Here is a 107,079-nt window from a genome sequence, read left to right as displayed (position 1 = left end):
TAGCGATATTGTGCCTGCCGGTCATGGCGAAGCAGGAAGCGCACCCAGCCGGAACAGAAGATGCATTCGCCGTCGAAGACGATTACCGGCTTGTCGTCGGCAAAGGCGGGCACGGAAGCATCGTTGCGATAGCTGTAGGCCTCGCGCCGCATGATCAGCCGGCTCCGCCGGGCGCCAGCCGATAGGCGCCGAGAAGCGAGGGCGGGCCATCGGTCTCGATCCGTCCCTGCTCGATCAGGTCTTCGAGATGGGCGAGCACCGACAGTGCAGCCGCCCCATGCAGCCGCACGTCGGTGGAGGCATAGATGACCTTGACCATGTCGGGGATATGGCTGTCACCGGCGCGGATGCGTTCGAGCACGGCGCGCTCGCGCATCTTGCGATGGGCGCGCAGGCCTCGCAGGAAAGAGGCAGGCTCGCTTACCGGCCCGCCGTGGCCGGGCAGGTAGAGACGTTCGTCGCGGGAAAGCAGCTTTTCGAGCGAGGCCATGTAATCCGCCATGGCCCCATCCGGCGGCGCGACGATCGTCGTCGCCCAGGCCATGACATGGTCGGCGGAAAAGAGAATACCGGTGCCATCGAGCGCGAAGGCCATGTGGTTAGCCGTATGGCCGGGCGTGGCAAGCCCTGTCAGGCTCCAGCCGTCACCCTCGATACGCCCGCCGTCGGCAAGCACGAGATCGGGGACGAATTCCATGTCCGAACTCTCGGCGAAGGGATTGCTCTCGCCCGCATGCAAGGGACGGGCGGAGCGGTGTGGGCCTTCGCCGACGATCACCGCACCTGTGGCAGCCTTCAGCCGACGCGCCAGCGGCGAGTGGTCGCGATGCGTGTGGCTGACGGCGATATGGGTGACCTCGCGGCCGGCGAGCGCCGTCATCAGCGCCTGGAAATGTGCCTCGTCATCGGGACCGGGATCGATGACGGCAACGGAGCGCTTGCCGACGATGTAGCTGTTGGTTCCGTGAAAAGTGAAAGGGCCGGGATTGTTGACGGTGATGCGCTGCACGTCGTCGGCGACCGTCACGGCCTCGCCATGGGCCGGCTTGAAATCGAGATCGAAATCCGGGCCCTGCATGCGTCTCTTCCTGGATTTCACTTGTATTCGATCTCGATGAACGACATCGGCTCGGCTCCGGCATTGACGACATTGTGCGCCACGCCCGCCTCACGGCGGTAGGCGGCCCCTTTGGCGATGTCGACCCGGCGGCTGCCGGCCTCTTCCTCGAGCAGGAACTGGCAGTCGGTCATCGGCACCACCACATAGCCGAGCCCATGCACATGGTGACCGGTGTCGGCCCCAGGCTCGAAATCCCAACGGGTGACCCTGACGACCGCGTCGTCGACGAGAACGGTTGGAACGGCAGGGGGGCGGGCGCGAAACTGGCTCATGAAACTCTCCATCTGCCGGGACAATAGGAGGTGCGGCCAGCGAAGGGAAGGGTACATCCGGTACCCGCCGTGAGTACCATTCTGCGTCGTCGCCAACAAATCCGCCGAAAATTCAACTTAGTGCCAACTTAGTGATTGTGACGGGCGGCGAGCTTTGATAATCAGGCGCTCGATTTGGCGGACGTATCGTCCTGCCAATCCGTTGGGGCGTCGCCAAGCGGTAAGGCACCGGTTTTTGGTACCGGCATTCCCAGGTTCGAATCCTGGCGCCCCAGCCACATTTCTCCAGGCAGCTGATCCATTGGGCGAGCGCGCGCGCCGGATATGCATGCACTCTTGTCAAGTCACCCTGCAACTGACACGCTAGTTTCGTTGATTCCAACATGTGTGAGGGAGAAGATGGCTCACAAATTCGAAATCTACAAAGACAAGGCTGGCGAGTTCCGCGTTCGCTTCAAGTACAACAGCGAAATCATGTTCTCGACCGAGGGCTACAAGACCAAGGCCAGCGCGCAGAACGCCATCGACTCGATCAAGAAGAACGGTCCCGACGCACCCGTCGAGGACAACAGCAACGGCTGAGTTCGACGCAATCCCCTAGAAAAAACCCGCCGATTTTCACCGGCGGGTTTTTTGTTTGTTGCCTTAGCCTGCTGTTGCCGCCGGCTTGGTCTGGGCCGGTGCGCCGAGGAACTCTTCGCACCAGCTCGGGCCCTCCGCGCGCTTGCGGTCGCCGGCAATATGGATCGAGCGGATGACGTAGTCGGACGAGACGGTCAGCTGCACGGCGCAGCTGAGATATTCGGTGCGCGCCGAGGAAATGCGCTTGCCGCGCTTGCCGTCCTTGGTGGTTTCGTACTGCGCCGGGATCTTGCGGGTCTTGTAGCCGCCCTTCCAGCTATAGACCGTGGAGCTGCCGCTTTCGACGTCGGAGATCGGCGGACCGTATTGCGCGAAGAAGCCGCCGGCCGGCTGGCCGAGCCAACGGGCTTCGACCGCGTTCCTGGAAATCCCCGTTCCGGTCGTCGTGCAGCCGGCGAGCACGAGCGCGAGGCCCGCCACCGTCATCATGCGGAAGTTCATGTTTCTGCCCCTTTGGCTCTCGTTCTGAAATAGGCATGGCGCGCAAACCCGTGTCCCCTGGTTTTCCGCGCTTTCCGTTGAGCCTCTAGCGCCAAAAGAGACGAAAGGAAATGCGCGCAACGGCTCCTGTTCCAGGAAATTATGAAGCGTTGCAGAAAGTCCCTATCGCGCGGTCTGTCGGGCGCTGTCGGCGCAGACAAGGGCCATTCTCCGCCTCCGTTTTCCACCGTCACAAATTTTTTGAGAAAGGCGCAATGTTTTTCGAGATAGGCGCTTGTGAAATCAAAATGCCTGTTCTATAGAGGCGCCGCTGGTCACGGAGTGTAGCGCAGTCTGGTAGCGCACCACGTTCGGGACGTGGGGGTCGCAAGTTCGAATCTTGCCACTCCGACCAGCCAAATCAATTGCTTAGTCGATCTTTCCCGAAATATGCGCCAGTGCGCGGATCGACTGCAGGCCGCTTCAATCATCACCGTTGGAACGTATTCGCCGCTTGTGCCGCGTGTTTCTGTGGTTTCGGACGCAAGGGCAGATTGCGTCTTTTTTTGATCGGCAAGCGCCGGCTGGCCAACCAAAACGGCCTTGCACAGTTTGCGTCAGTCAGTTGAAAAGGCTTGAAACGCTTTGCTCGCGGGCGGTGCGGGCGAGGGCCTCGCCCAGCAGCGGCGCAACGGTGATCCGGCGGATATTGGCGGTCTGGCGCTGCGCATCGGTGTCCTGAATGGAATCAGTCAGCACCAGTTCCTTGAGGTTGCTGGCACCAATGCGCTCGCAGGCGCCCGTGGAGAGTACGCCATGGGTGATATATGCCGAGACCGCTCGTGCACCCGCCTCCAGCAATGCGTCAGCCGCATTGATCAAGGTCCCGCCGCTATCGATGATGTCGTCGATCAAAAGGCAGGTCTTCCCGGAGACGTCACCAATGATGTTCATGACCTCCGAAACGCCGGCGCGGGGGCGCCTCTTGTCGACGATCGCAAGATCGGTGCCAATGCGCTTGGCGATGCCGCGCGCCCGTGCCACGCCGCCCACATCTGGCGAAACGACCATGAGATTTCCGACGTCGTAGCGCTCCTTGATATCGCGCGTCATCACCGGCGCCGAATAAAGGTTGTCGGTCGGTATATCGAAAAAGCCCTGAATCTGATCCGTGTGCAGATCCAGCGTCATAACCCGGTTGACACCCGCACCGGCGATCATGTTGGCGACCAGCTTGGCTGAAATCGGCGTGCGGCCAGTGGCCCGGCGGTCCTGGCGGGCATAGCCGAAATAGGGGATGACGGCGGTGATCCGGCGCGCAGACGAACGGCGCAGCGTATCCGTCAGGATCAGGAGCTCCATGAGGTTGGCGTCGGCGGGCGTGCTCGTCGACTGGAGGATATAGACGTCCTCGCCGCGCACGTTCTCGTGGAGCTGAACGTTGACTTCCTGGTCGGCGAAGCGCTCGACCGTACAGTCCGTGAGGAGAAGATTGAGGTATCTGGTGATGGCTTCGGCAAGGGCGCGGTTGGAGTTACCGGTCACCAGCTTCATGAGCGCAATCCTGTTTCAGGGAGCCTTCGAGGCAGCTTTAGTGCCTCACTGACGGATTCACAACCAGCGCGGCACATTTTTGTGACGCACCCGGTTTGGGTTGACGGTAATGGCTATTCCCGTTGCTGCAGTCCGGTGCCGTTCGTCGCCCCTTCCAAGCCGTTGGTCGAATAGAGGTGTATTTGCAGGCGGGTCGCTCTGTTGGTCCAGCGGCGAAGTCTCTAGCGTTCCGCCATTAGATGCTGACGACGAGGAACGGACATGTCGATCAAACACCTATCCATTGCGGCGGTTCTGCTGGTGGCCGGCCATTCGGTGGCGGCGGCGCAGAGCTGCGAAAAGAATTTCAAGGCAAACGGCGTGCCGCTGGTGACGCCGGTCTTCTACAAGACCTGGCAGGAGTTCCCGAAGCTGAAGCCCGAGACCGCCCTTCAGCGCATGGCGCGTGGCGTCGCGGCGGAAGGCTTTTCCGGGATCGAGATCAACAAGGCACTCGGAACCATCGAGGCCTATCAGGATACCGCCGGTTCCGGACGCCTGCAGACATTGCGGGTCGTCGCCCGCAAACGCGGTTCAGGCACGCGGGTTGATGCGATGTTTGATATTCAGGTGGGACAGGTGGCCACCAAGCAGGTGGTGCAGGAAGGGCTCTGCAACATCATTCGGTCCGCAACCGAATAGGGACACCCTGCGCACGCCTCTTGGCGTGCGCAGATAAATGAGTTTGAGTGCCGTCAATCGGCCCTGGAGCGCTCGGTAGGCTGGTCAGCCCTGCTTTTCGAGCGCCTTCAGCGCAGTTTGGGCAACGGCCTGCGCCTGCAGCATCGAGGTGAAATTGCCCTGTGCGGGGTAGGTGACGCCGCGATGCTTGATGACGAAGCACCATTTGCCGTTCTGGCGCTTTTCCACCGTCACGCTCGTTTCCGGCTGGTTCGTCATCGTCGTCTCCCTCAAGATCCCGTGCTTTCGCTGTCTTGATCTGCCTGATATCCCCGGGACGTGGTCGCTGTCCATATGCGTCGCGTTTATGTCGGGTTCTGCGGTTTCATTGACACAAAGTTGCGGCAGGTGGCGTTTTTTGTTCGAAGCGTGTTGAAGCCGCCCGCGGGCGGACCTAGACAGCGGCCATCACGTAAGGAGTAAGATTTTGAAGGCCGTTGCATCGTTTTCCCAGTTTGTCGGACGCACATTCGCGCTCTGGGTCATTGTTTTCGCCATTCTCGGGTTCGTCTTCCCGGATATTTTCAAGCAGATCACGCCCTATATCGTCACCCTGCTCGGCATCATCATGTTCGGCATGGGCCTGACCATTTCGCTCGACGACTTCAAGGAAGTCGCCAAGCGTCCGTTTGAGGTCGGTATCGGCGTGGTCTCCCAGTTCCTCATCATGCCGTTGCTCGCGGTTCTGCTGACGGCCGTCATCCCGATGTCGCCGGAGGTGGCTGCCGGCGTGATCCTCGTCGGTTGCTGCCCGGGCGGCACCTCGAGCAATGTCATGACCTATCTCTCCAAGGGCGATGTCGCACTGTCGGTCGCCTGCACCAGCGTCACCACCCTGCTTGCGCCGATCGTCACGCCGTTCCTCGTCTGGACATTTGCGAGCCAGTATCTGCCTGTCGATGCGACTGCGATGTTCATGAGCATCGTCAAGGTGGTGCTGCTGCCGCTGGCGCTGGGCTTCTTCCTGCAGAAGCTGTTGCCGGGTCTGGTCAAGGCGGCGGTGCCTGCGCTGCCGCTCGTCAGCGTCGCCGGCATCGTCTTGATCGTTGCGGCCGTCGTCGGCGCCAGCAAGGGCGCGATCGCCAGCTCCGGGCTGCTGATCTTCGCCGTTGTCGTCCTGCACAATGGCCTCGGCTATCTCCTGGGCTTCTTCGCCGCCAAGGCGGCCGGGCTGTCACTTGCAAAACGCAAGGCGATCGCCATTGAGGTTGGCATGCAGAACAGTGGCCTCGGCGCGGCCCTCGCCAATACCTATTTTTCGCCGGTGGCAGCGGTACCGAGCGCGATCTTCAGCGTATGGCACAACATTTCCGGTGCGCTCCTTGCCAATTATTTCGCAAGCCGCACGGAAGACGAAACGACCGAGCCGGTGGTCAGCACTCGCTGACCGGGCGTTGGAGACGTGAAGCAGGAGAGGGCCCGCAGCGGCCCTTTTTTGTTTGGCCTACCGCACCTGACGGTCAGGCGGACTGTCCCACGACGTTCGAAAACCGTGAAACAGCCCTGTCGATCCTCATGATCGATGCGCCAAATTACGAATGCGAAACCGGATTGGAAGGCTCGGTTGTGGCGACCTCGTGCCAAGGTGAAGCATTCGTCAGTCCTGTCCCGGAATGGGGCAGTCTCGTGCCTGCGGACAAGGCTCGAAGATGGCGGCCGAGTGCTTGGGCCCGACAGTGTAACGTCATCGGTGACAGCGTTATCGTTCACATGGAAACACGGCGTTCATCAAACGGCGTCTTATCAGTGTGAACAATCAGGGCGATATTTCCATCAACACTTGTTTTTGCCCGAGAGGCCCGGATGTTGAAGGAACCGATTTTCACCTTTCGCGAGATCGCCATCTGGTCCGCCATTCTTGGCAGCGTCGTCGGCTACCAGCTCTGGCAGCATGCCGATCCTGCGCCGCTGACGATCACTCTGCCCGCGATCGAGCAGCAGCTTTGAGACGATGGCGCCGGTAGGTGCTACGCCGCCGCCACTTCATAGAAAGACGCGCCGGTAGTGATCGCCGACGGATCTCAAGCGCCCAAGTAAACAAAAAAGGGGGTCGTTCTGGCCCCCTTTTTGCTGTGTGTGATGTCGCTCAACCGTCGATGTCGTCGATGATCTCGACGGCGCGGCCGGCGCTCACGCGTCGGACTTCGGCTTCCTCGCGGCGGCCGGCGAAGAGTTCGGTCGCCATCAGCTGGTCGGCGAGGTCGGCCGGCAGCGAGAGGATGACGCGGGCATCTTCCGTGTGGATGCCGCCGAGCGCCGAGCGCTTGGCGGTGATCATGCCGCCGGCCAACGTGTTGTTGGTGTCCGGATCGATCAGGATGAAGGCGCCGGTGGTTCGGTTCTGCTCATAGCTGTCGAAGATCGCCTGCTCGTCGAAGGCGAGGTGCACCTTGCCGATGGCGTTCATCGGCAGCTGGTCGGCCTGGTTCCACTTGCCGGTCTGCAGATCGAGCTGGCTTGCTGGCTGCACCTGGACGCGCTGGCGGCGGCTGCCGCTCTTCAACCAGTAGCGCTTGCCGGGCTGGATGCCCTCGGCCTGCAGCGCGACCAGCTGGGCGTCGAAGGAAAGGCCCGTCAGCGGCTGGCTGTCGATCGCCACGATCATGTCGCCGCGCGAGACGTCCACCTGGCGGTCGAGCACGAGCGTGATCGCGTCGCCGGCGACCGCCGCGTTGCGCACGAGATCGAAGGTGACGATCTTGGTGACATTCGCGACCATGCCGGAGGGCAGGATCACGACGCTGTCGCCGGGCTTGACCGAGCCGCCGGCAACCGTGCCCTGATAGCCGCGGAAGCTTTCGCCCGGACGCGAGACGCGCTGCACCGGCAGGCGGAAACCGACCGTCTGGGCCGAACGGGTCGTTGCCAGTTCCAGCACTTCGATCAGCGTCGGGCCGTCATACCAGGGCATGGAGGCGCGGCCGTCATAGACAACGTTCTCGCCCTTCAGGGCCGAGACCGGAATGGCGGTGACCTGGCGTACGCCGAGCGACAGCGCCAACTCGCGGAACTCGTTGCTGATCTCTTCGAAACGGGCGCGGTCGTAGTCGGTCAGGTCGATCTTGTTGACCGCCAGCACGAACTGCTTGATGCCCATCAGCGTCGCGATCGTCGCATGCCGGCGGGTCTGTTCAAGCAGGCCGACGCGAGCATCGACGAGCAGCACGGCGAGATCGGCGGTCGAGGCGCCGGTTGCCATGTTGCGGGTGTATTGCTCGTGGCCGGGCGTGTCGGCGACGATGAAGGAGCGCTTATCGGTCGAGAAATAGCGATAGGCGACATCAATCGTGATGCCCTGTTCGCGCTCGGCCTGGAGCCCGTCGAGAAGCAGCGCGAAGTCGGGCAGGCCGAGATCGTTCTGCTTGCCTTTGGAATCGCGCTGCAGCGTCGCCGCCTGGTCTTCCTTGACCGCCTTGGTGTCCCAGAGCAGGCGGCCGATCAGCGTCGACTTGCCGTCGTCGACCGAGCCGCAGGTGATGAGCCGAAGCGGACGGCTGTCACGGGTGGCGCGCGCCGGCTCCTGCGCCGGAAAGGCCAGAACCTCGCCGGCTTGAGCGTGCTCAACGGCATTCGCGGTTGCGGTTGCGGTCATCAGAAATATCCTTCGCGCTTCTTCTTTTCCATCGAGCCGGACTGGTCACGGTCGATGGCGCGGCCCTGGCGTTCGGAAACGGTCGCGGTTTCGAGTTCGGAGATGATGTCGTCGAGCGTCGTCGCGTTCGAGCGGATGGCGCCGGTCAGCGGGAAGCAGCCGAGCGTGCGGAAGCGGATCACTTCCTCGCGCTTGGTCTCGCCCGGCAGAAGTTCGAGGCGCGGATCTTCGGCGAGGATCATCATGCCGTCGCGTTCGACGACCGGGCGCTTTTCAGCAAAGTAAAGCGGAACGATCGGAATGTCCTCGGCCTGGATGTAGCGCCAGATATCGACTTCGGTCCAGTTGGACAGCGGGAAGGCGCGCACGCTCTCACCCTTGCGGATCATGCCGTTGTAGACGTTCCACAGTTCCGGGCGCTGGTTGCGCGGATCCCAGCGATGGTCCGGCGTGCGGAAGGAGTAGATGCGCTCCTTGGCGCGGCTTGCCTCTTCGTCGCGACGCGCGCCGCCGAAGGCTGCGTCGAACTGGCCGGCGTCGAGCGCCTGGCGCAGCGCCTCGGTCTTCATGATGTCGGTATAGAGCGCCGAGCCGTGGGTGAAGGGCGTGACGTTCTCGGCGGCACCGCGCGGATTGACGTGCTCGATCAGGTCGAGGTCGTAGCGCTCGACGATCTCGTTGCGGAACGCGATCATCTCGGCGAACTTCCAGCCGGTGTTGACGTGCAGCAGCGGGAAGGGCACGCGGCCGGGATAAAAGGCCTTGCGTGCGAGATGCAGCAGCACGGAAGAATCCTTGCCGATCGAATAGAGCATGACCGGGCGTTCGAACTCGGCGGCCACTTCGCGGAAGATGTGGATCGCTTCGTTTTCCAGTGCCTTCAGATGCGGATCGAGCGGCGGCTTGGCGCTCTGCGGGTTATGCAGTTCCGTTTCCGGATGGATATGGGGCATTTCAGTCTCCGGGAGGATTTGTCTTGGGATGAGCGCGCCAGCTTCAGGCGGCGCTGCTCGAATTGGGGATGATGGAGCTTGCGGCGGCTTCCGGAACGTGCAGACCACATTCGCGCTTCTCGTCGTTCTCCCACCACCAACGGCCGGCGCGCTCGGGCTCGCCGGGCTTGATGGCGCGGGTGCAGGGCTCACAGCCGATCGACGGATAGCCGCGGGCGTGCAGCGGGTTGACCGGAACAGCATGGGTGGCGACGTAGCTATTGATGGTCTCGATGTCCCAGTCGGCCAGCGGATTGATCTTGATCAGGCCGCGTTCGGCATCTGCCTCGGCAAAGGGCGTGGAGGCGCGGTTGCCCGACTGGCCGCGACGCAGGCCGGTGATCCAGAAGCTTGCCCCTTCGAGTGCGCGCGCAAGCGGCTTCAGCTTGCGCACGTCGCAACAGGCATGTCGTGCTTCGACGCTTTCGTAGAAGCCGTTGAGGCCGTAACGCGCTGCGTAAGCGTCGATGTCGGCCTTTTCCGGATGGTAGCGCTTGATCAGGATGTCGAAGGCTTCTTCCGTCTTGTCGATCAGCGCTGCGGTCTCATTGAAGAGGCGGCCGGTCTGAAGCGTAACGACATCGACGGCGAGCTTGTTCTTGCCGATCGCGGCGGTAATCACCTGGTCCTCGATGCCGAGCGAGGTCGTAAAGACCGCCCGCCCTTCAAGGCTTGCGACGAGCGCCAGCCGCCCGGCGAGATCAAGGCCTTCGAGCCTTTCGTTCAGTGCCTTGGCGGTGGTTTCGAGGGATGACGTGGTCATGGCTGCGTCCTGTTCCAACTTGGGCGGAATATCGCAGCCGAACAGGTCAATGGACAGAAATAGCGGTTTCTAATGCTGTTTGTTTGGAGCAAATCTGCCTCTCAGATCGAAAAGCAGCGAAAAACCGAATATAGACTAGTAATTTACTAGATTTAATACTGTACCGCTTGCGGCTGGTGGGTCGTAAAAAAAGCAAAAGGCGCGAACCCTGCTGTCCGCGCCTCCCTGGTTGGCAATCGACCGGATCGTCAGAACTCTGCCCAGCCGTCCTCCTGTGGCCGCGCGCTGCCGCGATAGGCGCTTGCGAGCTTGCGGGTCAGGGCCCGTGCGGGCGAAGGGGCTACACTTTCCGTGACGGCACTTGCCACGCGGCGCGGCGCGGCCGAAGCGCCGTTGCCGGTCCTGAAGCGCATCAGGAGGTCGTTGAGCGCGCCGGCCTCGCGGGCAAGACTGTGGCTGGCGGCGGTCGATTGCTCCACCATGGCCGCGTTCTGCTGCGTTCCCTGGTCGATGGCGTTCACCGCCGTGTTGATCTGCTGGATGCCGGCTGCCTGTTCGCGAGCGCTTTCGACGATCGCCGTCACGTGGCTGCTGATCTCCTTGACCTCGACGATGATGCTTTCGAGCGCCGCACCGGTCTCGCGCACCAGGGTGACGCCGGATTTGACCTGCTGGCCGGATGTGGCGATCAGCACCTTGATCTCCTTGGCGGCCTGGGCCGAGCGCTGAGCGAGTTCACGCACCTCCTGGGCGACGACGGCAAAGCCCTTGCCGGCCTCACCGGCGCGGGCCGCCTCAACGCCGGCATTGAGCGCGAGCAGGTTTGTCTGGAAGGCGATATCGTCGATGACGCCGATGATGCTGGATATTTCCCGCGACGAGGCCTCGATGCCGCTCATGGCCGTGACGGCATTGCCGACGATTTCGCCCGATTTCTCCGCAGCACCGCGGGTGCGGGTCACCAGCGTGCCCGCCTCTTCTGCGCGCCGGCTGGCATCGGCGACGGTGGTGGCGATCTGGTCGAGAGCGGCTGCGGTTTCCTCGACCGAGGCAGCCTGCTGTTCCGTGCGCTTGGAGAGGTCGCCCGCCGCCGAACGGATTTCGCTGGCGCCGGCATTGATGCTGCGGGCGTTCTCGCCGACCGAGCGCAGAGCGTCCTCAAGGTTGGTCACGGAACTGTTGAAATTGGTGCGCAGCGCGTCGAGCCGTTCGGCAAGCGGCGTTTCGATCCGGAAGGTGAGGTCACCTTCGGCAAGGCGATCGAGGCCAAAGCCAAGCGCACTGACCGCCGTCTGAACCTCCGCGGCCTCTTTCGCCTTCTGCGCTTCGCGCTGTTCGCGCTCGCGTTCCGACAGCGAACGGCCGGCCTCCGCCTCCTGCTCCAGCCGCTGGCGTTCCAACGCATTGTCGCGGAAGACGGCGACCGCGCCGGCCATCTGGCCGATCTCGTCGCGGCGCCCTTCGCCGAAGATCAGCGTCTTGAGATTGCCGGCGGCCAGCTGGCGCATGGCTTCGCGCAGCTTGGTCAGTGGGCGTAGAAGGCCGGCAATGACGAACCAGACGGTCGCGCCGAGCATGAGCAGGGCGAAACCGGCAATCACGCCTTGCCAGAGTGTGAGGTTGTTCTTCTCGGCCTTCGCCGCTTCGAGCTCGGCGTTGGCCTCCGAAAGCTGCAGCTTGATCAGGTCGCTGATCGGCGCAGCGAGGGGATCGACGGAGGAGTAGAGTTTGGTATCGACGAAGCGTTCGAGTTCGGCCTTGTCCTGACGCTGCATGATCTGAACAAGATCGCGGATCGACGCATCGCTTGCGATGCGCGCCTTGTCGAAAATCTCGGTCAGCTTCTTCTCCTCGGGCGTCAGCCGCGTGGCCTCATAGGTGCGCCAGCGCGTGTCGATGGTTAAGAGCGCCAGGTCGATCGCCTTTGCTCCGGCCGCCCAGTCCAGGGCGCCGCTGCGAACCTTGTGGGTGGTGTCGACGATTTCGACCGCATACATGTCGGACACCGTTTTCAGATGATCGACCGGCAGCAACCGGTCGGCGACAATCGACTCGGTGCGTTTGGAGATGGAAGTCATCGCACTGAAGGCCGTGACGATCATGACCAGCATGGCGACGGCGAGCAGGGACAGACACACGAGCAGGCGTGCTTTGATTGTCATGAATAACGCTCCGCGGTTGCCCGCAAGGCAAATCATCCTCGGCCGATGCCGCGGGGATGGCCGCAAAGGCATCGGTAAGCGAGCTCGCCTTGGCAGGGGAGTGATGTCGATGATGGGATGGAGCACGCGATATTGCGCGGCGAAACTGCCGTCATGGCACGTTCGCCCAGCGTTCACTCCGTCTCATATAGACATAACAACCGGAGATTAAGAATGGCTAAATTTTAAGCTGTTCATGAGTTCGACATGCAACTTTCGGTCACGGCGTTTGTCGCCGCGCCAGACAAGGTCGGCGCCCTTCTCTTCAAGAAGTGTTGAACGCTCAGCGCTTCCGTCAACGGCTATTCAGGTCCAAGCTTGGGGCTCCCGAGACAAACGAAGGAGCAGGTCGATGCTGGATGCCATTTCACGCAGAGGTTTAGCTGGCGTTGTGATCGCCGCCGTGCTGGCCACCGGCGCTTATGCCCATCACGGCTGGTCCTGGGCCGAGGCCGACCAGATCGAGCTCAAGGGCACGATCCGCGAAATCTCCATGGCGCCGCCGCATCCGACGCTTCAGGTCGAATCGACCACGGACGGGACGTGGCACGTCGAACTCGGCAATCCCCGCCAGACGGAACGTTCGGGCTTTATCGAGGGGTCGGCCAAAACTGGCGACGAGGTCGTTGTTCTCGGCAATCGCTCGCTCGACCCGAACGAAAAGCGCATGAAGGCCGTACGGATCACGGTCGCGGGCAAGACCTATGACATCTATCCGGAACGCATCCGGGCTGGGGGATGAGTCCGGCCGAGCTTGCCGAATGGGTCTCCGGCTGGCCGGTTGGGGCAGCACTCAGGCGCTCGGCGCTGCTCTATCTCGTGGTCAACGCGGCCCACATCCTGGCGATCGGGCTCTTGATCGGCGCGATCGTGCCGCTCGACCTGCGGCTGCTCGGGCTCGTCGGACATGCGCCGGTCGACGTGCTCGGCCCGTTCCTTACGCGGGCCGCCGCCATCGGCCTCCTGCTGGCTATCGCCACGGGGGTCTGCCTCTTCAGCGTCAGGCCCGCGGCCTATCTCGCCAATCCGGCATTTCTGGCGAAGCTCGCATTGCTGGCGCTTGGCGTCCTCAATGCGCTGTCGCTGCGCCTGGGTACGGCCTGGCGGACCGCCTTGGCGGGCGGCATGATAGCCCCCCGTCTGCGGCTGCAGGCGCTCGTTTCGCTGGCCCTGTGGCTCGCCGCAGTGCTCGCCGGCCGCTGGATCGGCTTCATCGGATAGCCGTTTACCGGTCGCTGACCTGCCAGCGCGGGTTGATCCAGGGCTCCTGGTTGGAGCGGGCGAGCGGCTGCTTGCCAAGAATATGGTCGGCCGCCTTCTCCCCGGTCATGATCGAGGGGCTGTTCAAGTTGCCGTAGGTCACGTGCGGGAAGATCGAGCTGTCGGCAACACGCAAGCCATCGACGCCGATGACGCGGGTCTCGGGATCGACGACCGCCATCGGATCGTCCTTGGCGCCCATCCGGCAGGTGCCGCAGGGGTGGTAGGCGCTTTCCAGATGCTCGCGCAGGAACGCGTCAATCTGTTCGTCCGACTGGACGTTCTCGCCCGGCTGGATCTCCGGACCACGGTAGTGGTCGAAGGCCTTCTGGCCAAAAATCTCGCGGGTGAGGCGCACGCAGTGGCGGAACTTCTCCCAGTCTTCCGGGTGGCTCATATAGTTGAAGCGGATGACCGGGTCCGCCATCGGATCGGAGGAACGCAGCGTGACGTTGCCGCGTGACTTCGACAGGTTGTAGCCGACATGCACCTGAAAACCGTGCGTGTTGGCGGCAGCCTTGCCGTCATAGCTGATTGCCACCGGCAGGAAGTGGTACTGGATATCCGGCTGCTTGACGCCGGGGGCCGAGCGCAGGAAGGCGCAGGCCTCGAACTGGTTGGAGATACCGAGGCCCTTCTTGAAGAACAGCCACTGCGCACCGGCAACGCCCTGCCAGAACCAGGGCAGCCAGGAATAGAGCGACACCGGCTTGGTCGAGACCTGCTGGAAATAGAACTCCATATGGTCCTGCAGGTTTGCGCCCACACCCGGCCGGTCGACCTTCACCTCGATGCCCATGTCCTTCAGGTGCTGGGCCGGGCCGATGCCCGAAAGCATCAACAGTTTCGGCGAATTGAACGAGGAGGCCGAGACGACCACTTCGCGGTTCGCCTTGACGATCTCGATCTTGCCGGCGCGCTCGATCTCGACACCGGTCGCCCGGCCGTTCTCGATGACGATGCGGCGGGCGAAGCAGCGCACCAGAGAGACGTTCCGCCGTTTCATCGCCGGTTTCAGATAGGCGTTTGCCGCCGACCAGCGCCGGCCCTGCCAGACGGTCTGTTCCATCAGCCCGAAGCCTTCCTGCTTCGAGCCGTTGTAATCGTCGGTCACTTCAAAACCGGCCTGCTGGCCCGCCTCGATGAAGGCATGGAACAGCGGGTTGTGCACCGGCCCGCGCTTGACGTGCAGCGGTCCGTCGGTACCACGCCAGCCGGCTTCGCCGCCGTCTGAGTTTTCCATGCGCTTGAAGTATGGCAGCACGTCCGCATAGGCCCAGCCGCGCGCGCCAAGCTCTTCCCAGCGGTTAAAGTCCTCGGCATGCCCGCGCACATAGACGAGACCGTTGATCGAGGAGGAGCCGCCGATCACCTTGCCGCGGGGTGCCGTGATGCGCCGGTTGTTGAGGTTCGGCTCGGGCTCGGAGAGGTAGCCCCAGTTGTAGCGCTTCATGCTCATCGGCCAGGCAAGCGCTGCCGGCATCTGGATGAAGGGGCCCGCATCCGTGCCGCCATATTCCAGCACCAAAACGGTATTCTTGCCGTCTTCCGAGAGACGATAGGCGAGCGCCGAACCGGCGGAGCCGGAGCCGATGATGATGTAATCTGCGTTCTGCATTTAGACGAGCCTCGTGACGAGGGTTTCCCAATCGCGCGCATCGACCGTCGAAGGCTGGAAGGCAAAGTTCCCCTGCACGGTCAGATAATTTGAGTAGTTCGTGATTTGTTTTGCCGCTGCGCCGGGGAGTGAGAGGACGTCACTTCCCAGAAATTTTTTCCGGGGATTTCCCAAGGCGCGAAACTTGAATGGAAGCATCCAATTTTCTGCCCAGATCTCGCCCTCAGTTCGATTTTGGTCTGGAGTGGAGCAGGTAACGAATGGAACAGTAAATGCCTTCCAAGGCTCACAATAAAGAATACCGAATGAGCCGACCGGCATCTTTTGGGATTTGGTGATTTTGCCCTTGTTTGTTGCTTCCGAACCCAAGGCCACAGCCCATGTCGAAGCGCCATATCCGGCCCAAATATTGGTGATCGACTTAGACGAAAACACATAGACATTGATTGAGTTGCTCATTTGGGTTCGCCTGCTCAATAGGGTGACTGCACCGGCCCCATGCCGACATAGACGGTCTTCAACTCGCTGTAGTGGTTGAGTGCCGCGACCGAATTTTCGCGACCGAAGCCTGACTGTTTCGAGCCGCCGAACGGGATCTCCACCGGGCAGAGATTGTAGGTGTTGATCCAGAGCGTCCCGGCTTCGAGCTGGTCGACGACGCGGTGCGCGCGGGTGATATCGGCGGTGAAGACGCCGGCCGAAAGGCCGAACTCGGTCGCATTGGCGCGCTTGATCACCTCGGCCTCGTCGTCGAAGTCGAGCACGCACATGACAGGCCCGAAGATCTCCTCGCGGGCGATCGTCATGTCGTCGGTGACGTCGGCAAAGACGGTCGGCTGGATATAGGTGCCCTCGGCGTTGACGGCGTTCGGGATGCCGCCGCCGGTCACCAGCCGCGCGCCCTCGGCCTTGCCCTTCTCGATGTAGGAGAAGACCTTGTCGCGCTGCGGCGCCGAGACCATCGGCCCGAGCTGCGTCGCGTCGTCCATGGGGTCGCCGATGACGATCGCCTCCGTACGGGCCTTCAGCCGCGTCAGGAACCGTTCCTTGATGCCCTTCTGGACGAAGACGCGGGTGCCGTTCGAGCAGACCTGGCCGGTCGAGTAGAAATTGCCGAGCATGGCGCCGCCGATGGCGCTTTCGAGATCGGCATCGTCGAAGACGATCAGCGGCGACTTGCCGCCGAGTTCCATGGTGACGTGCTTGAGTTCGGCCGCAGCCGCACCGGCCACCTTCTTGCCTGTTGGCACCGAGCCGGTCAGCGACACCTTGGCGACGTCAGGATGGTTGACGAGCAGCGGGCCGGTTGTGCGGTCGCCCTGGATGACATTGTAGAGACCCTTCGGCAGGCCGGCTTCGACGAGAATCTCGGCGATCTTCAGCGCGCCGAGCGGCGTGTTTTCCGAGGGCTTGAAGACCATGGCGTTGCCGGCGGCAAGCGCCGGGGCGCCCTTCCAGCAGGCGATCTGCTGCGGATAGTTCCAGGCGCCGATGCCGACGCAGACGCCGAGCGGCACGCGCTTGGTATAGGCGAAGTCGCCGCCGAGCGGGATGTAGTCGCCGTTGAGTGCCGTGGCGATGACGCCGCCGAAGAATTCGAAACTGTCGGCGCCTGAGGTCGGGTCGGCGACGATCGTCTCCTGGATCGGCTTGCCGGTGTCGAGCGTTTCGAGTTCGGAGAGCTCGCGGTTGCGCTCGCGCATGATCTCGGCGGCGCGCTTGAGGATACGGCCGCGGGCGGTCGGGCTCATCGCTGCCCATTCCGGCTGGGCGCGCTTGGCCGCCGCAATCGCTTTTTCGACGATCGCGGGTGTTGCCGCGTGTAGTCGTGCGATGACTTCGCCGGTTGCCGGGTAGATGCTCTCGATGACGGTGCCTTCGATGTCCTCGACATATTCGCCGTCGATGAAGTGCGAGGCTTGCGGTTGGGCTTTCATCTTATTCTCCTCGCGGATAGCGTTTGGATTCCTCGAGATTGTCGAGGTTCATGTGGTTGCGCATGTAGCGCTCGGATGCCTTTTGCAGCGGCTGGTGATCCCATGGATAGTAGGCGCCGTTTCGAAGCGCCTCATAAACCACCCAGCGCCGGGCCTGGCTTTCGCGCACGGCGGCGTCGAAGGCCTCCATGTCCCAGTGAGCGGCGCACATGTCGCGGAACGCCTGCAGGGTCGCGGCCTGTACCGGCGTTTCGGGATTGGCCGCCAGATTGCTCAGCTCCAGCGGGTCGGCGTCGAGGTCGTAGAGCTGGTCCGGGTCGAGCGCGCAGTGGATGTACTTCCACTTGCCTTCGCGGATGGCGACGAGTGGTGCGTAGGAGGCCTCTGCCGCATATTCCATCAGCACCGGCTCTGAGCGCTCCTCGCCGTTGATCATGGGCACGAGGCTGATGCCGTCGGTCCAGGGCTTGACCTCGTCCATGGAAATGCCGGCCAGATCGGCAAGCGTCGGCGTCACGTCGAGGTTGGAGGTCGGCGCCAGATGCAGACCGGGCGTCACGCCGGGGCCGGCGACCATCAGCGGCACGCGGGCCGAGCCCTCGAAGAAGTTCATCTTGAACCAGAGGCCACGCTCGCCGAGCATGTCGCCGTGATCCGAGCAGAAGAGGATCAATGTGTCGTCGAGCATGCGGGTGCGGGTCAGCGTGTCCATCAGCTCGCCGACCTTCTCGTCGAGGTAGGAGATGTTGGCGAAATAGGCCCGGCGCGAGCGGCGGACATTGTCTTCCGTCAGGTCGAAATTGCCGTAGTCGCAGGAATGCATGATGCGCTTCGAATGCGGATCCTGCTCATCCTCCGGCAGCATGCCGATCTTGGGCAGGAGGTGCGCGCAGTTCTCGTAGAGATCCCAGAATTTCTTGCGCGCCACGTAAGGGTCGTGGGGATGGGTGAACGAAACCGTCAGGCACCAGGGGCGGCGTTCCGCATCGTCGTTGTCGCGCGAGAGCTGGTAGAGCTTCTGGTTGGCGAGGAAGGCGACCTCGTCGTCATACTCCATCTGGTTGGTGATCTCGGCGACGCCGGCGCCGGTGACGGAGCCGAGATTGTGGTACCACCAGTCGATGCGCTCGCCGGGTTTGCGATAATCCGGGGTCCAGCCGAAATCGGCCGGGTAGATGTCGGTCGTCAGCCGCTCCTCGAAGCCGTGCAGCTGATCCGGCCCGACGAAGTGCATCTTGCCCGACAGTGCCGTGTAGTATCCGGCACGGCGCAGGTGGTGTGCATAGGTCGGGATCGAGGACTGGTACTCGGCGGCGTTGTCGTAGACGCGGGTGCGGCTCGGCAATTGGCCTGCCATGAACGAGGCGCGGGCAGGGGCGCAGAGCGGCGACGAGGTGTAATTGTTGCGGAAGCGGGCCGAACGGGCGGCGAGCGCTTTCAGGTGCGGCGCATGCAGGAACGCGGCCGGTCCGTCCGGAAAGAACGTTCCATTCAGCTGGTCGACCATGATGATCAGGATGTTCGGTCTTGCGGTCATGCGGCCGTTCCCCGGTATGTGAGCCGATCGATGTGCGAGGTGACGTAGTCTTCGGTGAGCGCGATCGAGGCTTCGATGCTGATCGGCGCGGAGCGCAGACTCTGGCGGATATAGAGCCCGTCGATCATCGCAGCTGCGCCTTCGGCGATGCGTTCCGCGTCATCATCGGCACAAAGCGTCTTGAGGCTCGCCAGCAGATTGGAGCGCAGCCGCCGGGCATAGACCACGAGCAGCCGCCGCACCTCTTCCGAGCGCTGCGCTTCCGAGTAAAAGGCAAGCCATGCGGCGATCGTATCAGGGGCGAACTGGCTTGCCTGGAAGGAGACGCGGATGAGTGCGCTCAGCCTTTCGCGCGGGCTCACGACTGCGCGGAGCGCCGTCACCGTGTCGTCGCGCAATTGCCGTAGAAGGCTGCGGATGGTCTCGATCAGCAATTGTTCCTTGCTGCCGAAATAGTGGTGGGCAAGGGCAGGGGAAACGCCGGCCTGGCGGGCGATTTCGGACATGGTGACGGCAAGCGTGCCCTGGTCGCCGATCACGCGAAGTGCAGCGTCCACCAGCGCCTTGCGGCGCACCGGTTCCATCCCGACCTTCGGCATCCGTCTCTCCCTTGACAATGATCAGTCTATTTTTGATTGACTCATCAATCAATAAAAATCGGCAGTGTTTTCGCTTTCCTTTTGTGCAGAAATCCGGCTCAATCCCCGCGTTAGCGATCTCGCGTTGCAAAGGACTGGAGGTTGAGATGACCCACGCATTCGATCGAGCCGACAAGTCAGCGGTTGCCGGTAAATGGGGGTGGTTCGTCGCCCTCGGCGTGCTGTTGATCATGTGCGGCGGCCTCGCCTTCGGCAATCTGCTGATGGCGACGGTCGCGTCCGTCTATTATGTCGGGATCATCATGCTGGTCGGCGGGCTGTTCAACCTCGCCCATGCCTTCCAGGTGAAGGGCTGGGACAGCGTGCTCTACTGGGGCCTGAGCGGCGCCTGCTACACGATCGCCGGCCTCTTTGCCTTCATCAACCCTGTGCTCGCCTCGTCCTTCCTCACCTTCATCATGGCGATCGCCTTGATCGTGGCGGGATGCTTTCGCATCTGGGTCGGGCTGAAGCTGAGGCCCCTGCAGGGCTGGGGATGGGTGGCGCTTGGCGGCCTAGTCACGCTTGTGGCCGGCCTGATCATCGCCGCCGGCTGGCCGGTCAACAGCCTCTGGATCCTCGGCCTGTTCCTCGCCGTCGACCTCGTCATGCAGGGATTGTCGCTGATCGCCTTCGGCGTTCTGGCCAAGAGCTGAGTTTAGCAGGAGACTCTGCTGCCAAGCAGCGCCTCGAGCAGCCGGAGCAGGTCGCCGCGAAGATCGGCAAGGCCGCTCGCGGCGAGTGCCTCAAGTCCGATCAGCGCGCCATAGAGCGCGCTGGCGCCGCTGCGGCTCTCATCTGACGAAAATCCGCAATCACCGAGTAGGTCGTCAATGTAGCCGAGGCGGCTTTCGTCGACGGACTTAAGGGTCGTCGCGGCCATGGCGTCGAAGCGCGCCCATTCGCGGACCGCGCCGTCCGTCAGCAAGCCGCCATAGGGAAGGCTGCGTTCGTCGGTCGCGGCATGCACCAGCAACCGCAGTCGCTCTCGCGCCGGTACTTCCAAGGCTTCGATTTCCGCGATGATCGCGTCTGTCGCTTCGCGCGCCCAGTGGGCAAGCATCTTTGCCTTCAGGTCGGGCACATCCTTGAAATGCCAATAGAAGGAACCCTTGCTGACCTTCAGGTCGCGGGCAATCGCCTCGGCGCGGATCGCCTGCACGCCGCCCGTCGTCAGTGCGCGGAAGGCAGCCTTGATCCAATCATCGCTCGTCAAAGTGTTTTTTGTTGCCATGAGCTTCCATACGTCACCGTATTGACGGATGCAACCAGGTGGCGTACATACGCTACCGTATGGCGACAATTGGAGGCGAACGCATGAGCAAATGGCTTCTGGCAGCGGGCACCCTGTCCCTGGCGACAACGGGCATTCATCTCTTTGCCGGCGGGCCGGAGGTGCATGTGCCCTTGCTTGCAAGCAGCCCGTCGGCGCTGCTTAAGACCTATGTCTCGCTTCTCTGGCACGCGACGAGCGCCATCCTCCTGATCAACAGTCTCGCCCTGCTGCTTGCCGCCGTGAACGGACGTTACCGTGTGCCGCTCGCCGCTGCGGTGATCGTGCAATATCTCGCCTATGCGGTGCTCTTCATCGGTTACGGCCTTGCCTATCTCGGTTCTCTCTCGACCACGCCGCAATGGGCAGCCTTTCTCCTCATGGCCGCGCTCGCGGCGATTGGCGTGCGCTCGGGCAAAGGGTCTCCGTCAACCATGGCCGCTTGAGGCGGTTCGCCGACAGGCAAGCAAGGAACCATCATGTCGACGGCAATCGCGATCCTGCTTTTCCTCGTCCTTTCCGGTATCGCCGGGCTGCATGCCTACTGGGCTTTCGGCGGACTTTGGCCCTGTGACGACGAGGAAACGCTGGTCCGAACGGTGGTCGGCACGAAGCACCGGTCGGTGATGCCGCCGGCCTGGCTAACGCTGGTCGTCGCCGCACTGCTCTTTGCGGCAGCGATCCTGCCCTTGTCCGTGACGCCCGTCTTTGCCGGCATGTTGCCACCGGTCCTCGCCTATGGCGGCCTTGCGGGGCTTGCCGCCGTCTTCGTCGCCCGTGGTCTCCTGGCCTTCACCACCGCCTTTCACCACCGCCACGGCACGGAGCCCTTCGTGACGCTCGACCGTCGCATCTACGGTCCGCTCTGCCTTGTTATCGGTGCCGGATACCTGGCATTGCTCGTTCTCGGCTGATGCCATCCTGGCTCGACGGCCGGCATTGCGCAGACGCCGACCGATCACAGGACTTGCTCATGAAACTACTGATTTCATTAGAGTGTTTGCATCTGATTGGCGCAGTTGCCGCTGTCATATAGCTTTCATCAAAGCTTCATAATGGGGAAAGACTTCGTTGACGCTTGCTGGCCATGCTGCCGGCGTTCGACCGTCCGTCCCATATTTCTGGAGCCCGGCATGTCCGCCGCCCCCGCCGAAATTCTCTCGTTGCGCCGGTTCGGCGACGACCAGATCGTAACGCTCGCCAAGCTGGTGATCGAAACCGCCTTCCAGCCGATCGCAGAAGCGGCGACCGGCACCGTCTTCGGCTACGAATCCCTGATGCGCGGCTTCCAGAAACTCGGCTTTGCCTCGCCGCTGGAGCTGCTCGACAAGGCGGAGGAAGAGGGGCAGCTGCTGGCGCTCGAGCATATGATCAACAGTCGCGCCGTCGCCGGCTTTGCGACGCTGCCCGATCATTCTGCCCGCACGCTCTTTCTCAACTTCGACTCGCGCCTTGTCGGCGGCGAAGGCGACATTGTCGAACGCCTCGTCAACCACCTGAAGCGTGCCAACATCGCCCCGTCGGCACTCTGTTTCGAGCTTTCCGAGCGCTTCGACGGCGGCAAGATGCCGGATTTCTCGGCCCTCGTGCGCGATCTCCGCCTTGCCGGCTTCAAGCTGGCGATTGACGATTTCGGCGCCGGCTTCAACGGGCTGAAGCTGCTCTGCGACCAGCCGGTCGATTATGTGAAGATCGACAGGCATTTCATCTCCGGCATCGAGGCCGATGCTCGCAAGCGCCACCTGGTCCGCCACACGGTCAACACCGCCCATGTGCTTGGCACGCGGGTGATTGCCGAAGGCGTCGAGACCGAGGCGGAATTCCTCACCTGCCGCGACCTCGGCTGCGATCTCGTCCAGGGCTATTACGTCGCCCGGCCGACGACGCATCTGAGCGAGCTTCTGCCCACCTATCCGCATCTCGATCAGAGTGTCGTCAGCCGGCGGTCCTCGTCTTCGCTCGACGGCATCCTGATCCGCAAGCAGATCGAGCAACTGCCGACCGTTCGCGAGAGTGACGAGCTCGATTCCGTCTTCGATCTCTTCCGGCGCAATCCGCGCCAGGGCTTCTTCCCAGTCCTGAATGCCAATGGCGAGCCGCGCGGCATCCTGCACGAATATCACGTCAAGGAGCTGATCTATCACCCCTTCGGTCGTGATCTCCTGAAGAACCGGATCTACCAGCGGCGGATCTCGCATTTCGCAAGCCCGGCGCCGATCGCCGACCTCGACACGCCGGCGGATGAGATGCTGAAGATCTTCGCCGGCATGGATGGCAGCGACTGCCTGATCCTGACGGAGAACATGCGCTACGCCGGCACGCTCTCGGCCTCGTCGCTTCTGAAGATCATCAACGAAAAGCAATTGAAGATGGCACAGGAGCAGAACCCGCTGACGGGTCTGCCCGGCAACCGCGCCATCCGCGACTATGTCCAGGACGCGATCCTCGACGGCGATCATGCCCGCTATTTCTGCTATTGCGACTTCGACGACTTCAAGCCCTTCAACGATACCTACGGCTTCCAGAAGGGCGATCTCGCCATCACGCTCTTTGCCGCCCTTCTCAGGCGCCATTTCATCGGTGAGGAAAAATTCCTCGGCCATGTCGGCGGCGACGACTTTTTCGTCGGCGTCAGCGGCTGTTCGGTGGAGGACCTGGAGGCGGTGCTGAACCGCCTGCTCGACGATTTCCGCTCCGATGTGTGCCAGCTTTATTCGCCCGAGCATCAGGCGGAGGGCCGCATCAGCGGCCACGGCCGCGATGGCGCGCCGAAGGAATTTCCGCTGATGCGCTGCTCGATCGCCGTCCTCGGGCTGCCGGAGGGCTTCGTTTTCTCCGACGCCCAGGCCGTCAGCGCCCGCATCGCCGAAATCAAGTCGCGTGCCAAGGCGAGCGAGACCGGTCTGGTGATGGACGCGCTCGGCGGCTGAGTAGCGCCCTCGACGACCGGCCGCGCGACAAATCAGCCTTTTCGCCTCGCTTTTCCGGCGCTACCTATGCGCCTTGAGAATTCGCGAGGTCATGCCATGTCTCTTCCATCGGAAATGCAATTCGTCGACCTTCCGGCCCCGGGCGGGCCGGAAAACATGATCCTGAAGAAAGGACCGTTGCCGGAGGTCAAGCCGGGCGAGATCCTCGTTCGGGTGGAGGCGGCGGGCATCAATCGTCCGGACGTTCTGCAGCGCAAGGGTGACTACCCGCCGCCGCCCGGCGCAAGCCCGATCCTCGGCCTGGAAGTGGCAGGCGAAGTCGTGGCGATCGGCGAGGGGGCTCAAGGCTTCCGCATCGGCGACAAGGTCTGCGCGCTCGCCAATGGCGGCGGCTACGCGGAATATACGGCAGTGCCCGCGACCCAGGCGCTCGCCTGGCCCAGGGGTTATGATGCCGTGAAGGCGGCCGCCCTGCCGGAAACCTTCTTCACCGTCTGGGCCAATGTCTTCGACATGGCCGGCCTCAAGGCGGGTGAGACGATCCTCATCCATGGCGGTTCCAGCGGCATCGGCACGACGGCGATCCAGCTTGCCAAGGCCTTCGGCGCCGAGGTCTTCGTGACGGCCGGGAGTGCCGAGAAATGTCGGGCCTGCGAAGCGCTCGGCGCCAAGCGCGCGATCAACTATCGCGACGAGGACTTCAAATCGGTCTTACTCGAGGAGACCGGTGGTCGCGGCGTCGACGTCATTCTCGACATGGTCGGGGGCCGCTATTTCGACCGCAACATCGGCTCGCTCGCCAAGGATGGCCGCCTCTCGATCATCGCCTTCCTCGGCGGCGCCAAGGTCGAGGGCGCAAACATCGCGCCGATCCTGACCAAACGGCTGCATGTCATGGGTTCGGCCCTGCGCCCGCGCACGGCTGCGGAAAAGCAGGCGATCCGCGACGGCTTGGTGGAAAAGGTTTGGCCATTGCTGGAAACGGGCAAGGTCGCGCCGGTCATCCATTCCGTTCTGCCCTTCAGCGCGGTTGCCGACGGCCATCGCCAGATGGAGGAGGGCGACCATATCGGCAAGATCATCATGTCCCTGTGATCCTTCGGATCATCAGCCCGCAATTCGCGGGGTGACGAGAAAACGATCTTCGACCATCGTCGCCCTTGTAATCGCTGACGGATCGCTTACCTTCAAATCATCAGCAACGAACAGAAAGGAAGGTGGTCCAATGTCTAATGAGATTTCGGTCTTGGTGAAGGGCATGGAAGAGGTGAAGATGTCGAGGCAGCCCTCGGCGTAATCCCCGCCTTCCTTCGGGTTTAACAGCCCGGGCCAGTCATACGGCCAAAACTCATGGAAGGGTCGCCTCGCGCGGCCCTTTTCCATTTTCGGGACTTGCACAGGACCAAGCCTCGCCCAACCGGTCGACCCGGCCGGCACTGTGTCTTGGATCAGCAGCCAAGGGTTCGGTTCGTTGTCGATGAACTCGTCCCGGACATGCTTCAGCACTTTCCTCTGCCCGGCAAAGGGCACCATTTTGAGCGCCTCATCTAAGCTCACCCAGCGAAAGTCGCTGTGTTCGGCATTGATGCGGACCGTGGCGCCCTCAGCCGCAAAGCCGACGAAGACGGGCAGCAGGCTGATGGCGTTGCGGTCGGCCTCGTAAAATTGCTCGCAGATGTCGGCGGAATAGAAACGGTCGGGCCGCAGTCCCGTTTCCTCCTCGACTTCGCGCAGGCCCGCCTGCCAGGCCGTCTCATCCGCTTCGATCGCGCCGGCGACCTGGCACCAGGTTCCCGCGAGTGTTCCGGTGCGCTTGAGAAGGAGTACCTCGAAGGTGCTCCCGGCCGGGCGGAGAATGACCACCGAAACGGCAAAGCTCCTGATCGGTATTTCATGCATCGGACGCGTCCTTCTTATTCGACCGGCGGACCATGCAACGCAAACCGCCAGCGTTCAACTTAAGCGATCGCCCGTCGAACCAGCACCATCATATGCCGATGCGCCCGATCGCCGGGACCTTGATGCCGGGATTGGCGAAGTCGAAGCCCGCGACCAGGCCGAAGAAATGCAGTTCGAGGCCGCTGCGAACGCCTGCCGAGATGCCGGCCAGGCCATAGAGTGTGGCGTGCAGGTCGCGCCCATCGGCATCGATCTGGAACAGCTTGCCCTCCGGCAGATAGTCGCGGCCGACGGCATCCGGCGGCAGAACGGCGCCGAGTTCCGGCACGGTGCGCAGCACGTGGGCGACGAAGGTGTTGGAGTTCGGGCCGGGCCAGATCCGGTAGCCGCCGGGCGAAGCATAGGGATAGCTGGCGATTGCCGCCTCGATCTTCGGGATCAGCCGCGTGGCGTCGGCGCCGGTCACCGAGACGACCAGCCGCGGCTCATTCGAGTACCAGCGTGCATCCGCCGGATAGCCGTTCTTGCGGATCGGTTTGCCCCAGCCGACCTTGTCGTAGCGATCATAGGCGGTGGCACCCTGATCCTTGGTCACGATCCAGGCGTGGCTCGCGACAGCGCCCTTCATGCCGCCCGTGGTTGCCGAGAACACGTAGATTGCCGCGTCCGTGCTTTCTGCCGCTTTCGGCAGGATGCCGGCCGAGGACCAATCGGCGTCGCGCCAGCTTTGCGGCCGGTCCTGCATGTACCACCAGCCGGCCGAGGCCAGCGCCGGCAGCAGGTAGATAACGAGAAAGGCGGCGGCCAGCCTACGGGCGAATTTCATGAAAACTCCGTTTCTTGCCGGTAAAATCCTGCTAAATGCACGGAGCAATTTCGGATATTTGAGGGCAAGGCATGTCAAATCCCGTTCTCGTCGAAGTTACCCGCGGAAACCTCGTCGAAAGCCGCCACCGCGGCGTGGTCATTGCCGTCGATGGCGACGGCCGGACCGTCTTCTCGCTGGGCGAAACCGACAGCGCCGTCTTCCCGCGTTCGGCCTGCAAGGCGATGCAGGCGCTGCCGTTGATGGAAAGCGGCGCGGCCGACGCCTACGGCTTCGGCAACCGGGAACTGGCGCTTGCCTGTTCCTCCCATTCCGGCGAGCCGGAACATGTGGAGCTGGCCGCCAAGATGCTGGCCGCCGCCGGCCGCGATGTCTCGGCGCTCGAATGCGGCGCCCATTGGTCGTCCGACCAGAAAACCCTGATCGGCCAGGCCCGCAGCCTGGAAGCGCCGACCGCGCTGCACAACAATTGCTCCGGCAAACATTCCGGCTTCATCTGCGCCTGCTGCCATTCGGGCACGGAGGTAAAGGGGTATGTCGGGTACGACCATCCGCTGCAACGCGAAATCCGCGGCGCAATGGAAAGCCTGACGGGCGCGATCCTCGCCAAGGACAATTGCGGCGTCGACGGCTGCTCGATCCCGACTTATGCGGTGCCGCTGAAGGGGCTCGCACACGGTTTCGCGAAGATGGCGACCGGTGTCGGCCTCGAAACCGAACGTGCCCGCGCGTCGAAGCGGCTGATCGAGGCCTGCATGGCTGAGCCCTTCTATGTTGCCGGCACCAAGCGCGCCTGCACACGGCTGATGAAGACGGCGCCTGGCCGCATCTTCGCCAAGACCGGTGCGGAAGGCGTGTTCTGCGCCGCCATTCCGGAAAAAGGCATCGCGATCGCGCTGAAGTGCGATGATGGTACGACCCGGGCTGCCGAAGCCATGGTCGCGGCAACGCTTGCCCGCTTCTTCCGGGACGAGCCCGAGCTGCACGCGGCGCTGATGGGGCAGGCCAACCACTCCATGCACAATTGGAACGGCATCCATGTCGGCGACGTCAGGGTGACGGACGCTTTCGCCGCATGAGCCGCTGCGGGGCGGGCCGTGTCGGCCCGCTCAATTTTCCGACGGTCCGCCCGTTGGCGCAGCGCGCCATCAAGTCCCGATAATCGCAATGTCCGTGCCGTCGTAAGGGGCGAGCATGTCGTCGCTAATCTCGTTCGGAACGATGAAGCCCGAGAGTTCAGGGATCGCGGCCACGTGGTGCGGCGAGACCGCATCGAATTTTTCCGTCGTTGCGAGCACGTAAGTTTCTGCGGCCTGGCCGAGGATCGCCCGCTTGACGGCCGCCTCCTCGAAGTCGCCGGTTGAGACACCGTGGGCCGGATGAATGGCGGTGACGCCGAGGAAGAACAGGTCGACGCGGATGCCGGCAATCGCTGCAACCGTTGCGGCTCCTGTCGCAACCATCGAATGCTTGTAGAGCCGGCCGCCGATCAGGATTACCTCCGCCTCGTGGCGCTCGAGTTCGGCGGCGATCGTCGGGCTGTGGGTGACGACGGTCAGCCGTATGTCGCGCGGCAGCGCCCGGGCAACCTCTGCATTGCTCGTGCCGCCATCGAGAAAGATCGTCTGACCGGCCTCGATCATCGCAGCCGCCTTTTGTCCGAGCCGGCGCTTGACGTCGCCGGCAATCTCCTGACGCGCCGCAAAGTTGGGCAGCGGCGGCACCAGGGGCAGCGCGCCGCCATGCACGCGCTTCAGCAATCCCTCCGCCGCCATTTCGCGCAGATCGCGCCGGATCGTGTCCTCGGACAGGTTCAACTCGTCCGCCATGCGCTTTGCGACGACCTCGCCGTCTCGCGCCAGCCGCGCCGAAATCAAAGCCCGCCTCTGTATCGTCAGCATGAAATGTCTCCTTGACTCTTCACGATATTGCACGAAATATCATGAATATTCCAGAATAATCTGGATCGTTCATAGCATCTCGGGAGAGAAAAATGCTGATCTTGATCGCAGGCCCCTATCGTTCGGGAACCGGGGACGACCCGGCCAAAATGGCCGCCAACCTGCGGCGGCTGGAAGAGCCGTCCTATGCGCTGTTCAAGGCAGGCCATGTGCCTGTCATCGGCGAGTGGGTGGCGCTGCCGGTCTGGCATGCGGCCGGCGGCGCGCGGATCGGCGACGACCTCTATGAGGAGATTTTTCATCCGGTGGCGGGCCGATTGCTGGCGCTTTGCGATGCGGTTCTGCGCCTGCCGGGCGACAGCAAGGGGGCGGACAACGATGTTCGCATCGCCCGTGAGCGCGGAATTCCCGTCTACTATCGCCTGGAGGACGTGCCCGGCTGCAGCGAGCCGCTGGTCGCGTGAGCGTGCAAGTCCCGGCAGTTGTAACCTGCCGGGCACCCCTAACGACGGGCAGCGATCCTTCGCCGCCCTGCCACTTCTGCTTGTCAATCGAGGTGACTTCCTTTCTTCTGCGGCCGGTCTTTGCTTTGGAGCGACACGGCAGGAAGCGTACGGTTCTCCGTTCGCATGCCGCTTCGACCCACCGCAATTGGCAGAGCCGGATCGGTTGATCGACATCACGTAAACCGATCCGCATGATCGCAGAGGAGAGCTTAAAGTGTTGAAACTGTTCTACGCCCCCGCAACCTGTTCATTGGCCTCGCATATCGCGCTGGAAGAAGCGGGCGCCGAGTATGAGGCGCGCCGTGTCGATTTTTCGACAGCCGAGCAGACCAAGCCCGACTATCTCGCGGTGAACCCGAAGGCGCGGGTCCCCGCACTCCTGACCGACCGGGGCGTCATCACCGAAACGCCGGCGATTCTGACCTATATCGCGCAGGCCTTTCCGGCCGCGAAACTCGCGCCGGCGAACGACGCCTTTGCCTTCGCGCAACTGCAGTCGTTTCTGAATTACCTCTGCTCGACGGTGCATATCGCCCATGCCCATGGTCGCCGCGGTGCACGTTGGGCCGACGATCCGGCCGCGCATGAGGCGATGAAGGCCAAGGTCGCCTCCAACATGACCGCCTGCTACGAACTGATCGAAAGCAAGATGTTCGAAGGGCCGTTCGTTTTTGGCGACAGCTATTCGATCGCCGATCCCTATCTTTTCACCGTCGCCGGCTGGATCGAGCCGGACGGTGTGGATCCCGCGCGCTTCCCCAAAATCGTCGATCATCGCAACCGCATGACCGCACGCCCGGCCGTCGCCCGAGTGCTGGCAGCGCTGAAGGCCTGAACCATCGAGCCTGCGGCTACATCAGGATGTAGTTCTTCGGCTGCGGTAAAGGCGGAAGGTTGGTTTCGCCGAGCGCCTCGCGCAGATTGATTTCGATGGTCTCGGCAAGAGCGACGATCGGCAGGTCGTTCGGCAATACGCCGAACGGCTCCTCCAGCTCGTCGCCGAGCGCGTCGAGGCCGAAGAAGGTGTAGGCGACGAGCGCGGTCACGAACGGCGTCGCCCAGCCGAGCGCATCGGCAAAGCCGAAAGGCAGGAGGAAGCAGAAGAGATAGGCCGTGCGGTGCAGGAGCAGCGTATAGCCGAACGGCACGGGTGTGTTGCGGATCCGCTCGCAGGCCGCGAGCATGGCCGACATCCTGCCGAGCGTGCCATCCAGCTGTGCCCACTGAAAGTCGCTGATCGTTCCGGTTCCCCGTAGGCCGGCGAGAATGCGGCCCATTTCGCGCAGCAGAAAATCCGGTCCGTTGCGGCTGGCCTTGTAGCCGGCAGCAAGATCCGCCGGCAACCGCGCCAGCGGCTTGCCGACATCGCTTCCAGGCCGCAAATGGCAGACCAGTGCGTGGCCAAAGGCGATCGTGATGTCGAGCAGCCGCTGCCGCTCGGCCTCGGCAAGGATCAGCGTCTGGCGGGCGAGGTCGCGCGCGGTAAAGATCAACTGTCCCCAGTCCTTCCGCGCCTCCCACCAGCGGTCGTAGCAGGCATTGTTACGGAAGCCGAGAAACACGGAGAGTGCGATGCCGAGCAGCGCAAAAGGCCCGCTGTTGACGCTCGGCACCAGACCTGGATCGACGCGGTGCGCCCAGACGACGAGGGCAGAGAGGGCAAAGACGAACAGCACTTGTGGAAAGATCCGCTGGATGACCGACCCTCGCAGGATGAAGAAGAGTTTCAAAAGGGTAGGGCGGTTGCGAACGATCATGGGAATACCTGTCCGGCTGTTCGCTTAACCGGTATAGGCGCCGGCTTCGAAATGGAAGGGCCGTCCGTTCGGTGACGTGTCCCCTATGGTGAGGATTATTTTGCCGGTGATGTCGGGCGTTCTCTCTGCCGCGCGTCCTTGGCGCGTAACGCCAACAGGGAGACGATGACGATGCGCAAGGTGGTTGCAGGCATGCAGATGTCCATCGACGGTCTGATCGATGGGCCGGATGGCTATACGGATTGGGTCGAGTCCTGGTCGGATACGTTCGACCTCCTGCCCGAGATCGACGCCTGCGTCCTCGGGAACGGCATGTATTCGGGCTACGAGCAGTATTGGAGCGCGATCAAGCGCGACCCGCATGCGCCACTGGAGTTCACCGGCCAGCTGCCGACGTCCGAAGAAATCGAATATGCGGACTTCGCACTTGGCACGCCGCATTACGTCCTCTCGAAAAACCGCTCCGACGTCGAGTGGGAAAACGCCAGGATCGTGCGCGACGCCTCCGAGATCGAGGCGCTCAAGCGGGCGCCGGGCCGCACCATCTATGTCATCGGCGGCGCGCGCACGGTGTCGAGCCTGATGGATCACGGCCTGATCGACGAGCTGCGGCTCACCATCCACCCGCTCGTGGTCGGCAAGGGGAAAGCGCTGTTCGACACCGTGGCTGCGCGTCATCACGTGCAGCTCGATGACGTGAAGCGGCTGGATGGCGGCAGGGTCTGCCTGGTCTACAGGGTCGGCGGGGGAGCCTGAGCGGGGTCGAGGAAGCTCGCGGCGAGCCGCTTCGGCGCCTTTTCGCGCCAGGCGGCAACCAGTCGCCCGGTGAGGCTTTGGTCGTCGATCTCCGCGAGTCGCACCAGCATGGCGGGCCAGCCCTTGTAGTGATCCGTTTGAAAGTAGAGCCTTGGGTCGAGCTCCAGCAGCATTTCCTTTTCTTCGAGCGCGCACATGACGACCAGCGTCTCGCCATCCTTCATGCGCACGAAACTCTTGTCCTTCACCAGCAGCGCCGGCGTGCCGTAGGACGTACCGATCGTCACCTCGGGCAGGCCGGCGGCCTCCGCCAGCCTGACGACACGGATGAAGTTGCGCTCGAGATCGTCGCTCATCCGGCCAGCATATCACATCGCGGCTGCAAAGCCGCGGGCCCTAGAGGCGGCCACCGGTGCACTCCGCCGCGCGAGGCCACGGCCAGCCCGGGAAGGGCAGGTCGCCGAGTTCGCGCTCATCCATCCGCTCGAGATCCGGATGCTGCAGCGGATCGCGCGCCCAGGCGAGCGGCGCATCGTCCCTTCGGTTGTCGGATGTCTTGAGCGGCGTCAGTTTCGAGAGAAGCCTAAACATGGCGGACCATCCTTTCGATGCTTGGATGATCCGCCTGTCTTGTCATCTTTTCAATTGAGAATGGCAGAGATCGTGTTTAGAAAAACTATATGAGAGATCTGAATTCTGTGCATTTGAACGGGCTGCGCGCCGTCGAGGCTGCCGGCAGGCTGGGCTCGCTGGCTGCCGCAGCCGAGGAATTGGGCGTGACCCCGGGCGCCGTCAGCCAGCAGATCGCCAAGGCGGAGGCCCAGCTTGGCCGCGTGCTGTTCGAGCGCACGCCGCGCGGCCTCGTGCCGACGGATTTCGGCCAGCGCTTCCTCGCGCGCATCGGCAACGCCTTTCACGAACTGGCGGAGGCCGTGGCTTCGGCGCGTCGCCGCGACGAGTCGGTGCTGACGATCTCGGTCGCGCCGGTCTTTGCCGCCCGCTGGCTGGTCTATCGGCTGAACCGTTTTGCCGAGCGCCATCCCGACATTCGCCTGCGCATCGACGCGACGACCAAGCTCGTCAATCTCGACACGTCGGACGTGGATGTCGGCATCCGCGTCGGTACGGGGGAATGGCCGGGGGTGAAATCCGAGCCTCTTCTGCAGCAGGAGGTTTTTCCGGTCTGTTCGCCGGCGATGGCCGAAGGGCTTCGGAAGCCTGCAGATATTCTAAAACTGCCGGCCGTTATCGACGGCCATTCGATGTTCAGCTGGGAGGTGTGGCTCCGCGAAGTCGGGCTCTCGGGCGCGGAAATGAACGTGCGCCACACCTTCAACGAGGCGTCGCTGGTGCTCGATGCGGCGATCTCGGGGCAGGGGGTAATGCTCGCCTGGCAGACGCTCGCCGGTTTCGCGATCGCGCAGGGCAGCCTTGTGGTGCCGTTCGGCATCCGGGTGCCGACGGGCTTTGGCCACTACTTCGTCAGCGCGCCGTCACGGCGCGAGAGCAAGGCCGCCAAGGCGTTCAAGCGCTGGGTCCGCGACGAGGTGGAGGAGGGCATGCGCCTGCTCGACATCAAGGCGCCGCGTGTTGGCTTTAACGCGGCGACCATGGGCTGATCGCGGGAAGGCCCCCTATTGACCGCTCCTCAGTCCGCCAGCTCTTTCAGCCGTTCTTCCATCATCGCCTTGAAGGCTGGGCGGGCATGGCAGCGGGCAAGCCAGGCCGAAACCCGCGGATGCTTTTCGAACAGCTGCGTCTGGCTCATGGCGTAGCGGAAGACCTCCGCGAGATTGAGGTCGGCGACGGTGAAGCGATCGCCGACCAGATAGTCGCGTCCGTCGAGGTGGCTTTCCATGCGGGCAAAGACTTTGTTGAGCGACGTCACGCATCTGGCGATCGTCGCCTTGCCTTCGTCGGTGTTCTCGGTCCCGTAGTCGTAGGTCAGGATGATCTCCACGGCGTGCGGCTCGACCTCGGTCGCCCCCCACATCGTCCAGTTGCCGACCAGGCCTTCCTCGGCGATATCGGCAGGCGCCAGTGGCCCGCCGTGTTTGCGCGCGAGATAGAGATTGTTGGCAAGCGATTCCGTCAGCACCACGCCGTCATCCTCGATCGCGGGGATCAGCCCCATCGGGTTGACGGCGAGGAAAGCGGGCGACTTGGTGTTGATCGGCGCATCGGCAGCCAGAGGATCGGCGACACGACGCGCCTGGATGACCGGCACCGATTGGAAAGGGATGCCGAGCTCCCGCGCCATCCAGTAGTTGCGCGATGCGCGCGAGCGATAGACCCCATAGATCGTCAGCATGTCGATTTCCTCCCGTCCTGCGTTGTCGTCTGTCTTAGGCAAGCGCCGGGGGCGACGGAAGCGGGCGGCGCTGATAGCACACATGAAATCTTTTGATGCGCCGTGCGGCGCTTTGCCGGCTTGCCTTTGCGGCCGCGGATCTTTAGCTGTCGCTGGTCGGTTTGGGGATAGATTTGGCAGGGATTTTGGGGGATCGGTTGACGAACTTGGCGGCGCGCATGCTTTGCGCGCTGGTTCTCGTCGTTTCGGCCTTGATCCAGCAGCCGGCCGCCGCCATGCCGCGGTCGCCGGATGCGACCGCCTACGTGCTCCCCGATGGCAGCCTTGCCGATCTTTGCCTCTCTGGCCACGACGATCCCGATGGAAAAGGTGGCGCGAAGGGGCATGGATGCCAGTCCTGCTGCCTGGTTGCGCCCGCCGACCTGCCGGCGCCTTACCCGGTCGCCTTGCCGTCACAAGCCCGGACGGCTCCACTTTCCGCTCCGGCCGGCGATTTCGGCTTCGTTCGCTCGGTGCTCTTGACCGGAGCGGGGCCAAGGGCGCCACCAACGGTTTTCTCCGCCTGATACGCGCTTGAACGACAGCTGATCGGCCCATGGGCGTCACTCTTCGACGCGCGTTGCCGCGATCGGCAGTCGTCCCGATCACCAAGAGGCGAAGCCGTGCAAACGGTCCTTCCCGGAGAAAACCATGACAACCGCATCCTTCACCAGCGCCGTGGAAAGCCCCGCGGCCACTGAGCGCGGCATCTCGCTCTACCGCGCCATCTGGCGCTGGCACTTCTTTGCCGGCCTGCTCGTCATCCCCTTCATGATCAGCCTCGCGCTGACCGGTGGGCTTTATCTCTTCAACGACGAGATTGACGATACCGTCTTTGCCTACCGCAACGTCGTGCCCACGGGCACCGAGCGGATGTCACCCTCCGCAATCGTCGCCACCGCCGTCGAGTCCGTGCCCGGCAGCGCGCCCGTCTCCTACCGCACACCGGCGGGTGCGGATCGTTCCGCACGGGTCACGGTCGGCATGGGCAAGGCCCGCATGCTGGTTTTCGTCGATCCCTATACCGGCGCCATTCTCGACCGGGTCGCGCCATCGGAGGAATTCAACCAGGTGGTCGAGGACCTGCACAGCCTCGACTATTTCGGCAAGTCGGTCGAAACGATCATCGAGATCGTCGCGGGCTTTGCCATCCTGTTGGTCTTCACCGGCATCTATCTCTGGTGGCCGCGCCAGCAGACCGGCGGTGTTCTGACCGTGCGCGGCACACCCGCGCGCCGCGTCTTCTGGCGCGATCTCCATGCCGTGACCGGTATCGGGGCCGGCCTGCTGATCGTCTTTCTCGCCTTTTCGGGGCTTTTGTGGTCGGGCTATTGGGGTGCGACGGTCAACGGCAAGCTGACGGCGATGGGGCTCGGTTATCCGGCAGCGCTTTGGGATGAGGTTCCGACCTCCAGCAAGGTGTCGACCGACGTGCTGCCCAAGGCCAATTGGCTGATGGAGAACGCGCCGGTTCCGGCCTCGAGCGGCGGTACGGGTGAGCCGGTCGGGATCGATCGCGCCGTCGCCATCGCGGATGCTGCCGGCATGCTGCCCGGCTACGAACTGGCGATCCCGCTCGACGAGACCGGCGTCTATACGGCCGCCATCTTTCCCGCCGACCTTGCCCGGGAGCGCACGATCCATATCGATCAATATTCCGGCAAGCCGCTCGTCGACATCTCCTTTGGCCATTACCCGGCGCTCGGCAAGGCAATCGAGTGGAGCATCAACGTGCACAAGGGGCAGGAGTGGGGACGTTTCAACCAGCTGCTGATGCTGGCCGCCTGCATTTCCATCGTGCTGGTTTCCCTTTCCGCCGTCGTCATGTGGTGGAAACGCCGCCCGGCGGGACGCATCGGCGTGCCCCCGATGCCGCCGCAGCGCAGCGTCTATGTGGGGCTGTGGCTCATGGCGATTGCCTTCGGGTTGGCGTTTCCGTTGACCGGCATTGCGATCGTCGTCATGGTGATTGCCGATCAATTGCTGATGCGCGTTGCGACGGTGCGCCGGCGGTTGTCCTGAACAAACAAGAAGGGGTGGCGTCGTCCGCCCCTTCTATCGCCCGCTGCAACTTGGTCGTTGCAACCTCTACACGATTTTTCTACAGTTATTTAGGAAGGGCTAACTCTTGCTCGTCTAACGTGAAGTGGGGAAAGATCGACCAACGACGCGACGAAGAGCGTCGGGAGGCCTTGCTTGGCGAAGAACACGTCCCGCAATCCGCGATATGCCGCTCTCAATGCTGGCGGCAACGAGGAAACGCGCCGCCTGATCGATGCCAGCAATCGGCTGGCCGAGGAGGTCGCGCGCATCTTTCCGAGTGAACCCGACATCGCCGACCGCCACTACTGGTTGGAGACGATGATCAACCATGTGCCCGACTACATCTACGCCAAGGATGTCGAGGGGCGGTTCCTGATCGCCAATCAGGTGACGGTTGCCGACAACGGGCTCGAAGCCTTGAAGGATATCGTCGGCAAGACCGATTTCGATCTCCATCCGCCGCAGATGGCCAAGGCGATCGCCGACATCGAGCGTCGCGTCATCGAAACCGGCGAGCCGATCTTCGGCATCGAGGAACGGGCCATCGTCAGCAAGGGCCGTGATCGCTGGCTGATGACCTCCAAGGTGCCGCTGCGCAACAAGAGCGGCAAGATCGTCGGCATCGTCGGCGTCTCGCGTGACATCTCCGACCGCAAGGCGGCCGAGCGGCTGCTCGAAGGGCAGGCGCGCCTGCTGGAAATGATCGCCAATGGCCGGCCGCTCGACGCCTTCTTCCGCGATATGATCCTGTTGATCGAAGCCTTGATGCCGGGCATCAAAGGCTCGGTGCTGCTGCTGTCGGCCGATGGCCGCTATCTCTTCCACGGTGCAGCGCCAAGCCTCGACGAGGCCTATTGCGCGACCATCCACGGCGTCGAGATCGGTCCGCGCATGGGCTCCTGCGGCACGGCCGCTTGGCGCGGCGAGCAGGTGATTGTCTCGGACATTATGATCGATCCGCTCTGGGACGATTATCGCGAACTGGTGGTTCCCTACGGTTTCCGTGCCTGCTGGTCGACCCCGATCCATTCGCGCGAACGCAAGGTGCTCGGCACTTTTGCGCTGTACTCCGAATCGGTCGGCGTGCCCGACGACGGACAGAAGGAACTGATCGCAATGGCGGCGCATCTCGCCGGCATCGCGATCGAACGCAAGCAGGCGGAAGATCGCATCAGCTTCATGGCGCACCACGACGCGCTGACCGGTCTGCCGAACCGTGCGCTGTTCGAGGAACAGGTCGCCGAGGCGCTGGAAGCCCTGCGCGGCAGTGGCCAGTGGGCCGTGCTCGCCTTCCTCGATCTCGACAATTTCAAGCTGGTCAACGACACGCTCGGCCATGCCGCCGGCGACGAACTCCTGAAGGTCACGGCCTCGCGCATGCGCGCTTCGGTGCGCAAGTCCGACATGGTCGTGCGGGTCGGCGGCGACGAATTCATCCTGCTTTTGAACGGACTTCCCTGCGAACGCGACATCGTGCTGGCTCGGCTCGAGGATATCCGGCGGGCGATTGCAGCGCCGATGCAGATCGAGGGCCGCAGCCTGCAGGTCACCTGCAGCATGGGGGTCGCCTGTTTTCCCAATCAGGGCAAGACGGTCGGCGAACTGCTCGCCAATGCCGATATGGCGATGTACCGGGCCAAAGAGCTCGGCCGCAACAACCTGCAGGTCTTCACCGAAGAGATGGCCGCCAAGGCCCATGAGAAGCTCAAGCAGCAGGAAGAACTGCGCAAGGCGCTCGCGCGCGACGAGTTCTTCCTGCAGTTCCAGCCGCAGATGAATCTGGCGAATGGCCGCGTGTTCGCCGCCGAAGCCTTACTGCGCTGGCGTCACCCCGAACGCGGCACGGTCTCGCCGGCGGCCTTCATTCCACTCGCCGAGGAAACCGGGCTGATCGTGCCGATCGGTGACTGGGTGCTGCGCGCCGCCTGTCGTCAGGCCAGGGCCTGGCAGGATGCCGGCCTGCCGCCGCTGATCATCAGCGTCAACGTTTCGGCGCGCCAGTTCCGCGAGCGCAACTGGGCCGCCCACGTTGCGGCAATTCTCGCAGAAACCGGGCTTGACCCGTTCTGCCTCGAACTGGAACTGACCGAGAGCCTGATCATGCAGGACGTCCCGGGCGCGATCGCCACCATGCACGAGCTGCAGGCGATCGGAGTGCATCTGGCGATCGATGATTTCGGCACCGGCTATTCGAGCCTCAGCGCGCTGAAGCGCTTTCCGGTGCGCCGCCTGAAGATCGACCGGTCCTTCGTCGCCGACATCCCGACGGATCTCGACGACAACGCCATCACCGCCGCGATCATTTCGCTCGCCCGGAACCTCGGCCTGCGTGTCATCGCAGAGGGTGTGGAAAACCAGGCCCAGGTCGAATTTCTCCGCCAGAGCGGTTGCGACGAGATCCAGGGCTACTTCTTCAGCCGGCCGCTCTCGGCTCCGGATTTCGAGGCGCTCATGCTTCAGCCCCGGTTCAGTATCCACAGCGTTTGAGCCCTGCCGCCCGCGACGCAAGCCTCGTTCCAGCCGTAAATGCAAGCATCGCCCCAATCCGTGGGGGCTGTGCGTAGCATTTCGTTAAGCAAATTCATGCAGCACTCCTCATGCCGCACTCAAGCCCCCAGAGTTCGATGTCCTCTTCAGTCCTTTTCTCCCGTCGCCAGTTTCTTCGCACGTCCGGTGTGGCACTCGCCTCCGCCGGTCTTGCAAGCTGCACTTCGTCGATGAACACGGATGTCTTTCGCTATGAGACGGCGCCGGTGTTCCGCAATCCAGCGGTCGAGGGACGTTTTACCGATCCGCGCGCCGAAGGCATCTATGAGAGGCAGGATGGCCCAGGGCCGGTTCCGACCGGTCTGCCGCCGCAGGGCCTCTATGTCTCGGACATCTATGCCTCTGTGAGCGACAGCGGCTACCAGGTGCCGGAAATTCCTTATCGCCAGATCGACGCGCGCTTCTACCGCCAGGAGGTCAGCGACCCCTTCGGCGAACGACCGGGAACGATCGTCGTCGATACCGGCGACCGTTACCTTTACCTGATCCAGCCGGGTGGCCGGGCGCTGCGTTACGGCGTCGGCCTCGGTCGCGAGGGTTTCGCCTGGTCCGGCCGCGGCGTCATCCAGTGGAAACAGAAGTGGCCGCGCTGGACCCCGCCCGACAGCATGGTCGCGCGTCAGCCGCAGCTAAAACCCTATTCGGCCAAGAACGGCGGTATGGCCCCGGGCCTCAACAACCCGCTCGGTTCGCGGGCGCTCTACATCTTCCAGAACGGCCAGGACACGCTCTACCGCGTCCACGGCACGCCCGAATGGAAGTCGATCGGCAAGGCGGTCTCGTCCGGCTGCGTGCGCATGCTCAACCAGGATGTGATGGATCTCTACGATCGCGTTCGCGGCAAGGCGCCGATCCTCGTCATCTGATGACGGGCAGGGGCGGATATCCGCCCCTTGACTTTTCTGGACAGAAACCGCCGCGTCGAGCGGAAGGCAATCCGGTCACTCTTCGCCCGGGCCGGCGTTGAGCTGTCGCGTCAGCTGATGCAGCGTTTCGCGAATGTCTTCCGCTTGCTTCAGGCTGCATCCCGAAGCCTTGCTGATGCCCGCCAGGATGCCGAAGGCCTCGTTCTTCAGGTCCTGTCCCTTGTCCGTCAGCCGCACGATCACCTGTCGTTCGTCGCTCGGATCGCGCTGGCGGCCGACGTATCCGGCTGCTTCCAGGCGTTTGAGAAGCGGCGACAACGTTCCCGAATCCAGCCCGATCTCCTCGCCGATCCGCTTGACGGTCATCTCGTCCTGTTGCCAGAGCGCCAGGAGCACGAGATATTGGGGATAGGTGAGGCCGAAACGATCGAGCAGCGGCTTGTAGGCGCGGTTGAATGCGTGCGCCGCAGAATAGACCGCAAAACACAGCTGCTTGCCGAGCGCGAGTGCTTCCTCGGGAATGGTGTCGCTATGTGCCGCTTTGTTCGCCATGCGCCATTGTCGCAAAAAGACACTCGAAATGCAATTTGCAAAATTAATTTGCGTACAATTGAATTTTGCGCTATCTAAATCGCGTTCACTCAGGAAACGCAAAGGAGACCCCGCCAATGCCCATTCTTTACCGCACCACAGCATCTGCAACCGGTGGCCGCGCCGGCCAGGCCAAGAGCGCCGACGGCGTGCTCGACGTCACGCTCACCGTTCCGAAGGAACTCGGCGGCGACGGCGCCCGCGGCACCAATCCCGAGCAGCTCTTTGCTGCCGGCTACTCGGCCTGCTTCCTCGGCGCGCTGAAATTCGTGGCCGGCAAGGAGAAGGTAAAACTTCCGGAAGACACCACGGTGACGGGAACCGTCGGCATCGGTCCGCGCGAAGATGGCACCGGCTTCGGCATTGACGCCGCACTCGAAATCTCTTCGCCGGGCGTCGACAAGGCCGTGCTCGAAGATCTCGTCCAGAAGGCGCATATCGTTTGCCCCTACAGCCATGCGACCAAGGGCAACATCGACGTGAAGCTCACCGTCGCCTGAGTTTCCTCAGGTACCCTATTGAAAGAAGCCCGGCGGTCTCCGCTGGGCTTCTTCTATTTCCGACATGCTTCGTGCCGGTCTACTGTAGAACCTCGATGACCCGCCTGCTTTGCGGGTCGACCAGCACCCTTTGCTGGTTGACGACGACATAGCCGTAGGTTGGCTGCTGCGGGATCGGGTAGACCTCGACCGTGTCGGGCAGGGGCTCGCCCACCACGACGGTGCCGTCATAGGTTACCGATGGGCTGGTTTGCTGAAGGACGTAGGTTTTGACCTCGCCGGGAACGACGACCGTCGTGGTCTGAGCCAGAGCGACGCCGGAAAAGGCAAGGCTCGCTACAAAACTGGCTAGGATGATTTTCTTCATGACAGTACCTCCTGTCCCTAGCCAACGGCCCGGCGACCGATTGGTTCCCCTTGGAGGCGTTGTGCGGTGCTCGAACCGAGGCTCCGGCTGGGCCTTGCTGGAACCTATGGTCCCGCTGGGCGTTGATGAGCAGGAGGTAAAATAGGATGATCGCCAGGCCGAAAACCAGAACCTGCACACTCGCCCAGCGCGAGCTCGAATGCGCAACCGCGTTGCGCGAGGAGTTCGAACTGCTGACGGATCTCGCCGAGCGGGCAGGGTGGCATTGGGACGAGATCGCTCTGGCTCTGCTGGAGCTGACGGACGAATACGCCGCCACCCAGCGCGCCGCCGTCGCGGTGAGCGGGCGTCGCCTGAGCGCAGTCACCGTTCCCAAGACGCGGCATTGATGGCGGCACGGCAGGCCGTCGGGCAATTTCGCCGTACCGTTCAAACACTCCGCGTTGGACTTAAGCTTTCTTCAGAAATTCGGTGCAAGGACGCGCCCTGATGGGGGCAGGGCGCGTGGGAATGCATGGGCCGCGTCGGCCGGCCGTGGTTAGCGCCGGCTGAGGCTGCCGAGGATGCCGCGCACCAGGGCGCGGCCGACCTGGGTCGCGACCGTGCGCGCGACCGATTTCATTGCCGCTTCGACGACCGTCTCGCGCTGGTAGCCGGAACTGCGCGGACGCGCCTGCTTGCCGGCCGGTGCCGCCTGATCGTCGTCGCCAAAGCCCGGCAGCGTCCAGCGGCTGCCGCCGGTGCTCGCCTCGCTCGTCTGCTGACCGGCCTGAGCCTGGGCTTCAGCCTGCGCGTCGGACGCCTTCTTGGCGCGTGCTGCCAGGATCTCGTAGGCCGATTCACGGTCGAAATCCTCGTCGTAAAGACCGCGGACCGGGCTGACCTCCATGACCTTCTTTCGCTCGGCCTCGGTCATCGGGCCGACGCGCGACTGCGGCGGGCGCACCAGCGTGCGCTCGACCATCGAGGGTGCGCCCTTGCCTTCGAGCGTGGAGACGAGAGCCTCACCGGTGCCGAGATTGGTGATCACGGTGGCGCAGTCGAAATCCGGGTTCGGGCGGAAGGTGTCGGCGGCGGTCTTCACCGCCTTCTGGTCGCGCGGCGTGTAGGCGCGCAACGCATGCTGGACACGGTTGCCGAGCTGGCCGAGAACCGTGTCCGGCACGTCGAGCGGGTTCTGGGTGACGAAATAGACACCGACGCCCTTGGAGCGGATCAGGCGCACGACCTGTTCCACGCGCTCGATCAGTGCCTTCGGCGCGTCGTTGAAGAGCAGGTGCGCCTCGTCGAAGAAGAAGACGAGCTTCGGCTTGTCCGGGTCGCCCACTTCCGGCAGTTCCTCGAACAGTTCCGACAGCAGCCAGAGCAGGAAGGTGGCGTAGAGCCGCGGGTTCATCATCAGCTTGTCGGCGGCAAGCACCGAGATCGCGCCGCGACCGTCATTGGTGGTGCGCATGATGTCGGAGATCTTCAGTGCCGGCTCGCCGAAGAAATGTTCGGCACCCTGCTGTTCGAGGATCAGCAACTCGCGCTGGATCGAGCCGACCGAGGACTTGGAAATGAAACCGAACTGGTTGGAGAGCGCGCTGGCGTTGTCGCCCATGTAGTTGAGCAGCGCCTGCAGATCCTTGAGGTCGAGCAACGGCAGTCCGCCCTCGTCGGCAATCTTGAAGGCGATGTTGAGCACGCCTTCTTGCGCGTCGGTCGCATTCATCAGCCGCGACAGCAGCAGCGGGCCCATCTCCGACATGGTGGTGCGGACGCGATGGCCCTTTTCACCGTAGAGATCCCAGAAGATGACCGGGAATTCCTGAAACTCGTACGGGTTCGTCGGCAGGCCGATCTGTTCGGCACGCTTCAAGATGAAATCCTTGGCCTCGCCGATCGCGCCGATGCCGGAGAGGTCGCCCTTGACGTCGGCGCAGAAGACCGGGACGCCCGCGTTGGAAAAGCCTTCGGCGAGCACCTGCAGGGTGATCGTCTTGCCGGTGCCGGTGGCGCCGGTGACCAGACCGTGGCGGTTGCCAAACTTGAGCTCCAGATACTCGCCCTTGTTGATCGAATCATCAGGCTTGCGGCTGGTGCCGATAAAGAGCTTGCCTTCTTCCAACATGTGGGCTTCATCTCCGTTTCATCAATGAAAGCGGGCGGTTCGCAGTGTCGCGGTGTCGCGCCGTCATCGAAATGTGCCTGGATTTCTGTTATAGGTGGTGCGGTTGCGCCCGGCAACAAGGCTGTGCCCATCCGCGACCGGAAAGCGGCGATATAGACGGGTCGATAGTCACGGCTCACGGCTTGTTATTTGGTGAGTGATCATTTACCTTGACGTCAACGTCAAAAATCCAAAATGAGGGAGTTTCTCCATGAATGAACTGGTCACGCGCGTTGCTGAAAATGTCGGCATCGAGCCGGCAACGGCCGAAAAGGCTGTCGGCATGATCCTCGGCTTCTTGCAGCGCGAAGCCGCCGACGGTCCGGTTGCCCAGATGATCGAAGCGATCCCGGGCGCGTCCGAGCTGATCGCGCAGTACAACGGCGAAGGCACCGGCGGCGGCGGCCTGCTCGGCGGTCTGATGTCGGCGATCGGTGGCGGCGGCGTCATGGCGCTTGGCCAGCAGCTGATGAGCCAGGGCCTCGGCATGGGTGAAATCACCGGGCTTGCCAAGGAAACCATCGCATTCGCCAAGGAGAAGGCTGGCGCCGACGTGGTCGACGAAGTCGTCGCTTCGGTTCCGGGCCTCAGCCAGTTCGTCTGATACGGGTTCGTCTGATACGGGTTCGCCTGATACGGTCGTCTCGACTGCAAAAACGAAACCCACCGGCATCTGCCGGTGGGTTTTTTGTTGGCTGCGGCTGGTCTCAGCGTTCGGGTCTGCTTTCCCGTAGCGTCCGTTCGAGTGTGGGCGCCAGCGCGATGCAAAGAACGGCGCCGGCGCCGATGAAGACCGCCCCTGAAGCCCATCCGTAGTGTTCGATTGCGGTTCCGACCGCAACAGGGCCGACGAGCTGCCCGAAGTTGCTGCCCTGCATCAGCAGGCCCATCGTCATTGGCGCAAGCACCGGACGCGGCGACAGGAGTGGCACAGAAGAGATCAGCGTCGCTGGGATGAGCCCGCCGATCGCGGAAAACAGGATGCAGAGCGCCAGGATCAGATGTCCGCCTGACGGGCTCAGGAAAATCCAAAGGCCGGCCAGGCCGGTCAGCAATGCGGCACTCGCGACCAGCCTGCCGCGGGCAAAGCCGCGGGACAGCAGATGGCCGGCCGCCAGATTGCCGAAGACGTTCACCAGGGTGATGACGGCGCTCAAGAGGCCAACGGTCCCAAGTGAGACCTGCAGCCGCTCGATCAGCAGGATCGGGAGAAAGCTGGAAAGCGTGAAGCTCATCAGGCTGTAGAGCGAGAACAGCACGAAGAGCAGCACGGGGCCGCGGCTCGTCAGCGTTTCCGCGGCACCGTCCCTGAAGCGCGTGGTGACACGCGATGCTTGCCGGGACGGCGAAACGGCGAGGAAGATGGAGACGAGGCTCGCAAGCGTGAGCAAGCCGTTGCTCCACCAGATCGCCTGCCAGTCGGCAAAGGCAGGCCCCGTCAGCATGGCGATCGCCATGCCCGCGGGCATGAAACAGCTCCAGAGCGCAAAGACGACATCGCGGCGCTCCTGCGTCACCAGCCGCATGAGGATGGCGGGGCCGGCGACGACGACCAGTAGAAAGCCGAAGCCTTCAACGATGCGCGACACCAGAAGCAGCGTGAATATCGGGCTCGCGGCGCCGGCAAAGGAACCGAGCGCCAGCAGCGCCATGCCGATGCCAAGCAGACGACGGTCGCCCGCCGCCGTGACGAATGCGCCGGCGGCCATGCCCCCGACGACGCCGACGATGGCGAAGACGGAGGTGATCCAGCCGAGGGCGGAGAGGTTAAGCCCTAGATCGGACTGCAGCAGCGGCCCGGCAATCAAGCCCTTACCCACCTGCATGGCGGCGACCACACCGGCCGCAACCACGGTTGTCACGCCGGTCCAATCGGTTCTGTCCCGGATAAGGATTGCCGTGGCGGTCATCACGCGGGCTCCGGCACGCGCGCACGGCCGGCGACGAGGGCGGCCGTGAGCTGCGCGATGTGGCGACCCTGAAAGCGCGCGCCGTTCAGTTCGTTGGCGCTCGGTTGGCGATCGCCGCCACGGCCGTTGTCGGCCAGCGTGGTGGCGCCATAGGGAGAGCCGCCGGTGATTTCGTCCATGCGCATCTGGTCCTTGAACGTATAGGGCAGGCCGACGATCACCATGCCCAGATGCAAGAGAACCGTATGGGTGGCAAGGATCGTCGCTTCCTGGCCGCCATGCTGGCTGCCGCTCGAGGTGAAGACCCCGCCGACGCGCCCCACCAGCGCGTCCTGCGCCCAGATGCCGCCCGCCTGGTCGAGAAAATTCTTCATCTGCGCCGCCATGCTGCCGAATCGGGTCGGCGTGCCGATGATGATCGCATCGTAGTCGGGAAGTTCCGCGACCGTGGCGACAGGCGCCTCCTGGTCGCGCTTGTAGCCTGCCTTGATCGCGACCGCCTCGGGCACGATCTCCGGCACACGCTTCAACGCGACGTCGGCGCCGGCGGCGCGGGCGCCCTCGGCCACCGCCTTCGCCATGGTTTCGATATGGCCGTAGGAGGAATAGTAAAGTACGAGCACCTTGGTCATTCCGCTGTCCTTTCTGGAGAACATCTCTGTTCAAGCAAAAGATGGGTGCTTTTCTTGATCTCTTGGAGTGATATAATTTTCATCAAGATGATCTATGGAATCGATCATGCTGGATGCGCTCACTCTCGATCAGATGCGGACCTTCGTGACCGTCGCCGAAAGCGGAAGCTTCCGCGCCGGCGCCGCCAGGCTCTTACGAGTGCAATCGGCCATCAGCCACGCCATCGCCAACATGGAGGCCGAACTCGGTGTCGCCCTGTTCGACCGTTCCGGCCATCGGCCGGTCCTGACGGCGGAAGGGCAGGCGCTGCTCGCCAACGCCCGCGACATCCTGCTCAGGGTGGACGCGATGCGCGCCCGGGCACGCGGGCTCGGCGAAGGCATCGAGCTTGAGGTTTCCCTGGCCGTCGACACGCTGTTTCCGATCGAGACCGTCGGCCTGGCGCTGAAGGAGATGCGGGACGCCTATCCGGATGTGTCCATCCGGCTTGCGGTCCTGCCGCTCGGCGGGCCGCTCGATGGCCTGGTCGATCGCCGCTTCACGCTCGGCATCACTGTCGGCGAGGATTTCCGCGATCCGGCGATCGCCCGCCGGGCGCTTGCGACGGTCGAACTCGTCGCGGTCGTCGCTGCAAATCATCCCTTGGGCCTGCGCGCAGGGGGAGATGTGCTCGATACTGCCGAGCTTGCGGACCATCTGCAGATCGTCCTCTCGGATCCGTCGCAGCGTACGGTCGGGCGCGACTTCGGCGTGCTCTCGCCGCAAACCTGCCGCGTCAGCAGCCAGGACACGAAACATGCGATGATCCGTTCGGGCCTAGGCTGGGGTCGGCTGCCGTTCTGGCAGGTGGAGCGCGACCTTGCCGAAGGCCGGCTCGTGCGCATGCCGACGGCCGCTCTCGGCCGCAACAGTCAGGTGGGGGCCGAGGCCTATCTCATTCACCGGATCGACGAGCCGCTCGGACCCGCCGCCCGCGTTTTCAGCGAGGCTCTCGCCCGGATCTGCGCCGAGGGCTAGCGTCGGCCGTTGAGCGCGAAAGCAAACGTGAAGACTACGAGCACGAGGCCCACGCCGAGCGGGCCGGCGACCGGATTGATGAAGTTCATCAGCGCGCCGGTCGCGCCAGAGCCAGCGGCACTGCCGGCGGCATAGGCGAGCGAAAAGGCAGCGCTGCCGGCAACCAGCATGCTGCCGCGATACTCTTCCCCGAGCATGGTGAGTGCTGCCGTATAGAGCGCGAAGCTCGCTGCGCCGATGAAGGCGAACGTCAGAAGCAGCGCCACGTCGGACGAGAGGAACGGCACGAGAAGATAGCCGGTGGCAGCGACCGCGGCAGCCGAGATCGCCACCCGGCGGCGCGGCAGCCGGTCGAGAAGCACACCGATGAACGGCTGCGCGAGTGCCGTCGGTATCGCCAGGGCCGTGACGCTGAGCGCGGCAAAGGCCTGGCTGTGGCCCGTCTTGACGAAATAGACAGGCATGGCCGAGATCGCCGCGATATCGGCAAAACCGAACATCAGCACCATGAGGATCAGGATTGGCGCCTTCTTGAAAAAGGCGAAGAGGTCACGCGTCGAGGTGGGCTCTGGCCGGGTGCGGGCGCCCATGGTCAGAAGCCCGGTGAGGAACGCGACCAGCGCGATGTAGATCGCCAGGAGGGCAAAGCCGAGGCCGCCGCTGGTGCCAAGCAGAGGGATCGCCAGCGGACCCGCGGCAAAGCCGCCGCACATGCCGGCACCATAGAGGCCGGAGACGCGGCCGCGCAGCCGGTCCGGGCAGGCAGTGTTCAGCCACGCTTCACCGAGCATGAAGACCATACTGACGAAAAAGCCGAGCGCAAAGCGGGCGACAAACCAGATGACGAGTTCAGACGTCGAGGCCAGCGTCGCGAGACAGATGGAGCAGCCGATGAGGCTGGCGATGATCAGCTTGTCGGCGGAGGCGAGCCGGGTCAGCCGGCCGAGAATAAGGGTCGCAACGCCGAGACCGGCGGCAAAGCCCATGGCGTTAAGACCGATCATGCCGGCCGAGACGCCGCGGCTCTCAAGCGAAAGCGAGATCAGCGGATAGGTGAGCCCCTGCGCCACCGAGAAAGCGGTGACACCGAGAACGACGGCGATGATCGCCGGCCAGTCGGGAGCAAAATCGCTCGCCTGCGCCTCATGCAACGACATCGCCCCCTCCCTCTGATCGGTGTCTTCAAGGCGATGTCCATATCGTATCCGCCGCCGGCAGGGAATTGGCCGGCGGCGAAATGACTGAGCGGGATGAGGAAAAGTGTGCGCGGTTTTCCGCTCGCATCCCGCTCCAATCCAAGAGGCGGGATGAGGAAAAGTGTGCGCGGTTCTCCGCCCGCATCCCGCCCAACCTAAGATCAGGCGGCCTTGTCCCAGACCGGCGCGAGGCCTTCCGGATTGACGATGCGGCCGTCTGCACGCGCAAGCGCGTGGATCTCGGCCATTTCGCCGTCGCCGAGCGCGAAGTCGAAGATCGCGAAGTTTTCCTTCAGCCGATCGATCGTCGCGGTCTTCGAAAGCGTGATCACGTCCTTCTGCTGCACCAGCCACCGCAGCGCGACTTGTGCTGCCGTCTTGCCGTGGCGGGCGCCGATCTCCTTCAGGAGCGGATCGTTCGGCACCTTGCCGTTCGCCATCGCGTAGTATGCGGTGATCGACATGCCGTGCTTGCGGGCGGTCTGAAGCACTTTGGTCTGGTCGAGATAGGGGTGGTACTCGACCTGGTTGGTGGCGATCGGCGCGTCGCTGAGGCTCACGGCCTCTTCCATCTGCGCCGTGTTGAAGTTGCTCACGCCGATGTGGCGGACCTTGCCGGCCTTGTGCACTTCGTTGAGGGCGCCAATGCGCTCGGCCATCGGCACGTCGCTGCCGCCCGGCCAGTGCAGGAGCAACAGATCGACATGGTCGGTCCGCAGCTTCTTCAGGCTTTCGTCGACCGAAGCGAGGAAGTCGCGGTGGGCATACTTGTCGACCCAGACCTTGGTGGTGAGGAAGATATCGGCACGGGAGACACCGGAATTCTGGATCGCTTCACCGACTTCGGCCTCGTTGCCGTAGATCTGTGCGGTGTCCACGTGGTGGAAGCCGAGCTTCAAGGCTTCCGGCAGAACGCGCAGCACATCGGCGCCGGGCATGCGGAAAGTGCCGAAGCCGAGCGCCGGGATGTTGGCGCCGTTGGAATTGACGGAATGCATGGTGGGTAACTCCTTGTACTTGGCATGTTATGCTTGATGCGCGCCCGGCCGCTTGGCCGGGCGAAAAAGGAATGAGGCTATAGGTGGTCCTCGGCAACGGCGGTTCAAGCCGTTTGGTAGGCCGCCCCGGTGCGACGATCAAGGGCGCCGCTGAGCAGCGTCAACAGCAGGGCTGCGGCGACGAGCAGGGCACCGATGACGGGCGTCATGCCGAGGCCGAGCGGCGAGGCGACGATCACGCCACCGAGCCAGGCACCGACGGCGATGCCGAGGTTGAAGGCCGCGATGTTGAGCGCCGAGGCGACATCGACGGCGCCGGGACGGTGCTGCTTGGCAAGCTGCACCACATAGAGCTGCAGGCCCGGCACATTGGCGAAGGACAGGAAGCCGAGTGCGGCAAGGGTGACCAGCGTCAGCACCGGCGAAGGCGCCGTGAAGGTGAAGAGCACGAGCACGGCCGCCTGCGCAAGGAACAGGCCGATCAGCGCCTTGACCGGGTCGCGGTTGGCGATCTTGCCGCCGGCAATGTTGCCGATGGCGATCGCGATCCCGTAGAGCACCAGGATCAGGCTGACGGCGCTTTCCGAAAAGCCGGTGATGTCCTGCAGGATCGGCGCGAGGAACGTGAAGGCGACGAACGTTCCACCGTAACCAAGCGCGGTCATGGCAAAGACGATCAGCAGGCGGCCGGAGCCGAGCACGCGAACCTGGTCGATGAGCTTGGCCGGCGGGGCCTTGGAGAGCGTGTTCGGCAACAGGGCGGCGATCGCGACAAGGGCGACGACGCCGAGACCGGTCACGGCCCAGAAGGTGGCGCGCCAGCCGAAGGTCTGGCCGATCCAGGTGCCGAGCGGCACGCCGGTGACGATCGCGACGGTGAGGCCCATGAACATCATGGCAATGGCCGAAGCGCGGCGGTCTTCCGGTACGAGGTCGGCGGCAATGGTCGAACCGACCGAGAAGAACACGCCATGGGCAAAGGCGGAAATGACTCGGGCGACGAGCAGCGGTTCATAGCTCGGCGACAATGCTGCGGCGGCGTTGCCGACGATGAACAGCGCCATCAGGCCGATCAGCAGCGGCTTGCGCTCGATCCGGCCGGTGAGGGCGGTCAGCACCGGCGCGCCGAAGGTGACGCCGAGCGCATAGACGCTGACGATCAGGCCGGCGAGCGGCAGGGTGACATTGAGGTCGGTGGCGACCGTCGGCAGGAGGCCGACGATCACGAATTCCGTGGTTCCGATCGCATAGGCCGCGATCGTCAGCGCAAGTATGGCAATAGGCACGACGAGACCTTTCCCACCCGGCTGGGAGTACCGGGCGTGTGGCTGTTGTTGAAGTCGGGCGGAATATGAGCCTTTGCACTCCTTGCGATAATACGCATAATCAGACAAACGTTTGTGAATTCAGTTCAAAGGACGAGCATGGACAACCGGGCGGGTGAGATGGAGGTTTTTGTCGCCGTGTCGGAGACCCGCAGCTTCTCTGCTGCAGCGCGGCGTCTGAAACTGTCGCCGTCGGCGGTCAGCAAGCTGGTGACCCGCATCGAGGATCGGCTCGGCACGCGCCTTCTCGTGCGCTCGACCCGCACCTTGCAACTCACACCGGAGGGCGAAGTCTATTTCCAGCGGGCGCAACGGATCCTCGGAGATATTGCCGAGACCGAGCACGTGGTTGCCGCCGGCGGACGCATGGCGCCGCGCGGGCTCTTGCGGGTGAACGCCGCCGTCGGTTTCGGCGAGCGCTACATCATGCCGCTCGCGCCGGAGTTCCTGGCGCGATACCCGGAAGTCCAGCTCGACCTGACGCTGACCGACAGCATGATCGATGTGGTCGGCGAACGCACGGACGTGGCGATCCGCACCGGACCGCTGCGCGACTCATCCCTGAAGGCGCGCAAGCTGATGGAAACACGGCCGGTGGTGATCGCTTCGCCCGCCTACCTGGAAAAGCACGGGATCCCGAAAAGCCCTGACGATCTCGACGGCCACAATTGCATTCGTTTCAATTTCCGCCGCAGCGTCGACGAATGGGCGTTTCGCATGCCTGGCCAGTCTCAGATCGAGCACCGAACGGTCTCTGGCAACATGCAGGTTTCGAGCGGCTCGATCGTCCGCCAGCTCTGCCTTGCCGGGGTCGGCATCGGCCGGATCGGCCGGTTTCATGTCGAGCCGGATTTCGAGGCGGCAACGCTGGTGCCGCTGCTCGAGGACTATCAGTCGGGTGATATCGAGACGGTCTATGCCGTCTATGCCGGCCATGAGCATCTCGCGGCCCGCATCCGCGCCTTCATCGATTTTCTCGCCGAGCGCATGTAAGCGCCCGGCGGGCAGACGAAGTCAGGCCGCCTTCACCGCCAGGATGAAGAACCGCGGAAAACGCAGGAGCACCTTGCCGTCGCTCGTCGCCGGATAGGCTGCGCGTATCCCGTCGGTGTAGTCGGCGAGAAAGCCGCTCCGCCGGCCCTCGGGCAGGGCGTCGAGATAGGGTCTAAGGCCGGTCCCTTTCACCCATTCGACGATCGCCTCCGCATTGGCGAGGCGATGATAGTAGATCGTGTGCCAGACCTCGATACGCGCTGCCCATGGCGCCAGGCATTCGACATAGGTTGCCGGCGGCGGCATCGGGTTGCGGCGGATGGTCTTGCCGGCAAAGGCCTCAGCGAAAGCCGGGCTGCGCGCGGTCTCTTCCATCAGCACGTGGGTCGGCTCTGCGAGATTGTCCGGCATCTGCACCGCGAGTGTGCCGCAGGGCGCGAGCGCCTTCATCAGCCTTTCGAAGATCGTGAGATGGTTCGGAAGCCATTGGAAGACGGCGTTGCCGTAAAACAGCGAGGCGCCGGCGGGAGGAACCCAGCTCGCAAGATCCGCCTTTTCGAAGGATACTCCGGGCAACCGCTTGGCGGCGGCAACGAGCATGTTCTCGTCGCTGTCGAGGCCGGAAAGTGTGCTCCAGGGAAACCGGTCGCGGATGAGTTCGGTGGAGTTTCCCGGGCCGCAGCCGAGATCGAAGGCGAGGCCTTCCGGCAGGTCGGGCACTTGGGCGAGAAGGTCTCTGGCTGGTCGAGTACGTTCATCTTCGAACTTCAGATACTGCGCGGGCGACCAGGCCATCGGGAACTCCTTCAGATACCGAATTGCAGACTTTCGAGAGAGGGCAGGATCAAGGCAGGCCCGTGATCGCGATATTCGTCCGGCATGTCCGCCCTATTGATCCATACGGTGCGGAAGCCGAACTTCGTTGCCCCGGCAATGTCCCAACGGTTAGACGACTGGAACGACACGGCGTGCGGGTAGAGCCTGTAGCTGGTGGTGACGAGATCGTAGACGGCAGGCGCCGTCTTGAACGCCTTGACCGCATCGACCGAAAAGACGTCGTCGATGACGATATCGAGTGCGGCGTTGCGCACGGCTGACGCGAGCATGGCCGGCGAGCCGTTGGAGAGGATGGCGATCCGCGCCCCGCGCTCCTTGAGGCCCTTCAGGACTGCCGGCACTTCCGGATAGCAGTCGAGCGTCCAGTAGGCGTCGAGCAACCGCTTGCGCAGCTTCGGGTCGGCGGAGGGAAAGCGCGCGAAGGCAAAGTCGAGCGCCTGTTCGGTCAGCTTCCAGAAATCCTGGTAGCTGCCCATCAGCGAGCGCACCCAGGAATATTCGAGCTGCTTGGCGCGCCAGAGTTCGGAAAAAGCCTGCCCGTCCGGACCGATCTCCTCAGCGTGGCGCCTGACGGCCGCATGCACGTCGAAGAGCGTGCCATAGGCGTCAAACACATAGGCCGCGTGGGACATCGTTTCCTCCCGTCTGCTGTCTTCGGCGCTGGCCGACAGGGCACACATGCCACGTCAAAGCCCATCCGAAAACAAAGGCTTACAGCATCATGCCCGATCGGGCAGCACGCTGTCACCGTTCTTTACGCGGATCATGTCAAATATTTGTGCATCGCACAACGGTCGGCCGCTCGAAGGCACGTTTCCTGCCTCAGGCTTTGGCCGGTTTCCAGACTTTCGCCGGGAAGCGTAGCGCCTGCTTGGCGAGCTTGCCCTTGAGCCCGAGCGCCGTATCGCAAAGGTTGACCACATGCCGGTTCGGCTTGGCCTCCGGCCGCAACGCATGCAGGGCTGCAGCAGCGTCTTCCGGCGGCATGTAGCGCGCCAGAATTCCGAGCGTCAGCGCCGTCGCGCGGCCAATGCCCCGCAGGCAATGGACGAGCAGATGCGCGTCCTCGGGCAAACGGTCGACGAAAGCGAAGGCGGCCTCGACCGCCTGCGGGAGTGCCGCATCCGGCTCGTCCGGATCGGTGGTGTCGCCGAAAAACAGTTCCAGGTGATTTTCCGGCAGCAACTCGATCATCGACAGAAGCCGGCTGCCGGGCGCGCGGATGGAGATCAGGTGCGTCGGCGCCCAGAGCGCGCGATTGTGCCGCGCCTCGGTCTGCGAACTGACGATCGCACGGATCGGCCAGCCGGACGGATGCGCCGGATTGGCCTTGAGGATGGGATGGTAAAGTTCATCCGCAGTAACGGCTGCCGCAAGCGCCATGGCAGGACCTCGCTCGTGATTCTTCAGCGCGGATTTTGCCCTGAAACCCGTCCGGGCTTAAGGGCAAAAACTTGGCGAGAGGCGAAAAGCTGTGGCCGGAGCAGGATCAGCCAAGATGGGTGTAGCGCTTCGACCAGCGCGACGGCACGAGAATGGTGGCCAGCGTGAGCCCGGTGCTGAGCGCGAAGGAGGCCCAGAGCGAGGCCGGGCCGAAGTGCCGCTGCAGCACGGCGCCCGCGACGGCGCCTGAGAACATGCCGAGCCAGGGCACGATCTGCATGAGCCATTGGCGGTTGGTGTTGCCGAGCAGCCAGCGTCCGAGGCCGCGCCCGAAACGGGAAAGGGCGCCGGTCACGTAGGTAAGCCCGATCGGCAGACCCTCGATGTGTTCGACGGCGGCGTTGACCAGGCCCATGGCAAGCACGATGCCGTAGAAATAGAAGGGTCGGGGCATCGAGATCCCGAAGCCGGCGCAGAGCATCAGCACCAGACTGACCATCGAGAGGACGCCGACGACGCCGAGCCGTGCGGCTACGATCACGCCGAGCGCGTTGCCGAGGATGAACGCCCCGAGCGCGCCGACCAGCAGCAGGGCGCCGATGAAATCGCCGTCGCCGAGTGCGATCGCCGCCCGGGTCGTGTTGCCGCTCATGAACGAAACGAAGTCGCCGATGCTCAAGAGCCCGATCGCGTCGGTCATGCCGGCGAGAAACGAGATCGTCGCGGCGACGGCCAGCGCCGTGCCGGTGCGCTGCCGCTTGATCAGTCTTCGCCGTCTCGCAATGGTCATCTGCCTTGCCCCCGCTTGCGGACAAGGCTAGCGCATGCGGACGGTGAGTCGGAATGGGCGCGTATCATATTGCCTGCCGACGTTTCCAGCCTGCTATCAGAAACCCGTGATGACGCTGATGCCGAGATCGGTGGCGCGGTCCATGGCGACGAGGGCGGGGATCGCCTCCTCGAGAGAGATTTCCCGGCCGATCAGTTGCTGCGGCTTCAACCTGCCATCGGCGATCATCGCCAGCATGGAGTCGTAGCGCCAGGCCTGCATGCCGTGGCTACCGTAGATTTCGAGCTCGTGGCCGATCACCTGCGCCATCGGGATCTGCGGCGTCGCCTGGTCCCCGAGCATCAGCCCGACCTGGACGTGGCGGCCGCGCCGGCGCAAGTTCTTGATCGAGTTGAAGCAGGTCACGGGATTGCCGAGCGCGTCGATCGAGACATGGGCGCCGCCGCCGGTGATGTCTTTCACTGCCGCTGCCACGTCCCCAACCTCGCGACCATTGATGACCGCGACCGCGCCGAGTTTCCTGGCGAAGGCGAGCTTGTCCTCGGCAATGTCGATCGCGATCGGCTGGGCGCCGAGGGCGGCCGCGATCATGATCGCCGAGAGGCCGACGCCGCCGCAGCCATGCACCGCCACCCACTCGCCGCCCTTGACCTTGGCCTGATCGGCGACGGCGCGGAAGGAGGTGGCGAAGCGGCAGCCGAGGCTCGCCGCCGTGGCGAAATCCATGCTTTCAGGCAGGTGCACGAGGTTCTGGTCGGCAAAGTCGAGCGCCACATATTCGGCAAACGAGCCCCAATGGGTAAAGCCCGGCTGGAACTGCGCCTCGCAGACCTGCTGGTTGCCGGAACGGCATTCGCCGCAGCGGCCGCAGCCGGAAACGAAGGGCACGGTGACGCGGTCGCCGACCTTGTAGCGCATGACGCCGCGGCCGGCGGCAGTCACCACGCCCGCCAGTTCGTGGCCGGGCACATGCGGCAGGCGGATATCGGCATCATGGCCCATCCAACCGTGCCAGTCGGACCGGCAAAGCCCCGTTGCCTCGACCTTGATGACGACACCGTTCTCCGTCGGTGTCGGATCCGGAAGGGTGCGGATTTCCGGCATCTTCTCGAAGGCGTCGTAATACATGGCTTTCATCGGGGCGCTCCTTTTAATGGCTGAATGGGTGGGGCGCGACCGTCGATGTGGCGCGCCATCAGAAATTCGTCGACCTCCCGGTCGCCGTCGCGCATGCCGCCGGGAACGTGCCCGATCTTGTAGAAACCCGCGCGTTCATAAAAGCGGATCGCCGCCGGATTGTCGGCACGCACCACGAGCTCGAGCAGCCGGATACCGGCCGAGCGCGCGTGGTCGGTCAATTGCTGGAGAAGCTGCTGCGCCACGCCGGACCCGCGTGCAGCGTTGCAGACATAGACCATGATGATTGTGCCGCGGTGCGCCAGCCGGCTCGCGCGCTCGCGCATCAGCCCCATGATGCCGACCGGTTCATCGCCGTCGAAGGCCACGAATACGGCGTTGGCGGTCAGCCGCGCCCGCCATTCCTCCGTTGAAAGCCGCTCCCAGTCGGCCGCCGTCGAGGCGAAGGCATCGGGGTCGCGGTTGAGCGCTTCCAGCCTGATGCGGCGGAAGATGTCCACGTCGTCTGCGTCGAGATGCTTGATGCGCACGGCTTTCCCTTTCTTTGCCGAGGAGACTAAGCGAGAGGCCGTCGCGGTACCAGAACGGTCGCCATGACATTTTTTGATAGACCCATTCACCCCGATGCTGTTTTTTCGGGGTATGCGGAAAGACTAGAATAAAAACCTCAAGGAGACGCAGATGGCCGTCGATACATCCCCCCGCTCAGTGACCTGGACCTATGTCGATGGTGAATGGCTCTCGGGCAATCCGCCTCTGATCGGCCCGACCTCGCACGCGATGTGGCTGGGCTCGACGGTATTCGACGGCGCCCGCGTCTTCGACGGTGTCGCCCCCGACCTCGACCTGCATTGCCAGCGCGTCAACCGTTCGGCGACCGCACTTGGCCTGAAGCCTACCATGGCGGCGGAAGAGATCGAGGCGCTGACCTGGGAAGGCGCCAAGAAGTTCGACGGCAAGACAGCACTTTACGTGAAGCCGATGTATTGGGCCGAGCACGGTGCGGCCGGCGTCGTCGCCATCGATCCGGAATCGACCCGTTTTGCGCTTTGCCTGTTCGAGGCGCCGATGGGCAACGGCCATGGCGGCTCGTCGCTGACGCTGTCGCCCTTCCGTCGGCCGACGCTGGAATCGATGCCGACCGACGCCAAGGCAGGTTGCCTCTATCCGAACAACGCGCGCATCCTGACCGAGGCCCGCTCGCGCGGCTTCGACAATGCGCTGGTGCGCGATATGCTCGGCAACATAGCCGAGACCGGCTCTTCCAACGTCTTCCTGGTCAAGGACGGCGTCGTCTTTACGCCGGCTGCCAACCGCACCTTCCTTGCCGGCATCACCCGCTTCCGTGTGATGACGCTGCTGCGCGAAGCCGGTTTCGAAGTGGTCGAGGCAACGCTGACGATGGCCGACTTCGAAGCCGCCGACGAGATCTTCACGTCCGGCAACTACTCCAAAGTGCTGCCGGTCACGCGTCTTGAAAGCCGCGACCTGCAGGCCGGCCCGGTCGCCGCCAAGGCGCGCGATCTCTACATGGACTGGGCGCACGCGGCCCGCGATATCTGACGTAGCCGGGGCCTTCATCAGCGTGTGGCCCCGGCCGCACGCTGATGAAGGCGGCCAACCGTCCTTATCGGACATCAATGCGTGCGCGGAGGGCGCGCCGTGGCTGCGGCGCGCCTGTGGATCAGGTAGGCCTGCACGGTAAGGCCGGACAGGAAAATCACCAGCCAGACAAGCAGTGTTGTTTGCACGATCGGCGATTCCGGCCCGCTGGCAAGGGGTTGCGAGGCGGGCAGGCGTTTCAGCGTTTCGGCGATCGCCGGCACGATCAGCAGGAAGTAGCTGAACGAGAGACCCAGCGTCGTCAGGTACGGCTTCAGGCGTCCGACGAAGGCGAGCCTGTCGACCGCCAGGCTTCCGGCGACCACCGCCAGCGTGACGAGGCCCAGCGCATGCCCCGCGTTGAACCCCCCGGTGCTTGAAAGCCCGGCAGAGGTCAGAACCGCGAGAATGAGCGTGGCGAGGTAGATCTTGCCGGAGCGGGTGGAAGGGGCAATCGCGCCGTAGCGTCCAAAGCCGTAGAGGCCTGCGGCGACAGGGGCGAGACTGATTGCGGTATGGATGATGCCGAGCGTGGAAAGTGGATTTGCCATGAACTTGCTCCTTCAAGTCTCGACCGACTAGTTGGTCGGCGCGGTTGTCAAAAGAAAACGCAATGGTCCCTTTGCCATCGCGTCCGTTACGTCAATTTCTAGCGCCGGCGGCTCGAACCTGCCGTTCCCACGGGAACACCGTGCTGCAAATGTCCATTTTGTCGCCACGGCTTTTGATCCCCCGTCACGGTCCGACCACCAGCCGGTCCAGTGCCGGTCGGGCGATTGCGGAAAACACCGCCGGATCGGAGCCAGCAACGCGTGCGGCGAGCATCGCGCCGTGAACGGTGGCCATGAGGGTCTCGGCCTCAGCCTTCGGTCCATGCGCAGCCTTCAGGTGGCCGCTGGTCACTCCGTCTTCGATCGCCGCACCGAGCCATCCGGAAAGATCGGCAAAATGGCCGCGGACCTGCCCGACGACACTATCGGGCAAGGCGGGGATCTCCGAGGCGAGAAGGGCGCCGATGCAGAAGGGCGCATGCTGCTTCGCGATACAGTCTTCCCAGTAGCCGACATAGGCTTCGAGCCGGGCGACCGGATCGCTGACGGCGGCAAACAGTCCCTCGACGCTGCGGCGATTGTTGTTGCGGTAGCGGGCAAGCACGGCGGTTGCGAGGTCGGCCTTGGTCGGGAAGTGATGATGGATGGTCGCCTTGCCGACGGCCAGTTCGGCGGAGATGTCGGCATAGCTGAACGCATTGTAGCCTCTCGACACCATGAGGCGCTCGGCTGCGTCCAGGATTCTCTCGTGGGTATCGCTTACCATGACCAAGATCTATCAACGGCGCTGTTGAAGCTCAAGCGACATGCCATGTCCGTAACGCGGCTGTGTCGCAGTCGTCGAAGCAGGCAGCCACATCCAGCCGGTCTGCTTGACCGGCTGGGCGTCGATGGTTGCCGATGCGGCCGCTGGCCTATCGGCCCTGCAGGATCTTGATGAGGTTCACCGTTGGCCCTTGGTTGCTCGTGAGCTGTCGGACGTCGGCATATTTGAGCCGGCCGGACGCCAAGGCGTTAACGATGCGCTTGCACACGACAGCCTGAACCTTGCCCGGTGGAACGCTGATCAGCAAGGCGCCGTAGTCGCGGTCGGCTTTCGACCACTTCTTGCTGACGCAATCCTTGTGCAGCGCCTTTTGCATGGCCGGGCTGCCCTGGACCGCGGTCTGCAGGCGGGCATATTCGTCCTGTGATGGTGCGCAGGCGGCAAGGGTCGTGAGGGCAACAACAAGTGAGGCGATGTGTAGGGACTTCATGACAATCTCCGGTTGGTATCGTCCCGGTAATTGCATGTGTATCGATTCGCAACTCGTTGTGGCCGACGGTGGCAGGTTGTGACGGGCTGGAGATCGCACCACGGACCGTCGCCACCGCGACCGGGTTAAAACGTCGAGTGCCCGCGCCTCGTGGCTCAGTCAGGCATAACCGGCCGGGCCGCGATAGCTGTCGCCCGCGACCCTCCGCTCATTGATCTACTGTGCCTTCGTCGGAACGGCGATGTTGACCGTATCGGGTGTCAGTTCGCCGCCGAGCTCCACCGTCTTCTTCTGCTTGTCGAAGACGCAGATCTGGGTCACGGCGGTGTCGGATCCCTTGGGCGTGCCGATCACCAGCGCCAGGCCGAAGCTTTCCGAGCCGAAGGGGTCGACGACCGCGCTTGCCTTTTCCAGTGACGCGGCGGCCGCCAGGCACTTTTCCGAGACCTCTGCCCGGAAACTTTCCCATGCATCGCCGGAGGAGGCGGCAGCCGTGGACGCAATGAACGTTGTGGCGGCGGCGAGGGCGAAGGCGGGGATGAGACGCTGCGGCATGGATTGTCCTTTATGCATGGTTGCAACGGTCGCGAAGCTGCACGCGAACCGTGGCATGAATGTGCTCGAAAGTGTCATGCTTTCAAAATGATGTTGAAAGTATATTCCGTGGGTTGAGGAAAAATTGGCATTGCATCGGTTGCCTCCATGGGGGTCGGTGCCTATGTTCCCGCTCACGGATTTCCCGACGAAATTCCATGCCAAGAGGAGATGCCCACATGGCTTTCGAATTGCCGAACCTTCCCTATGACTACGATGCGCTGGCGCCCTACATGTCGCGCGAGACGCTTGAGTACCACCACGACAAGCATCACCTCGCTTACGTGACCAACGGCAACAAGCTTGCCGAAGAGGCCGGCCTCGCCGACCTGTCGCTCGAGGAGATCGTCAAGAAGTCCTACGGCACCAACCAGCCGCTGTTCAACAATGCCGGCCAGCACTACAACCACGTCCACTTCTGGAAGTGGATGAAGAAGGGCGGCGGCGGCACCAGCCTGCCGGCCAAGCTCGAAGCGGCCATCAAGTCCGACCTCGGCGGCTACGACAAGTTCCGCGCCGATTTCATCGCCGCCGGCACCGGCCAGTTCGGCTCGGGCTGGGCCTGGCTTTCGGTCAAGAACGGCAAGCTTGAAATCTCCAAGACCCCGAACGGCGAAAACCCGCTCGTTCACGGCGCCTCGCCGATCCTCGGCGTCGATGTCTGGGAGCACTCCTACTACATCGACTACCGCAATGCCCGTCCGAAGTACCTCGAAGCCTTCGTCGACAGCCTGATCAACTGGGACTACGTGCTCGAAATGTACGAAGCGGCTTCCAAGTAAGCTGCCCGTCTTCGATGCATGACCTTTGGACCCGGCGCTTGCGCCGGGTCTTTTCGTTTGTGCCGGATGCGGGTGAGGCCAGGCTCAGGCAGCCGCGGGCGGTGTCTTCCAGCCACTGACCCAGAGGTCCCTGAGACGGTCTCCTTCGCCCGGAAAATAGGCGTTCGCCGTCTGGCAATGCTCGACGCGGTCGGCGCGAAAGTTGCGGATCGCCTGGCGCAATTCGCACCAGCCGACGATGTTGGCGGTTTCCGAATAGTAGATCAGCGCGACCGGCCGGATCGTGCGTTCCGTGGCGCGGCCCATTTCGTCGCGATAGTCGAGCTCGAGCTTCTGCTCGTCGCGGATCGCCCGACGCACTAGGGCGAGATCGATGCCGGCGGGCGAGGGGGCGATCGTTCCCCAGGCATGCAGCGCCTGCGAGCGGAACGCCAATCTGAGCGGTTCGGGCACGGCGGCGGTGATCTTCTGGTTGACGCGGCCGGCGGCCGCCTTCAGCTCCTCGTCGCCGGTTCGCGCCAGCAGCGCCAGCGCCAGGGCGATCGCTTCCGTTTCCTCGATCGAAAACATCAGCGGCGGCAGGTCGAAGCCGGGCCGAAGGATGTAGCCGATGCCGCGGCCGCCCTCGATCGGCACGCGCATCGCCTGGAGTGCGGCGATATCGCGGTAGATCGAGCGGACCGTCACCTCCAGCGTCTCGGCCATTTGCGCGCCCGTAACGGGCTTTCGCGCAAGCCGGAGGATCTGGATGATCTCGAAAAGCCGTGCCGCCTTGCGCATCGAAAACCGCTCCCGTCGTCAACGCTCCTGACACTACCTTGTCAGTTGCCCGGATTTATACCATCAGCCAACGAATTGAAAAAACAGCAATTCGTCTTGAGAAATGAAAACCCGGACGACGGACAACTGACATGACCTACACGGAAAATCTCTGGCTCTTCTTCACCCTTCTGTTCGGCATCATCATCGTGCCGGGCATGGACATGGTCTTCGTCCTGGCCAACTCGCTGACGGGTGGGCGGGCCTCCGGCCTGTCTGCAACCGCCGGCATCATGGCGGGCGGCGTGCTGCATACGCTTTATGCAGCACTCGGCGTCAGCGTCATCCTGCATCTGGTGCCCGGCCTCTTCAACGTGCTACTCGTCGCCGGTGCCGCCTACATCGCCTGGATCGGTTTTTCCCTGATCAAAAGCTCGATTACCATCGGTGGTATCGAAGGCTCAGGCAAGCTCTCGCGCTGGGCGAGCTTCCGCCAGGGCGCGCTGACGAGCCTGATGAACCCCAAGGCCTATCTCTTCATGCTGGCGGTCTATCCGCAGTTCCTCAAGCCGCAGTTCGGGCCGATCTGGTCGCAGGCCCTGGTCATGGCGGCGATGATCGCTGCGACGCAGCTCGCCGTCTATGGCGGTCTTGCCCTTGCTGCAGGCCGCGGCCGGGACTTTCTGGTCGGCAGCCCCGAGACGACCGTGTGGATCGGCCGGGCCGCCGGGGCCGTGCTCGTTCTGGTCGCCGCCTTCACCGTGTGGCAGGGTTGGTCGGCGCGGTGATGCCGCCCCGGTTTCTGCAAGTATAAACATGAATATTAAAGTCATGTTATTGACGGGTTCGTGGAGATCCCGGAATTGCGCCGATCGGCGGAAATTCCCTTGTCCTAACAAGAGCATCAAATAAATGTTACTTCCGTCGAATACTCAAAATGACATCATGCCGGCGCATTGGGCATGAAGGCCAGGCAGGCAGATTCGCCGAATAGATTTCATTGACCGGGAGATCCTGATGAAAATACGCGCACTCATGTTGGCTGCCGCTCTCGCGGGCCTGGGTGTTACTGCCGTGACCGCAGCTGACGAGCCGCAGGTGGTTCGCCAGCAGGCGATGAAGAAGGTGGGTGCCGCGACCGGCGCGCTTGCCGGCATCGCCAAGGGCGAAAAGCCCTATGACGCCGAGGTGGTCAAAGCGTCGCTGACGACGATCAGCGAAACGATGAAGACCTTCCCGGACCATTTCCCGGCCGGCTCGGAAACGGGCCATGAGACTGAGGCAAGCCCGAAGATCTGGGAAAACATGGACGACTTCAAGGCCAAGGCCGCCAAGCTCGGGACGGATGCCGGAGCGGTGCTGGCACAGCTCCCGGCCGACCAGGCAGCCGTTGGCGCGGCCCTCGGCGGCATCGGCAAGGACTGCGGCAGCTGTCATGAGAGCTACCGCCTGAAGAAGAATTGATAGGCGGCAACGTCCTATCCGGCTGAATGAGGAGGCACGCGACGTCCCGCCGCGTGCCTCCATTCGTATTGAGCACGCTGTTTTCGGCAGGGTATGAGGGGAGACTATGGGTCGTCGGGCGAGAAAGCTGGTTTCGGGTCTTGTTGTGCTGGGCGTCGTCGGCGGTGCCGCCTTCTGGTGGCTGACGAAGCCGGCACCCTGGAGCGCCTCCCATTGGGAGGGGCTGGGCGAGCCGGATCTTGCCAATGGCGAACAGGTCTTCTGGGCCGGCGGCTGCGTCAGCTGTCATGCCGGCAAGGGTGCGGAAGGCGACGCGCGTCTGGTGCTTTCCGGTGGCGCACCTCTGAAGAGCCCGTTCGGCACCTTCCACGCGCCGAACATCTCGTCGGACGAAACCGCCGGCATCGGCGCCTGGACGCTCGCGGAGTTTGGCAACGCGATGACCCGTGGGGTGGGGCGCAATGGCGAGCATCTCTATCCGTCGTTTCCCTATGGCTCCTATGCGCGCATGACGGCCAAGGACGTCAACGACCTCTGGGGCTTCATGAAGACGCTGCCGAAGAGCGCGGAGGTGGCGCCGCCGCACGAACTGCCGTTCCCCTACAACTTGCGGATCGCGTTGGGTGGCTGGAAATTGCTGTTCCTGACCGACAAGCCACGCGCCGCGGTGGACGCGAACGACCCGAAGCTCGCCCGTGGGCAATACCTCGTCGAGGGGCCCGGCCATTGCGGCGAATGCCACACGCCGAGGAATGCGCTCGGCGGCTTCGAGCCGGACCAGTGGCTCGCCGGCGCGCCGAACCCGGAAGGCGAGGGCCGTATCCCCGATATCACGCCCGGATCCAAGAGCATCGGCAGCTGGAGCGCCTCGGATATCGCCTCCTATCTGGAGACGGGTTTCACGCCGGAGTTCGATTCCGTCGGCGGCTCCATGGTGGAAGTGCAGAAGAACATGGCGAAACTGACGCCGGCCGATCGCGAGGCGATCGCCGCCTACCTGAAGGCGGTACCGTCGCTGTAAGGCCTTGATCTGAGAGGCAAGGCGCGCTCAACTCCGCTTCGCAAAGAGGAGGAGACTGAATGCGCCCACACGAAACCGCGCCCTACGACCAGTGGATCGAACGCAGCCCCGAGGAGATGGTGGCGCGCGCCGCGGACTTCTATGAGGAGGTTAACCGCCGCCGGACCACGCGCTATTTCAGCGATCGCCCGGTGCCGCGCGAGGTCATCGAAACCTGTCTGAAGGCGGCCGGCACGGCACCGAGCGGTGCCAACCATCAGCCTTGGCATTTCACCGTCATCGAGAGCGCCCGGATCAAGGCCGAGGTGCGCCACGCGGCGGAAGAGGAGGAGCGCATCTTCTATCGGGACAAGGCCCCGCAGGAGTGGCTCGATGCGCTGGCGCCGCTCGGCACCGACGAAGACAAACCCTTCCTTGAGACCGCTCCCTACCTGATCGTCGTCTTCTCGCAGAAGCGCGGCGGCCCCAATCCGGGGGACCTGAAGAAGAACTACTACATCAACGAAAGCGTCGGCATCGCCACCGGCATCCTGATCACGGCGCTGCATCACGCGGGCGTTGCGACACTCACCCATACGCCGGCGCCGATGAACTTCCTCAACGAGATCTGCGGCCGGCCGGACAGTGAAAAACCGTTCCTGATCCTGGTGGTGGGCTATCCCGCCCCGGATGCGACCGTACCGGTCGCCGGCAAGGTGAAAAAGCCGCTCGCTCAGATCGCCAACTGGCTCTAGGCAGTTTTCAAACAGAAGAGAGGCCGCTTTCCGCCCCGAAACGGAAAGCGGCTTACCCGATGCTGCCGCTGTCGTCGGGCTGATGCTCCCGCCCGTAAAGTGCGAGAAAGCCGTCGAGCTCGGGTGAGCCGAGGCCAAGGCCATGCAGGATCTCGCCGGTAAAGCTGATCGGCGCCGTGCCGGCGGCGGTGACGACATGGCCGCTACGCATCGCCTGCGGCTGATCGCGATAGTGCGAAGCACCACGATAGCCGGTCAGCGCTGCAAGGCTTTCGGCGCTGTTGCCGGTGTGGTCGATGCGGTCGAGAAGGCCGCATGTCGCAAGAGCATGGACGCCGCCGCAAATGGCTGCGACCACACGCTTGTTGCGATCGAAGGCGCGGATCGTCGAGGAGAGATCGGGCGCCTCGTTCGTGTCCCAGATGGCGCCGCCGCAGATCACCAGCCCGTCGAAGCCGGCCGGATCGAGGGCATCGACCGAGAGATGCGCCGAAACGTCGAGGCCACCCATCGAGGTGACGCGCGCGCCATCGACGGTGGCAACCTCGATGTCGACGCCGAGATGGGTGCGCGCCGCCGCCATCAACAGCGCACATTCCCAATCGGCGAAGCCTTCGCACAGGACGATTGCAAGACGCATCGGCAGCTCCTCAGCCAAGCTTCTGCATATAACGCATGCCGGTCACCGGGCGAGGGACGAAGCGTTCGGATTCGTAGAAATGGTGTGCCTGGAAGTTACCCGTGGCGGCGCTGACCGAAAGGAAGTCGCAGCCGGCCATCTTCGCCTGCTCGCGCGCCTTGGCAACCAGGTGGCGGCCGATGCCGGTGCCGCGGTTTTCCGGGCGAACGAAGAGGTGATGCAGCTCCATGCCGCGCGCGCCTTCGGCTGCCCGGTAGATCGGTACCAGGATCGCGTAGCCGATCAGGCGGTTGCCGGCCTCGGCGACGAGCGCCGTGATCCAGGGCATGCGACCGAAGAGATCGCGTTCAAGCTGTTCCGGCGTGATCGGGGCGGCGTCGCCGTGATGGGCGGAAAGCTCCGCGATCATGTCGCGCAGTTCCGGCAGGTCGCGCAGCTTGGCTGAGCGGATCGTCACCATCGGCGGGCGTGTCGCCGGGGTCGCATGAAGGGTAGGGATGGCGGTCTGTAGCATGTCTCGGCTCCTCGGGTTTTCTCGCCATCAGGAGCCGTAAAAACAAAAGCCGCCTGATGGCGGCCTTGTTGAATATGATCAGCAGGCCGCTCCTATCGGAACAGCCAAAAATACACGCGGCAAATGGGTGCGTTCTTGATCATGGGCGCTAGATTGTTTGTTTTCGCACTTTTGTCAACGGGGATTTTTCAAGGCGACTAATTAAGCTGCCGCCTCAGTGTTCGCTCTCGCACATGGAATGGTCGGCGAGCGCCCGGATCACGTAGCAGTCGCCGACGGTATGGTTGCCGTCGCAGGCGACGATGCGTTCCAGTTCCTGCTCCAGCTTCTTCAGCCGCGCGATCTTCTCGCGGACCGTCGTGAGGTGCTCGCTGGCGATGCGGTCGGCTTCGCCGCAGGGGCGCTCCGGATGCTGGCTGAGGGCGAGCAGATCCTTGATCGAATCGATCGACAGGCCGAGGTCGCGCGCATGGCGGATGAAGGCCAGCCGCTCAAGCTCGCTTTTCTCGTAGCGCCGCTGGTTGCCTTCGGAACGCTCCGGTGCCGCTATCAGCCCCATCTGCTCGTAATAGCGGATCGTCGGGATTTTGACGCCGGTGCGCCGGGAGAGATCGCCGATGGAATACATGTTCGCCTCAAACCTATAGCTTCTGGAGCATTAGATAGTTGAGCCTAACCCTGTGTCAATGGCAAGGAGGAGGAGGAGGGGCCGGTCCCGGCCCCTCCGAATGCTGGACACTGCGAGCCGGCGTGGTCTAGCCGCGGTGGTTTTCGAGGAACGAGAGCAGGGCTTCGTCGAAGAGATCGCTTTCTTCCAGCTGCGGCGTATGCCCGCTCTCCTCGAAGAGCCGCACCGTCAGGTCTCTGAAGTCCGTCCGATATTCATCCCAGCTGAAGGCAGGAGCGACGAGATAGTCCGAGCGGCCGAGCGCAAGCAGCACCGGCGTCGCCAGGCTGTTCAAACCCTTTCGGATATCGATGTCGCGAAAGACCTCGCCCCAGAGATGGTCGAACACCGCATTGTTGACCGTGACATCGCGCCAAAGCGGCGCTGCGTCGAAGTCCGGTTGATGCCAGCTTTTCGCACCGAGCCGAATCAGCAGGGCTTTGAAGCGCGCCTCAGGCCGTGCGGCGATGTCGTCGCCAAGCTTGGCCATCTCCCGTTCGAAGATCGCCTTTCGCGCAGGCGACACGGTTTCTTCCCAGATCCGATCGGCGAGCGCCATGTGGCGGGCCGAATGGCTCGGGCCGGTGCCGACCATGATCACGTGGCTGACCCTCTCCGGATGCCGCTTGGCATATTCGAGCGCCATGTAGCCATGGCCGGAATGGCCGAGAATGGGGAAGCGTTCTAGACCCAGATGCGCGCGCATCCGCTCGATGTCGTCGAGCACCGTCTCGAAACCGATGTCGACCGCGGCATAGTCGGTCCGCGCCGGCGCGAAGCCGCGATGGTCGATGAAGACTAGCTGCAACCTCTCTCGAAGCGCTTGGGAGAAGGTGCGCGGGTAGTAGGTGGCGCTGCCGATGACGAGCAGCGGCATGCCGCTGCCTTCGATCCGATAGCTGAGGTCGAAGGGGCCGGCGCGAAGGCTGCCGGCTTCGGAAACAAATCCGTCTTTGGTGGTCATGAGGATGATCCTAGCGACGGCCGGTGAACGGTCATATCCATGTCAGGCGTTCAGGCGGCCGGAAAAAGCCATGCCAAAAACCGCCGAAAGGCGGCCGTGGCGTCGGTCGTTTTCTGCCGGTGAACGTCGCTAACGGATCAGGCGCATGGAACTCGGTCCTCTCTGGAGATCACTGGATATCATCGATTGTCCGAACGAGACAAGCCGATCGGCACAAGTGGCCCAAGCGGCCCAGTCAGAGGATGTCGCCGCCGCCATTGGCGATATCGGCCGTCGCCGTGTCGCGCTGTTGCTCGACACCCATTGCGCGCTCGACAGCCTTGCGGATTTCTTCTTCGGCGGCTTGCCGCTGCTCAGGCGGCATCTCCTTGAGATCACCTTCGGTGAGGCCCATTGCCTTGAGGACCTGTTCGCGGATTCTCTCGACGAGGCTCTTCTTCGCTTCGTTCAGAAACTCGTCGCCGACCGAACCGTCCGGAGCCGCCGGGCCTTCCTTGGCGGAAATCGAAGCCGTGCTCTCGCCATCCCGGGTCGCTGTCATCCACAGCGCGCTGGAAAGGGCGTTCGAGGTCGAAGGCGGCGCGATCGTCGGGGCCTGGCGTGGGCGCGCATCACTGCCGCTCTCTTCGATCGGCGCGATGGTGCCCCCCTGCTGGCGGCGCTGGGAGAAGTAGTAGCTCGAGATGCTGTTGTCGATCTTCATGGGAATCCCCCGGAATCTGTCGTCCGGGGGAAGCTGCTGTCGCGGGCTTGCGCGGAGCTTGCCGTTGCAACCTTCTAGCGAGAATTAGGGATGTCCTCTCGCGCCTCAGGGCAGGGTGTAGGCGATGATGTAGTCACCCGGCCTGGTGCCGACCGAGCCGTGGCCGCCGGCGACGATCAGCACATACTGCTTGTCGCCGACCGCATAGCTCATCGGTGTCGATTGGCCGCCGGCGGGCAAGCGCGCTTCCCAGAGCTGACGCCCGGTCGTCAGGTCATAGGCGCGCAGGTAATCGTCGACCGCGGCACCCAGGAAGGCGACGCCGCCCTTGGTGATCATCGGCCCGCCGATGCCGGGAACGCCCACCTTGAACGGCAGCGGCAGCGGCGTCATGTCCTCGACCGTGCCGTTCTTGTGCTTGTAGGCGATCTTGCCGGTCCTGAGATCGGCGCCAGCGACGTAACCCCATGGCGGCGCCTGACAGGGAATGCCGAGCGGTCCGAGGAACGGCCCCATGAAGACGCCATAGGGCGCACCGTCATTGCGGTTGAGGCCCTGTTCGGACCCTTTCTCGTCCTGGCCCTTGGGCGGAACCTGGTCGCGCGGAACGAGCCGCGAGGTGAAGGCGAGATAGGTCGGCATGCCGAACATCACCTGCCGCTCCGGATCGATCGCCACGGAACCCCAGTTGAAGGTGCCGAAGTTGCCGGGATAGACGAGCGTGCCTTCGATCGACGGCGGCGTGTAGCGGCCCTCGTATTTCAGCGACCGGAACGCGATGCGGCAGGCAAGCTGGTCGAACAGCGTGACGCCCCACATGTCCTTTTCCTGCAGCGGCGCCGGCATGAAGGTGAGGCCCGAGACCGGCTGGGTCGGGGCGGTGAAGTCCTCGGGGATCGCGCCGCCCGGCGCCTGGACCTCTTCGACCGGGATAATCGGCTCGCCGCTCCTGCGGTCGAGCACGTAGATGTCGCCCTGTTTCGTCGGGCCCACCAGCGCCGGCACGACGGTGCCGTCTTCCTTGGTGATGTCGAGCAGCGCCGGCTGGGCCGGCACGTCCATGTCCCAGAGATCGTGATGCACGGTCTGGCGCACCCAGCGCACCGCGCCGGAGTTGATGTCGAGCGCGACGATCGAGGACGAGTACTTTTCGACGTGCTCGCTGCGGCCCATGCCGAGCTGGTCGGGCACCTGGTTGCCCATGGGAACGTAGACGAGGCCGAGGCCCTCGTCATAGCTCATCACCGACCAACTGTTCGGCGAGTTTGTCGTGTAGGTTTGCCCCTCTGGAAGCGGTGTCGTCACGTCAGGATTGCCGCTGTCCCAGTTCCAGATCAGTGCACCGGTGTTGATGTCGAAAGCGCGGATGACGCCGGACTGTTCCTGGGTGGAATAGTTGTCATTGACCGCACCGCCGATGATGAGCTTGCCGCCGACGGCAACCGGCGGCGACGTCGAGTAATAGTAGCCGGCCGGATTGTATTTCATCCCCGTTTCGAGATGCAGCACGCCGTTGTCGGCAAAGCTGGTGCAGACCGAGCCCGTCGCGGCATCGAGCGCAATCAGGCGCGCATCCGAAGTTGGGAGATACACGCGTTCGGCGCAGGGGCTGCCTGGGGCTGCAGCCGGGTCGGCCCAATAGGTAACGCCCCGGCAGGTCTGGTGCTGGCGGTCCGGGTTCATGCCGGAGTTGCTGTCATATTTCCACTTCTCTTCGCCGGTTGCCGCATCGAGCGCGATCGCCCAGTTGTGCGGCGTGCAGGCATAGAGCGTGTCTTTGATCTTGAGCGGCGTTACCTGATAGGTGGTCTCCCCCACGTCGTCGGGGCGTTTGACGTCGCCGGTCTGGTACTGCCAGGCGACCCTCAGCCCCGCGACATTGTCAGGCGTGATCTGATCGAGCGGCGAATAGCGCTGGCCGTAGGCGGTGCGCCCGTACTGGTGCCATTCGTCTGGCGGTACCGAGCCGCCGAGCGGCGGATTTTCCGCGACGACATCGCTTGGCAGGTCGCCGCGGATATCGTGCGGGTCCTGCATGATCGCGTATCCCGCGACACCGACCGACACCAGCACCGCAAAGGCCAACGGCCAGGCGCTTGCCGCATAACGCTCGCCCGTCGGGCTCTCGAAGCCGAGCGGCCGGCGCACGGCAGGCAGAAGCAGCCAGAGCCCCAGAAGCACGAGGACGCCGCCGCGCGGGCCGAGCTGCCACCAGTCGAACCCCACCTCCGAGATCGCCCAGCCGAGCGAGCCGAGGATCATGAGCGCATAGAGCCAGATCGCCGCCGATCTCCGCGTGAACAAGAGCACCGCCGTCAGCAGGAAGCCGATGCCGATTGCGAGGTAGTAGGGGCTGCCGCCAAGCATGAGCAACTTGGCGCCGCCGCCGCCAAGCGCGAGGCCGATGAGAGCAAAGACGATGGCCGTCAGTACGAGCATGATGGGAACTCCCGCATCGAAGAACGGTGCCGTGGCACCTTTCCATTGCGGCGGTCCTCGCCGGACCGCGTGAGACAGGTGGGTTTCGAGGCGGCGGTCGCGCGCATGTCGCGGCCGCCCGGTCAGGCAAGGCGCTGAGCGCCTGTCCTTCTAGCACCTAACGCGCCACCTCTGCCTTTCAATAGCCACATTCCGCAACGCGGAAATTTTCGCATGCCCGCAATAAGCTTGCGCTCAAGCGAGGGACGGCCGAGCGTGAGCCACGCGCGTTGAACCGCTGCGAATAGCGCGTCGTCCGAGAGCGATCAGCCGAAAGTCTCCGCGTAAAAACAGCGGCATAGAAGGATTGGGTGAATCTGCCTGGCAGCGGATGCCCAGGGACTGCGGGAGCACAGGCATGGCGTGCCGCATTCCCGCATGGCGCCCCCCCACGGCCCCTACGTGCCACAGAAGGTGCGCTGGACTTCCTCTTGCGGGCTCGGCGGAGCCTGGTAACGGGCAAACTGCGGCTGGTCGGCATAGGGGTTGGCGGTCACTTCGACCAGGGCCTCGAAGAGCGAAAAGTCCGCATCCTCGGTCGCGGCGGCGATCGCCTCTTCGATCCGGTGGTTGCGCGGAATATAGGCCGGGTTGACCGCCTTCATGGCGGTCGTGCGTTCATCCGGCGTCGCCTGCTCGCGGCCGAGACGCTGACGCCAGTCCTGCAGCCACGGCCCGATTGCCTCGGCTGAGGTAAAGGTCGAGGCGAGCAAGGCGTCGGCGGCCGGGTCGCGGGCGCTGTCGCACAGCCGCCGGAATGTGAGGGTGAAATCCGCCTCTCCCTGATGCATGGCCGTCAGCAGCGCCTGCAGCAGGTCGAGGTCGCCCTCTTCGCTCATGGCCAATCCGATCTTGCGCCGCATGCCGTCCAGCCAGTGGCGCTGGAAGATCGCGCCGTATTCGCCGAGCGCATCGTTGGCCAGTTCCACCGCCGTATCCTGGTTGTCGTCGAACAGCGGCACCAGCGTTTCAGCCAGGCGCGCCAGGTTCCATTGCCCGATCGCCGGCTGGCTCGCATAGGCGTAGCGACCGACCTGGTCGATAGAGGAAAACACCTTCTTCGGATCGTAGGCGTCGAGGAAGGCGCAGGGGCCGAAGTCGATCGTCTCGCCCGAGATCGTCATGTTGTCCGTGTTCATCACGCCATGGATGAAGCCGACATGCAGCCAGCGTGCGATCAGCTCCGCCTGGCGCGCGGTCACCGCCTTGTAGAAGGCGAGATAGGGTCGTTCAGCGTCCTTGACCTCGGGGTAGTGGCGATCGATCGCGTAGTCGGCAAGCACCTTCACCGATTCCATGTCGCCGCGCGCTGCGAAGAATTGGAAGGTGCCGACGCGCATATGGCTTGCCGCAACCCGCGTGACGATTGCGCCCGGCAGGATCTGCTCGCGGTAGACCGGCTGTCCGGTGACGACGGCGGCAAGCGCCCGTGTCGTCGGAATGCCGAGCGCGTACATCGCCTCGCTGACGATATACTCGCGCAACACGGGGCCGAGTGCCGCGCGCCCGTCGCCGCGCCGTGAGAAGGGTGTCTGGCCCGGCCCCTTCAGCTGGATGTCGCGCCGCTTTCCGTTGCGGTCGATCACCTCGCCAAGGAGGATCGCCCGGCCGTCGCCGAGTTGCGGCACGAAGGTACCGAACTGATGGCCGGCATAGGCCATGGCGAGCGGATCGGCACCGGCGGGAAGACGGTTGCCCGAAAAGATCTCGGCGCCCTCGCGCTCGAGCGTCGCCACGTCCAGCCCGAGCTCCTCTGCCAACGGCCTGTTGAGCTTGATCAGCCAAGGCTCTGCGACGGGTGTCGGCGCAACACGCGCGAAGAACTGCTGTGGCAGGCGCGCGTAGCTGTTGTCGAAGGCAAAGGCTTCGGCATTTCCGGTGGGCGACGGGGGAGCGTAATTCATGACGATGCGGTCAACGGCTCTTGCCGGGATGTCCGGCTGCCGTCCTTTCCGCTCAAGTCTACACGAGCGATGTGGCTTTCGCGAGGGTCGCGACGAGAAGGCGCCCTCCCGCAATTGCTTGCGAGAGGGCCGGGGAGGGCGAGGCCCCGCGCCTCAGGCGCTGAGCGCCGTCGGTGGAAGGCAGGCCTCGCAGATTGCCGCGATGTGGCGATGGTCGGTGCCGCAGCAGCCGCCAAGGATGCGCAGTCGTGGCAAATGGGTCGTCAGTGTCCGATAACGCTGGCCGAGGTCGAGGGGATCCCCGGCATCCAGGGTCTCGCTGTTGTCGAGCTCGGCATGGCTCATCCTGGAGGCGTTGGCGCGGATACCGGCAATGCGCTGCGCCCAGGCGCTCCCTGTATCGAGGCTGGTCTCGAAATGATCAGGATGGGCGCAATTGACCATGTAATAGTGCGGATAGCCGCCGGTCTCCGCATCTACCGTTTCAATCGCGGCCTGAAGGGTACGGCCGTCTGGGAGCCGGCCGTTGGTTTCCACCGTGAAGGCGATCGAGCAGGGCATGCCATGGCTTTGGGCCGCCCGGGCAATGCCGGTCGCCTCGTCGATGCTGGTCAGCGTATAGGCGCCGACGATATCGGCGTCGCTGGCGGCAAAGGCCGAGATCTGTGGCCCGTGATAATCCTCGGCCTCGTCCGCGCTCATGCGGCCCAGGCGATAGCCGTCTCCGCGCGGGCCGATGGCGCCGCTCAGCACGATCGGTGCTTGCGGACGTTCGTACTCGGTGCGCAGTTCCGCCAGCATGTAGATGGCGTTCTGGTTGGCCTCGGCGAGGGCCGGGGCGTCATAGCCGAGCTTCATGCCCCAGTCGGCGCTGGCGCGCCAGGTGGGCGTGTCGAGCACGAAGCCGGTGCCGTGCTGCTGGGCGATCGCGAGGTATCGCTTGTAGTAGTCGAGCAAGCGTCGCCGCCCGTCCGCCGTCGAAATGAGCACGAAGGCGGCGAAATGCGGGAGGGAGATGCCTTCATGAAAGATCAGCGTCGTTTCGATGCCACCGTCACTCAGGAACAGTCCACCCTTCAAGAGCGGCAGGCTGCGTCTGTATTTGGCCATATCGGTCTCCACCGGTTCAGTCTTGGCTGAAGGGCCCGCGGATGCCTCCAACACCGCAGAGCCAAGTAAATTTCTGCCTTATGATCACCTTCTAAACTAGACGACTTGCGGTATACTATTGCTAATATACTAAATTACTGTCGCAAAATCAGTGACTTACTGTTCTGTTGCCGTCGCTGCGCTAGGGGCTGGCCGCCGAGTAATTGCTGGAAACCGTACCAATGGTAGGGAGCAGCTAATGCGAAAGGGTGAGGAAACGCGCGCCAGAATCCTCGACGTTGCCGAGGCGGCGGTGCTTGCCAAGGGGTTCGGCGCGACGTCGATCGACGAGTTGATCGCCGAAACCGGCATCACCAAGAGCGGATTCTTCTATCATTTCCGCGACAAGAACGAGCTCGCGCGGGCTCTGCTCGAGCGCTACATCGAGAACGACGAGCGCATCTACGACGAGATATTCGGCCGCGCCCATCAACTGTCCGACGACCCGCTGCAGGCGTTTCTCCTGGGCTTGAAGATGCTGTCGGAAATTCTCGCCGACCTGCCGAACGGCCATCCCGGTTGCCTGGTCGCGGTCATGTGCACGCAGGAGCGCGCTTTCGATCGCGAGATCCAGGAGATCAACCGGCAGGCGGCGCTGATGTGGCGTCGGCGTTTTGGCACGATGTTCGAGGCGATCATGCAAGTCTACCGGCCACGCGAACCGCTCGACGTCGACCAGTTGGCCGATATGGTCTCGACCGTGCTTGAAGGCGGCATCATCCTGTCGAAGGCGCTGAAGCAGCCTGAAAGCCTGCCACAGCAACTGCTGGTGCTGCGGTCGTTCGTCCGGTTGTTGTTCCAGCCGACGGCGTGAGCAATTCCAGGAAAAGTGTGAAGCGGTCTTCCGTTCGGAACGGCGCCTTTGAGGAGCGTCAGCCTTCCATCTCAAGCGCCATCGCAGCAAGCTTGCGCACCGTGTTGAGGTTGCGCGCCGTGCCGGACTTGGCCGCCGGCAGCTTGAACTTCGACCGGCCGGAGCCGTTCGGGAAGTGGATATAGATCTCAGTTCCGGCAACCTGGGCTTCTTCGCCATCGGGTGCCACGAGCTTGTCGAGCGCGTCGGATGGTGCCGGCTCGCGCAGGAAAACGACAAGCAGCAGATTGGGCTTGGCGTTCGGGAAGGGTGCCTGATCGGCGATCGCCTGCAATTGCGCGCCGCTCCTGATCATTACGCCCGGCGCCTTACCGAGCTTTTCCTGAAGGGCGCCGTCCAGCATTGCGGCTGCTTCTGCCGCCGGCAGATCGGAGCGGAACAGCACGTTGCCGCTCTGAATGTAGGTCTTGACGCCGGCAAAGCCGAGCCCCTCGCAGATCGCCTTGAGGTCGGCCATTGCAAGCGATCCCGTACCGCCGACATTGACGGCACGCAGCAGGGCGACGTGGACGGGCATGGCGGGACCTCCGGGGTCAGGTGAGAAAGGGACGAGGAACCCGCAAACAGGTTCCTCATCCCGATCCGTTTACATCTTGCCGGCGACCTTGATGGCAAAGGCGTATTCGAAGGCGATTTCCTCGAGCCGCTGGAAGCGGCCCGACGCGCCGCCATGGCCGGCATCCATGTTAGTCTTCAACAGGATCGGCGCGCTGCCGGTCGTCTTCTCACGCAGCCGCGCGACCCACTTCGCCGGTTCCCAATAGGTGACGCGCGGATCGGTGAGGCCGCCGAGCGCCAGGATCGCCGGGTAGGACTTCGCCTCGACATTGTCGTAGGGCGAGTAGCCGGCGATGATGTCGTAGAACTCCCGGCTCTCGATCGGGTTGCCCCATTCCGGCCATTCCGGCGGGGTCAGCGGAAGGGTGTCGTCGAGCATGGTGTTGAGCACGTCGACGAAGGGGACGGCCGCGATAACGCCGGTGAACTTCTCCGGCGCCATGTTGGCGATCGCGCCCATCAGCATGCCGCCGGCCGAGCCGCCTTCTGCGACGATCTTCGCGTAGGACGTGAACTTCTGTTGATTCAGATAGTCAGCGGCAGCGATGAAATCCTTGAAGGTATTGGTCTTCTTGGCCATCTTGCCGTCTTCGTACCAGGCAAAGCCGCGATCCTTGCCGCCGCGGATATGGGCGATGGCATAGACGAAGCCGCGATCGGCAAGCGACAGGCAATTGGTGTTGAAGCCGGCCGGAATAGTGATGCCATAGGCGCCATAGCCATAGAGCAGGCAGGGTGCCGTTCCGTCGAGCGGCGTGTCCTTGCGGTAAAGCAGCGTCACCGGCACGTCGGTGCCGTCCCAAGAGGGCGCGAAGACGCGGCGGGTGACATAGTCGTCCGGGTTGTGGCCCGAAGGCACTTCCTGGGTCTTCAAGAGCGTGCGCGCGCGCGTCGCCATGTTGTAGTCGAAGAGCTGCGACGGCGTGGTCATCGAGGAATAGGAGAAGCGGATGACGTCGGTGTCGTATTCGGCAGCGCCCGAAAGACCGAGCGAATAGGCTTCTTCCGCAAAGGCGATCGCATGTTCCTCGCCGGTCTTGCGGTCGCGGATGACGATCTCCGGCAAGCCTTCGCGGCGCTGCAACCAGACGAGATGGCGGGCATAGGCCATGTGGCTGAGGACCAGCGTGCCCGGCTTGTGCGGCACCACCTCGCGCCAATTCTCCTTGCCCGGTGCCGTAACCGGCGCTTCGACGATCTTGAAGTCCTTGGCGCCATCGGCATTGGTGAGGATGTAGAAGACGTCGCCGCCTTCGGTCATTGCATATTTGAGGCCGGTGACGCGCTCGGCGACGAGCTTCGGCTCAGCCAGAAGATCCTTGGTCGAGAGCAACCGGTACTCGCTGGTCTCGTGATCGTGGATGTCGATGTAGATGAAGTCGTCGAGCAGCGAGCCGCCGACCGACATGAAGAAGCCGGGATCGGTCTCCTCGAAAACCAGCCGGTCGTCGGCCTGGGCGGTGCCAAGGATATGATGGAAGATCTTCGACGGGCGGTGATTGTCGTCGAGCACCGTGTAGAAGAAGCTCTTGCCGTCGGGCGCCCAGGCGCCGCCGCCACCGGTGTTCGCGATCACGTCTGCCAGGTCTTCGCCCGTTGCTAGGTCGCGCACCCGGAGCGTGAAATACTCCGAACCCTTGTCGTCATAGCCCCAGATGCCGAGGCGGTGGTCGGTCGAATGGTCGAGGCCGCCGAGGCGGAAATAGGCCTTGCCTTCCGCTTCCTTGTCGCCGTCGAGCAGCAACTGCCGGATCGCCTCGTCCTTGTGGTCGCCGTCACGGGGAATGCGGAAGTAGCGCGGCTGTTCGCCGCCGGTGACATAGGCATGACCATAGGCGAACGGACCGTCCTTGACCGGGATCGAGCTGTCGTCCTCCTTGATGCGGCCGCGCATCTCGGAAAACAGCGTCTTCTGCAGTGCCTTCGTGTCGTCCATCGCCGCGTTCATGTAGGCGTTTTCGGCCTCCAGATGCTTGCGGATATCCGGATCGAGGATCGAGGGATCCTTGAACATCGCCTGCCAATTGTCCGCGCGCAGCCAGGCATAGTCGTCAGTGCGGGTAATGCCGTGGCGCGTGTCGCTGACCGGCTTCTTTGCGGCGACGGGAGCTTTGGGGAGGTTGCTGAATACGGACAAGATACGTCTCCGGGATCAATGCGGCGGGAGACAATGAGATAGAGACCCTGTCGAAAGCGATCAAGCGCAAAGCGGTGGCCCGACGGCCGGTGTGCCATCGGACGACCGCATCGCCCCTTGCCCGCAGCGGGCAAGGGGCGTCGCTCGGCTAGGATTTTTCCTTGGCTTTTCGTCGATACGCATCGACTGGCAGCCCGCCGACACCCCAGTCTTCAAGCGCCACTTCGTCGATGACGACGAACGTGGTGGCGGGATCCTTGTTGAGCACGGTCTGGAGTAGATCGGTGACACCCTTGATCAGGGCTGCTTTCTGCTCGGCGGTTGCACCCTCGCGGGTGATCTTGATGTTTACGTAGGGCACAAGCTTCTCCTATTGCGCTGATGCGATGTCATAGTGGAACACCTTGGCGATGATCTGCCAGCGGCCGTTAAGAAAGACCAGCGACAAAAAGTCGGTGAAGGCCTTCTCGCCGATGGCGCATTGCACCTTGGCAAACGCGGTTACGGGGCCGGCGAACTCGATCGAAAGAATACGGTCGATGCGCGCTTCGCCTCGGCTTTCGGGCGAGGGACGTTTTTCGACGATCGGAAAGTACCTGTCCATGTCGAGTTCGAGCAGGGTTCCGTCTGTCGCGGTGGCATAGAGCGCCTTCGGGTGGAAGACCTGCCTGAGAATGTCGGCATCGCTGCGATAGAGTCCGTCGAAGTAGCGTTGGAGGACGTCGATGACGGCTGTAAACTGCGGATCCTTCGGTGACGCACTCATGCCGCGACCAGGCCTTCCGCCTGCATTGCGCTGCGCACGGCGGGACGTGCGCCGATCCGTTGCATGTAGGCGGCGAGGTGCGGCCATTGCGTGAGCGCGATCCCGGTGGCGCCGCTCCAGTTGACGACCGTGAAGAGATAGGCGTCGGCGACGGAGAAGTCCTCCCCGAGCAGGTAAGGGCGCCCGTCCGCAAACAGGCTTTCGACATGGCTGAAGCGCTTCGCCACCTGCAGCGTGGCTGCCTCCTTTGCCTCGGCGGATGCGTTCGGGTTGAACAGCGGCGAGAAGGCCTTGTGCAGTTCCGATGCGATGAAGTTCAACTGTTCCTGCAGGCGGGTGCGCGCCAGCGTGCCGTTTTCAGGCGCAAGCTTCGCCGCCGGAAAGCGATCGGCGATGTACTGTACCACGGCAGCACCTTCGGTAACGACTTCGCCGCCTTCCAGCACCAGCGCCGGCACGTAACCCTTGGGATTGACCGCCTTGTAATCCGAACCGGTCTCGGTGCGATGCGTCTTGGTATCGACCCGGACGATCTCGAAGTCGGCGCCGGCCTCGTGCAGGCTGATATGGGGGGAAAGCGAGCAGGCGCCGGGGGCGTAATAGAGCTTCATGATCTGGTTCCTTCTGAAATGATTGCCCGTTTGTCGAGGACGGTGGAACCTAAGCCGAAGCGATAACCTTTGTATATCAGATAACCTTATGTTACCTCCCTTTCCGGTTTCCCGGCGGTAACTGGAAAGTTTTGCCCATGAGCTTGAAAATTCGGAAAAATCGGGCTGCGGCCTTGCCGCCGAACTGCCCGGTCGGCGAGTGCATGGTGCTGCTCGGTGGCGCATGGACGCCGAACATTCTCTGGTCCTTGAGCGCCGGCCCGCGCCGCTTCAGCGAACTCAGGATCGACGTGCCCGGCATTTCCGCAAAGGTGCTGAGCACGCGGTTGAAGGAGCTTGAGGAGAAGGGCGCTGTCGAGCGGCGGATCATGCCAACGTCGCCGCCTTCCGTGGAATACAGCCTCAGTGAGCTCGGCGCGGAGTTCATCCCGGCCATCCACGCCATCGTCGAGGTCGGCTATCGGCTGAAGCAGCGGCGAGGCGTCGAGGTCGTGCGCAAGGAAACGGCTGCCGCTGCGGTCCCGGTCACCGGTGGGTAAACCCTACCACCGCCCCTTCAGGCTCTGCACCGCATGCTCGATGAACGCGCGCACCTTCGGCGTTTGCGCCTGGCGGTCGGCAAAACAGGCGTAGAAGTCGAAGGGCTCGTGGTCGGTGCTGGCCAATCCCTCCTGCGGCAGTTCGCCGAATAGCGGCACCACCAGCCCGCGTTCGATCAAGGGCGCTGCGATGAAGGCGCCGAGCCGGGTGATGCCGGCGCCGGCGATCGCCATCTCGGCGAGCGTGTCGATATCGTTGCTGACGATCGTCGCCTTCAGTTCCGGCTCGAAGCGCAAGCCGTCGCGGGTAAACGCCCAGCGAAAGATCCGACCATGCCCGGCGTAGCGGTAGACGAGGCAATCGTGGTGCACGAGATCTTCCGGCCGCTGCGGGCGGCCGCGTCGCTCCAGATAGGCGGGGGCTGCACAGATGATCATCGGCACGGAGGCAAGCTTGCGGGCAATCAGCCCCTGTTCGAGCTGCAGGCCGAAGCGCACACTGATGTCGATGCCTTCGCCGATATGGTCGATCTCCCGGTCGGTGACGACGAGCTCGATCGAGACATCCGGGTACCTGGCGGCGAAGGAGGGAACGAGCGGTGCCACCACATGCCGGCCGAAGGCGACGGACGAGGCAATCTTGAGCGGCCCGCGTGGCTCGGCGCTGAGTGCCGATACGGCGGCGGCGGCAAGCTCCAGCTCGTGTACGACGCCGCGCACCCGCTCGTAGTAAATCCGCCCGCTCTCGGTCAGGCCCAGCTGGCGCGTGGTACGGCTCAAGAGCCGGCTGCCGAGCGTGCGTTCCAGGCGGGCGATGTTCTGGCTCGCGGAAGCGGGTGTAATCCCGAGCTTTCGCGCCGCCGCGGCGATGCTGCCTTCCTCGACGCTTCTCACGAAACTCTCGACGCCGCGCAAAGTGTCCATAATTCAATCCATCGAATAAAAACCTCTATTCGATGGTTTTGCCTGTTTCTGAACAAGGCTGCAATGGTCTACCTGGCTAAGACGCGATCCGTATAGTGCGGCCAGAAACGAGGGGGTGGTCCCCTCGATCAAACCAGGAGACTTCCGATGGAAGATACCCTATCGGCGCCGCGGCTCGCGCGCAGCCGCAAGCTGCCGCCGCGCGCGGCGCCCATTGCCTTCGCCTTCTTCATGTCGGCGATCATGGCGTTCCTGATGTGCTGCGTCATCGTCGGCGCCAACACCGGCATCGACGCCGGCTACCCGGCCCGCGTGCTCGGTTCCTACGCGCTTGCCATGCCCGTCGCCTTTTTCTGCGTGCTCATGGTCCGCCCCGTGGTCGCGCGGCTTGTCGGCGTCGTCTGCCGCCTGCCAGGCTGACAAAGCCCCGTCCCGGAAAACCGGGACGGGCGGCTTCGCTCAGGTCGTTCTCGCATAGGGGCGGCATTCCCGTCGTAAAATCCATTCAGTTGCAATTCAGGCGAGGGGCCGCATTCTGTTTCCTGCCGCAACAACCGGCGGCCTGACCAAGGGGCAATCGAGATGGGTATGTTCAACAAACTGATGCCGGCGGCCATCCTGGCCGGGGCGCTCTCCGCTGCACTTCCCGCCACCGCAAGCACGTTCGCCGCCTGGGAAGTGTCGGGTGTCGACTGGAACGACGTGCTCAACGCGCGGGCCTGGCCATCCTCCTCCTCGGCGATCCGCGCCGGCTATCCCAACGGCACGAAGTTGCAGATGACCGGCCGCTGCATGAACGGCGTCGATCTGAAGCGCATCGCCCGTTGGTCGGTTTCTGCCCAGCGCCAGGCCGTGCGAGCCACCTGGTGCCAGATCTGGCACGATCCGCAACGCAATGGAAACTGGCAGGAGGGCTGGGTCTACGGCAAGTTCATCCGGCCGGCGCGCTTCTGACGCGTTTGGTCGGCGACGATAAACCGTAGGCGTGGCCGGCAAACAACAACCCCTGGTCACGTATTCCCGTATAAGACGCGGCGTTGCTTTGTGTTATCGGGAGCTGAGGTATCGTGAACAATACCTATGGTAGACTTGCCTCTCATGTTTATAATTTAGACAAATATATTGGAAAGTCCTTCGGCGACATCGAGTATTACCGGCAGAGGCTCGACGGCCGTCGTGGGCCGATCCTGGAACCGGCTGTTGGCAACGGTCGAGCGCTGATCCCGTTGCTGGGGGCCGGTTTCGATGTCTCCGGGTTTGATGCTTCGCAGGACATGCTCGACTATTGCCTCGCCCAATGTGCTGGCCGCGGCTTAGCGCCGGCCCTGTCGCGCCAGACCTTCGAGAGCTTCACCTATGACAAGCGTTTCGAGGCGATTGTCGTGCCCGCTGGTTCCTTGCAGCTGATCGCCGATCATGCAGCGGCATCGGCCGTATTGAAGCGCTTTTACGATCACCTGGCACCGGATGGTCGGTTGATCTTCGATCTCTACCCGGGCGACATGGTCGCGGACCTGCAGCCGAATGTGCGCAGCTGGCAGACGGAGGCGGGCGAGCTTTTGACCCTTACCAGCCAGCGGGTGAAGACCGACATCATCGGTCAGACGACCGTATCCCACCTGCGTTACGACCTCTGGCAAGAGGGTCGGCTGGAGTCGAGCGAGCTTGAATTCTTCACCATGCGCTGGTGGGGCGTTCAGGAAATGGCGCTGACGCTACAGGCGGCCGGCTTCGTCGATCTCGTCGTTTCCGGCGACTACACCTTCGGCCGTGCTCCAAAGGACGGTGACCATGTCGTCACCTTCGAATGCCACCGCCCGGCATAGTGCACCGAAGCAAACCGGCAAAAAGAGCCACGCCCGGTCGCCCGGGCGTGGCTTCGGCTATCAGCGGCAACGGGCCGCGGCGTTGCCCTGGTCGAGCTTGACGCCGTTGACGGTCAGAACCGAGCCCGGCGACTGGGTGATCGTCCCAGCCGACCAACCGTTGTCGAGCAGGCAATCCTTCGGCGTGTTGGTCACGCTGACATTGCCGGTGACGTCTTCGGCCGGGCCCGAGAAGTAGAGGCCGGCCTTCCCGGCCTTGTCGACGGTCATGTTCTTCAGCACGATGTCGCGCACCGGTCCTCCAAGGAACTCGAACTCGTTGCCGTAGATGAAGGCGCCATAGGTGCCGGCATTCGTTACCTTGACGTCCTCGAGCGAAATCCCCGAGACCGGATTGAAGAAGATGCCGGCGTTGCGGGTGCCGTCGACGGTCAGTCCCTTGACGTTGACGTTGGTCGTCGTCGCATCGAGGTTCGGGCTCGAGACCAGCATCAGCCCGTTGATGCCGCCAAAGAGCCGCATGTCGTTGATCGCGACATTGGAGGTGCCCTGCAGCACCACGAGATCCATGTCCCGGTCCTGCTTGGCATTGTCGACCGTCACGCGGTTGAGGCTGACATCCTTGCCGGCGACGAGCAGCACGCCTTCGCGGCGGGAGTTGCTGATCGTCACGTTATCGAGCGTGACGTTTTGCGTGCCGGTGACCAGTTCGTAGTCGGTCCGTCCGACTTTCCTGAACTCGCCGCCGGCAAAGACCCCATAGGTGACCTTGTCGATGACAGTATCGCGCACCGTCACGTTGCGGCTGCCGACGGAGCTGACAGCGGCATAAGGCGCCTTGTTCGGATTGTAGATCGAGAATTCGCAGGTCGTGTTGTTTTCGCAGATGTAGAGGTCGTGGATACGGCTGTCCTGGACCAGCGCGCCATCGACCCGCGTGAAGCGAATGCCGTCATGGTTGGTTGCAGCAATATCGACATTGTCGACGGTGACGCCCTTGGCGTCGGTCGCCGATATCCCAGCAAGTCCGCCGCGGACCGAAAGCGACGAGATCGTGCTGCCCGACGCCATGGCGATGACGTCCTGGGCCGGGTTGTAACCGGTGATCGTGGTGGCCGCGCCCCGGTTGATGAAGGTTGCGGTCGCGCCGCTGCGCGCGCCGCTAACGGCAATTGCGCCGCCGCCGCCAAGGAGCGTCTGGCCGTTGCCGAGCGCGAGTGTCCGGTCGAGACCGAGGTTGCCGTCTGCAAGGATCAGCGCGTCGGCGCCGGCAGCGCCGATCAGGGCGTTGATGTCGGAGGCATTGCCCGAGGCCGATGAAACGGTCACCACCCGGCCAGCGTTACGGTTGGTGCCGGCAAGCTGCGCGGCCTCGACGTCGCCTGTGGAGCCGGCATGGGTGCGGATGCGCGTGGCGCGCTCGACACGCTGGGTCATCGGATCAAAGGCGTCGGCGGTCGAGCCGGTCGCGCCGAACGGGATGCGCAGCCGTGCCATGACAGCGCCCTTCAGCTTGTCCTCGTTGTCATAGGTGCCGGTCACGCCGAGCGAGACGGTCGATCCCTCGGAAAGACCCGGCAGGTCGGCAAAGGTCAGTTCTGCACGCAGCTTGGCGCCGAACATGTCGCCGAGGTTGCGGCCGCCGTACCAATAGCTGCCGCCGAAAACCTTCAGCTGAACGTTGGAGTCTTCGGCAAAGACAGGCAGGCGCCCGCCGATTTCGGCGTCGATGCCGCGCCGCGTCCGTTCCTTGCCTTCCTGGAAGACGAGCACGTGGTCGCGCACATAGGCGGTATTGAAGGCGCTCAGCGTCTTGGCGCCGGTCAATGGCAGGTAGAAGTTGCTGCGCATTTCGAGGTCTCCGCTGAGCGCCTCGAGGCCGAAGGACAGCTGGCTGAAGGAATTGCCGTAGTCGCTCTTCAGATAGTCGTAATAGCCGTAGCCGCCGATGATCCACTGGTCGTTGGCGCGGAAGCGATAACCCGCACCGATGGAGCCCTGGCGGACGGAGTCATTGGCAATGGTCCCGCGTGTATCGATGAAAATCGCATTGCCCGAATCGAGCACGAAGGGGAGGAAGAAGCCGCCGCCGGCAGCTGATCCGCCGCTGAAGAAGCCGCCTTCGATTTCCGCCTGCGGACGAAAATCCACCGCCAGCGCAGGGCTCGAAAGAAGTGTGCTGCTTGCCAGGGCAGCCGCAAGAAAATTCTTATTTTTCATATTATTAACTCCGCATGTATGCGGCCTTGGGCGAGGCCGGTTGGGCATGCGGTTAAAATATGTGAGTATAATACTCAAGTTTATTGATCGGTTGTCGGCAAACTATCCAGCGGCGTGTTGACGCAGGCCGCCCGGGTGTGGACGGGCGGCCATCGTGTGGGGCCGGTCAGGCCTTGAGGGCCTCGGAATTGTCCCTGGCGTAGGTTTCCAGGCTGTGCGGCTCGTGGCCGGTCAGCGTCTTCACATCGCCGGTCGGGTTTGCCACCCAGCCTTCGCGCACGGGATGGAAGATCGAAGCGAGGAAGCGGGCGTAGTCTTCGGGCACGCCAGCGCCGACCAGCATGCCGACGAAGGTCCCGTCATCGACCGGCGTGTAGGCGACCGGCTTGCCGGTCACGCGCGACAGGATCGCTGCCGCATCGCCATAGCTCAGCGCTTCCGGCCCGGTGAGGTTGAAGGCGCGGCCGTTGAAGGTGTCGCTCGTCAGCGCTGCCACGATGCTTTCGGCGATGTCGCGGGTGTCGATGAAGCTCGTCTTGCCTTCGGCCGCCGGAACCGCGATCGCGCCGTGGCGGATACCTTCTATCCAGTAGCTCTGGAAATTGTCGGAAAACCAGTTCGGCCGCAGGATGACAAAGGGCGTCCCGGTTTTCTCGAGCTGCAACTCAAGCTGGCGATAGGGGATGTTGTCGTCCGCATCGACGCCGATGACGGTCATCAGCACAACCTTGATGCCGCGCGCGGCAGCGGTGGTCATGATCGGTCCGACCAGCCCGACCGGATCGAGATATCCCGCCGGTGTCAGCACGAACAGGCGGTCGACGCCTTCGAGCGCCGGGCCAAAGGTCGCAGCATCCTCGTAGTCGAAGGCGACGGCTTCCGCGCCGTCGACGGCTGTCGCCTTGCGGGACGCGGCCTTGACCGTCTCGCCACGCGCGACCAGTCCCCGTACCACCTTGCTGCCGATCGTTCCGTTCGATCCGAGAACCAGAATCTTGCCTGCCATCGTTTTCTCCTAAGTATCCAAATGAAACCATGTTGCGAATGGATACTAGATATTCGTGCGGGAAAATGCTGTAAAGGAGGCAGTTTTTGGTGACATGGTTTCCGCCCGGAAACCGCGATGGGGTGCCCGATGGAGTACGACGTCTATATTCAGACCTGTCCGACCCGCCTGGTGCTGGACAGGCTTGCCGACAAGTGGGCCGTGCTGGTGCTCGGAAAGCTCGATGAACAGCCGGTGCGCTTCAACCAGTTGAAGCGCGAGATCGACGGCGTCTCGCAGAAGGTGCTGTCGCAAACCTTGAAGAAGCTGGAGCGGGACGGGCTCGTCAGCCGCAGCGTCTTTGCGACGGTGCCGGTGACGGTGGAATATGCGATCACGCCGCTCGGCCGCACACTGACCTCGACGGTCGCGGCGCTGACGCACTGGGCGGAGGAGAACATAGAGGCCGTGCTGCAAGCCCAGCAAAAATACGACCGCAGCGCCTGAGGCGGCTGCGGCCGGCAAGTTTGCCACGGGCGCAAAGGCGCCTGTGGCCTGGGAGAGAGGATCAGGCGACGAGCTTGAGGCCGATGCCCCAGGGATCGACGAGGTTGTGGCCATTGCCGTTGCGGCTGACGGCGATTTCCAGCGCTTCGAGCTTCCCAAGCGCTGCCGTGAGTTCAGCCGGCTCCTTGTACTGGATCGTGTAGTCCGACAGTCCGGTCATGTGGCCTTCGCGTTTCGGCGCGCCGCGCGAGTTCCAGATGTTGGCGGCGACGTGATGGTGGTACTTGCCCGCGCCGAAGAAGCTCGCGCCGGGATAGCGTGCCATCAGCCCCAGGCCCAGAACGTCGCGGAAGAAGGCGTCGGCCTGAGGAATATCGGAAACCTGCAGGTGGATATGGCCGATGGCCGTCCCGTCAGCCATGCCGCCCCAATTGTCCTTGGGCGCTTCGTCGTAGAGCGCCTGCAGATCGAGCGGCAGCGTATCCATGCCGACGGTGCCGTCGCCTTTGAAGCTCCAATCGGCCCGCGGTCGGTCGCGATAGACTTCGATGCCGTTGCCTTCGGGATCGGCAAGGTAGATCGCCTCGCTGACCAGGTGGTCGGACGCGCCCTGCAGCCGGACATTGTTGTGTGCGATATGGGCGAGCCAGCGGCCGAGTTCTTCGCGGCTCGGCACGAGAAAGGCGTTGTGGAACAGGCCGGGTGCGTTGCGCGGTGCCCGCGCGGCGTTGCCCTCGGTCGTCAGCGTCAGCAGCGGGCGGCCATTGACGCCGAGCGTCTCGCCGCTCTTGCTGGCTTCAATCCGGCTCAGGCCCATGATCTTCTGATACCAGGCGGAAACGGCCGGCAGGTCCTGGACGACCAGATGCGCATGCTCGACATGCGCGGGCATGGCAAGCGCATGGTCGGTCGGCATGTGGAAAGTCTCCTGCTGGGTCATCTCGGTCTCCTTGGCATAGAAGCTACGGCCGGTTCGCCGTTTCAGTTTCGTCGAAACTGCTCGGAATATGGGCCGCCTCGTTCGTTCACGGAAGACTGTCAGTCACTTGATGTTGTGTTCGACGCGCGTTGACAGTGATTGTCGTCGCCCTACCTCATTTCGAGTGGGGCCATGCGCGCGCAGCGCTTTCGATTTGATTTCAATCAAAGCCGAAGATGCCGTCGAGGCGCAATCTTGAGACGAGGGATTGGCCTGTGGCAGCAGCCTGGCGATCCGCGTGGGCAACAGAAGGAGTACAGCATGTACAAGAAGATCATCGTCCCGATTGCCATGGATCAGCTCGAACACGGCGAGTCCGTGCTTGGCATTGCCGAAAAGCTGATCGATGAAGGGGGCGAGATTATCCTGCTCAATGTCGTCGAGGACCTGAACGCCTATGCGCAAGGCTACATGATCGTCGACTTCCCGCTGGAAATGGTCGAGGAATCCCGCAAGCAGGCGCTGAAGACGCTCGAGGCGCTTAAAACCAAGCATGGGATCAAGGGCCGCATCGAAATCCGCACCGGCGGGGCCGCCGGCACCATCAACGCCTTTGCCAGCGAAGAAAACGCCGATCTCGTCATCATCGCATCCCATCGGCCGGGTCTCATCGACTACTTCATCGGATCGACGGCAAGCCGGGTCGTCAGCCATTGCCCCTGCGCCGTTCTCGTCGACCGGTAAGCCACGAACAACAAGAGCGCATGCGGCGCGTGACCTTCGCGCCGCCACCGCCAAGGAGTCTTAAGATGGACAAACATGGGCTTGACGACTTTCACGACCGCCTGACCCGCCGCAAGGCGGAACTGCAGGGGCGTCTGGTCAAGATCGAGCACGATCTCGATGAGCCGATGAACGCTGATGTCCCGGACCGGGTGACCGAGCGGGAAGGGGACGAGGTGCTCGAAGGCCTTGGCCTTGCGGGCCAGGAGGAAATCCGCGGGATCGACGCCGCGCTCGATCGGATCGCCGCCGGCACCTTCGGAACCTGCGTGCGCTGCGGCCTGCCGATTTCGGCGGCGCGCCTGCAGGCCGTGCCTCATGCCCCGCTCTGTCAGGACTGCGCCGCCGAGGTCGCCCGCGGCGGGCGGTAACGTCAGGCGGTCGTGCCGCTCCCCAAATCCACTTTCAGCCGGGGCAGGAACCGCCCGGGGATCACGCTCGACGCGACGACCCCGTCATCGACTGCCCCCATACGGCGGTAAAAGTCGGCGGCACCGGGATCCGCGTCGATCGTCATGACCGTTGCGCCACGCCGGCGCGCCGCGGCGACGCACCAGTCGAAAAGCCGCCGGCCAATGCCTGCCGCCCGTGCTTCCGGTTCGATGAACAGCTTGTCGAGTTCGACGTGGTTGCCGCTCCCGCGGACCTGCGCCAGGCCGACGATGCGTCCGCCGTCCGTGGCCACCTGCAGGTCCGAATCCGTCCAGTCGTCGGCCGTGAGCGTCAAGGCCGGTCGGCATGCTTCAAGAAAAGCCTCGTCATAGCCCCAAACAGCCTTCGATCGCAGGCAGAGGTCGCTGAGCACGTTTGCTTCCTCCGGCTGAGGGGTGCGCAAGACTGACATGATGATCCTCCCGATCGGCGTGTTCCGGCCGTTCATGTGGTCATCGCCGCGGCCTTGGGCAAGTCTGCTTCCAAACTTCGCAGATTTGTTATGGGATTGTTGTAATGCGTTGCAAAAGTTGATGCTTTTGCCGCGCCGCTACTTCTTTGCGGCAGCGAAGCCTTGTGGCAGGATGGTGGAAACGTTGCGGTGCGACGGGCATGCGCGCCGCTCGCGAAGAAAAGGCTCGGGGAGAGGGAAGACGTGGAATTCGCAGGCGTCAAATGGAACTATGACCGCTCGGAACTGATTGCCGACGGCATCGTTCATGGCATCGGCCTGGCGGCTGCACTGGTTGGCGTGACCGCGCTGATCTTCTACGCAACGCTATGGAGCACGACCGGGCAGCTCGCCGCCGCGGCCGTCTATGGCGCCGGGCTTCTTGCGACCCTCTCGATCTCCTTTCTCTATAATCTCTACCCGGTTTCACGCACCAAGTGGTTCCTGCGCCGCTTCGACCATTCCTCGATCTTCGTTCTGATTGCCGCCACCTATACGCCGTTCCTGCAGCGCGGCCTCGATGATCCGTTCCTGTTCGTGATGCTGATCGGCATCTGGGCGATCGCCGGACTTGGCGTCGCCATCAAGTGCCTCTTTCCGGGGCGCTTCGACCGGCTGGCGATCCTGCTCTATCTCGCCATGGGCTGGAGCGGCGTGCTCGCCGTCGGCCCGCTGTTGTCGGCGCTGACGGCAACGACGCTCGTGCTGATCCTGATCGGCGGCATCATCTATTCCGCCGGCGTGATCTTCCATGTGTGGGAAAAGCTGCGCTTCCAGAACGCCATCTGGCACGGCTTCGTCGTGACAGGGGCTGCGGTGCACTATTCGGCCGTGCTGACCTGTTTCAGCGCCGCGTCCTGAGGGGCGATCAGTTCGGCGCTTCGCCGGCCGCAGCGGCGATCGGTGGATGCTGACAGCCTTCCGAAGGCCTCAGGGCCTCCGCCATGCGCGAAATCACGCCGTCGAAGCTGGTGAGCCGGGTCTTGCGGTACTGCAGGCGGAAATAGGCGGCGCTGCCGTCGCAGAGCGCGATCGCGCGGGTATAGAAGACTTCGTCACCGCGCGCGCCCGAGAAGCTCGCCCAGGCCGCCGTCACGCGGGAATAGGAAATCCGCCAGTCACCCTCCCGCTCGTAACCCATGCGATCGTTGACGTCCGTCTCGAAGTCACCGTCCATGAGCGTGCTGCCGAAGACCGAAAGGGTCGCGCCGTTGTCGCTGGCATGAAAACTCGCGCCATCGCCATTATCGCCCTCGCTCTGCAGTTCGAAGCCGGGGGGAATGTCGAGCACATAGCCAAATCGGGCGTTGGCGTAGGGAACCCAATCCTCTGCCGCCGACGCCGTCAGGGCGGAAGGGAGCAGCAAGGCGAGGGCAGTCAGGATGCGTAGCATGCGGACCTCCTCTCGCTTGCTCGATCTATCACTTCTAGCGCGGTTGGCGCCACGGGGCGGTTCCCGGCGGAACAGCACCCCATGCCACTCCTTCCAGGCTCCGGTGTCAATCCTCGGTAAACGTCATCGCATGGCCGTTCAGGCAATAGCGAAGCCCCGTCGGCGGCGGGCCGTCGGGAAAGACGTGACCGAGATGGGCGTCGCAATCGGCGCAGCGGATTTCCGTGCGCACCATGAAGTGGGACCGGTCCTCGATCTCGCGGATCGCCTGATCGTCGATCGCGGCGAAGTAGCTCGGCCAGCCGCAACCGGAATCGAACTTGGTGTCGGAGCGGAACAGCGCCCGGCCGCAACAGACGCATTCGTAGGTGCCGGTCTGCTTGTTGCTGAGGAACGGACCTGTGAATGGACGCTCGGTGCCCTGTTCTCGCGTGATGCGATACTGCTCCGGCGAGAGCTGCGCCCGCCACTCCGCATCGGTTTTCACCACTTTCGGCGTCTTTACGGTCGTCATGAAAGTCTCCTGTCGTTGCGGCGACTATATAGGAATGCGCGACCGCGCGCGCAAACATCGCCGGCGCCCGTCCCGTGACGGGTCTCAAGCGATTTCGCGGCGGATCACCGCCGGCCCGGCCCCGAGCCTGCGTTTGCTATCGTTGTAGAAGGCGATGAACTCGGCCGCCGGCAGCGCCTTGGAGAACAGCCAGCCCTGGCCATATTGCACGCCCCGCTCGATGAGATAGTCGGCCTGTTCTTGCCGCTCGATCCCCTCGGCGACGATGTAGAGATCGAGCGATTTGGCGATGTCGATGATATGCGGTGTGATCGAGCTGGTGGCCGAATCGGTGCCGATCGTGTCGATGAAGGACTTGTCGATCTTCAGCGCATCGAGCGGAAGCTCCTGCAGGTATTGCAGGCTCGAATAGCCGGTGCCGAAGTCGTCGATGGCCACCGAGTGGCCGCGCCGGCGCGCTTCCTCGATCGTCGTCCGGGCGGATTTCACGTCCATGAAGCCGCGTTCGGTTGCCTCCAGCCAGATCTGTTCCGTGATTATGCCGGTGTTTCGAAGCGCCGTCTCGATCACCGGCAGGATGCGCCCGGATTTCAGATCATCGGCGGCGAGGTTGATCGCGATGTGCAGCGAGCGGTCGGCGACGAGCACGCTCTTCAGCTCGGCGATCGTCGCATAGAGGACCTGATCGGTGATCTCCTCGATCAGCCCGTTTTCCTCCGCAAGAGGGATGAACAGATCCGGGCGGACCATCTGCCCATCCGGCCGTCGCCAGCGCACCAGAGCCTCCGCGCCGACGCAGATGCCGGTCTTGAGCTCGATCAACGGCTGGTAGTGCACGATGAACTCGCGCCGATGCACGGCAATCGAAAGCTCGCCGAGCGGCGACAGGCGACGCCGGGACAGCCAGACGACGAGCCCGACCATCAGCGCCGCGACCAGCGCCCCGCCCGGCAGCAGCAGCAGGCGTTCCCGATCCATGTCGCTGAGAATGGCGATACTGGGCGCAGTGGCGACCGCGATCCAGTTGGCGTCCCGTGACGTTGCAAAGAGGTCGTCGGCATTGCTGCCGGTCTTCGGAAGATCGGCAAGCTGCTCCGTGAGCCGTGGGTCAGGATCGTTGAGGGTACTGACCAGCACGCCGTTTTTGGTGGCGACTGCAAGCCGGGTGCCGGGCTCTGCGATCACGTCCACGAAACGGACCGGGTTGGTCAGCACCGTATAGGAGCGGTACCGGAAAGCCGTCATGGGCGCGCCGGTGCTGATTGTCGGATACATCCGCGGGATGACCTCGACGCCGTTGCTTGCGAAGAAATCGGCAGGTGGTGCGCGGGTGAGGCGTCGCGGCGGGTAGCCCCACGAGGTGCATCTGAGCAGCCCGTTCTCGAAATAGCCGATGTCCTCGATGGCGGTGGTGTTGACGACCAGCGAGCGCAGCGCCGCGATATGCGTGGCCATGCATGGCGGAAGGTCGAGCCGGTCGGCTGTCTTCAGCGCCCGCGACGCCTCATCGAGCGCGGCGTCGGCGCGCATGATGGCATAGTCGGCGAGGCGGGCAAGCCGTGCCTGCTCGCTACGCACGGCGATCGACCAGGAAAGGTAATAGGCTGCCAGCATCGGCAGGATCGCGCCGAGGGCAGCCAGGATACTGGCGATGACGACTATGCGAGATCGTTCCAAGCGGGTCCCGCCCATTCGATGTGTGGTCTTCTGTTTCGTGCCTGCCGCCAGCGACTGCGGCACCGGCAACCGCGTCTCAGCCGTTGCAAGGTCTGCCGGCGTCGTCGTCGCGTCTGTTCATTCTGAATTGAGGGCGTCTGCAAATACAACTATCACGTCTTGCAGTTCGGTTTCCAGAATGTTCGATCTATCCCCCGCCGCCCGATGAAGATGTTGCTAACAGCATTTTAATTGTTGTTGGCGGCCGCCGCCTAAAGCGCGCGAATCTGGTATTGCAGGGGCTCTGCTTCGGTTCGTTCGGCCGAACTGACGGACACATAACGCCGATTTTATCTGGATAAGGCTTGAGACCCCAACACCCTTCTTTTATGTCGGGGGTTCGATCGATTATACGATGAATTAAAAGGAGCAGGCCTGGACGATGGATGTTGCGGCCCTGACATTTCTGGCCCTTGCACTGCCTTTCGTCGCGGCATTGCTCGCGCCGCTTCTGACGCGCCTTCTCGGCCACAATGCGGCCTGGGTGCTTGCGCTGTTCCCCCTGGGCGTCGTTCTGCACTTCGCCGGTTTCTGGCCGGAAGTGGCCAAGGGCGAGGTGGTTACGGGCGGTTACGCCTGGATACCCTCGTTCAATGTCAGCTTTTCCTGGCTGATCGACGGGCTGTCGCTCACATTCGTCCTGTTGATTGCCGGCATCGGCATGCTGATCGTGCTTTATGCCGGCGGCTATCTGAAAGGCCACCCGCAGCAGGGCCGGTTCTTTTCCTTCATCCTGATGTTCATGGGCTCGATGCTCGGGCTCGTGGTCTCCGACAGCTTCCTGATGCTGTTCGTGTTCTGGGAACTGACCTCGATCACCTCGTTCCTGCTGATCGGTTTTGATCATTCTCGCGAGGCGGCGCGGCGCGCGGCCCTGCAGGCGCTGGTCGTGACCGGGGGCGGGGGCCTGTTCCTGCTTGCCGGACTGCTGATCATCTGGAACGTCAGCGGCGTCACCCAACTCTCGCTGCTGTCGGCGTTCGGGCCGGAAATGCGCGAAAGCCCGTTCTATCTGGCGGCACTCCTTCTCGTTCTCGGCGGCGCTTTTACCAAGTCGGCGCAGTTCCCCTTCCATTTCTGGCTGCCGAACGCGATGGAAGCCCCGACGCCCGTCTCCGCCTACCTGCACTCGGCGACCATGGTGAAGGCTGGCGTCTACTTGCTGATGCGGCTGAACCCGGTGCTCGGCGGCACGCCCGAGTGGCAGATCCTTCTGCCGCTCTTCGGGGGTGCCACGCTCGTCATTGGCGCGGCTCTTGCCTGCCGCCAGACCGATCTGAAACTGATGCTCGCCTATACGACGATGGCGTCGCTCGGCCTGCTGGTCATGCTGATCGGGCTTGACGTGCCCCATGCGATCGAAGCGGCGGTGCTCTACCTCGTCGCCCATTCGCTGTTCAAGGGTGCCCTGTTCATGGTCGCCGGCATCATCGATCACGAGACCGGCACGCGCGACGTTACGAGGCTCGGGGGCCTTCGCTCCGCCATGCCGCTCACCTTCGTCATCGCGCTTGCCGCGGCATTCTCGATGGGCGGGCTGTTTCCTTTCTTCGGCTTCATCGCCAAGGAGGAGATCTACTACGCTCTCTCCGGTTTTGATCGCCGTTCCCTGGTCTTTGCCGCAATCGCGATCCTCGGCAACGCGCTGATGTTCGCGGTGGCCTTTGCGGTCGCGCTGAAGCCGTTCATCGGCGCCAAGGTCGAGACGCCGAAGGCGGCGCACGAGGCGCCGATCCTGCTCTGGCTCGGCCCTGCGCTGCTCGCGGCCAAGGGGCTCTCCGCCGCCTTGCTTTCGGGGCTGACGCACGAACTGGTATCGACGCCGATGGCGTCGGCGATCGCGGGCGAACCGCGCGCGGTGACGATAGCGGTCTTCCCGCACATCGGGGTGCCGCTCGCCATGTCGGCTGCGACCGCATTGATCGGCATCGCGTTCTACCTGAAGCTTGACCGCGTGCGCGCCTTCATGGCGACGATCCTTTCCGATATCGGCTGGGGTCCGGATCGCGGCTTCGACCAGTTCATTCGCGGCCTCGTCCGTTTCTCCGTCGCGCTGACGCGCCGGCTGCAGTCGGGGCGCCTCGAAGTCTACATGACCGCCACCTTCATCCTGGTCGCCTTCGTGCTCCTGGTCGTGCCGATCGCCTATGGCGAGTTCCCGCGCGCGCCGTTCTTTGCCGCAGACGTGCCGCTGCATGAACTGGCGATCATGGCGATCGCGGTCATCGGCCTCGTCGCGGTGGTGCTTGCCGCCGACCGGCTGACCGCCATCGTCTCGCTCGGCATCCAGGGCTTTGCCGTCGCCGTTATCTTCCTGCTCTACGGCGCACCGGATCTGGCCTTTACTCAGTTCATGATCGAGACGCTTTCGGTTGTCGTGCTTGCGCTGGTGATGACGCGGCTCCGGCTTTCGCCGTCGGACCATCGTCCGCTTGCGCAGAAGATCCCGGATCTCGCCATCGCACTCGCCTGCGGTCTCGGCTTCGGGCTGATGCTGCTGAAGGTGACGGGGGTGCCTTTCGATACGACGCTCACCGACTTCTTCAACCTCTATTCGAAGTCGATCGCCCACGGCGCCAATGTGGTGAACGTCATCATCGTCGATTTCCGCGGCACGGACACGCTCGGTGAGATCGCCGTGGTGATGGTCACGGGCCTTGCGATCCTGTCGCTCGTTCGCCTGAGGGCAGGTTCGCTCCGGCGTATCGCCGATAACGATCCGGATGCGGAGGAGCGCGCATGAAGTCGGTGATTTTCCGCGCCGTCGCGCCGTTCCTGACGAGCCTGATGGTGTTGTTTTCGATCTTCGTCCTGTTGCGCGGCCACAACGAGCCCGGCGGGGGTTTCATCGGCGGCCTGATCGCGGTGTCGGCGCTGGCGATCTACGGCATCGCCTGCGGCGTCGAGACGGTGCGTCGTGCGATCTATTTCCACCCGATGGCGATTGCCGGGGCGGGCCTCCTGGCCGCGACGGTCGCCGGCCTGGTCTCGATCGCCGCCCGCGTGCCCTTCATGACCGGCCTGTGGATCTATCCTTCGGTGCTCGGCCTGGAAGTACCGCTCTCGACGGTGATGCTGTTCGATTGCGGCGTCTATCTGGTGGTCGTCGGCGCGATCAGTTCGATTGCGCTTTCGCTCGAAGAGCGGGGAAACGAGTGATGGAAGCCTGGTTCGCTCTGCTTGTCGGCATCTTCTTCACGGTCGCCGTCTATCTGCTCCTGTCGAAGTATATCATCCGGGTGCTGCTGGGCGTCGCCATCCTCGGCAATGCCGTCAACCTTTTGATCTTCACCGGTGGTCGGCTGACCCGCGGCGTGCCACCGGTCGTCCCTGGCGATCAGGATGCGCTCGTCGGTCCCGCCGCCAACGCCCTGCCGCAGGCGCTGATCCTGACAGCGATCGTCATCTCCTTCTCCTTCTTCGCGTTCCTGCTGGTACTCGCCTGGCGGGCCTACGAGGAGCTGCAAACCGACAATACCGACGAGATGCGCGTTGCCGAGCCGAAGGACGAGCCGGCCCCGCCGCTTGGATACTGACCGACCCATGGCCGCGACAACCTCTCCTCCCGCAGATCTCTCCGCCGCGCTCGTGCTCGAGCCCGTCGCGTCTGCCGACTGGCTGGTGATCCTGCCGGTTGCCTGGTGCCTCGCAATCGGCGCGCTGCTCGTAATGCTGCGCCGGAAGATCGATTGGCATCCCTACGTCGCCGTTGCCGGACTGGCCGGGCTCGTCATCATCGATGTGCTTCTTCTGCGCCATGTGCTTGCAAGCGGACCCGTAACGATGGTGATGGGGCGCTGGCTGCCACCCTTCGGCATTGCCTTCACCGTCGACCTGACTGGCGCGCTCTTTGCGCTCACCGCCTCCGTCGTGGCGCTTGCAGGCGGCATCTATTCGCTTGCCGATATCAACGACAGCGGCCGGCGCTACGGCTTCTATCCGTTCCTGATGCTGCTGATGGCGGGTGTGTCCGGCGCCTTCCTGACCGGCGATGTCTTCAATCTCTACGTCTGGTTCGAGGTGCTGCTGATCTCGTCCTTCGGCCTGATCGTGCTCGGCTCCGAACGCGAGCAGATCGACGGCGCGGTGAAATACGGCTTCCTCAACCTCGTTGCGACCACCCTGTTCCTGATCACCACGGGGTATCTCTATGCAAGCTTCGGCACGCTCAACATGGCCGACCTTGCCCGCAAGGCCGAGGGGCTCGCGGGCACTGCGCCGCTGATGACGCTGACGGCGCTGTTCCTGCTTGCCTTCGGCATGAAGGCTGCCGCCTTCCCGGTGAATTTCTGGCTGCCGGCCTCCTACCATACGCCGCGCGTGGTGGTGTCGGCCCTGTTTGCCGGCCTTCTCACCAAGGTCGGGATCTACGCGCTCATCCGCGTTACCGTCATGCTGCTGCCGGTCGAGCGCGAGGAGTTGAGCTTCGTCATCGCCATTGCCGGCGCGCTGACGATGCTCGTCGGCGTGCTTGGTGCGCTGGCGCAGTCGGACTTCCGCCGCATGCTCGGCTATCTCGTCGTCTCCGGCATCGGCTCGATACTCGCTGGCGTCGCCGTCGGCGGCCCGGGCGGTATCGGTGGCGCGATCTTCTATGCGCTGCATTCGATGCTCGTCATGACCGCGCTTTACCTCGCGTCCGGTGTCGCAGCGAGGCTCGGCGGCAGCTTCTCGCTAACGTCGCTGGCAGGCCTCTATCGCCGCCATGCCGGTTTCGCCGCGCTGACGCTCATGCTGGCCTTCGCCGTGTCCGGCCTGCCGCCGTTCTCCGGCTTCTGGCCAAAGGTCATGCTGGTCAAGGCGGCGCTCGATATCGGCGCCTGGTGGCTGGCAGCCGTCCTGCTTCTGACCGGCTTCCTCACGACCATCGTCACCGGCCGCTTTTTCCTGCTCGCCTATTGGCGCGATGCGGGGTCCAGTGAGGGCGCCTCTGCGTCCGCGACGATCGCGCCGGCGGCACTATTGCCGCTCACCGCCTTGACTGTGCTGGCGCTCGCCATCGGTCTTTACCCCGAGCCGCTGCTATCCATGGTTCAGAATGCCGCTGCAGGCCTTTCCGAACCGTCGGCCTACCTGAACTCGGTCTTCCCGGGAGGTGCCCCGTGACCAAGTTCCTGACCATCAATCTCGTGTTCACGGCGATCTGGGGCGCGATCAGCGCCAGCTTCTCGCCGGCCAACCTGATCCTCGGTTTTGCCGTCGGAGCGCTGTCGCTCTTTCTCATCCGGCGCGAGCTTGAGCCCGTTGCCTACCCGGTGCGCCCGATCAAGCTCTTCCTGCTGACCGCGCTGTTCTTCAAGGAACTGGCGATCTCGGCGACCAAGGTCGCCCTGCTGGTCATCCAGCCGAAGATGGTGCTGAAGCCCGGCATCTTCGCCTATCCGCTGACGGTCAAGAGCGACTTCGAAATCGCGCTGCTGGCCAATCTCATCACGCTGACGCCGGGAACGCTGTCGGTCGACGTCTCCGACGATCGCAAGACGCTCTATGTCCATGCGCTCGACTGCGCCGATCCGGGCGGCCTCAGGCGCGATATCGCCAATGGCTTCGAGCGCCGGATCAAGGAGGCCTTCGAATGACCCTGTCGGCGCAGATCCTCGCCCTCGCCACCGGCTTTGCGCTGGCCGCGTTGTCGGCAGCGCTGCTGATAACGGTCTGGCGCATCATTCGCGGCCCGACGCTGCCGGACCGCGTGCTCGGCCTCGATATGCTGGTCGCGATCGCCATCGGCCTCATCGCCGTCGTTGCCATTCGCACCGGCTTCAACCTCTACATCGACATTGCCATCGCGCTCGGCCTTGTCGGCTTCCTGGCGACGGTTGCTTTTGCTCGCTTCGTGCTGGCGCGCGGCCTCTCGCCCGAGAAAGCAGCCGCCGACGGACGCGTGCCGCAGGCCAAAGGCGGGTCCGCGCCAAGGGGCAAATCGACGCAGCGCAAGCGCAAGGGAGGACGCCGATGAGCCCGGTGCTCGATATGGCCGTTACCCTGCTGGTCGCCGTCCTGTTGGTCGGCGGTGCGATCTTTTCGCTGCTGGCGGCGATCGGCATCATCCGTTTCCCCGATCTCTATACGCGCATGCATGCGGCCTCCAAGGCCGGCACGATCGGATCGGGCCTGTTGCTTCTGGCCGCGGGCGTGCATTCTCTCGATCCGGCTATTTTGATTCGCGCGCTTGCAGGCTTCTTTTTCTTCGTTCTGACTGCGCCGATCTCGGCTCATCTCTTGGCAAAAGCCGCACATCAGGCAGGTTACAGGCTGACTAAGCTGTCTGTCATAGATCAGCTTCCGCAAAAGGAAGAGCCGCGTCGCGACTGATCGACGACAGTTCTGAAACTGTATTTCAGAACATTACGATCGAGTGTGGCCATTTTAGCAATTTGGAGATAAACTTGCTAAGTGCCGCTAAATTTATGTTTGGACATTTCGCGCATCGATGTTAATCGAGTAAATGTAAAGTGTCGTCGTGGAAAATACTTTGATCTGAAATTCCAGCTTGAGTTGTGAATGTTGATCGTTGCTTTGAGAGTTCGGTCGTCACCGGTGACTCGGCAGCAGGTTTTGTAATCAAGTTCCAGCTCTTGATATCGCGGCCGGTGTTTCTCCTTGCCGCGTTGATGGTCCATCCCAAGGCAGCCAAGGCTTCCTGACGGCTCTTGCAAGCGTTCCTCCCCCGAAACGCCGTTTCGGGTTGTGCTTAAGTCCGATAGGAGAAAGAAATGACTGAAACAGCGCTTGGCGCGAGCCATGAACTTCTGGTTGAGCTGACAGCGGAAATCGTTGCCGCCTACGTCAGCAATCATGTGGTTCCGGTCGCCGAGCTTCCCACGCTGATCGCAGATGTGCATTCGGCGCTGAACAACACGGCGGCTCCCGCGCCGGTCGTCATTCCCGTCGAAAAGCCGAAGCCGGCCGTATCGGTTCGCAAGTCCGTTCAGGACGACCAGATCACCTGCCTCGAATGCGGCGGCACCTTCAAGTCGCTGAAGCGCCACCTGATGACCCACCATAATCTGTCGCCGGAAGAATACCGCGAGAAATGGGACCTGCCGACCGATTACCCGATGGTCGCGCCCGCCTATGCGGAAGCACGCTCGCGCCTCGCCAAGGAAATGGGCCTCGGCCAGCGCCGCAAGCGCCGCGGCAAGTAAGACTGGTCGTCCCGCTGAAGATGCGGGCAGCCCGTGGTGGCTGCCTGGCCGTGAGCGGGAAATTCAATCACGATGGCCGGGCCTATGCGCCCGGCCATCGTGTTTCAGCCGCCTGGATGAAGCATCTCAACGTATCATGACCGCCCTTGGCGTCTGGTGCGTGGGCGCATCCAGCGCGGCTCAAAAATGTGCATTGATCTCCGGATACGGCGTCGCATGCTCAAAGAGCGCCTCGGACCGCCCATCGGCGAGGAAGTTCGTCACCAACGTCGACGTCTGCAGCCACAACGTCTGGGGAATCCATGACCCGACGCTGATCCGAGAAACACCAAGCTCGGATAGTTCAGTGGCGGCAGGCAGGCCGGGCCAGGCAATGACGTTCAGCAGCAGTTCGGTGCCTTTTGCGATTTCACGAATCTCGGTCCGATCGGTCACCCCGAGCACGAACAAGCCGTCGGCTCCCGCGTCCCGGTACTGCCTGGCGCGGGCAAGCACCTCCTTCACACGGTCGCTGGCGGCTGCGAGCGCTCGCGCGTAAACATCCGTGCGCGCGTTGATGTAGAGTCTGATGCCAAGCCGCTCCGCCGTTTCTCGGGCCTGCTCGATCTTGCGGCAGAGCAGATCCGGCGTGCCGGCGCCATCCTGGATGTTGATCCCAACCGCGCCGGCCTCGATGAAACGAGCGGTCGTCCGGGCGATCTCCGCCTCGTCATCTGCGTAGCCCGCTTCAATGTCGACGCTGAGCGGCACACTGATGACGCGGGCGATTGCTGCGACGCTTGCCAGGTGCCGGTCCAGTGGAAGGGCGTCGCCGTCACGATAGCCGAGTGACCATGCTACGCCGGCGCTGGTCGTCGCAATGGCATCGGCCCCGAGCCGCTCGATCAAGAGTGCGCTACCGGCATCCCAGGCATTGGGCAGGCGCAGCGGCTCAGATTGGTGATGAAGCGCGTGGAAAATTGCGGCGTTGTCGTTGCTGTTCAAGGTGACCTCCATTTAAAGAAAGCCACTCGTCGCAATTGCGAGATCTAAAGATAATAGCTAGGATTTTCAGGCATTCATTCCGGAGGGGAAGCAATGGACGGGCCGTCCCTGCATCTGGTGCAGGCCTTCGTCGCTGTGGTCAAGCACCAGAGCTTCGCAAAGGCGGCACGCGATCTCAACATGACGCCGTCCTCCGTCAGCCGGCTCGTCAAAGCACTGGAACAACAGATCGGCGTGCTGTTGATCAGCCGCACGACGCGAGCAATGTCCCTGACGGACGCGGGGCAGCGCTATTTCAGCGACTGCGCGGCGGCATTGGAGCAATTGCATCATGCGCAGCTACGGGCGCGCAATGAACGGGACCTGCCGGCCGGCACACTCAAGCTTAGCGTATCCGTCTCGTTTGGCCGCAATCACGTCGTGCCATATCTGTCGGCCTTCCTCGCCGCTTACCCGCAACTGCGGCTCGACCTTCTGATGACCGACCGATACGTCGATCTCGTCGCCGAGGGTGTTACGGTTGCAATCCGTATCGGCAATCTCCAGGACTCGAGCCTGGTCGCCCGCAAACTTCTCAGCAATCGTCGAATTCTCGTGGCCTCGCCGGCCTATCTCGAAATCCATGGCGATCCGGCGGAGATTGATGAACTCAAGCGGTACGAATGCGTCGTGTCGACGGCAAACCACGACGGTGAGATCTGGCGGTTGTTCGGCCCGACCGGAGAACGGTCCTTTCGGCCGCGCGGGAGGGTGCGTGCCGACAACGGAGACGCGGTCCATCAGCTTGCCATCGATGGCCAAGGCATCGCCTTTCATTCTGAGGTGACCATGGCCGCGTCGATCCGCAGCGGCAAATTGGTCCAGGTACTCCCCCGTTGGGCAGGAAAGGAGACGGGCGTCTATTGTGTTTGTCCGTCCCGGCCCATGGGTCCGGCCGCCCGGGCCTTGATTGATTTTCTGACCAACCGTTGGAAGGACGCCGTGACATCGGCCATGCTCGACCATCCGGCGGACGAAGAGGTCAGTCTTCATGCAGGACGCTGACATGGGGCAAGCGGGACGGTTCGCCCCTGACGTTTTCCCGCGTCGATGCCGGAATTTGGCTCGATCAGGCGACGTGCTGGTGCACCCTCCAGGAGAGGCAGCTGCAAAACGTCGGCGTCCCGAAGTCCGGCCACGACGATTGCCACTACAGCGCCGCGCGTCATGCCGGACGCGCAATGGTCCGTGAAAGGTCGCGCGTCTTGAACACTCAATGCTCGCCAATGCCTGCGCGTCAGGCCGCCAGGCGAAGCTCCGCCTCGTTCTTGATGCGGCGGATCATCGAGCGCAGGCCGTTGGCGCGCTGGGTCGAAAGGTGTTCGATCAGGCCGATCTTGCCGAAGGTGTCGATCGCGTCGATCCGGGCGATTTCGGAGGCATGCTTGCCGGAGTAGATGGCCAGCACGATGGCGACCAGTCCGCGCACGATATGGGCGTCGGACTCGCCTTCGAAGCTGAGGACGGGATCCTCGGGATTGCCGGCCACATTGGTGACGAGCCAGACCTGGCTGGCGCAGCCCTGCACCTTGTTTTCCTGTGTGCGCTTGGCTTCAGGCATCTCCGGCAGCGCCTTGCCGAGCTCGATCACATAGCGATAGCGATCCTCCCATTCTTCAAGAAAGGCGAAATCGTCGATGATCTGGTCGAGCGTCGTCATGGTCCGGTCCATTCGTCGGGAGATTATAAGCTCGCCGGCCCTTGCCGCGAACACTTTCATCCCTGTTCTTGCCCGCCGCCTTCAGGCGCTCGGGCTTTCAGCCTTCATATAGGCGATGGCAGAGCCATTGAGAACCGGCAAATGTACGGCGGCGCGGAGTACCTATCTCCCGGTCAGACCGAGATGCTTGTCGGGATACTGATTGAAACGGTCGCGTTGCCGCCAGCGCTCTCGATGTTGCCGGTGGCCGCCGAAAGCGCCTGGCCGGCAGTCCGGGCCTCATCCGCATCACGGCCGGATCCCTTGGCGCGCAATTCCTGCTCCGCCTTGCGCAGCAGTTGTTTCACCTGTTCGGCAACGGATTTGAGTTCGGCTGCCACCTTCGCCACGGCGTCGGAGCCATCGTCATCGCCGCCGAATTCGCGATAGGCGCGTTCGGCAAAGCTTGCCGGTCCCGATGAGGGCTCAGCCTCACTGCCAGCCGCGGCGGCATCGGCTTGCGCGCCGGACGCGTCCGCCCCGCTACCGGCATCGGCAAGCGCGGTGGCTGCCGTGGTGGCCGCAGCCGCGGCGGATAAGACGCCGCTCGCAGTTCCCCCGTCGCCGGCCAGCTGCTGGGCGGCCGTGCCGAGCTGTTGTGCAAGCTGCTTGGCAAGCCTTGCAAGCGTTTCCGGGTCCGATGCGAAGAACCGGAGCATGCGGAGCTGCTCCTTGACTTCGTCGAGCTTCTTTTTGGCGGCAGCAGCGCGGTTCGCGGCACTTTCGTCGTCGCGGCCAAGAAGCAGGGCGGTTGACGCAGCGCTCTTGCTTTCGCCAACTGTGCCGGTGGCGGCGCCGGACGTTGTCGGGCGTGTCACGCTGGAGTTCGAGAAAAGCCCATAAATCTGCATTGTCTGCCTCCGCCTATCGGTGCGGCGGACCTAAGCAGGCAGGGCTTGCGTGTGGCTGTGCGGCGAGAAAATCAGCGGTTGCGGGCGCAAAAAAGAAAACGCCGCGAGGGGATGGGTTCCTCGCGGCGGCCGCAACAGGACGGCAAGTCAGGCAGTAAGTCAGAAATGTGCAGAAGGGGTGCAGTTACTGGATAACGGCAGCCTTGGGGTCGAGGCGCTTTTCCGGAACCGGGGTGCGCTTGAAGACGGGTTCGGCGTCGATGGTGCTGACCTCGGTCGCCGGAGCTGCCACGTCGGCAGCCGGCGTGACCGTACCGGTCGTCACCTTGGCATCCGGCGTCGTTGCATCGGTTTCGGCAAACTGGGTATCGAGGAATTCGTAGGCGATGCGGGCGCCTTCGCGGGCCCGGTGGCCCAGCGCAACGAAGGTTTCGGCGCCCTTCTCGCAGACATCCGGCTTCTGGATGCAGATGGCGCTGATGTACTGGAACGCCTCATTGGCAGCGGAGAAGGTGTCGCCCAGTTCTACTTTCGGGGCGTGTTCGAGTTTCTGCGCGCTCGAAGGGTCGAGGAATGGCAGCAACACCAGCACCAGCGAAAACCAGAATGTCGCCTTGATGAGAAACCACATGTTCTGCCCATCCTTCGTTCGGCTGCCGCGGCCCGCCAGTCTTGTAGCCGGCTTTTGCACCTTCGGCATCCCGCAGCGCCGTGGTATCCCCTGATACCCGTTCACGCCACCTTCTAAACCTTAGGAGCCTGCCGGCGTTCTCTTGGTGCCCGGCCCCTTGTTGAGATCGACATTACGGTGGGAATCACAAGACGGCTTTTCGAAATCGAGCGGCATTTGCTTCAAATTTTAATGAAATGCCGGTGTCCGGCGATTTGCGGGGGCATTTGTGTCGCATTTTAGCGTTTGCCGTTAAGGTTCGTGGCAGAGCCGCGCGCGGCAACCCCGAAGGCAGCGGGAATCACACCGCAAAACCCGCGCCACAATCGTTAACACAGTGCAGAAAATGCACGGAAATCCGTTGCTTACGCCCCATTAACCACAAGAAATGAAGGTCGCCCGATTTGGCTCAAAACGGGATTTTTCGACCGTTTCGCACGGTTCCGGCACGGCCGCGTTTATTCTTTCATTAAGCCGGGGATGCGAGATTCCGACATGTCACGAGGCGGCTTGAGTCTCGATCCAAAGGGTCGTGAAAACACAGAGTGTCGGTCTCGCAAGAACAACAAATGTAGCAGGGTAAAGCGTGAGCGTATTGCGTAACATGGCTGGCAGATGGACGTCCCGTGTGGACGAGGTCGCGGCCCTGTGGCTTCCCCGTCGTGAAGCGTCTTCGCCGGCCGACCTCCGCCATGCGAAGCGCCTGCGTACCCTCGCGGCTGTTTCCTTGACGGCTCTGCCGGTGGTGCCACTTGCCCTGTCGCTCGCCATGCCCGTGTCTTCGGCCCTCCCTCTGGGCACCGCCCTTTGGGCCTCGGCCTCGCTGCTTGCAGCCGCCGGCGCGATTGTTCGCGGCCGCGCGCCGGAAGAGGTGGCCGCCGTATCGGATCCCGTCGTGCCGGACCTCTCTGCCGCCTATGACCTCTTTGCGGGCCTGGTGACCGTGCACGATCTGCGCGGCAACGTGCTTTCCGTCCATGGCCGCGACGCGGCCGAGCATCTGACCCTGATGCGCGATCCGGCAGGACGCGGTTTCATCGAGCAGATCCACGTTTCCGATCGCATCACCTTCCTGAGCGCGATCGACATCCTTCGCCAGGGCGGCGACCGGGCGACGGTCGACATCCGCATCGAGCGGCGCACGTTGCCGATCGAGGGCGAACAGTTCGTCTACATGTCCTGCGAACTGGCGCCGCTGCGTGACGACAATGGTCGCCTGGTCGCGATCCTCGCCCAGTCGCGCGATGTCTCGCAGGAAGCGGGCCTGCGTGCCGAAGCTGCAGCCAGAACCGCTGAGGCGGTATCGGCAAACGATGCCAAGACGCGGTTCCTGGCCGCCGTCAGCCACGAACTGCGCACGCCGCTCAACGCTATTCTCGGCTTTTCGGACGTGCTTGCGGGCGAATATTTCGGCAAGCTCGAGAACGATCGCCAGCGCGAATATGTGGGCCTGATCCACAAGTCCGGCGAGCACCTGCTTTCCGTCGTCAACACCATGCTCGACATGAGCAAGATCGAGGCCGGTCGCTACGAGCTGATGCCCGAGCCCTTCGGTGTCGCCGAGGCAGTTTCCGCCTGCGAGGCGATGCTGTCGCACCAGGCCACGGAAAAGGGCGTCAAGCTCGCAAGCCGCATCACCCGCGGCATCGGCGAGATCAACGCGGACCAGCGCGCCTTCCAGCAGATCCTCATCAATCTGGTCGGCAACGCCGTCAAGTTCACCGATCAGGGCGGTGTCGTCACGATCGACGCCGAGGCCGACGGTGCGATGCTGAAGCTGTCCGTCAGCGATACCGGCATCGGCATTGCGGCCGACAAGTTGGCGCTGCTTGGTCAACCTTTTGTCCAGATCCAGAACGACTATACTCGCCGCTACGAAGGCACCGGCCTTGGCCTCTCGCTGGTCAAGGGGCTGGTTGCGCTGCACGGCGGAGAACTTTCCATCCGTAGCCGCGAGGGCGAGGGGACCGTTATCGTCGTCACGCTGCCGCGTGATGGCTCCGGTATCGCCTGCGCGGAGCAGGAGGAAGCGCGCACGCCGGTGACGGTGGAATTTCCGCCGCGCCTGAAGGATTGTGATGTCGCCCCGGCCGCCGAAGGGGGGCGGTTCGAGGGGAAAAGTTTGAACGAGGAACGGGGATATGGCGCCGCGCAAGCGAAAACAGCCTGAACGGAAGAAGGCCGCGCGGCAAACGCCCGGCCTGGCCGTGCGCGGGCTGGTCCTTGCCGGACGGGGTGCTGGGCTTGCCGGTCGTCTGATGGCGCGCCATCCGCTGGTGTCCGGCGGCTCGGCCGCCTTTCTCGTCGTGTTCTCCTTCGTTGCGGCCAATGCCATGTGGTATCAGCACGGCACGCACCCGTCGCCGCTTCTGCGCACCCGCGTTCCGCTCGTCAGTGCCGAAACGGCGCAGCGCATCGCGATCGCCAAGGGCGAGGAGATCGAGCCGCGAAAGGTAACCACCTTCGTCATCGAGCGTGAGGGTGAGGCAAAAGCTGAAAACGTCGAGGATGTGATCGCGGCCGCGTCGGCGGATCCGCAGTCGGAAAAGCCGTCGCCCGAACGGGTGGCGAGCGTGCCGGATCCGGCGCAGTCGAAGCTTGTCTCGGAGATCCAGAAGGAACTGGGCCGCATCGGCCTTTATGACGGCGCGCCGGACGGACGGAGCGGCCCGCGGACGGCTGCGGCGATCCTCCGCTTCGAGGAGCGGGCGGGCCGCACGGGGACCGGCGCGGCGAGTGTCGAGTTGCTCCAGGTCTTGAGATCTGCACCGGCTGAAAAGGCCGCCGCGGTTCCGGCTGGACGGCCGCTTTCGGAAACCAAGGGCGGCGGCGTGGAGATTGATCCGGTCGCTGCAGCCATCCGCTCGGCCGAAAAGGAAAGCACCTTCGTTCCGCGCGCGGAAATTCCGGTGTCGAGCGAACTGGTGCTGAACATCCAGAAGGGTCTCAGCAACCTCGCCTATGCGGACGTGGCGGTGGATGGCGTTGCCGGAGAGCAGACGCGCGCAGCGATCCGCCACTTCGAAAAACATTACCGCCTGCCGCAAACCGGCGAACCCAATCCGCAAGTGCTGAAGAAGCTCAAGGAAATCGGCGCACTCTGACGCATTTGATGCGCGCTCACCCCTGTCGTCGCTCCGGCGCGATTTGCCTCCTTCGCCGTGCGCGTGTATCAGCCTCCCATGCGCCTGAAGTCCCACATCTTCGTCTCGTCCCTGCTGCGTCGTGCGTTTTCGCTCGGCGGCTATGCGGCGGTGCTGCGCAAGGGAGCGGAGGACGCTGGCGCAATCTTCATTCGCCAACGGACGCGGATGGGTACCGAGACGCTCTTTGCCCCGGCGCCGCAGAACTTCTTCGCCGACGAGATCGATCTCGGTCGGAAGTTCGAGGTGCGGCTGCAGGACAGTGACGCCGAAAAGGTCGATGCGGCGCTTGCAAGCGAGATCCGCTTCGATCCGGATTGCTGGATCGTAGAGATCGAACTGGACGACCGCGGCGACCTGTTCGAGGTCGTTGCCGACGATGGCAAAGGCCGACCCTGACACCTCTTGCCGATTGCACCGGCCTGCTTGACTCTCCACTTGGTGGAGGCCGTAGGACGCGTTCATGGACGATCAAATCTTTTCGATAGGCGAAGTTTCGAAGCTGAGCGGCATACCGGTCCGGCGGCTTCGGTTTTACTCGGACAAGGGGTTGCTGCCACCCTCCGCACGGACGGAGAGCGGCTATCGCATGTATTCCGGGGCCGACCTGGCGCGGCTGGACCTCGTGCTTGCCCTGCGTGAAGCGGGCGTGGGCCTCACGGATATCCGCAAGATCCTGGCCAATAGAACCTCGCTTGCCGACGTTCTGGCGTTGCGGCTTCGGACGCTCGAAACGGAGATCCGGTCAAAGCGCCGGATCGCCACGGCCCTGCGAATGGCTTTGAAGATCCATGAACCCTCCCCAACGGATCTCAGGAGATTGTGGACCGTGACCAGGATTTCAAAGACGGAATTTCGTACCGCGCTCGAGCGTTTCTATGATGACGTCGCCGGCAGCGCGCCGGTGGATGCGGCGTGGAAAAAGAAGATGATGGATGCCGGTACGCCGGATCTGCCCGAAGACCCGACAGCCGAACAGATCGACGCCTGGGCGGAGCTGATGGAGATGCTGTCCGACAAGGCCTATGCCGCCGAGATGCGCGCCCATATGTCGAACCTGTGGACTGAGGAATTCGATCCCGCCGCCTATGCCCAGGCGGCGGACGCCACCTTCGCGCGGGTGAGGGCAGCGATCGACAATGGCCTGGGGCCTCAGTCGGCCGTCGCCAGAGAAATCGCCGCCGACTGGCTGGCGCAGTCGGCAAGGGCGATGAAGCGGGCGCCGGATGAGGCTTTCCTGGAGTGGCAGCTCGAACAGTACCGCAAGCACCACGCGCGTTCGGCGCGTTACCAGGAATTGATGGCGATACTGCAAGGGCAAGCGCCGCAGGCCCCGACCGGTCGTGAGTGGAGTTGGATCATCGACGCGATGAAACAGCTCTTCTAGGTAGGGACCTCGGCTCCATTGGGCCGACATTGCCGGACATGCCCCGCGTGGGCGGAAGCGTGTATCAGCCGCGGCGGCGGCCAAACAGTCGCTGCGGCTGCACGTTGACGGACGTGGCTGCAACCTTGCGCGCGCCGACGTGGCGCGTGTCGTTGGCAGTGTTTTCGGCAAAATAGGCTTCGTGCCGTGCCGCGGGCGTAGCTTCTTCGGCTTCCACCTTGAGCCAGGCATCCAGTTGCGTGCGGCAGGCGCTGCGGTCCATGGCGCCGATCAAGGCTGCCGCATGGCTGGTGTCGCCAAAGGGCTCGCGAAGATGCGGATAAAGGGCCTGAAGCACGAAACCCGCATCGGCCGCCTCGACGTCGAGCGCGAACAGGCTCGTTGCAAGGAGCTGTCCGGAAATATCGAGCAGGATACGCTCGACCTGCGCATCCCTGGTGCCGAGGGCCTGGCCGAGGACACGCGAAAACAG

The 107,079-nt window shown here is 63.4% G+C and carries 121 protein-coding genes and 2 tRNA genes (2 of these 123 running past the window's edge); 55 read left to right on the top strand and 68 right to left on the bottom strand.

All coding sequences use genetic code 11. From position 1 onward, the window contains the following. The 3 genes in view from ACIQUG_RS16080 to ACIQUG_RS16070 are tightly spaced (at most 17 nt apart) and all read right to left on the bottom strand, a layout consistent with a single transcriptional unit that may run on beyond the window. Positions 1-152, bottom strand: partial view of a thiol-disulfide oxidoreductase DCC family protein gene (locus ACIQUG_RS16080; protein WP_402323159.1) — the 5' portion only. Its footprint begins 301 nt before the window's first position; only the first 152 of its 453 coding nucleotides appear in the window; it begins with the start codon at positions 150-152; the stop codon falls past the left edge of the window. Between the two features lie 2 nt (positions 153-154). Then, complete coding sequence (locus ACIQUG_RS16075) at positions 155-1,078, bottom strand: MBL fold metallo-hydrolase (protein WP_402323158.1); 924 nt, start codon at positions 1,076-1,078, stop codon at positions 155-157. Positions 1,079-1,095: 17 nt separating this feature from the next. Further along, a complete protein-coding gene (locus tag ACIQUG_RS16070) occupies positions 1,096-1,392 on the bottom strand; it encodes a cupin domain-containing protein (RefSeq protein WP_043616738.1) in 297 nt (98 codons plus the stop codon). Positions 1,393-1,595: 203 nt separating this feature from the next. Here ACIQUG_RS16070 and ACIQUG_RS16065 point away from each other — a divergent pair. Together ACIQUG_RS16065 and ACIQUG_RS16060 are read left to right on the top strand one after the other, a co-directional pair. Further along, positions 1,596-1,670 (top strand) — tRNA-Gln (locus ACIQUG_RS16065). 121 nt (positions 1,671-1,791) lie between these two features. After that, positions 1,792-1,974, top strand: a complete 183-nt coding sequence (locus ACIQUG_RS16060; RefSeq protein ID WP_043616741.1) for a YegP family protein — start codon at positions 1,792-1,794, stop codon at positions 1,972-1,974. 63 nt (positions 1,975-2,037) lie between these two features. Here the strand turns inward: ACIQUG_RS16060 and ACIQUG_RS16055 are convergent, their stop codons facing one another. Beyond that, positions 2,038-2,475 carry a hypothetical protein gene (locus ACIQUG_RS16055; protein ID WP_034801335.1) on the bottom strand — a complete coding sequence of 146 codons (438 nt, stop codon included), beginning with the start codon at positions 2,473-2,475 and terminating at the stop codon, positions 2,038-2,040. 317 nt (positions 2,476-2,792) lie between these two features. On the opposite strand from ACIQUG_RS16055, the gene ACIQUG_RS16050 reads away from it, so the two are divergent. After that, a tRNA-Pro gene (locus ACIQUG_RS16050) sits at positions 2,793-2,869 on the top strand. A gap of 206 nt (positions 2,870-3,075) precedes the next feature. Here ACIQUG_RS16050 and ACIQUG_RS16045 read toward each other — a convergent pair. Continuing rightward, a complete protein-coding gene (locus ACIQUG_RS16045) occupies positions 3,076-4,008 on the bottom strand; it encodes a ribose-phosphate pyrophosphokinase (protein ID WP_402323157.1) in 933 nt (310 codons plus the stop codon). 267 nt (positions 4,009-4,275) lie between these two features. Here ACIQUG_RS16045 and ACIQUG_RS16040 point away from each other — a divergent pair, with 267 nt between their 5' ends. Further along, entirely contained in the window at positions 4,276-4,689 is a 414-nt protein-coding gene (locus ACIQUG_RS16040) for a hypothetical protein (RefSeq protein WP_043616768.1), read from the top strand. An 84-nt stretch (positions 4,690-4,773) separates the two neighbouring features. Here ACIQUG_RS16040 and ACIQUG_RS16035 read toward each other — a convergent pair whose 3' ends face one another. Then, positions 4,774-4,947 (bottom strand): hypothetical protein, encoded by a 174-nt coding sequence (locus ACIQUG_RS16035; protein ID WP_192447550.1) that lies wholly within the window; start codon positions 4,945-4,947, stop codon positions 4,774-4,776. Between the two features lie 208 nt (positions 4,948-5,155). Here ACIQUG_RS16035 and ACIQUG_RS16030 point away from each other — a divergent pair, with 208 nt between their 5' ends. Both ACIQUG_RS16030 and ACIQUG_RS16025 read left to right on the top strand, forming a co-directional pair. Further along, positions 5,156-6,115 (top strand): bile acid:sodium symporter family protein, encoded by a 960-nt coding sequence (locus ACIQUG_RS16030; protein ID WP_402323156.1) that lies wholly within the window; start codon positions 5,156-5,158, stop codon positions 6,113-6,115. Positions 6,116-6,531: 416 nt separating this feature from the next. Then, complete coding sequence (locus tag ACIQUG_RS16025; RefSeq protein WP_089045238.1) at positions 6,532-6,675, top strand: hypothetical protein; 144 nt, start codon at positions 6,532-6,534, stop codon at positions 6,673-6,675. A 139-nt stretch (positions 6,676-6,814) separates the two neighbouring features. On the opposite strand, the gene cysN is transcribed toward ACIQUG_RS16025, so the two are convergent. From cysN to ACIQUG_RS16005, 4 genes are all read right to left on the bottom strand, one after another. Next, entirely contained in the window at positions 6,815-8,320 is a 1,506-nt protein-coding gene (cysN, locus tag ACIQUG_RS16020; protein ID WP_402323155.1) for a sulfate adenylyltransferase subunit CysN, read from the bottom strand. Then, positions 8,320-9,273, bottom strand: a complete 954-nt coding sequence (gene cysD / locus ACIQUG_RS16015) for a sulfate adenylyltransferase subunit CysD (RefSeq protein WP_402323154.1) — start codon at positions 9,271-9,273, stop codon at positions 8,320-8,322. The genes cysN and cysD overlap by 1 nt, the downstream gene beginning before the upstream one ends. Before the next feature lie 43 nt (positions 9,274-9,316). Continuing rightward, positions 9,317-10,075, bottom strand: a complete 759-nt coding sequence (locus ACIQUG_RS16010; RefSeq protein WP_192447546.1) for a phosphoadenylyl-sulfate reductase — start codon at positions 10,073-10,075, stop codon at positions 9,317-9,319. A gap of 248 nt (positions 10,076-10,323) precedes the next feature. After that, positions 10,324-12,237 carry a methyl-accepting chemotaxis protein gene (locus ACIQUG_RS16005; protein ID WP_402323153.1) on the bottom strand — a complete coding sequence of 638 codons (1,914 nt, stop codon included), beginning with the start codon at positions 12,235-12,237 and terminating at the stop codon, positions 10,324-10,326. A gap of 391 nt (positions 12,238-12,628) precedes the next feature. Between ACIQUG_RS16005 and ACIQUG_RS16000 the strand changes: the two genes are divergently transcribed. Continuing rightward, positions 12,629-13,018 (top strand): DUF6152 family protein, encoded by a 390-nt coding sequence (locus ACIQUG_RS16000; RefSeq protein ID WP_192447544.1) that lies wholly within the window; start codon positions 12,629-12,631, stop codon positions 13,016-13,018. Beyond that, on the top strand, positions 13,015-13,497 hold the full coding sequence (locus ACIQUG_RS15995) for a DUF6644 family protein (protein ID WP_402323152.1): 483 nt from the start codon (positions 13,015-13,017) through the stop codon (positions 13,495-13,497). Before ACIQUG_RS16000 ends, ACIQUG_RS15995 begins: the two co-directional genes overlap by 4 nt. A 4-nt stretch (positions 13,498-13,501) precedes the next feature. On the opposite strand, the gene betA is transcribed toward ACIQUG_RS15995, so the two are convergent. From betA to betI, 5 genes are read right to left on the bottom strand one after another with little or no spacing between them, the layout of a single operon-like run. After that, positions 13,502-15,154 (bottom strand): choline dehydrogenase, encoded by a 1,653-nt coding sequence (gene betA, locus ACIQUG_RS15990; protein WP_402323151.1) that lies wholly within the window; start codon positions 15,152-15,154, stop codon positions 13,502-13,504. Continuing rightward, positions 15,155-15,613 (bottom strand): hypothetical protein, encoded by a 459-nt coding sequence (locus tag ACIQUG_RS15985; protein WP_402323150.1) that lies wholly within the window; start codon positions 15,611-15,613, stop codon positions 15,155-15,157. It lies immediately after the preceding gene. Positions 15,614-15,627: 14 nt separating this feature from the next. Beyond that, entirely contained in the window at positions 15,628-17,091 is a 1,464-nt protein-coding gene (gene betB / locus ACIQUG_RS15980; RefSeq protein ID WP_402323149.1) for a betaine-aldehyde dehydrogenase, read from the bottom strand. Between the two features lies 1 nt (position 17,092). Next, positions 17,093-18,628 (bottom strand): choline-sulfatase, encoded by a 1,536-nt coding sequence (gene betC / locus ACIQUG_RS15975; RefSeq protein WP_402323148.1) that lies wholly within the window; start codon positions 18,626-18,628, stop codon positions 17,093-17,095. Next, entirely contained in the window at positions 18,625-19,227 is a 603-nt protein-coding gene (gene betI / locus ACIQUG_RS15970) for a transcriptional regulator BetI (RefSeq protein WP_043620060.1), read from the bottom strand. The genes betC and betI overlap by 4 nt, the downstream gene beginning before the upstream one ends. Positions 19,228-19,373: 146 nt before the next feature. Between betI and ACIQUG_RS15965 the strand changes: the two genes are divergently transcribed. Continuing rightward, entirely contained in the window at positions 19,374-19,922 is a 549-nt protein-coding gene (locus ACIQUG_RS15965; RefSeq protein WP_402323147.1) for an HdeD family acid-resistance protein, read from the top strand. Positions 19,923-19,924: 2 nt separating this feature from the next. Here ACIQUG_RS15965 and ACIQUG_RS15960 read toward each other — a convergent pair whose 3' ends face one another. After that, positions 19,925-20,500: a TetR/AcrR family transcriptional regulator gene (locus ACIQUG_RS15960; RefSeq protein WP_402323146.1), complete on the bottom strand. Its 576-nt coding sequence runs from the start codon at positions 20,498-20,500 to the stop codon at positions 19,925-19,927. An 83-nt stretch (positions 20,501-20,583) separates the two neighbouring features. Here ACIQUG_RS15960 and ACIQUG_RS15955 point away from each other — a divergent pair, with 83 nt between their 5' ends. The 4 genes from ACIQUG_RS15955 (at position 20,584) to ACIQUG_RS15940 (ending at position 24,564) form a co-directional block, all read left to right on the top strand. Beyond that, positions 20,584-20,985 carry a hypothetical protein gene (locus tag ACIQUG_RS15955; protein ID WP_402323145.1) on the top strand — a complete coding sequence of 134 codons (402 nt, stop codon included), beginning with the start codon at positions 20,584-20,586 and terminating at the stop codon, positions 20,983-20,985. A gap of 33 nt (positions 20,986-21,018) precedes the next feature. Continuing rightward, positions 21,019-21,453, top strand: a complete 435-nt coding sequence (locus tag ACIQUG_RS15950) for a DUF3995 domain-containing protein (RefSeq protein ID WP_402323144.1) — start codon at positions 21,019-21,021, stop codon at positions 21,451-21,453. Between the two features lie 219 nt (positions 21,454-21,672). Next, a complete protein-coding gene (locus ACIQUG_RS15945; protein WP_402323143.1) occupies positions 21,673-23,469 on the top strand; it encodes an EAL domain-containing protein in 1,797 nt (598 codons plus the stop codon). A gap of 96 nt (positions 23,470-23,565) precedes the next feature. After that, positions 23,566-24,564: an NAD(P)H-quinone oxidoreductase gene (locus tag ACIQUG_RS15940; protein WP_402323142.1), complete on the top strand. Its 999-nt coding sequence runs from the start codon at positions 23,566-23,568 to the stop codon at positions 24,562-24,564. A 12-nt stretch (positions 24,565-24,576) separates the two neighbouring features. Here ACIQUG_RS15940 and ACIQUG_RS15935 read toward each other — a convergent pair whose 3' ends face one another. Together ACIQUG_RS15935 and ACIQUG_RS15930 are read right to left on the bottom strand one after the other, a co-directional pair. Then, a complete protein-coding gene (locus tag ACIQUG_RS15935) occupies positions 24,577-25,368 on the bottom strand; it encodes an NUDIX pyrophosphatase (RefSeq protein WP_402323141.1) in 792 nt (263 codons plus the stop codon). 88 nt (positions 25,369-25,456) lie between these two features. Then, positions 25,457-26,194: a DUF3750 domain-containing protein gene (locus ACIQUG_RS15930; RefSeq protein ID WP_402323140.1), complete on the bottom strand. Its 738-nt coding sequence runs from the start codon at positions 26,192-26,194 to the stop codon at positions 25,457-25,459. Positions 26,195-26,265: 71 nt separating this feature from the next. On the opposite strand from ACIQUG_RS15930, the gene ACIQUG_RS15925 reads away from it, so the two are divergent. Beyond that, positions 26,266-27,273, top strand: a complete 1,008-nt coding sequence (locus tag ACIQUG_RS15925) for an asparaginase (protein ID WP_402323139.1) — start codon at positions 26,266-26,268, stop codon at positions 27,271-27,273. A gap of 69 nt (positions 27,274-27,342) precedes the next feature. Here the strand turns inward: ACIQUG_RS15925 and ACIQUG_RS15920 are convergent, their stop codons facing one another. Then, positions 27,343-28,095, bottom strand: a complete 753-nt coding sequence (locus ACIQUG_RS15920; RefSeq protein WP_402323138.1) for a DeoR/GlpR family DNA-binding transcription regulator — start codon at positions 28,093-28,095, stop codon at positions 27,343-27,345. Positions 28,096-28,187: 92 nt separating this feature from the next. Here ACIQUG_RS15920 and ACIQUG_RS15915 point away from each other — a divergent pair, with 92 nt between their 5' ends. Then, complete coding sequence (locus ACIQUG_RS15915) at positions 28,188-28,559, top strand: DUF4406 domain-containing protein (RefSeq protein WP_402323137.1); 372 nt, start codon at positions 28,188-28,190, stop codon at positions 28,557-28,559. 256 nt (positions 28,560-28,815) lie between these two features. Further along, positions 28,816-29,436, top strand: coding sequence for a glutathione S-transferase family protein (locus ACIQUG_RS15910; RefSeq protein ID WP_402323136.1), 621 nt, complete (start codon positions 28,816-28,818; stop codon positions 29,434-29,436). 16 nt (positions 29,437-29,452) lie between these two features. Here ACIQUG_RS15910 and ACIQUG_RS15905 read toward each other — a convergent pair whose 3' ends face one another. Beyond that, the gene (locus ACIQUG_RS15905) at positions 29,453-30,358 is read right to left on the bottom strand and encodes a bestrophin family protein (protein WP_402323135.1); all 906 of its coding nucleotides are present in this window, start codon (positions 30,356-30,358) and stop codon (positions 29,453-29,455) included. 171 nt (positions 30,359-30,529) lie between these two features. On the opposite strand from ACIQUG_RS15905, the gene ACIQUG_RS15900 reads away from it, so the two are divergent. Then, on the top strand, positions 30,530-31,114 hold the full coding sequence (locus tag ACIQUG_RS15900) for a dihydrofolate reductase family protein (RefSeq protein ID WP_402323134.1): 585 nt from the start codon (positions 30,530-30,532) through the stop codon (positions 31,112-31,114). Here the strand turns inward: ACIQUG_RS15900 and ACIQUG_RS15895 are convergent. After that, entirely contained in the window at positions 31,090-31,470 is a 381-nt protein-coding gene (locus ACIQUG_RS15895) for an MmcQ/YjbR family DNA-binding protein (protein WP_402323133.1), read from the bottom strand. The genes ACIQUG_RS15900 and ACIQUG_RS15895 overlap by 25 nt on opposite strands. A 40-nt stretch (positions 31,471-31,510) precedes the next feature. Then, complete coding sequence (locus ACIQUG_RS15890) at positions 31,511-31,705, bottom strand: hypothetical protein (protein WP_205239296.1); 195 nt, start codon at positions 31,703-31,705, stop codon at positions 31,511-31,513. An 89-nt stretch (positions 31,706-31,794) separates the two neighbouring features. Here ACIQUG_RS15890 and ACIQUG_RS15885 point away from each other — a divergent pair, with 89 nt between their 5' ends. Further along, positions 31,795-32,733, top strand: coding sequence for a LysR substrate-binding domain-containing protein (locus ACIQUG_RS15885; protein WP_205239295.1), 939 nt, complete (start codon positions 31,795-31,797; stop codon positions 32,731-32,733). 29 nt (positions 32,734-32,762) lie between these two features. Here the strand turns inward: ACIQUG_RS15885 and ACIQUG_RS15880 are convergent, their stop codons facing one another. Next, on the bottom strand, positions 32,763-33,425 hold the full coding sequence (locus ACIQUG_RS15880; RefSeq protein WP_402323132.1) for a glutathione S-transferase family protein: 663 nt from the start codon (positions 33,423-33,425) through the stop codon (positions 32,763-32,765). A gap of 197 nt (positions 33,426-33,622) precedes the next feature. Between ACIQUG_RS15880 and ACIQUG_RS15875 the strand changes: the two genes are divergently transcribed. The 4 genes from ACIQUG_RS15875 (at position 33,623) to ACIQUG_RS15860 (ending at position 38,920) form a co-directional block, all read left to right on the top strand. Further along, positions 33,623-33,991 (top strand): hypothetical protein, encoded by a 369-nt coding sequence (locus ACIQUG_RS15875; RefSeq protein WP_402323131.1) that lies wholly within the window; start codon positions 33,623-33,625, stop codon positions 33,989-33,991. 124 nt (positions 33,992-34,115) lie between these two features. Next, positions 34,116-35,486: a PepSY-associated TM helix domain-containing protein gene (locus ACIQUG_RS15870; RefSeq protein ID WP_402323130.1), complete on the top strand. Its 1,371-nt coding sequence runs from the start codon at positions 34,116-34,118 to the stop codon at positions 35,484-35,486. 174 nt (positions 35,487-35,660) lie between these two features. Continuing rightward, a complete protein-coding gene (locus tag ACIQUG_RS15865; RefSeq protein ID WP_402323129.1) occupies positions 35,661-37,994 on the top strand; it encodes an EAL domain-containing protein in 2,334 nt (777 codons plus the stop codon). Positions 37,995-38,131: 137 nt separating this feature from the next. Continuing rightward, positions 38,132-38,920 (top strand): L,D-transpeptidase family protein, encoded by a 789-nt coding sequence (locus ACIQUG_RS15860; RefSeq protein WP_402323128.1) that lies wholly within the window; start codon positions 38,132-38,134, stop codon positions 38,918-38,920. A gap of 75 nt (positions 38,921-38,995) precedes the next feature. On the opposite strand, the gene ACIQUG_RS15855 is transcribed toward ACIQUG_RS15860, so the two are convergent. Then, entirely contained in the window at positions 38,996-39,472 is a 477-nt protein-coding gene (locus tag ACIQUG_RS15855; protein ID WP_402323127.1) for a MarR family winged helix-turn-helix transcriptional regulator, read from the bottom strand. Positions 39,473-39,588: 116 nt separating this feature from the next. Between ACIQUG_RS15855 and ACIQUG_RS15850 the strand changes: the two genes are divergently transcribed. Then, positions 39,589-40,011, top strand: coding sequence for an organic hydroperoxide resistance protein (locus ACIQUG_RS15850; protein WP_043610962.1), 423 nt, complete (start codon positions 39,589-39,591; stop codon positions 40,009-40,011). A 79-nt stretch (positions 40,012-40,090) separates the two neighbouring features. On the opposite strand, the gene ACIQUG_RS15845 is transcribed toward ACIQUG_RS15850, so the two are convergent. Beyond that, a complete protein-coding gene (locus tag ACIQUG_RS15845) occupies positions 40,091-40,378 on the bottom strand; it encodes a DUF1236 domain-containing protein (RefSeq protein WP_192447517.1) in 288 nt (95 codons plus the stop codon). A gap of 146 nt (positions 40,379-40,524) precedes the next feature. Here ACIQUG_RS15845 and ACIQUG_RS15840 point away from each other — a divergent pair, with 146 nt between their 5' ends. Beyond that, the gene (locus ACIQUG_RS15840; protein ID WP_402323126.1) at positions 40,525-40,767 is read left to right on the top strand and encodes a hypothetical protein; all 243 of its coding nucleotides are present in this window, start codon (positions 40,525-40,527) and stop codon (positions 40,765-40,767) included. Between the two features lie 149 nt (positions 40,768-40,916). Here ACIQUG_RS15840 and ACIQUG_RS15835 read toward each other — a convergent pair whose 3' ends face one another. Next, complete coding sequence (locus ACIQUG_RS15835; RefSeq protein ID WP_402323125.1) at positions 40,917-42,491, bottom strand: helicase HerA-like C-terminal domain-containing protein; 1,575 nt, start codon at positions 42,489-42,491, stop codon at positions 40,917-40,919. Between the two features lie 250 nt (positions 42,492-42,741). Here ACIQUG_RS15835 and ACIQUG_RS15830 point away from each other — a divergent pair, with 250 nt between their 5' ends. Continuing rightward, a complete protein-coding gene (locus tag ACIQUG_RS15830; protein WP_034789243.1) occupies positions 42,742-43,134 on the top strand; it encodes a hypothetical protein in 393 nt (130 codons plus the stop codon). Positions 43,135-43,237: 103 nt separating this feature from the next. Here ACIQUG_RS15830 and ACIQUG_RS15825 read toward each other — a convergent pair whose 3' ends face one another. Next, a complete protein-coding gene (locus ACIQUG_RS15825) occupies positions 43,238-44,440 on the bottom strand; it encodes a CynX/NimT family MFS transporter (protein ID WP_402323124.1) in 1,203 nt (400 codons plus the stop codon). After that, positions 44,440-45,072, bottom strand: coding sequence for an NAD(P)H:quinone oxidoreductase (wrbA, locus tag ACIQUG_RS15820; protein ID WP_043610952.1), 633 nt, complete (start codon positions 45,070-45,072; stop codon positions 44,440-44,442). The genes ACIQUG_RS15825 and wrbA overlap by 1 nt, the downstream gene beginning before the upstream one ends. A 106-nt stretch (positions 45,073-45,178) precedes the next feature. Between wrbA and ACIQUG_RS15815 the strand changes: the two genes are divergently transcribed. Further along, positions 45,179-46,090: a LysR family transcriptional regulator gene (locus ACIQUG_RS15815; protein ID WP_402323123.1), complete on the top strand. Its 912-nt coding sequence runs from the start codon at positions 45,179-45,181 to the stop codon at positions 46,088-46,090. Here ACIQUG_RS15815 and ACIQUG_RS15810 read toward each other — a convergent pair. The 3 genes from ACIQUG_RS15810 to ACIQUG_RS15800 all read right to left on the bottom strand — a co-directional run bounded on the left by ACIQUG_RS15810 (position 46,087) and on the right by ACIQUG_RS15800 (position 49,570). Further along, positions 46,087-47,247, bottom strand: coding sequence for an MFS transporter (locus tag ACIQUG_RS15810; protein WP_402323122.1), 1,161 nt, complete (start codon positions 47,245-47,247; stop codon positions 46,087-46,089). The genes ACIQUG_RS15815 and ACIQUG_RS15810 overlap by 4 nt on opposite strands. 200 nt (positions 47,248-47,447) lie before the next feature. Beyond that, positions 47,448-48,284, bottom strand: a complete 837-nt coding sequence (locus tag ACIQUG_RS15805; RefSeq protein WP_402323121.1) for an aldo/keto reductase — start codon at positions 48,282-48,284, stop codon at positions 47,448-47,450. 104 nt (positions 48,285-48,388) lie between these two features. After that, complete coding sequence (locus ACIQUG_RS15800; RefSeq protein ID WP_060603996.1) at positions 48,389-49,570, bottom strand: MFS transporter; 1,182 nt, start codon at positions 49,568-49,570, stop codon at positions 48,389-48,391. A gap of 138 nt (positions 49,571-49,708) precedes the next feature. Between ACIQUG_RS15800 and ACIQUG_RS15795 the strand changes: the two genes are divergently transcribed. After that, positions 49,709-50,602, top strand: a complete 894-nt coding sequence (locus ACIQUG_RS15795; protein ID WP_402323120.1) for a LysR family transcriptional regulator — start codon at positions 49,709-49,711, stop codon at positions 50,600-50,602. Positions 50,603-50,623: 21 nt separating this feature from the next. Here ACIQUG_RS15795 and tam read toward each other — a convergent pair whose 3' ends face one another. From tam to ACIQUG_RS15765, 6 genes are all read right to left on the bottom strand, one after another. Further along, a complete protein-coding gene (gene tam / locus ACIQUG_RS15790) occupies positions 50,624-51,397 on the bottom strand; it encodes a trans-aconitate 2-methyltransferase (protein ID WP_402323119.1) in 774 nt (257 codons plus the stop codon). 11 nt (positions 51,398-51,408) lie between these two features. Next, positions 51,409-52,071 carry a haloacid dehalogenase type II gene (locus ACIQUG_RS15785; RefSeq protein WP_034789254.1) on the bottom strand — a complete coding sequence of 221 codons (663 nt, stop codon included), beginning with the start codon at positions 52,069-52,071 and terminating at the stop codon, positions 51,409-51,411. A 190-nt stretch (positions 52,072-52,261) separates the two neighbouring features. Beyond that, a complete protein-coding gene (locus ACIQUG_RS15780; RefSeq protein WP_402323118.1) occupies positions 52,262-52,822 on the bottom strand; it encodes a phosphatase in 561 nt (186 codons plus the stop codon). A gap of 106 nt (positions 52,823-52,928) precedes the next feature. Then, positions 52,929-53,612 (bottom strand): YoaK family protein, encoded by a 684-nt coding sequence (locus ACIQUG_RS15775; protein ID WP_402323117.1) that lies wholly within the window; start codon positions 53,610-53,612, stop codon positions 52,929-52,931. 96 nt (positions 53,613-53,708) lie between these two features. Beyond that, positions 53,709-54,749, bottom strand: a complete 1,041-nt coding sequence (locus tag ACIQUG_RS15770; RefSeq protein ID WP_402323116.1) for a zinc-dependent alcohol dehydrogenase family protein — start codon at positions 54,747-54,749, stop codon at positions 53,709-53,711. Further along, a complete protein-coding gene (locus tag ACIQUG_RS15765) occupies positions 54,746-55,279 on the bottom strand; it encodes a GNAT family N-acetyltransferase (protein WP_402323115.1) in 534 nt (177 codons plus the stop codon). The genes ACIQUG_RS15770 and ACIQUG_RS15765 overlap by 4 nt, the downstream gene beginning before the upstream one ends. 151 nt (positions 55,280-55,430) lie before the next feature. Here ACIQUG_RS15765 and ACIQUG_RS15760 point away from each other — a divergent pair, with 151 nt between their 5' ends. After that, positions 55,431-56,312, top strand: coding sequence for a branched-chain amino acid aminotransferase (locus tag ACIQUG_RS15760; RefSeq protein ID WP_402323114.1), 882 nt, complete (start codon positions 55,431-55,433; stop codon positions 56,310-56,312). A gap of 74 nt (positions 56,313-56,386) precedes the next feature. Here the strand turns inward: ACIQUG_RS15760 and ACIQUG_RS15755 are convergent, their stop codons facing one another. From ACIQUG_RS15755 to ACIQUG_RS15740, 4 genes are all read right to left on the bottom strand, one after another. Beyond that, entirely contained in the window at positions 56,387-56,902 is a 516-nt protein-coding gene (locus tag ACIQUG_RS15755; protein ID WP_402323113.1) for a hypothetical protein, read from the bottom strand. A gap of 184 nt (positions 56,903-57,086) precedes the next feature. Beyond that, positions 57,087-57,668, bottom strand: coding sequence for a TetR/AcrR family transcriptional regulator (locus ACIQUG_RS15750; protein WP_402323112.1), 582 nt, complete (start codon positions 57,666-57,668; stop codon positions 57,087-57,089). 148 nt (positions 57,669-57,816) lie between these two features. Further along, complete coding sequence (locus ACIQUG_RS15745; RefSeq protein ID WP_402323111.1) at positions 57,817-58,158, bottom strand: hypothetical protein; 342 nt, start codon at positions 58,156-58,158, stop codon at positions 57,817-57,819. Positions 58,159-58,374: 216 nt separating this feature from the next. Continuing rightward, positions 58,375-58,713 carry a hypothetical protein gene (locus ACIQUG_RS15740; protein WP_402323110.1) on the bottom strand — a complete coding sequence of 113 codons (339 nt, stop codon included), beginning with the start codon at positions 58,711-58,713 and terminating at the stop codon, positions 58,375-58,377. Positions 58,714-58,931: 218 nt separating this feature from the next. Here ACIQUG_RS15740 and ACIQUG_RS15735 point away from each other — a divergent pair, with 218 nt between their 5' ends. Continuing rightward, positions 58,932-59,534 (top strand): superoxide dismutase, encoded by a 603-nt coding sequence (locus tag ACIQUG_RS15735; protein WP_043610924.1) that lies wholly within the window; start codon positions 58,932-58,934, stop codon positions 59,532-59,534. 84 nt (positions 59,535-59,618) lie between these two features. Here ACIQUG_RS15735 and ACIQUG_RS15730 read toward each other — a convergent pair whose 3' ends face one another. Beyond that, complete coding sequence (locus ACIQUG_RS15730) at positions 59,619-60,314, bottom strand: helix-turn-helix transcriptional regulator (RefSeq protein WP_402323109.1); 696 nt, start codon at positions 60,312-60,314, stop codon at positions 59,619-59,621. Positions 60,315-60,445: 131 nt separating this feature from the next. On the opposite strand from ACIQUG_RS15730, the gene ACIQUG_RS15725 reads away from it, so the two are divergent. The 4 genes from ACIQUG_RS15725 (at position 60,446) to ACIQUG_RS15710 (ending at position 63,512) form a co-directional block, all read left to right on the top strand. After that, entirely contained in the window at positions 60,446-61,081 is a 636-nt protein-coding gene (locus ACIQUG_RS15725; protein WP_402323108.1) for a LysE family translocator, read from the top strand. A 229-nt stretch (positions 61,082-61,310) separates the two neighbouring features. Continuing rightward, positions 61,311-61,757, top strand: a complete 447-nt coding sequence (locus tag ACIQUG_RS15720) for a cytochrome c (protein WP_043610920.1) — start codon at positions 61,311-61,313, stop codon at positions 61,755-61,757. A gap of 106 nt (positions 61,758-61,863) precedes the next feature. Beyond that, positions 61,864-62,778, top strand: coding sequence for a c-type cytochrome (locus tag ACIQUG_RS15715; protein WP_402323107.1), 915 nt, complete (start codon positions 61,864-61,866; stop codon positions 62,776-62,778). A 59-nt stretch (positions 62,779-62,837) separates the two neighbouring features. Next, positions 62,838-63,512, top strand: coding sequence for a nitroreductase family protein (locus ACIQUG_RS15710; protein WP_402323106.1), 675 nt, complete (start codon positions 62,838-62,840; stop codon positions 63,510-63,512). Between the two features lie 52 nt (positions 63,513-63,564). Here ACIQUG_RS15710 and ACIQUG_RS15705 read toward each other — a convergent pair whose 3' ends face one another. From ACIQUG_RS15705 to ACIQUG_RS15670, 8 genes are all read right to left on the bottom strand, one after another. Next, positions 63,565-64,152 carry a DJ-1/PfpI family protein gene (locus ACIQUG_RS15705; RefSeq protein WP_402323105.1) on the bottom strand — a complete coding sequence of 196 codons (588 nt, stop codon included), beginning with the start codon at positions 64,150-64,152 and terminating at the stop codon, positions 63,565-63,567. Between the two features lie 10 nt (positions 64,153-64,162). Beyond that, on the bottom strand, positions 64,163-64,666 hold the full coding sequence (locus ACIQUG_RS15700; RefSeq protein ID WP_402323104.1) for a GNAT family N-acetyltransferase: 504 nt from the start codon (positions 64,664-64,666) through the stop codon (positions 64,163-64,165). 214 nt (positions 64,667-64,880) lie between these two features. Beyond that, positions 64,881-65,294, bottom strand: a complete 414-nt coding sequence (locus ACIQUG_RS15695; protein ID WP_043610910.1) for a helix-turn-helix domain-containing protein — start codon at positions 65,292-65,294, stop codon at positions 64,881-64,883. A gap of 127 nt (positions 65,295-65,421) precedes the next feature. Then, positions 65,422-66,297, bottom strand: a complete 876-nt coding sequence (locus ACIQUG_RS15690; protein ID WP_402323103.1) for an alpha/beta fold hydrolase — start codon at positions 66,295-66,297, stop codon at positions 65,422-65,424. Positions 66,298-66,532: 235 nt separating this feature from the next. Next, positions 66,533-67,000 (bottom strand): hypothetical protein, encoded by a 468-nt coding sequence (locus ACIQUG_RS15685; protein ID WP_402323102.1) that lies wholly within the window; start codon positions 66,998-67,000, stop codon positions 66,533-66,535. Positions 67,001-67,105: 105 nt separating this feature from the next. After that, the gene (locus tag ACIQUG_RS15680) at positions 67,106-69,442 is read right to left on the bottom strand and encodes a glucose/quinate/shikimate family membrane-bound PQQ-dependent dehydrogenase (protein ID WP_402323728.1); all 2,337 of its coding nucleotides are present in this window, start codon (positions 69,440-69,442) and stop codon (positions 67,106-67,108) included. A gap of 434 nt (positions 69,443-69,876) precedes the next feature. After that, positions 69,877-71,382, bottom strand: a complete 1,506-nt coding sequence (locus tag ACIQUG_RS15675) for a YdiU family protein (RefSeq protein ID WP_402323101.1) — start codon at positions 71,380-71,382, stop codon at positions 69,877-69,879. Positions 71,383-71,535: 153 nt separating this feature from the next. After that, entirely contained in the window at positions 71,536-72,492 is a 957-nt protein-coding gene (locus tag ACIQUG_RS15670) for a homocysteine S-methyltransferase family protein (RefSeq protein WP_402323100.1), read from the bottom strand. Between the two features lie 238 nt (positions 72,493-72,730). On the opposite strand from ACIQUG_RS15670, the gene ACIQUG_RS15665 reads away from it, so the two are divergent. Next, entirely contained in the window at positions 72,731-73,345 is a 615-nt protein-coding gene (locus ACIQUG_RS15665; protein ID WP_402323099.1) for a TetR/AcrR family transcriptional regulator, read from the top strand. Between the two features lie 58 nt (positions 73,346-73,403). Here ACIQUG_RS15665 and ACIQUG_RS15660 read toward each other — a convergent pair whose 3' ends face one another. The 5 genes from ACIQUG_RS15660 to gstA form a co-directional block, all read right to left on the bottom strand. Beyond that, positions 73,404-73,922: a DUF1697 domain-containing protein gene (locus ACIQUG_RS15660; protein WP_402323098.1), complete on the bottom strand. Its 519-nt coding sequence runs from the start codon at positions 73,920-73,922 to the stop codon at positions 73,404-73,406. Positions 73,923-73,991: 69 nt separating this feature from the next. Further along, positions 73,992-76,100, bottom strand: coding sequence for a S9 family peptidase (locus tag ACIQUG_RS15655; protein ID WP_402323097.1), 2,109 nt, complete (start codon positions 76,098-76,100; stop codon positions 73,992-73,994). A 148-nt stretch (positions 76,101-76,248) separates the two neighbouring features. Then, entirely contained in the window at positions 76,249-76,461 is a 213-nt protein-coding gene (locus ACIQUG_RS15650; protein ID WP_402323096.1) for a 4-oxalocrotonate tautomerase family protein, read from the bottom strand. 9 nt (positions 76,462-76,470) lie between these two features. After that, positions 76,471-76,866, bottom strand: coding sequence for a nuclear transport factor 2 family protein (locus tag ACIQUG_RS15645; RefSeq protein ID WP_402323095.1), 396 nt, complete (start codon positions 76,864-76,866; stop codon positions 76,471-76,473). Continuing rightward, the gene (gstA, locus tag ACIQUG_RS15640) at positions 76,863-77,477 is read right to left on the bottom strand and encodes a glutathione transferase GstA (RefSeq protein ID WP_402323094.1); all 615 of its coding nucleotides are present in this window, start codon (positions 77,475-77,477) and stop codon (positions 76,863-76,865) included. The genes ACIQUG_RS15645 and gstA overlap by 4 nt, the downstream gene beginning before the upstream one ends. Positions 77,478-77,614: 137 nt before the next feature. Here gstA and ACIQUG_RS15635 point away from each other — a divergent pair, with 137 nt between their 5' ends. After that, complete coding sequence (locus ACIQUG_RS15635; protein WP_402323093.1) at positions 77,615-78,016, top strand: winged helix-turn-helix transcriptional regulator; 402 nt, start codon at positions 77,615-77,617, stop codon at positions 78,014-78,016. Between the two features lie 3 nt (positions 78,017-78,019). Here ACIQUG_RS15635 and ACIQUG_RS15630 read toward each other — a convergent pair whose 3' ends face one another. Then, the gene (locus tag ACIQUG_RS15630; protein ID WP_402323092.1) at positions 78,020-78,940 is read right to left on the bottom strand and encodes a LysR family transcriptional regulator; all 921 of its coding nucleotides are present in this window, start codon (positions 78,938-78,940) and stop codon (positions 78,020-78,022) included. A 147-nt stretch (positions 78,941-79,087) separates the two neighbouring features. On the opposite strand from ACIQUG_RS15630, the gene ACIQUG_RS15625 reads away from it, so the two are divergent. The 3 genes from ACIQUG_RS15625 to ACIQUG_RS15615 all read left to right on the top strand — a co-directional run bounded on the left by ACIQUG_RS15625 (position 79,088) and on the right by ACIQUG_RS15615 (position 80,766). Continuing rightward, positions 79,088-79,360: a DUF2798 domain-containing protein gene (locus ACIQUG_RS15625; protein ID WP_192447482.1), complete on the top strand. Its 273-nt coding sequence runs from the start codon at positions 79,088-79,090 to the stop codon at positions 79,358-79,360. 168 nt (positions 79,361-79,528) lie between these two features. After that, entirely contained in the window at positions 79,529-79,894 is a 366-nt protein-coding gene (locus ACIQUG_RS15620) for an SH3 domain-containing protein (protein ID WP_402323091.1), read from the top strand. Positions 79,895-80,007: 113 nt separating this feature from the next. After that, complete coding sequence (locus ACIQUG_RS15615; protein WP_402323090.1) at positions 80,008-80,766, top strand: methyltransferase domain-containing protein; 759 nt, start codon at positions 80,008-80,010, stop codon at positions 80,764-80,766. Between the two features lie 60 nt (positions 80,767-80,826). Here ACIQUG_RS15615 and ACIQUG_RS15610 read toward each other — a convergent pair whose 3' ends face one another. Continuing rightward, positions 80,827-82,986, bottom strand: coding sequence for an inverse autotransporter beta domain-containing protein (locus tag ACIQUG_RS15610; protein WP_402323089.1), 2,160 nt, complete (start codon positions 82,984-82,986; stop codon positions 80,827-80,829). A 166-nt stretch (positions 82,987-83,152) separates the two neighbouring features. Then, positions 83,153-83,992, bottom strand: a complete 840-nt coding sequence (locus ACIQUG_RS15605) for an SDR family oxidoreductase (protein WP_402323088.1) — start codon at positions 83,990-83,992, stop codon at positions 83,153-83,155. Between the two features lie 117 nt (positions 83,993-84,109). Here ACIQUG_RS15605 and ACIQUG_RS15600 point away from each other — a divergent pair, with 117 nt between their 5' ends. Next, positions 84,110-84,478, top strand: a complete 369-nt coding sequence (locus ACIQUG_RS15600) for a winged helix-turn-helix transcriptional regulator (RefSeq protein ID WP_402323087.1) — start codon at positions 84,110-84,112, stop codon at positions 84,476-84,478. 61 nt (positions 84,479-84,539) lie between these two features. Here ACIQUG_RS15600 and ACIQUG_RS15595 read toward each other — a convergent pair whose 3' ends face one another. Then, a complete protein-coding gene (locus ACIQUG_RS15595) occupies positions 84,540-85,418 on the bottom strand; it encodes a VOC family protein (protein WP_402323086.1) in 879 nt (292 codons plus the stop codon). A gap of 300 nt (positions 85,419-85,718) precedes the next feature. On the opposite strand from ACIQUG_RS15595, the gene ACIQUG_RS15590 reads away from it, so the two are divergent. Together ACIQUG_RS15590 and ACIQUG_RS15585 are read left to right on the top strand one after the other, a co-directional pair. Further along, positions 85,719-86,141, top strand: a complete 423-nt coding sequence (locus ACIQUG_RS15590) for a universal stress protein (protein ID WP_043620117.1) — start codon at positions 85,719-85,721, stop codon at positions 86,139-86,141. A 65-nt stretch (positions 86,142-86,206) separates the two neighbouring features. Next, positions 86,207-86,551 carry a TraR/DksA C4-type zinc finger protein gene (locus tag ACIQUG_RS15585; protein WP_043620115.1) on the top strand — a complete coding sequence of 115 codons (345 nt, stop codon included), beginning with the start codon at positions 86,207-86,209 and terminating at the stop codon, positions 86,549-86,551. A gap of 2 nt (positions 86,552-86,553) precedes the next feature. Here the strand turns inward: ACIQUG_RS15585 and ACIQUG_RS15580 are convergent, their stop codons facing one another. Further along, the gene (locus ACIQUG_RS15580) at positions 86,554-87,060 is read right to left on the bottom strand and encodes a GNAT family N-acetyltransferase (RefSeq protein ID WP_402323085.1); all 507 of its coding nucleotides are present in this window, start codon (positions 87,058-87,060) and stop codon (positions 86,554-86,556) included. Between the two features lie 207 nt (positions 87,061-87,267). Here ACIQUG_RS15580 and ACIQUG_RS15575 point away from each other — a divergent pair, with 207 nt between their 5' ends. Beyond that, positions 87,268-87,924, top strand: a complete 657-nt coding sequence (locus tag ACIQUG_RS15575) for a hemolysin III family protein (RefSeq protein WP_043620113.1) — start codon at positions 87,268-87,270, stop codon at positions 87,922-87,924. 7 nt (positions 87,925-87,931) lie between these two features. Here ACIQUG_RS15575 and ACIQUG_RS15570 read toward each other — a convergent pair whose 3' ends face one another. The 3 genes from ACIQUG_RS15570 to ACIQUG_RS15560 all read right to left on the bottom strand — a co-directional run bounded on the left by ACIQUG_RS15570 (position 87,932) and on the right by ACIQUG_RS15560 (position 90,647). After that, positions 87,932-88,456 carry a hypothetical protein gene (locus tag ACIQUG_RS15570; RefSeq protein ID WP_052201899.1) on the bottom strand — a complete coding sequence of 175 codons (525 nt, stop codon included), beginning with the start codon at positions 88,454-88,456 and terminating at the stop codon, positions 87,932-87,934. A 106-nt stretch (positions 88,457-88,562) separates the two neighbouring features. Beyond that, positions 88,563-88,970, bottom strand: coding sequence for a peptide-methionine (R)-S-oxide reductase MsrB (msrB, locus tag ACIQUG_RS15565; RefSeq protein ID WP_192447476.1), 408 nt, complete (start codon positions 88,968-88,970; stop codon positions 88,563-88,565). Between the two features lie 84 nt (positions 88,971-89,054). Beyond that, positions 89,055-90,647 (bottom strand): EAL domain-containing protein, encoded by a 1,593-nt coding sequence (locus ACIQUG_RS15560; protein WP_402323084.1) that lies wholly within the window; start codon positions 90,645-90,647, stop codon positions 89,055-89,057. Between the two features lie 421 nt (positions 90,648-91,068). Between ACIQUG_RS15560 and ACIQUG_RS15555 the strand changes: the two genes are divergently transcribed. The 8 genes from ACIQUG_RS15555 to mucR all read left to right on the top strand — a co-directional run bounded on the left by ACIQUG_RS15555 (position 91,069) and on the right by mucR (position 97,834). After that, positions 91,069-93,429 carry a putative monovalent cation/H+ antiporter subunit A gene (locus ACIQUG_RS15555; protein ID WP_402323083.1) on the top strand — a complete coding sequence of 787 codons (2,361 nt, stop codon included), beginning with the start codon at positions 91,069-91,071 and terminating at the stop codon, positions 93,427-93,429. Further along, positions 93,426-93,845, top strand: a complete 420-nt coding sequence (locus tag ACIQUG_RS15550; RefSeq protein ID WP_402323082.1) for a Na(+)/H(+) antiporter subunit B — start codon at positions 93,426-93,428, stop codon at positions 93,843-93,845. The genes ACIQUG_RS15555 and ACIQUG_RS15550 overlap by 4 nt, the downstream gene beginning before the upstream one ends. Next, complete coding sequence (locus ACIQUG_RS15545; protein WP_192447472.1) at positions 93,845-94,222, top strand: Na+/H+ antiporter subunit C; 378 nt, start codon at positions 93,845-93,847, stop codon at positions 94,220-94,222. The genes ACIQUG_RS15550 and ACIQUG_RS15545 overlap by 1 nt, the downstream gene beginning before the upstream one ends. 7 nt (positions 94,223-94,229) lie before the next feature. Beyond that, positions 94,230-95,792 (top strand): Na+/H+ antiporter subunit D, encoded by a 1,563-nt coding sequence (locus ACIQUG_RS15540; protein WP_402323081.1) that lies wholly within the window; start codon positions 94,230-94,232, stop codon positions 95,790-95,792. After that, positions 95,789-96,265, top strand: coding sequence for a Na+/H+ antiporter subunit E (locus tag ACIQUG_RS15535; protein WP_043620102.1), 477 nt, complete (start codon positions 95,789-95,791; stop codon positions 96,263-96,265). The genes ACIQUG_RS15540 and ACIQUG_RS15535 overlap by 4 nt, the downstream gene beginning before the upstream one ends. After that, on the top strand, positions 96,262-96,645 hold the full coding sequence (locus tag ACIQUG_RS15530) for a cation:proton antiporter (protein ID WP_402323080.1): 384 nt from the start codon (positions 96,262-96,264) through the stop codon (positions 96,643-96,645). Before ACIQUG_RS15535 ends, ACIQUG_RS15530 begins: the two co-directional genes overlap by 4 nt. Positions 96,646-96,659: 14 nt before the next feature. After that, the gene (gene mnhG, locus ACIQUG_RS15525; RefSeq protein ID WP_402323727.1) at positions 96,660-97,001 is read left to right on the top strand and encodes a monovalent cation/H(+) antiporter subunit G; all 342 of its coding nucleotides are present in this window, start codon (positions 96,660-96,662) and stop codon (positions 96,999-97,001) included. 401 nt (positions 97,002-97,402) lie between these two features. Continuing rightward, positions 97,403-97,834 carry an exopolysaccharide biosynthesis transcriptional regulator MucR gene (gene mucR, locus ACIQUG_RS15520; RefSeq protein ID WP_043620098.1) on the top strand — a complete coding sequence of 144 codons (432 nt, stop codon included), beginning with the start codon at positions 97,403-97,405 and terminating at the stop codon, positions 97,832-97,834. Positions 97,835-98,014: 180 nt separating this feature from the next. Here mucR and ACIQUG_RS15515 read toward each other — a convergent pair whose 3' ends face one another. Continuing rightward, complete coding sequence (locus ACIQUG_RS15515; protein ID WP_402323079.1) at positions 98,015-98,818, bottom strand: isocitrate lyase/phosphoenolpyruvate mutase family protein; 804 nt, start codon at positions 98,816-98,818, stop codon at positions 98,015-98,017. 93 nt (positions 98,819-98,911) lie between these two features. Here ACIQUG_RS15515 and ACIQUG_RS15510 point away from each other — a divergent pair, with 93 nt between their 5' ends. Further along, positions 98,912-99,862 carry a LysR family transcriptional regulator gene (locus ACIQUG_RS15510; protein WP_402323078.1) on the top strand — a complete coding sequence of 317 codons (951 nt, stop codon included), beginning with the start codon at positions 98,912-98,914 and terminating at the stop codon, positions 99,860-99,862. 232 nt (positions 99,863-100,094) lie between these two features. Here ACIQUG_RS15510 and ACIQUG_RS15505 read toward each other — a convergent pair whose 3' ends face one another. The 3 genes from ACIQUG_RS15505 to ACIQUG_RS15495 all read right to left on the bottom strand — a co-directional run bounded on the left by ACIQUG_RS15505 (position 100,095) and on the right by ACIQUG_RS15495 (position 102,038). Beyond that, the gene (locus ACIQUG_RS15505) at positions 100,095-100,517 is read right to left on the bottom strand and encodes a SufE family protein (RefSeq protein ID WP_402323077.1); all 423 of its coding nucleotides are present in this window, start codon (positions 100,515-100,517) and stop codon (positions 100,095-100,097) included. A gap of 173 nt (positions 100,518-100,690) precedes the next feature. After that, positions 100,691-101,407 carry a hypothetical protein gene (locus tag ACIQUG_RS15500; RefSeq protein WP_402323076.1) on the bottom strand — a complete coding sequence of 239 codons (717 nt, stop codon included), beginning with the start codon at positions 101,405-101,407 and terminating at the stop codon, positions 100,691-100,693. A gap of 184 nt (positions 101,408-101,591) precedes the next feature. Further along, positions 101,592-102,038: a DUF5330 domain-containing protein gene (locus ACIQUG_RS15495; RefSeq protein ID WP_402323075.1), complete on the bottom strand. Its 447-nt coding sequence runs from the start codon at positions 102,036-102,038 to the stop codon at positions 101,592-101,594. 643 nt (positions 102,039-102,681) lie between these two features. Between ACIQUG_RS15495 and ACIQUG_RS15490 the strand changes: the two genes are divergently transcribed. The 4 genes from ACIQUG_RS15490 to ACIQUG_RS15475 all read left to right on the top strand — a co-directional run bounded on the left by ACIQUG_RS15490 (position 102,682) and on the right by ACIQUG_RS15475 (position 106,607). Continuing rightward, positions 102,682-104,247, top strand: coding sequence for a sensor histidine kinase (locus ACIQUG_RS15490; RefSeq protein ID WP_402323726.1), 1,566 nt, complete (start codon positions 102,682-102,684; stop codon positions 104,245-104,247). Next, positions 104,219-105,181: a peptidoglycan-binding protein gene (locus ACIQUG_RS15485; protein ID WP_402323074.1), complete on the top strand. Its 963-nt coding sequence runs from the start codon at positions 104,219-104,221 to the stop codon at positions 105,179-105,181. The genes ACIQUG_RS15490 and ACIQUG_RS15485 overlap by 29 nt, the downstream gene beginning before the upstream one ends. A 78-nt stretch (positions 105,182-105,259) precedes the next feature. Next, a complete protein-coding gene (locus ACIQUG_RS15480; RefSeq protein ID WP_205239249.1) occupies positions 105,260-105,619 on the top strand; it encodes a DUF1491 family protein in 360 nt (119 codons plus the stop codon). A gap of 64 nt (positions 105,620-105,683) precedes the next feature. Beyond that, a complete protein-coding gene (locus ACIQUG_RS15475) occupies positions 105,684-106,607 on the top strand; it encodes a MerR family transcriptional regulator (RefSeq protein WP_402323073.1) in 924 nt (307 codons plus the stop codon). A 64-nt stretch (positions 106,608-106,671) separates the two neighbouring features. On the opposite strand, the gene ACIQUG_RS15470 is transcribed toward ACIQUG_RS15475, so the two are convergent. Next, positions 106,672-107,079: the end of a DUF2336 domain-containing protein gene (locus ACIQUG_RS15470; RefSeq protein ID WP_402323725.1), read on the bottom strand. The gene runs 666 nt beyond the window's last position; the window shows 408 of its 1,074 coding nt (coding positions 667-1,074); its start codon lies beyond the right edge, outside the window — the gene reads right to left on this strand; its stop codon occupies positions 106,672-106,674.

It is taken from the genome of Ensifer sp. NPDC090286, assembly GCF_044769565.1.
In the GTDB taxonomy this organism is placed as follows: domain Bacteria; phylum Pseudomonadota; class Alphaproteobacteria; order Rhizobiales; family Rhizobiaceae; genus Ensifer.
The sequence above is the reverse complement of the archived record's forward strand: the minus strand, read 5'-3'. Positions and strand labels throughout refer to the sequence as shown.

What these genes read in the sequence shown, in the direction of transcription:
- ACIQUG_RS16075 (WP_402323158.1), bottom strand. Translation starts at nt 1,078, where the DNA reads ATGCAGGGCCCGGATTTCGATCTCGATTTCAAGCCGGCCCATGGCGAG.
- ACIQUG_RS16070 (WP_043616738.1), bottom strand. Translation starts at nt 1,392, where the DNA reads ATGAGCCAGTTTCGCGCCCGCCCCCCTGCCGTTCCAACCGTTCTCGTC.
- ACIQUG_RS16060 (WP_043616741.1), top strand. Translation starts at nt 1,792, where the DNA reads ATGGCTCACAAATTCGAAATCTACAAAGACAAGGCTGGCGAGTTCCGC.
- ACIQUG_RS16055 (WP_034801335.1), bottom strand. Translation starts at nt 2,475, where the DNA reads ATGAACTTCCGCATGATGACGGTGGCGGGCCTCGCGCTCGTGCTCGCC.
- ACIQUG_RS16045 (WP_402323157.1), bottom strand. Translation starts at nt 4,008, where the DNA reads ATGAAGCTGGTGACCGGTAACTCCAACCGCGCCCTTGCCGAAGCCATC.
- ACIQUG_RS16035 (WP_192447550.1), bottom strand. Translation starts at nt 4,947, where the DNA reads ATGACGAACCAGCCGGAAACGAGCGTGACGGTGGAAAAGCGCCAGAAC.
- ACIQUG_RS16025 (WP_089045238.1), top strand. Translation starts at nt 6,532, where the DNA reads ATGTTGAAGGAACCGATTTTCACCTTTCGCGAGATCGCCATCTGGTCC.
- cysN (WP_402323155.1), bottom strand. Translation starts at nt 8,320, where the DNA reads ATGACCGCAACCGCAACCGCGAATGCCGTTGAGCACGCTCAAGCCGGC.
- cysD (WP_402323154.1), bottom strand. Translation starts at nt 9,273, where the DNA reads ATGCCCCATATCCATCCGGAAACGGAACTGCATAACCCGCAGAGCGCC.
- ACIQUG_RS16010 (WP_192447546.1), bottom strand. Translation starts at nt 10,075, where the DNA reads ATGACCACGTCATCCCTCGAAACCACCGCCAAGGCACTGAACGAAAGG.
- ACIQUG_RS16005 (WP_402323153.1), bottom strand. Translation starts at nt 12,237, where the DNA reads ATGACAATCAAAGCACGCCTGCTCGTGTGTCTGTCCCTGCTCGCCGTC.
- ACIQUG_RS16000 (WP_192447544.1), top strand. Translation starts at nt 12,629, where the DNA reads ATGCTGGATGCCATTTCACGCAGAGGTTTAGCTGGCGTTGTGATCGCC.
- ACIQUG_RS15995 (WP_402323152.1), top strand. Translation starts at nt 13,015, where the DNA reads ATGAGTCCGGCCGAGCTTGCCGAATGGGTCTCCGGCTGGCCGGTTGGG.
- betA (WP_402323151.1), bottom strand. Translation starts at nt 15,154, where the DNA reads ATGCAGAACGCAGATTACATCATCATCGGCTCCGGCTCCGCCGGTTCG.
- ACIQUG_RS15985 (WP_402323150.1), bottom strand. Translation starts at nt 15,613, where the DNA reads ATGAGCAACTCAATCAATGTCTATGTGTTTTCGTCTAAGTCGATCACC.
- betB (WP_402323149.1), bottom strand. Translation starts at nt 17,091, where the DNA reads ATGAAAGCCCAACCGCAAGCCTCGCACTTCATCGACGGCGAATATGTC.
- betC (WP_402323148.1), bottom strand. Translation starts at nt 18,628, where the DNA reads ATGACCGCAAGACCGAACATCCTGATCATCATGGTCGACCAGCTGAAT.
- betI (WP_043620060.1), bottom strand. Translation starts at nt 19,227, where the DNA reads ATGCCGAAGGTCGGGATGGAACCGGTGCGCCGCAAGGCGCTGGTGGAC.
- ACIQUG_RS15965 (WP_402323147.1), top strand. Translation starts at nt 19,374, where the DNA reads ATGACCCACGCATTCGATCGAGCCGACAAGTCAGCGGTTGCCGGTAAA.
- ACIQUG_RS15960 (WP_402323146.1), bottom strand. Translation starts at nt 20,500, where the DNA reads ATGGCAACAAAAAACACTTTGACGAGCGATGATTGGATCAAGGCTGCC.
- ACIQUG_RS15955 (WP_402323145.1), top strand. Translation starts at nt 20,584, where the DNA reads ATGAGCAAATGGCTTCTGGCAGCGGGCACCCTGTCCCTGGCGACAACG.
- ACIQUG_RS15950 (WP_402323144.1), top strand. Translation starts at nt 21,019, where the DNA reads ATGTCGACGGCAATCGCGATCCTGCTTTTCCTCGTCCTTTCCGGTATC.
- ACIQUG_RS15945 (WP_402323143.1), top strand. Translation starts at nt 21,673, where the DNA reads ATGTCCGCCGCCCCCGCCGAAATTCTCTCGTTGCGCCGGTTCGGCGAC.
- ACIQUG_RS15940 (WP_402323142.1), top strand. Translation starts at nt 23,566, where the DNA reads ATGTCTCTTCCATCGGAAATGCAATTCGTCGACCTTCCGGCCCCGGGC.
- ACIQUG_RS15935 (WP_402323141.1), bottom strand. Translation starts at nt 25,368, where the DNA reads ATGCATGAAATACCGATCAGGAGCTTTGCCGTTTCGGTGGTCATTCTC.
- ACIQUG_RS15930 (WP_402323140.1), bottom strand. Translation starts at nt 26,194, where the DNA reads ATGAAATTCGCCCGTAGGCTGGCCGCCGCCTTTCTCGTTATCTACCTG.
- ACIQUG_RS15925 (WP_402323139.1), top strand. Translation starts at nt 26,266, where the DNA reads ATGTCAAATCCCGTTCTCGTCGAAGTTACCCGCGGAAACCTCGTCGAA.
- ACIQUG_RS15920 (WP_402323138.1), bottom strand. Translation starts at nt 28,095, where the DNA reads ATGCTGACGATACAGAGGCGGGCTTTGATTTCGGCGCGGCTGGCGCGA.
- ACIQUG_RS15915 (WP_402323137.1), top strand. Translation starts at nt 28,188, where the DNA reads ATGCTGATCTTGATCGCAGGCCCCTATCGTTCGGGAACCGGGGACGAC.
- ACIQUG_RS15905 (WP_402323135.1), bottom strand. Translation starts at nt 30,358, where the DNA reads ATGATCGTTCGCAACCGCCCTACCCTTTTGAAACTCTTCTTCATCCTG.
- ACIQUG_RS15900 (WP_402323134.1), top strand. Translation starts at nt 30,530, where the DNA reads ATGCGCAAGGTGGTTGCAGGCATGCAGATGTCCATCGACGGTCTGATC.
- ACIQUG_RS15895 (WP_402323133.1), bottom strand. Translation starts at nt 31,470, where the DNA reads ATGAGCGACGATCTCGAGCGCAACTTCATCCGTGTCGTCAGGCTGGCG.
- ACIQUG_RS15890 (WP_205239296.1), bottom strand. Translation starts at nt 31,705, where the DNA reads ATGTTTAGGCTTCTCTCGAAACTGACGCCGCTCAAGACATCCGACAAC.
- ACIQUG_RS15885 (WP_205239295.1), top strand. Translation starts at nt 31,795, where the DNA reads ATGAGAGATCTGAATTCTGTGCATTTGAACGGGCTGCGCGCCGTCGAG.
- ACIQUG_RS15880 (WP_402323132.1), bottom strand. Translation starts at nt 33,425, where the DNA reads ATGCTGACGATCTATGGGGTCTATCGCTCGCGCGCATCGCGCAACTAC.
- ACIQUG_RS15870 (WP_402323130.1), top strand. Translation starts at nt 34,116, where the DNA reads ATGACAACCGCATCCTTCACCAGCGCCGTGGAAAGCCCCGCGGCCACT.
- ACIQUG_RS15860 (WP_402323128.1), top strand. Translation starts at nt 38,132, where the DNA reads ATGTCCTCTTCAGTCCTTTTCTCCCGTCGCCAGTTTCTTCGCACGTCC.
- ACIQUG_RS15855 (WP_402323127.1), bottom strand. Translation starts at nt 39,472, where the DNA reads ATGGCGAACAAAGCGGCACATAGCGACACCATTCCCGAGGAAGCACTC.
- ACIQUG_RS15850 (WP_043610962.1), top strand. Translation starts at nt 39,589, where the DNA reads ATGCCCATTCTTTACCGCACCACAGCATCTGCAACCGGTGGCCGCGCC.
- ACIQUG_RS15845 (WP_192447517.1), bottom strand. Translation starts at nt 40,378, where the DNA reads ATGAAGAAAATCATCCTAGCCAGTTTTGTAGCGAGCCTTGCCTTTTCC.
- ACIQUG_RS15840 (WP_402323126.1), top strand. Translation starts at nt 40,525, where the DNA reads ATGATCGCCAGGCCGAAAACCAGAACCTGCACACTCGCCCAGCGCGAG.
- ACIQUG_RS15835 (WP_402323125.1), bottom strand. Translation starts at nt 42,491, where the DNA reads ATGTTGGAAGAAGGCAAGCTCTTTATCGGCACCAGCCGCAAGCCTGAT.
- ACIQUG_RS15830 (WP_034789243.1), top strand. Translation starts at nt 42,742, where the DNA reads ATGAATGAACTGGTCACGCGCGTTGCTGAAAATGTCGGCATCGAGCCG.
- ACIQUG_RS15825 (WP_402323124.1), bottom strand. Translation starts at nt 44,440, where the DNA reads ATGACCGCCACGGCAATCCTTATCCGGGACAGAACCGATTGGACCGGC.
- wrbA (WP_043610952.1), bottom strand. Translation starts at nt 45,072, where the DNA reads ATGACCAAGGTGCTCGTACTTTACTATTCCTCCTACGGCCATATCGAA.
- ACIQUG_RS15815 (WP_402323123.1), top strand. Translation starts at nt 45,179, where the DNA reads ATGCTGGATGCGCTCACTCTCGATCAGATGCGGACCTTCGTGACCGTC.
- ACIQUG_RS15810 (WP_402323122.1), bottom strand. Translation starts at nt 47,247, where the DNA reads ATGTCGTTGCATGAGGCGCAGGCGAGCGATTTTGCTCCCGACTGGCCG.
- ACIQUG_RS15805 (WP_402323121.1), bottom strand. Translation starts at nt 48,284, where the DNA reads ATGCATTCCGTCAATTCCAACGGCGCCAACATCCCGGCGCTCGGCTTC.
- ACIQUG_RS15795 (WP_402323120.1), top strand. Translation starts at nt 49,709, where the DNA reads ATGGACAACCGGGCGGGTGAGATGGAGGTTTTTGTCGCCGTGTCGGAG.
- tam (WP_402323119.1), bottom strand. Translation starts at nt 51,397, where the DNA reads ATGGCCTGGTCGCCCGCGCAGTATCTGAAGTTCGAAGATGAACGTACT.
- ACIQUG_RS15785 (WP_034789254.1), bottom strand. Translation starts at nt 52,071, where the DNA reads ATGTCCCACGCGGCCTATGTGTTTGACGCCTATGGCACGCTCTTCGAC.
- ACIQUG_RS15780 (WP_402323118.1), bottom strand. Translation starts at nt 52,822, where the DNA reads ATGGCGCTTGCGGCAGCCGTTACTGCGGATGAACTTTACCATCCCATC.
- ACIQUG_RS15775 (WP_402323117.1), bottom strand. Translation starts at nt 53,612, where the DNA reads ATGACCATTGCGAGACGGCGAAGACTGATCAAGCGGCAGCGCACCGGC.
- ACIQUG_RS15770 (WP_402323116.1), bottom strand. Translation starts at nt 54,749, where the DNA reads ATGAAAGCCATGTATTACGACGCCTTCGAGAAGATGCCGGAAATCCGC.
- ACIQUG_RS15760 (WP_402323114.1), top strand. Translation starts at nt 55,431, where the DNA reads ATGGCCGTCGATACATCCCCCCGCTCAGTGACCTGGACCTATGTCGAT.
- ACIQUG_RS15755 (WP_402323113.1), bottom strand. Translation starts at nt 56,902, where the DNA reads ATGGCAAATCCACTTTCCACGCTCGGCATCATCCATACCGCAATCAGT.
- ACIQUG_RS15750 (WP_402323112.1), bottom strand. Translation starts at nt 57,668, where the DNA reads ATGGTAAGCGATACCCACGAGAGAATCCTGGACGCAGCCGAGCGCCTC.
- ACIQUG_RS15745 (WP_402323111.1), bottom strand. Translation starts at nt 58,158, where the DNA reads ATGAAGTCCCTACACATCGCCTCACTTGTTGTTGCCCTCACGACCCTT.
- ACIQUG_RS15740 (WP_402323110.1), bottom strand. Translation starts at nt 58,713, where the DNA reads ATGCCGCAGCGTCTCATCCCCGCCTTCGCCCTCGCCGCCGCCACAACG.
- ACIQUG_RS15735 (WP_043610924.1), top strand. Translation starts at nt 58,932, where the DNA reads ATGGCTTTCGAATTGCCGAACCTTCCCTATGACTACGATGCGCTGGCG.
- ACIQUG_RS15730 (WP_402323109.1), bottom strand. Translation starts at nt 60,314, where the DNA reads ATGCGCAAGGCGGCACGGCTTTTCGAGATCATCCAGATCCTCCGGCTT.
- ACIQUG_RS15725 (WP_402323108.1), top strand. Translation starts at nt 60,446, where the DNA reads ATGACCTACACGGAAAATCTCTGGCTCTTCTTCACCCTTCTGTTCGGC.
- ACIQUG_RS15720 (WP_043610920.1), top strand. Translation starts at nt 61,311, where the DNA reads ATGAAAATACGCGCACTCATGTTGGCTGCCGCTCTCGCGGGCCTGGGT.
- ACIQUG_RS15715 (WP_402323107.1), top strand. Translation starts at nt 61,864, where the DNA reads ATGGGTCGTCGGGCGAGAAAGCTGGTTTCGGGTCTTGTTGTGCTGGGC.
- ACIQUG_RS15710 (WP_402323106.1), top strand. Translation starts at nt 62,838, where the DNA reads ATGCGCCCACACGAAACCGCGCCCTACGACCAGTGGATCGAACGCAGC.
- ACIQUG_RS15705 (WP_402323105.1), bottom strand. Translation starts at nt 64,152, where the DNA reads ATGCGTCTTGCAATCGTCCTGTGCGAAGGCTTCGCCGATTGGGAATGT.
- ACIQUG_RS15700 (WP_402323104.1), bottom strand. Translation starts at nt 64,666, where the DNA reads ATGCTACAGACCGCCATCCCTACCCTTCATGCGACCCCGGCGACACGC.
- ACIQUG_RS15695 (WP_043610910.1), bottom strand. Translation starts at nt 65,294, where the DNA reads ATGTATTCCATCGGCGATCTCTCCCGGCGCACCGGCGTCAAAATCCCG.
- ACIQUG_RS15690 (WP_402323103.1), bottom strand. Translation starts at nt 66,297, where the DNA reads ATGACCACCAAAGACGGATTTGTTTCCGAAGCCGGCAGCCTTCGCGCC.
- ACIQUG_RS15685 (WP_402323102.1), bottom strand. Translation starts at nt 67,000, where the DNA reads ATGAAGATCGACAACAGCATCTCGAGCTACTACTTCTCCCAGCGCCGC.
- ACIQUG_RS15675 (WP_402323101.1), bottom strand. Translation starts at nt 71,382, where the DNA reads ATGAATTACGCTCCCCCGTCGCCCACCGGAAATGCCGAAGCCTTTGCC.
- ACIQUG_RS15670 (WP_402323100.1), bottom strand. Translation starts at nt 72,492, where the DNA reads ATGGCCAAATACAGACGCAGCCTGCCGCTCTTGAAGGGTGGACTGTTC.
- ACIQUG_RS15665 (WP_402323099.1), top strand. Translation starts at nt 72,731, where the DNA reads ATGCGAAAGGGTGAGGAAACGCGCGCCAGAATCCTCGACGTTGCCGAG.
- ACIQUG_RS15660 (WP_402323098.1), bottom strand. Translation starts at nt 73,922, where the DNA reads ATGCCCGTCCACGTCGCCCTGCTGCGTGCCGTCAATGTCGGCGGTACG.
- ACIQUG_RS15645 (WP_402323095.1), bottom strand. Translation starts at nt 76,866, where the DNA reads ATGAGTGCGTCACCGAAGGATCCGCAGTTTACAGCCGTCATCGACGTC.
- gstA (WP_402323094.1), bottom strand. Translation starts at nt 77,477, where the DNA reads ATGAAGCTCTATTACGCCCCCGGCGCCTGCTCGCTTTCCCCCCATATC.
- ACIQUG_RS15635 (WP_402323093.1), top strand. Translation starts at nt 77,615, where the DNA reads ATGAGCTTGAAAATTCGGAAAAATCGGGCTGCGGCCTTGCCGCCGAAC.
- ACIQUG_RS15630 (WP_402323092.1), bottom strand. Translation starts at nt 78,940, where the DNA reads ATGGACACTTTGCGCGGCGTCGAGAGTTTCGTGAGAAGCGTCGAGGAA.
- ACIQUG_RS15625 (WP_192447482.1), top strand. Translation starts at nt 79,088, where the DNA reads ATGGAAGATACCCTATCGGCGCCGCGGCTCGCGCGCAGCCGCAAGCTG.
- ACIQUG_RS15620 (WP_402323091.1), top strand. Translation starts at nt 79,529, where the DNA reads ATGTTCAACAAACTGATGCCGGCGGCCATCCTGGCCGGGGCGCTCTCC.
- ACIQUG_RS15610 (WP_402323089.1), bottom strand. Translation starts at nt 82,986, where the DNA reads ATGAAAAATAAGAATTTTCTTGCGGCTGCCCTGGCAAGCAGCACACTT.
- ACIQUG_RS15605 (WP_402323088.1), bottom strand. Translation starts at nt 83,992, where the DNA reads ATGGCAGGCAAGATTCTGGTTCTCGGATCGAACGGAACGATCGGCAGC.
- ACIQUG_RS15600 (WP_402323087.1), top strand. Translation starts at nt 84,110, where the DNA reads ATGGGGTGCCCGATGGAGTACGACGTCTATATTCAGACCTGTCCGACC.
- ACIQUG_RS15595 (WP_402323086.1), bottom strand. Translation starts at nt 85,418, where the DNA reads ATGACCCAGCAGGAGACTTTCCACATGCCGACCGACCATGCGCTTGCC.
- ACIQUG_RS15590 (WP_043620117.1), top strand. Translation starts at nt 85,719, where the DNA reads ATGTACAAGAAGATCATCGTCCCGATTGCCATGGATCAGCTCGAACAC.
- ACIQUG_RS15585 (WP_043620115.1), top strand. Translation starts at nt 86,207, where the DNA reads ATGGACAAACATGGGCTTGACGACTTTCACGACCGCCTGACCCGCCGC.
- ACIQUG_RS15580 (WP_402323085.1), bottom strand. Translation starts at nt 87,060, where the DNA reads ATGAACGGCCGGAACACGCCGATCGGGAGGATCATCATGTCAGTCTTG.
- ACIQUG_RS15570 (WP_052201899.1), bottom strand. Translation starts at nt 88,456, where the DNA reads ATGCTACGCATCCTGACTGCCCTCGCCTTGCTGCTCCCTTCCGCCCTG.
- msrB (WP_192447476.1), bottom strand. Translation starts at nt 88,970, where the DNA reads ATGACGACCGTAAAGACGCCGAAAGTGGTGAAAACCGATGCGGAGTGG.
- ACIQUG_RS15555 (WP_402323083.1), top strand. Translation starts at nt 91,069, where the DNA reads ATGGATGTTGCGGCCCTGACATTTCTGGCCCTTGCACTGCCTTTCGTC.
- ACIQUG_RS15550 (WP_402323082.1), top strand. Translation starts at nt 93,426, where the DNA reads ATGAAGTCGGTGATTTTCCGCGCCGTCGCGCCGTTCCTGACGAGCCTG.
- ACIQUG_RS15545 (WP_192447472.1), top strand. Translation starts at nt 93,845, where the DNA reads ATGGAAGCCTGGTTCGCTCTGCTTGTCGGCATCTTCTTCACGGTCGCC.
- ACIQUG_RS15540 (WP_402323081.1), top strand. Translation starts at nt 94,230, where the DNA reads ATGGCCGCGACAACCTCTCCTCCCGCAGATCTCTCCGCCGCGCTCGTG.
- ACIQUG_RS15530 (WP_402323080.1), top strand. Translation starts at nt 96,262, where the DNA reads ATGACCCTGTCGGCGCAGATCCTCGCCCTCGCCACCGGCTTTGCGCTG.
- mnhG (WP_402323727.1), top strand. Translation starts at nt 96,660, where the DNA reads ATGGCCGTTACCCTGCTGGTCGCCGTCCTGTTGGTCGGCGGTGCGATC.
- mucR (WP_043620098.1), top strand. Translation starts at nt 97,403, where the DNA reads ATGACTGAAACAGCGCTTGGCGCGAGCCATGAACTTCTGGTTGAGCTG.
- ACIQUG_RS15510 (WP_402323078.1), top strand. Translation starts at nt 98,912, where the DNA reads ATGGACGGGCCGTCCCTGCATCTGGTGCAGGCCTTCGTCGCTGTGGTC.
- ACIQUG_RS15505 (WP_402323077.1), bottom strand. Translation starts at nt 100,517, where the DNA reads ATGACGACGCTCGACCAGATCATCGACGATTTCGCCTTTCTTGAAGAA.
- ACIQUG_RS15500 (WP_402323076.1), bottom strand. Translation starts at nt 101,407, where the DNA reads ATGCAGATTTATGGGCTTTTCTCGAACTCCAGCGTGACACGCCCGACA.
- ACIQUG_RS15495 (WP_402323075.1), bottom strand. Translation starts at nt 102,038, where the DNA reads ATGTGGTTTCTCATCAAGGCGACATTCTGGTTTTCGCTGGTGCTGGTG.
- ACIQUG_RS15490 (WP_402323726.1), top strand. Translation starts at nt 102,682, where the DNA reads ATGGCTGGCAGATGGACGTCCCGTGTGGACGAGGTCGCGGCCCTGTGG.
- ACIQUG_RS15485 (WP_402323074.1), top strand. Translation starts at nt 104,219, where the DNA reads ATGGCGCCGCGCAAGCGAAAACAGCCTGAACGGAAGAAGGCCGCGCGG.
- ACIQUG_RS15480 (WP_205239249.1), top strand. Translation starts at nt 105,260, where the DNA reads ATGCGCCTGAAGTCCCACATCTTCGTCTCGTCCCTGCTGCGTCGTGCG.
- ACIQUG_RS15475 (WP_402323073.1), top strand. Translation starts at nt 105,684, where the DNA reads ATGGACGATCAAATCTTTTCGATAGGCGAAGTTTCGAAGCTGAGCGGC.